This window comes from Sebaldella sp. S0638, assembly GCF_024158605.1.
Classification (GTDB): Bacteria; Fusobacteriota; Fusobacteriia; order Fusobacteriales; family Leptotrichiaceae; genus Sebaldella.
Window position 1 is genome coordinate 1 of sequence record NZ_JAMZGM010000006.1, and the last position, 93,720, is coordinate 93,720.

The 93,720-nt window shown below is 32.2% G+C and carries 75 protein-coding genes, 1 other RNA gene and 1 pseudogene; 68 read left to right on the plus strand and 9 right to left on the minus strand.

What is annotated here, in order from left to right; genetic code table 11:
* A partial coding sequence (locus NK213_RS03105) for an IS110 family transposase (RefSeq protein ID WP_253346580.1) occupies positions 1-728 on the minus strand: 728 nt, incomplete at its 3' end.
* A 268-nt stretch (positions 729-996) separates the two neighbouring features.
* On the opposite strand from NK213_RS03105, the gene NK213_RS03110 reads away from it, so the two are divergent.
* The 25 genes from NK213_RS03110 to NK213_RS03230 all read left to right on the plus strand — a co-directional run bounded on the left by NK213_RS03110 (position 997) and on the right by NK213_RS03230 (position 32,568).
* Entirely contained in the window at positions 997-2,064 is a 1,068-nt protein-coding gene (locus NK213_RS03110; RefSeq protein ID WP_253346582.1) for a Gfo/Idh/MocA family protein, read from the plus strand.
* Between the two features lie 8 nt (positions 2,065-2,072).
* Positions 2,073-2,420, plus strand: a complete 348-nt coding sequence (locus NK213_RS03115; RefSeq protein ID WP_253346584.1) for an EamA family transporter — start codon at positions 2,073-2,075, stop codon at positions 2,418-2,420.
* 21 nt (positions 2,421-2,441) lie between these two features.
* A complete protein-coding gene (locus tag NK213_RS03120; protein WP_253346586.1) occupies positions 2,442-3,239 on the plus strand; it encodes an ABC transporter permease in 798 nt (265 codons plus the stop codon).
* A gap of 11 nt (positions 3,240-3,250) precedes the next feature.
* Positions 3,251-4,447 carry an ATP-binding cassette domain-containing protein gene (locus NK213_RS03125; protein WP_253346589.1) on the plus strand — a complete coding sequence of 399 codons (1,197 nt, stop codon included), beginning with the start codon at positions 3,251-3,253 and terminating at the stop codon, positions 4,445-4,447.
* Positions 4,440-5,312, plus strand: coding sequence for a hypothetical protein (locus tag NK213_RS03130; protein WP_253346590.1), 873 nt, complete (start codon positions 4,440-4,442; stop codon positions 5,310-5,312). Before NK213_RS03125 ends, NK213_RS03130 begins: the two co-directional genes overlap by 8 nt.
* Positions 5,313-5,321: 9 nt before the next feature.
* Positions 5,322-6,947 (plus strand): hypothetical protein, encoded by a 1,626-nt coding sequence (locus tag NK213_RS03135; protein ID WP_253346591.1) that lies wholly within the window; start codon positions 5,322-5,324, stop codon positions 6,945-6,947.
* Between the two features lie 3 nt (positions 6,948-6,950).
* Complete coding sequence (locus NK213_RS03140; RefSeq protein ID WP_253346592.1) at positions 6,951-9,119, plus strand: glycosyltransferase; 2,169 nt, start codon at positions 6,951-6,953, stop codon at positions 9,117-9,119.
* Between the two features lie 9 nt (positions 9,120-9,128).
* Positions 9,129-9,698 (plus strand): dTDP-4-dehydrorhamnose 3,5-epimerase, encoded by a 570-nt coding sequence (rfbC, locus tag NK213_RS03145; RefSeq protein ID WP_253346715.1) that lies wholly within the window; start codon positions 9,129-9,131, stop codon positions 9,696-9,698.
* Positions 9,685-10,590 (plus strand): glycosyltransferase family 2 protein, encoded by a 906-nt coding sequence (locus NK213_RS03150; RefSeq protein ID WP_253346595.1) that lies wholly within the window; start codon positions 9,685-9,687, stop codon positions 10,588-10,590. Before rfbC ends, NK213_RS03150 begins: the two co-directional genes overlap by 14 nt.
* Positions 10,587-11,477, plus strand: a complete 891-nt coding sequence (locus NK213_RS03155) for a glycosyltransferase family 2 protein (RefSeq protein ID WP_253346597.1) — start codon at positions 10,587-10,589, stop codon at positions 11,475-11,477. The genes NK213_RS03150 and NK213_RS03155 overlap by 4 nt, the downstream gene beginning before the upstream one ends.
* Before the next feature lie 16 nt (positions 11,478-11,493).
* Positions 11,494-12,354, plus strand: a complete 861-nt coding sequence (gene rfbD / locus NK213_RS03160; protein ID WP_253346716.1) for a dTDP-4-dehydrorhamnose reductase — start codon at positions 11,494-11,496, stop codon at positions 12,352-12,354.
* Positions 12,354-13,550, plus strand: a complete 1,197-nt coding sequence (locus tag NK213_RS03165; RefSeq protein ID WP_253346599.1) for a GDP-mannose 4,6-dehydratase — start codon at positions 12,354-12,356, stop codon at positions 13,548-13,550. The genes rfbD and NK213_RS03165 overlap by 1 nt, the downstream gene beginning before the upstream one ends.
* Before the next feature lie 131 nt (positions 13,551-13,681).
* On the plus strand, positions 13,682-14,572 hold the full coding sequence (gene galU / locus NK213_RS03170) for a UTP--glucose-1-phosphate uridylyltransferase GalU (RefSeq protein ID WP_253346606.1): 891 nt from the start codon (positions 13,682-13,684) through the stop codon (positions 14,570-14,572).
* A gap of 716 nt (positions 14,573-15,288) precedes the next feature.
* On the plus strand, positions 15,289-21,684 hold the full coding sequence (locus NK213_RS03175; RefSeq protein WP_253346608.1) for an autotransporter domain-containing protein: 6,396 nt from the start codon (positions 15,289-15,291) through the stop codon (positions 21,682-21,684).
* Positions 21,685-21,868: 184 nt separating this feature from the next.
* Positions 21,869-23,155, plus strand: a complete 1,287-nt coding sequence (gene obgE, locus NK213_RS03180) for a GTPase ObgE (protein ID WP_253346610.1) — start codon at positions 21,869-21,871, stop codon at positions 23,153-23,155.
* Positions 23,156-23,166: 11 nt separating this feature from the next.
* Positions 23,167-24,075 (plus strand): tRNA (adenosine(37)-N6)-dimethylallyltransferase MiaA, encoded by a 909-nt coding sequence (gene miaA / locus NK213_RS03185; RefSeq protein ID WP_253346612.1) that lies wholly within the window; start codon positions 23,167-23,169, stop codon positions 24,073-24,075.
* A gap of 107 nt (positions 24,076-24,182) precedes the next feature.
* Positions 24,183-25,613, plus strand: coding sequence for an O-antigen polysaccharide polymerase Wzy family protein (locus tag NK213_RS03190; protein WP_253346615.1), 1,431 nt, complete (start codon positions 24,183-24,185; stop codon positions 25,611-25,613).
* Positions 25,561-26,292 carry a glycosyltransferase gene (locus tag NK213_RS03195; protein WP_253346617.1) on the plus strand — a complete coding sequence of 244 codons (732 nt, stop codon included), beginning with the start codon at positions 25,561-25,563 and terminating at the stop codon, positions 26,290-26,292. The genes NK213_RS03190 and NK213_RS03195 overlap by 53 nt, the downstream gene beginning before the upstream one ends.
* Positions 26,293-26,297: 5 nt before the next feature.
* Positions 26,298-27,029: an endonuclease/exonuclease/phosphatase family protein gene (locus NK213_RS03200; protein ID WP_253346619.1), complete on the plus strand. Its 732-nt coding sequence runs from the start codon at positions 26,298-26,300 to the stop codon at positions 27,027-27,029.
* Positions 27,030-27,040: 11 nt separating this feature from the next.
* Positions 27,041-27,886, plus strand: coding sequence for a glycosyltransferase family 2 protein (locus NK213_RS03205; protein ID WP_253346621.1), 846 nt, complete (start codon positions 27,041-27,043; stop codon positions 27,884-27,886).
* Positions 27,883-29,058 carry a CDP-glycerol glycerophosphotransferase family protein gene (locus tag NK213_RS03210; protein WP_253346626.1) on the plus strand — a complete coding sequence of 392 codons (1,176 nt, stop codon included), beginning with the start codon at positions 27,883-27,885 and terminating at the stop codon, positions 29,056-29,058. Before NK213_RS03205 ends, NK213_RS03210 begins: the two co-directional genes overlap by 4 nt.
* Position 29,059: 1 nt before the next feature.
* Positions 29,060-29,794 carry a glycosyltransferase gene (locus NK213_RS03215; protein WP_253346628.1) on the plus strand — a complete coding sequence of 245 codons (735 nt, stop codon included), beginning with the start codon at positions 29,060-29,062 and terminating at the stop codon, positions 29,792-29,794.
* 43 nt (positions 29,795-29,837) lie between these two features.
* The gene (locus tag NK213_RS03220) at positions 29,838-31,118 is read left to right on the plus strand and encodes a sugar transferase (RefSeq protein ID WP_253346630.1); all 1,281 of its coding nucleotides are present in this window, start codon (positions 29,838-29,840) and stop codon (positions 31,116-31,118) included.
* A gap of 2 nt (positions 31,119-31,120) precedes the next feature.
* Positions 31,121-32,035, plus strand: coding sequence for an NAD-dependent epimerase/dehydratase family protein (locus NK213_RS03225; RefSeq protein ID WP_253346632.1), 915 nt, complete (start codon positions 31,121-31,123; stop codon positions 32,033-32,035).
* A 50-nt stretch (positions 32,036-32,085) separates the two neighbouring features.
* Positions 32,086-32,568, plus strand: coding sequence for a hypothetical protein (locus NK213_RS03230; protein ID WP_253346634.1), 483 nt, complete (start codon positions 32,086-32,088; stop codon positions 32,566-32,568).
* A gap of 51 nt (positions 32,569-32,619) precedes the next feature.
* Here the strand turns inward: NK213_RS03230 and NK213_RS03235 are convergent, their stop codons facing one another.
* The 4 genes from NK213_RS03235 to NK213_RS03250 all read right to left on the minus strand — a co-directional run bounded on the left by NK213_RS03235 (position 32,620) and on the right by NK213_RS03250 (position 37,887).
* Complete coding sequence (locus NK213_RS03235; protein ID WP_253346635.1) at positions 32,620-33,381, minus strand: trans-aconitate 2-methyltransferase; 762 nt, start codon at positions 33,379-33,381, stop codon at positions 32,620-32,622.
* Positions 33,382-33,631: 250 nt separating this feature from the next.
* A complete protein-coding gene (ppdK, locus tag NK213_RS03240; RefSeq protein WP_253346636.1) occupies positions 33,632-36,274 on the minus strand; it encodes a pyruvate, phosphate dikinase in 2,643 nt (880 codons plus the stop codon).
* A gap of 159 nt (positions 36,275-36,433) precedes the next feature.
* Positions 36,434-37,240, minus strand: a complete 807-nt coding sequence (locus NK213_RS03245; protein ID WP_253346637.1) for a pyruvate, water dikinase regulatory protein — start codon at positions 37,238-37,240, stop codon at positions 36,434-36,436.
* A gap of 8 nt (positions 37,241-37,248) precedes the next feature.
* Positions 37,249-37,887 carry a CBS domain-containing protein gene (locus tag NK213_RS03250; RefSeq protein ID WP_253346638.1) on the minus strand — a complete coding sequence of 213 codons (639 nt, stop codon included), beginning with the start codon at positions 37,885-37,887 and terminating at the stop codon, positions 37,249-37,251.
* A gap of 414 nt (positions 37,888-38,301) precedes the next feature.
* Here NK213_RS03250 and NK213_RS03255 point away from each other — a divergent pair, with 414 nt between their 5' ends.
* From NK213_RS03255 to NK213_RS03270, 4 genes are all read left to right on the plus strand, one after another.
* Entirely contained in the window at positions 38,302-39,096 is a 795-nt protein-coding gene (locus NK213_RS03255; RefSeq protein ID WP_253346640.1) for a DUF975 family protein, read from the plus strand.
* Positions 39,097-39,139: 43 nt separating this feature from the next.
* The gene (locus NK213_RS03260) at positions 39,140-39,847 is read left to right on the plus strand and encodes a hypothetical protein (protein WP_253346642.1); all 708 of its coding nucleotides are present in this window, start codon (positions 39,140-39,142) and stop codon (positions 39,845-39,847) included.
* Positions 39,848-40,003: 156 nt separating this feature from the next.
* Positions 40,004-41,389 carry a DUF975 family protein gene (locus NK213_RS03265; protein WP_253346644.1) on the plus strand — a complete coding sequence of 462 codons (1,386 nt, stop codon included), beginning with the start codon at positions 40,004-40,006 and terminating at the stop codon, positions 41,387-41,389.
* Between the two features lie 198 nt (positions 41,390-41,587).
* Complete coding sequence (locus NK213_RS03270) at positions 41,588-41,908, plus strand: hypothetical protein (RefSeq protein WP_253346646.1); 321 nt, start codon at positions 41,588-41,590, stop codon at positions 41,906-41,908.
* Between the two features lie 183 nt (positions 41,909-42,091).
* Here the strand turns inward: NK213_RS03270 and NK213_RS03275 are convergent, their stop codons facing one another.
* On the minus strand, positions 42,092-42,508 hold the full coding sequence (locus NK213_RS03275) for a VOC family protein (RefSeq protein ID WP_253346648.1): 417 nt from the start codon (positions 42,506-42,508) through the stop codon (positions 42,092-42,094).
* A 187-nt stretch (positions 42,509-42,695) separates the two neighbouring features.
* Positions 42,696-42,869, minus strand: coding sequence for a hypothetical protein (locus tag NK213_RS03280; protein ID WP_253346650.1), 174 nt, complete (start codon positions 42,867-42,869; stop codon positions 42,696-42,698).
* 209 nt (positions 42,870-43,078) lie between these two features.
* Here NK213_RS03280 and NK213_RS03285 point away from each other — a divergent pair, with 209 nt between their 5' ends.
* From NK213_RS03285 to NK213_RS03465, 36 genes and pseudogenes are all read left to right on the plus strand, one after another.
* The gene (locus NK213_RS03285; protein WP_253346652.1) at positions 43,079-43,846 is read left to right on the plus strand and encodes an ion transporter; all 768 of its coding nucleotides are present in this window, start codon (positions 43,079-43,081) and stop codon (positions 43,844-43,846) included.
* 870 nt (positions 43,847-44,716) lie between these two features.
* Entirely contained in the window at positions 44,717-45,853 is a 1,137-nt protein-coding gene (locus tag NK213_RS03290; protein ID WP_253346654.1) for a chorismate mutase, read from the plus strand.
* A gap of 21 nt (positions 45,854-45,874) precedes the next feature.
* A complete protein-coding gene (locus tag NK213_RS03295) occupies positions 45,875-46,576 on the plus strand; it encodes a pseudouridine synthase (RefSeq protein WP_253346656.1) in 702 nt (233 codons plus the stop codon).
* A gap of 28 nt (positions 46,577-46,604) precedes the next feature.
* Positions 46,605-47,420 carry a shikimate dehydrogenase gene (gene aroE, locus NK213_RS03300; RefSeq protein ID WP_253346658.1) on the plus strand — a complete coding sequence of 272 codons (816 nt, stop codon included), beginning with the start codon at positions 46,605-46,607 and terminating at the stop codon, positions 47,418-47,420.
* A 10-nt stretch (positions 47,421-47,430) separates the two neighbouring features.
* Positions 47,431-48,279, plus strand: coding sequence for a hypothetical protein (locus NK213_RS03305; protein WP_253346659.1), 849 nt, complete (start codon positions 47,431-47,433; stop codon positions 48,277-48,279).
* 136 nt (positions 48,280-48,415) lie between these two features.
* On the plus strand, positions 48,416-49,270 hold the full coding sequence (locus NK213_RS03310) for a hypothetical protein (protein WP_253346661.1): 855 nt from the start codon (positions 48,416-48,418) through the stop codon (positions 49,268-49,270).
* 82 nt (positions 49,271-49,352) lie between these two features.
* Positions 49,353-49,492 (plus strand): annotated as a pseudogene (locus NK213_RS20585) (DUF4250 domain-containing protein).
* Positions 49,493-49,548: 56 nt separating this feature from the next.
* Positions 49,549-50,223: an aldo/keto reductase gene (locus NK213_RS03325; RefSeq protein WP_253346663.1), complete on the plus strand. Its 675-nt coding sequence runs from the start codon at positions 49,549-49,551 to the stop codon at positions 50,221-50,223.
* 23 nt (positions 50,224-50,246) lie between these two features.
* On the plus strand, positions 50,247-50,432 hold the full coding sequence (locus NK213_RS03330) for a hypothetical protein (RefSeq protein WP_253346665.1): 186 nt from the start codon (positions 50,247-50,249) through the stop codon (positions 50,430-50,432).
* Positions 50,433-50,480: 48 nt separating this feature from the next.
* On the plus strand, positions 50,481-50,978 hold the full coding sequence (locus NK213_RS03335) for a shikimate kinase (RefSeq protein WP_253346667.1): 498 nt from the start codon (positions 50,481-50,483) through the stop codon (positions 50,976-50,978).
* Positions 50,975-51,409: a type II 3-dehydroquinate dehydratase gene (gene aroQ / locus NK213_RS03340; protein ID WP_253346669.1), complete on the plus strand. Its 435-nt coding sequence runs from the start codon at positions 50,975-50,977 to the stop codon at positions 51,407-51,409. The genes NK213_RS03335 and aroQ overlap by 4 nt, the downstream gene beginning before the upstream one ends.
* A 32-nt stretch (positions 51,410-51,441) precedes the next feature.
* The gene (locus NK213_RS03345; RefSeq protein ID WP_253346671.1) at positions 51,442-51,888 is read left to right on the plus strand and encodes a HutP family protein; all 447 of its coding nucleotides are present in this window, start codon (positions 51,442-51,444) and stop codon (positions 51,886-51,888) included.
* 79 nt (positions 51,889-51,967) lie between these two features.
* Positions 51,968-52,963 (plus strand): ABC transporter substrate-binding protein, encoded by a 996-nt coding sequence (locus NK213_RS03350; protein ID WP_253346673.1) that lies wholly within the window; start codon positions 51,968-51,970, stop codon positions 52,961-52,963.
* Positions 52,964-52,990: 27 nt separating this feature from the next.
* Positions 52,991-53,977, plus strand: a complete 987-nt coding sequence (locus tag NK213_RS03355; protein WP_253346674.1) for an ABC transporter substrate-binding protein — start codon at positions 52,991-52,993, stop codon at positions 53,975-53,977.
* A 36-nt stretch (positions 53,978-54,013) separates the two neighbouring features.
* Complete coding sequence (locus NK213_RS03360) at positions 54,014-55,111, plus strand: ABC transporter permease (RefSeq protein WP_253346675.1); 1,098 nt, start codon at positions 54,014-54,016, stop codon at positions 55,109-55,111.
* Between the two features lie 4 nt (positions 55,112-55,115).
* Positions 55,116-55,901, plus strand: coding sequence for an ABC transporter ATP-binding protein (locus tag NK213_RS03365; protein ID WP_253346676.1), 786 nt, complete (start codon positions 55,116-55,118; stop codon positions 55,899-55,901).
* 86 nt (positions 55,902-55,987) lie between these two features.
* Positions 55,988-56,470, plus strand: a complete 483-nt coding sequence (locus NK213_RS03370; protein ID WP_253346677.1) for a YcxB family protein — start codon at positions 55,988-55,990, stop codon at positions 56,468-56,470.
* Positions 56,471-56,567: 97 nt separating this feature from the next.
* Positions 56,568-57,311 carry a 3-deoxy-manno-octulosonate cytidylyltransferase gene (gene kdsB, locus NK213_RS03375; RefSeq protein WP_253346678.1) on the plus strand — a complete coding sequence of 248 codons (744 nt, stop codon included), beginning with the start codon at positions 56,568-56,570 and terminating at the stop codon, positions 57,309-57,311.
* A gap of 326 nt (positions 57,312-57,637) precedes the next feature.
* On the plus strand, positions 57,638-64,465 hold the full coding sequence (locus NK213_RS03380) for an autotransporter domain-containing protein (protein WP_253346679.1): 6,828 nt from the start codon (positions 57,638-57,640) through the stop codon (positions 64,463-64,465).
* A 291-nt stretch (positions 64,466-64,756) separates the two neighbouring features.
* Positions 64,757-65,611 (plus strand): lysophospholipid acyltransferase family protein, encoded by an 855-nt coding sequence (locus NK213_RS03385; RefSeq protein WP_253346680.1) that lies wholly within the window; start codon positions 64,757-64,759, stop codon positions 65,609-65,611.
* Positions 65,612-65,620: 9 nt separating this feature from the next.
* Positions 65,621-66,427, plus strand: a complete 807-nt coding sequence (locus NK213_RS03390; protein ID WP_253346687.1) for a phosphodiester glycosidase family protein — start codon at positions 65,621-65,623, stop codon at positions 66,425-66,427.
* A gap of 110 nt (positions 66,428-66,537) precedes the next feature.
* Positions 66,538-66,802: signal recognition particle sRNA large type (ffs, locus tag NK213_RS03395), an RNA gene on the plus strand.
* Between the two features lie 69 nt (positions 66,803-66,871).
* Positions 66,872-68,101 carry a GNAT family N-acetyltransferase gene (locus NK213_RS03400; RefSeq protein WP_253346688.1) on the plus strand — a complete coding sequence of 410 codons (1,230 nt, stop codon included), beginning with the start codon at positions 66,872-66,874 and terminating at the stop codon, positions 68,099-68,101.
* Between the two features lie 162 nt (positions 68,102-68,263).
* Complete coding sequence (locus NK213_RS03405; RefSeq protein WP_253346689.1) at positions 68,264-70,441, plus strand: ATP-dependent helicase; 2,178 nt, start codon at positions 68,264-68,266, stop codon at positions 70,439-70,441.
* A 4-nt stretch (positions 70,442-70,445) separates the two neighbouring features.
* Positions 70,446-71,282, plus strand: a complete 837-nt coding sequence (gene lpxC / locus NK213_RS03410; protein WP_253346690.1) for a UDP-3-O-acyl-N-acetylglucosamine deacetylase — start codon at positions 70,446-70,448, stop codon at positions 71,280-71,282.
* A 23-nt stretch (positions 71,283-71,305) separates the two neighbouring features.
* Positions 71,306-71,731, plus strand: coding sequence for a 3-hydroxyacyl-ACP dehydratase FabZ (fabZ, locus tag NK213_RS03415; RefSeq protein WP_253346691.1), 426 nt, complete (start codon positions 71,306-71,308; stop codon positions 71,729-71,731).
* 35 nt (positions 71,732-71,766) lie between these two features.
* Positions 71,767-72,543, plus strand: a complete 777-nt coding sequence (gene lpxA / locus NK213_RS03420) for an acyl-ACP--UDP-N-acetylglucosamine O-acyltransferase (RefSeq protein WP_253346692.1) — start codon at positions 71,767-71,769, stop codon at positions 72,541-72,543.
* A gap of 29 nt (positions 72,544-72,572) precedes the next feature.
* Positions 72,573-73,349 carry an acyl-ACP--UDP-N-acetylglucosamine O-acyltransferase gene (gene lpxA, locus NK213_RS03425; protein WP_253346693.1) on the plus strand — a complete coding sequence of 259 codons (777 nt, stop codon included), beginning with the start codon at positions 72,573-72,575 and terminating at the stop codon, positions 73,347-73,349.
* Positions 73,349-74,155 (plus strand): LpxI family protein, encoded by an 807-nt coding sequence (locus tag NK213_RS03430; RefSeq protein ID WP_253346694.1) that lies wholly within the window; start codon positions 73,349-73,351, stop codon positions 74,153-74,155. The genes lpxA (NK213_RS03425) and NK213_RS03430 overlap by 1 nt, the downstream gene beginning before the upstream one ends.
* Positions 74,148-75,224 carry a lipid-A-disaccharide synthase gene (gene lpxB / locus NK213_RS03435; RefSeq protein ID WP_253346695.1) on the plus strand — a complete coding sequence of 359 codons (1,077 nt, stop codon included), beginning with the start codon at positions 74,148-74,150 and terminating at the stop codon, positions 75,222-75,224. The genes NK213_RS03430 and lpxB overlap by 8 nt, the downstream gene beginning before the upstream one ends.
* Complete coding sequence (locus NK213_RS03440) at positions 75,225-76,961, plus strand: ABC transporter ATP-binding protein (RefSeq protein WP_253346696.1); 1,737 nt, start codon at positions 75,225-75,227, stop codon at positions 76,959-76,961. It begins immediately after the preceding gene.
* A gap of 18 nt (positions 76,962-76,979) precedes the next feature.
* Complete coding sequence (locus NK213_RS03445) at positions 76,980-78,386, plus strand: MATE family efflux transporter (protein ID WP_253346697.1); 1,407 nt, start codon at positions 76,980-76,982, stop codon at positions 78,384-78,386.
* An 851-nt stretch (positions 78,387-79,237) separates the two neighbouring features.
* The gene (locus tag NK213_RS03450) at positions 79,238-80,191 is read left to right on the plus strand and encodes an OmpG family monomeric porin (RefSeq protein ID WP_253346698.1); all 954 of its coding nucleotides are present in this window, start codon (positions 79,238-79,240) and stop codon (positions 80,189-80,191) included.
* Between the two features lie 123 nt (positions 80,192-80,314).
* Positions 80,315-80,662, plus strand: a complete 348-nt coding sequence (gene yedF, locus NK213_RS03455) for a sulfurtransferase-like selenium metabolism protein YedF (protein WP_253346700.1) — start codon at positions 80,315-80,317, stop codon at positions 80,660-80,662.
* A gap of 84 nt (positions 80,663-80,746) precedes the next feature.
* Complete coding sequence (locus NK213_RS03460; protein WP_253346702.1) at positions 80,747-81,064, plus strand: hypothetical protein; 318 nt, start codon at positions 80,747-80,749, stop codon at positions 81,062-81,064.
* Between the two features lie 279 nt (positions 81,065-81,343).
* Positions 81,344-81,808, plus strand: coding sequence for a DUF4259 domain-containing protein (locus NK213_RS03465; protein WP_253346704.1), 465 nt, complete (start codon positions 81,344-81,346; stop codon positions 81,806-81,808).
* 141 nt (positions 81,809-81,949) lie between these two features.
* Here the strand turns inward: NK213_RS03465 and NK213_RS03470 are convergent, their stop codons facing one another.
* Positions 81,950-84,049, minus strand: coding sequence for a glutamine synthetase III (locus NK213_RS03470; protein WP_253346728.1), 2,100 nt, complete (start codon positions 84,047-84,049; stop codon positions 81,950-81,952).
* A 36-nt stretch (positions 84,050-84,085) separates the two neighbouring features.
* A complete protein-coding gene (locus NK213_RS03475) occupies positions 84,086-84,247 on the minus strand; it encodes a hypothetical protein (protein WP_253346707.1) in 162 nt (53 codons plus the stop codon).
* 386 nt (positions 84,248-84,633) lie between these two features.
* Between NK213_RS03475 and gltB the strand changes: the two genes are divergently transcribed.
* From gltB to NK213_RS03490, 3 genes are all read left to right on the plus strand, one after another.
* Complete coding sequence (gene gltB / locus NK213_RS03480; protein ID WP_253346709.1) at positions 84,634-89,085, plus strand: glutamate synthase large subunit; 4,452 nt, start codon at positions 84,634-84,636, stop codon at positions 89,083-89,085.
* On the plus strand, positions 89,085-90,530 hold the full coding sequence (locus tag NK213_RS03485; protein ID WP_253346711.1) for a glutamate synthase subunit beta: 1,446 nt from the start codon (positions 89,085-89,087) through the stop codon (positions 90,528-90,530). The genes gltB and NK213_RS03485 overlap by 1 nt, the downstream gene beginning before the upstream one ends.
* A 936-nt stretch (positions 90,531-91,466) precedes the next feature.
* A complete protein-coding gene (locus NK213_RS03490) occupies positions 91,467-93,680 on the plus strand; it encodes a hypothetical protein (protein WP_253346713.1) in 2,214 nt (737 codons plus the stop codon).
* The last annotated feature ends 40 nt before the right edge of the window (positions 93,681-93,720 follow it).

Sequence of the window (93,720 nt, forward strand, 5' to 3'; positions counted from 1 at the left end):
ATTTGATTAAGAATATTCTGTAATTCAAAAATAAAACCATCAAGTCCAACAGAAATACCAACAGATTTAAAGGCAATATCCTTAATAAAAAGAGCTTTATCCTCACCAAGTCTACCTTTTGATGCTGTTTTAAGAAATTTAGTAAGTTTAGTAGTAGAAATATTAAGTAATTGGTCAGGAGTAGGAAAATTAAGAAGAATTTCCATAGAGGCATTACCAAAAGTATCAGAAAAAGCCTTATGATATTCAGGGAAAATAACATCAAGAACTTTAATAGCTTTAGTTTTAAGACATGCAATAGATTGAACCTGAAAAGTCCTGAATCTAGTCAATTCTTTTAAAGCCATAGTCTTATCATCAGCCATGGCTGATGAAGTAAATCTATTAATTCTAATAACTTCAGCAATAAGAAAAGAATCAATAATATCAGATTTGTTGGATTTAATAAAGAGGTTACGTAGAGCTTCAGACTGAATAGGATTGATAACATAAATATTCTTAGCAAATTCCATAAGAAAAGCATATATATTAAGCCAATAATGTCCGGTAGCTTCCATAGCAAAACTGATATTATCAAAATCAGAGTCAATAGAAGAGGATATATCAAAAAAACTTTTAAAACCTTCAATAGAGTTCTTGAAAGAAAAAGTTTTAATAAGTATCCCATCAGAATCAATGAAAGAAGCAACATGTGAAAATTTACCAATATCAATACCACAAAAAAACATAAAATCACCTACATATAAAATATAATGGCAGCCGTTCTACAAAAAAAATTATACTAATCAACCTTGCTAGATATTGGTAGCAAAACTACATCCAGTTCATTGGATTCAATATAATCGTAGAGGTAACAGTCTAACTTTAGTAGTTAAAACTACAAGGAGGTAAAAGTTACCACTCTACCATTAAAATAATTATTACATAAAGTAACAAAGATTTTAAGTAGTTAATTTAGCTTTTTTAACTACAAACATATTATACAAGGAGAATATAATGAAAGCATTGAAGATATGTGTGATTGGAGCTGGAAATATATCAAATAGTAGGCATATTCCAGCATTAAAGAAAAATAAAGACATTGTAGAGATATTTGGAGTTATAGGTAATAATAAAGAAAAAGTTAATAATACAAGTCAGAAAAATAAAATAAAAAATACTTTTATTCTGGATGACGAACTCGATATATCGAAACAGTTAGAAGATGTAAAGTGGTTTGCAGATGTAGATGCGGTTGTTATTGGAACTCCACCAATGACACATTATAAATTGGCTAAAGCATGTTTGGAATTAGGGAAAAACGTACTTTTAGAAAAACCAATGACTATGAATGATAATGAATCAAGGGAATTAATTGAAATTGCTAGTAAAGAAAATAAAACACTAAGTGTAATTCATAATTTTCAATATTCAAACGGCATTAAGAAGCTAGAAAAAAAGTTGAAAAATAATGAATTTGGAAGTATAAATACTATAACAGGGATACAATTTACAAATAGAGATAGAAGACTTCCAGAATGGTATAATGAGTTACCGTTAGGACTTTTTTATGACGAAGCTGCGCACTTTTTCTATCTTTTGGAAAAATTTGGCGGAGATTTGAAAGTTTTGTCAGCAACAGGTCAGTATGATGAAAGTAAACAGGAAAATACACCAATGATATTGAATATAGACATAAAAGCTGGAAAAATTCCTGCGCACATATCAATGAATTTTAACTCTCCTGTTTGTGAATGGTATTTAATATTATTATGTGAAAAGAAAGTTGTAATATATGATTTTTTTAAAGATATTCTTATTTACGCTAATAATGATAACCAACATTTAGCAAAAGATATATTAAGAAATTCATTGGGCTATACATGGCATTTTTGGAAAAATTTTATTGCAAATGGTTTTAAACTTGTTACAGGAAATTTACATTACGGGCATGATGTCGTTGTAAGGGAGTTTGTGAGTATAGTTAATGATAATTCGTATACTTCTGGGATAAAAGAGGAAAAGGGACAAATGGTTATAAAAGCAATGAATCAAGTAATAGAAAAAATTGAAAATTTTAGGTGAGGTACAATATGTATATTTTATTAGCATTATATTTACTATTGTCAACTTTGGGAATGGTATTGATAAAAATTGGTGGTGAAAATTTAAATATAGCATTTACTAAATCTTATTTTGGTTTTCAGTTTGGCTGGATAAGTATGTTTGGAGTAGTGTTTTATCTGGTTAGTTTTATTTTATGGATTATAATATTATCTAAATATAATTTAAGTTATATTTCTCCTATTGCATCAGGACTAGCGTATGTACTAATAATAGTTTTTTCAAGATTTTTGCTTAAGGAAAATATTAGTAATTACCAATGGTTAGGAATAATTGTAATATTACTTGGAGTAATATTAATGAATATAAAAAAATAAAAATTAGGAAGACGAGGAAATATGAAATTAAGTAAGTACATAAAAGATATTTATAAAGATAAAGATATAGTGATAGAATTAGCAGTAAATGATTTTAAAAATAAATATTCCGGATCATATTTTGGAATAGTATGGGCCTTTATTCAACCAATTGTAACAATTTTGGTATTTTGGTTTGTATTCGAGGTAGGATTTAGAGCTAAGGCAAACAATGATATTCCTTTTGTTCTTTGGTTGACAGCAGGATTGATTCCATGGTTTTTTTTCTCAGATGCCTTGAATAGTATGACATATTCTTTTTTGGAGTATGCTTATTTAGTAAAAAAAGTAGTATTTAAAATAGAATTATTACCGTTAGTCAAGTTACTTTCATCATTATTTGTACATTTTATATTTATTATATTGATGGTTATTTTATTATTGTTAAATAAATATAGTTTTTCATTATATTTATTTCAATTGTTTTACTACACATTTTGCACTTTAATCTTTGTTTTTTCAATAGGACTTTTTACTGCTTCTGTTACACCGTTTTTTAAAGATTTTGGTCAGATAATAACGATATTTTTGCAATTTGGGATGTGGTTAACACCAATTATGTGGCAAGTGAATATATTACCTCCAAGGTATGTATTGCTTTTTAAGTTAAATCCTATGTTTTATATAATTCAAGGTTATAGAGATTCGATATTTTATAACATTGGGTTTTGGAATTACAGATTTCAAACTTTATACTTTTGGAGCATAACAATAGTTTTAGTGCTTATTAGTGTAAAAGTTTATAAAAAAACTAATCAGCATTTTTCAGATGTTATTTAAAGGAGTAGGTAGTGGATAAAGTTATAGAAGTTAAAAAATTAAGTAAAATTTATAAGTTATATGATAAAAATATTGATAGATTGAAAGAAGTTTTGAATGTCAGAAGAAAAGTATATCATAAAGATTTTTATGCATTAAATAATATAAATTTTAATATCAAAGTTGGAGAAACCGTAGGAATAATTGGCAAAAATGGTGCTGGAAAATCAACGTTACTAAAAATAATTACAGGAGTACTTGCACAAACTAGTGGAGAAATGATAGTTAAGGGAAAGATAGCTGCGTTACTTGAATTAGGAGCTGGGTTTAATCCAGAATTCACAGGAATAGAAAATGTATATTTAAATGGAAGAATAATGGGTTTTACTAAGAAGGAGATGGATCAAAAACTTGAAAGTATTATTAAATTTGCTGATATTGGAGATTTTATTTACCAACCAATAAAAACATACTCAAGTGGTATGTTTGCTAGGTTGGCCTTTTCGGTTGCAGTTAGTGTAGAACCTGATATTTTAATTGTAGATGAAGCATTAAGTGTGGGAGATATGCAATTTCAGGAAAAATCTATAACAAAAATGAAAGAAATAAGAGATAAAGGAACAACAATAATTTATGTGTCTCATTCTTTACCTTCAGTAAGAAATTTTTGTGAACGAGCTATTTGGTTTTCAAATGGTAGCATAAAAGAAGATGGAGATGCTGATATTGTTTGTGAAAATTATGAGGAATTTCTTAGAGAAGAACAATTTGTTTTAAATGAAGATTTTAGTAATAGAGATATTAAAAATAAATCAATAGCCATATCCAATATAGTTTTAAATAAAGATATTTATACTATAGATGAAGATATAATAATTGAGTTAAATTTAGACTATATTATAGATACCATAGATTATGGAGTTGGAATTATTGTTTATAATGAAAAAGGAAAAGTAGTAACTTTATTTAATACTGTAAGAGATGACTTATATTTTGACAAAAAAAATAAAGTGATCAGACTAATAATTCCTGAAAATGATTTTATCGCTGGAAAATATTATATTTCAGCTTCAATTTGTGATAAGAATGTAATGTTCTCATATGATAAAGTAGATTATGCAAAGTCATTTACTGTAAAAAATAAAAAAAATAAACTTGGGATACCAATAAGTGATGGTATGTTTAGAGCAAAACACTTTTGGGAATATAAGGGAGATAGCTTTGAATAAGATAAAAAAAATTATGCTGATTATAAAAATGTTTGGGAGAGGGTTCATTTTTTATAAAAAAAATGGTAGTTTTTTATTTTTTAAAAGAATATTTTGCACAACAAAAAATCGTAATATTATTGGAATAACAAGAGTTAGAAATGAAGAACTTTTAATTGAAGATGCACTTAGGGATGCAGGGAAAGTAGTAGATAGTTTAATAGTTTTTGATGATTGCAGTATTGATAAAACTATAAATAAAATAGTGAAAAGTAAAAAAGTAAATAAAATAATAATAAATACCTATTGGGATATTAATTGTCCTGAAAATGAAACAATTCATAGAGAGATATTATTAAAGGAAGCACATAGTGAGAAAGGTGCTTGGATTTTCAATTTTGATGCTGACGAAAGATTTGAAGGAGAAATAAGGGAATTTCTGCTGGAAAATTTAAATAATGATTCTTTTGACTCAATAAAAATAAGACTTTACGATGCTTATATAACGAAATATGATGAAGAAAAGGAATATAAAAAGGCAGATAAGCTCTTAAATTTCAGAAAATATTTTGGTCCTGAATATAGAGATATTTTAATGATTTGGAGAAATAAGAAATACTTTAAACATGAGGGTCTAATTCAAAGAGAACCATCTGGCGCTAAAAATAGTATTACAAAATTTAGATGTCAACATTATGGTAAGGCAATTTCTGTTGAACAATGGGAAGAAACCTGTAAATTTTATGAGACGTATTTTCCAGAACCTTATAAGAGTAAATGGAGTAATAGAAAAGGTAAAGCAATACATACTTTATCCGATTTTGGAAATACTTTATATCCATGGGGTGAAGAATTATTCACAAAATCCTTCATTTTAGATAATTAGGTGATAATAATGAAAGAAGCGTTGATTTCAGTCTATTCTTTAGTTGAGTATGCTGGCTCTGAAATAAATTCACTTCAAATTGCGCAAGAACTAAAGAAAAAAGGTTTTAAAGTGACAATTTTTACTTTTTCTTATGGTTATCCTATGAAAAATTTATTTGTTGATGAAGATATTGAAATAATAGATTTTTTTGAAAGTAGGATAAATTTTGAGAATAAAGAATTTGATTTGTTATGGTGCCATCATTCACCAACTTTATATTCGCTGATTTATAATTTGGGGATAAGAGCAAAAAAAATCATTTTTCAGAGTTTATCACCATTTATGGATTTAGAAGTAATTCCCTTTTTTTATGAACATATTTCTTTAATTCTTACAAATAGTCTGGAAACTAAAAATCAAATTATTAGCGATTTGAAAATAAATGAATTAAGAACTAAGATTACAGTATTTCAAAATTTTGTCCCAGATAGTTATTTTCAGGTAAAAAAGGATGAGTATATTTTAAAGAAGATAGCAATTATATCAAATCATTTATGTGATGAAATAAAAGATGTTTCTGAACTCTTCATAAAAGACGGATTAAAAGTAGATATTATAGGTAAAGAAAAAAAAGTAAAGTTTGTAGATAGAGAATTATTGTCAAATTATGATTTAGTTATTACAATTGGGAAAACTGTACAATATTGTTTTAGTTCTTCAATTCCAGTATATTGTTATGATTATTTCGGTGGACCAGGATATATTACAAAAGAAAATTTAGAAAAAGCTGAATCTTTAAATTTTTCTGGCAGAGGATTCAATAATTTAACTCAATATGAGATATATAAGGATATAATTGAAAATTATAATAAGAATATAGAAAATATTGATTTTTATCATGAGTATGCAAAGGAAAAATTTTCATTAAGTAAAAATATTGATGAAATACTGAAATATTTAACAGAATTAAAAGAAGTAAATATAGATATTTTAAAAAAAGAATACTCTTTAATAGAAAAGCACAATAATTATTTCTTGAATGAATTAAAAAATAATTTATATTATAAGAAGAAGAATAATTTTTGGGATATTGAAACTAGATTATTTTTTAAGATAAATGATGAATGGATTGAACAAGTTGACAAAAAAAGTAGTGTTTTTTATGAAAATAATATTTTGAAAGTAAAATATGTGTTCAAGCAGTTTCAGAAAACTGATGAGATTTTATTAAACCCTATAATTAACAAATTTATAAAATGCAAGATATATAGTATTATAATTAATGATGAAAAAGTTAACTATACTAATTCAAATATGTTGAAAAAAGATGAATTTGATTATTTTATCTCAGTATTTCCATTTTATGAAATAAAATTTGATAAAGTAATGGAAGTAAAAGAAATGTTTTTTGAAGTTGAGATAGTATTATTAAATGAATATGAAATTGCTGGAATGGCTGAAAATTTGATTTCAAATTATAAAAAAGATTCAGAAGAAAAAAATAATATTATAAAGTATAATGAATATTTGATAAAGGAAAAAACACAAGAAAATAATGAATTAAAAAGACAATTAAATTTTATTTTGGAATCAAAATACTGGAAAATCAGGAGAACAATTAAAGCAGCTGCTAATATCTTAAGGAGAAAATGAATTATGAAAAAAAATATTGTGCATTTAATAAAGAAATCTAATTCAGTAATAAAAAAAGAAGGTGTAAAAAGTTTTATTAAAAAAGGAAATAATTATATACGTAATAGATATAGTGGAAAAACATCATCTTTTAAAAAGAGTTATAAAGATATACTCTTCATAAATGGATGTTACTTGGATCATCCCAGAAGATATAGAGTTAGTCATCAAATTGAACAGTTAAATTTTGTTGGTTATTCTTGTGACGAAGTGTGGTATGAAAATCTAGATATGAATATGTTGAAATATTATAGAGGTTTTATTTTTTATAGATGCCCTAGTACACCATTAATATTAGAATTTATTGATAATGCAAAAAAATTTAATAAAAGAACTTTTTTTGATATAGATGACCTGGTTATAGACAAAAAATATGTTGAAACTATCAAATATCTTGATGAACTTACCAAAGAGGATTATAATCTCTATATAGATGGTGTGCAGAGAATGCAGGAAACTTTGAGAAAATGCGATTACGGAATAACAACAACAACAGTTTTAGCAAAAGAATTAAATAATTATACAAAAGAAGTTTTTGTAAATAATAATGTTGCTTCTGAAAGAATGGTGGAGATTTCTGAAAAAGCAATACAAAAGAAAAAAAAGAATGAGAATATTTATTTGGGATATTTAAGTGGCAGTATAACGCATAATCCAGATTTTGAATTAATATCTGATGTTATAAAAGAGTTATTACTAAATCATGAAAATTTATATCTTGTTATTACAGGTCTTGTAGATATACCTAATAATCTATTAGAAGTAAAAAATAAAATTATAAAAAAGGATTTTGTGGAATGGAAAAAATTGCCTGCAATAATAGCTGAGCTTGATATAAATTTAGTCCCTTTAGAGAAATCAATTTTTAATGAAGCAAAATCAGAAAATAAATGGGTAGAAGCAAGTTTAGTTAAAACTGTTACTGTAGCCAGTAAATTAGGACCTTTTGCTGAAATGATAGAAGAAGGGATTACTGGGTTTTTATGTGATACTGAAGAAGAATGGTATAAAACATTAAATAATTTAGTTTTAGATTCTGAATTAAGAAATATTGTTGCTGAGAATGCATATAAAGAAACTAGAAATAAAAATATAACAGCATATACAGGGATGAAGCTTGCTAATTTTTTAGAAAGCAAATTAGCTCCCAATATACTAATGGTTTTGCCATCTGTACAAATCAGTGGTGGTGTAAATGTAGCGAAAAAACATTGCAATATTCTTAAAAAATATGGTTTTGACATAACAATACTATCTATGGGTTCAGAAAATGATAATATAGACTATGATGGTGAAGAAATAAATGTTTTATCTATATTTAAATCAGAAATCCACGCTTATTTTAAAACAATGGTAGGGACATTATGGAGTACGATGGAATTTGTTAATTCTTATCCTAAAGTAAAAGAAAAGAAATATTTAGTACAAAATTTTGAAACAGATTTTTATGAAATAGGTCATTATTTTAGAAAGTTAGCGAATTTAACTTATAACTTTTTTTCAAATGTTAAATATATTACAATTTCAAAATGGTGTGAGAAATGGTTAATAGAAGATTTTAATAAAGATGTAAATTATGCTAGAAATGGTATAGACATAGATAGCTTTAAAGCTGTAAAAAGAGATTTTTCTGGGAAAATAAAGATATTAATAGAAGGAAATTCAGAAGATTATTATAAAAATGTAGATGAAAGTTTTAAAATAACCAATCAATTAGATGGAGAAAAATTTGAAATAGTCTATCTTTCTTATAAAGGAAAGCCGAAAGATTGGTATAGAGTAAATAAATTTTATAATAGAATTCCTCATGAAAAGGTTCATGAGTTGTATCAAGAATGCCATATTCTAATTAAATCAAGTATTTTAGAAAGTTTTTCTTATCCACCTTTAGAAATGATGTCAACAGGAGGTCTAGTTGTCGTAGCACCAAATGGAGGAAATATAGAATACTTAAAAGATCGTGAAAATTGTTTGATGTATACAAATGGCAATTTTGATGAGGCAATCCAATGCATTAATCTTATTCTGCAAGATAACAATTTAAGAGAAAAAATAATTGAAAATGGATTGAAAACAGGGGCAGAAAGAGATTGGAAACTATTGGAAAAAGAAATAATAAAATTATATGAATAGAAGGTAGATATTATGAAATTTAGTGTTCAAAAAACTCCTATTTCTGATTTATTAGTGATCAGACCAAATGTATATGAAGATGAGAGAGGATTTTTTCTTGAGACATATAATAAAGATGAATTTGAAAAATTAGGTTTAAATCTGGATTTTGTTCAAGATAATCATTCAAAATCTAAAAAAGGTGTGTTGAGAGGATTACATTTTCAAACAAAATTTTCACAGGGAAAACTTGTAAGAGTTACTAAAGGATCAGTTTGGGATGTTGCAGTTGATTTGAGGAAGGATAGTAAAACTTATAAAAATTGGTTCGGAATAGAAATAAGCGAAAAAAATAAGCTAATGTTTTATATTCCAGAAAATTTTGCACATGGTTTTTTAACTTTAGAAGATAATACAGAGTTTCAATATAAATGTACTAATTTTTATCATGCTGAATATGATTCTGGAATTATTTGGAATGATAAAAATATAAATGTAAAATGGCCATTTGATGTCTATGATATAGATATTAATGAAGTCATTATATCTGAAAAGGATAAAAAAATGCAAAATTTTGAGGATTACGATGAAAAAAAATAGAATATTAGCTATTATTGTTACATATAATCCAGAGAAAGATTTCATCAAGAATTATAATTCTGTAAAAAGTCAGGTTGAAAATATCATAATAATTGATAATAATTCAGACAATAAAATAAAATTATTATTAGAAAATTTAAAAAATGAGAATGTGAAAGTTATTTTTAATGAAGAAAATATTGGGATTGCTGCTGCACAAAATATCGGAATTCAAGAAGCAGTAAAAAATGATTTTGAATGGATTCTTTTATTAGATGATGACTCGTATTTAGAGAGAGAGATGGTTGAATATCTTCTCAAGAGATATGAAATATATACTAATAAATCAAAAGTAGCTATTTTAGCCCCTAATATACAGGAAAAAAATCTCAAACACAGCATGAAATATATAGTCAAAGATAAAATTTTATTCAAGAAAAGAGGGTTTGAAAATCAGAGTTATTTAGATAATGTTTTAACAGTAATATCATCTGGATCTATGATAAATATAGAAAAGATAAAAAAATATGGTATGATGAAAGAAGACTATTTTATAGACTTTGTTGACACAGAATTTTGTTTAAGAATAGTTTCAAATGGTGAAAAAATATTGGCAGTGAAAGATGCTGTTTTAATGCATGAGATAGGAAAGAAAAAAGAGTATTCAATTGCAGGAATTAAAGTACGTACTTCTAATCATAATTCACAAAGATTATACTATATGTATAGAAATCGAATTCTAGTTTGGAGAAAATATTTTTTTAAGGTTTTTTCATATATAAGTTATGACATTATATATTCAAATTATCAATTTTTACTTATACTGATGTTTGAAAAAGAAAAAATAAGTAAAATAAAAGCTGTATTTAAAGGAATAAAGGATGGACTCTTTTTTAGTAAGGATAAATTATGAATTTTAGAATTGAAATATTAATGACTACATATAATGGAGAAGAATTTTTACGAGAACAATTAGATTCTATTATCAGACAATCGTATAAAAATTGGAATTTAAAAATAAGGGATGATTTTTCTAATGATAATACTTTGAAAATATTATCGGAGTATTGTGAAAAAGAATCCAGAATTCAAATAATTGAGGACGACAAAGGAAATTTAGGTATAGTAAAAAACTTTGAAGAATTACTTAAATATTCAGATGCTGAATTTGTGATGTTTGCAGATCAGGATGATATATGGTTAGATAATAAGATAGAAGAATTTCATAAAGTTATAATTGAAAGTGATTATGATAAAGAAGAAATGGTACTTATTCATTCAGATTCATATGTATATTTTAATAATAAAGTAATCAGAGACTTTATAGGAAAAAAAGCATTAAAAAAAGGAATACGGAATTATTTTTTTGAATATATAGTACAAGGGTCGTCAACGATGGTAAATAGAAAAATAATAGATGCTTCAATGCCATTTTTGGATGAGGTATATTTACATGATAGGTATTTTCATATATTAGCTGAGTTATTCGGGAAAAGATACTACATTCCCACACCACTAATAAATTATAGACAACATGAAAAGAATCAAATAGGATCTGGAAAGAGCATCTTTTACAATATATTTCATAAAAGATATTTTTTTAATAAGGATAGAAAATTAATAGAAAAAATTTTACATGTTTATAGCACAGATATCAATAAAAATAATAAAAAATTAATAATGGATTATCTGGGCATCACAAATACTAATTTTTCACATTTAAAGAGGTTACATATACTAAGAAAAAGTGGAATATATATGAATTTTAAAAAAAAGTTCTCTTTATTATTTAGAGGGTAATGGCTAAGAGAGGAGTATTATGATTTTAATAATAGGTTCAAATGGGCAGTTAGGTCATGATTTTCAAAAATTATTTGATAATTTAAATATGAAATATATAGCAGTGGATTATAAAGAACTTGATATCACAAATAATATAAAAGTTGAAGAGTTTTTTAATAAAAATAAGGAATTTAATATTATAATAAACTGTGCTGCTTATAATGATGTTGATAAGGCAGAGACAGATACAGAAAAATGTTACTTACTTAATTCGAAGGCTCCTGAGAAGTTAGCAGAGATATGTCAAAAGAGCGGAGCAATATTTGTAACATATTCAACAGATTTTGTCTTTGATGGACATCAAAAAGTACCTTATACAGAAGAAGACATCCCAAATCCACTATCAGTATATGGAGAATCAAAATATAAAGGAGAAACTGAAGTTTTAAAAAGTTATGATAAAGCATATGTAATCAGAACTTCATGGGTCTTTGGTATTGCAAATAACAATTTTAATAAACAAGTTATAAATTGGAGTAAAAGTAAAAATGAATTGAGCATTGTAGATGATCAGATATCTGTTCCAACGTATTCGAAAGATTTGGCTGAATTATCATGGGAATTAATTAAAACGAACAAGTTTGGATTATATCATTTGACTAATTCAGGAGAGTGCAGTAAGTATGAACAGGCCAAATATATATTAGAGAAAATTGGCTGGAATGGTAGCTTAAGTGTTGCGAAAACCAAAGATTTTAATTTACCGGCAAAAAGAGCAGAGTATACGAAATTATCGTCTGAAAAAATTGAAAAATTGTTAGGAAAAAAAATTCCTGATTGGAGAGATGCAATAGACAGATTTTTAATAGAAATGAAAAATGAGGGAGAATTATAGTGAAAACATATTTAATAACAGGAGCAGCTGGTTTTATTGGTGCCAATTATCTGAAATATGTTCTTAAGTTACACAGGGATATAAAAGTCGTTGTTTTAGACGAACTGACATATGCAGGAAATTTAGGCACAATAGAAGAAAATATTCAAGATGATAGAGTAAATTTTGAAAAAGGGGATATAAAAGACCCTGTTTTGGTAAAGGAATTAATAAATAAGTATAATGTTGATTATATAGTAAACTTTGCAGCAGAATCGCATGTAGACAGATCAATAGAAAATCCTCAGGTATTTTTGGAAACAAATATTCTTGGAACTCAAAATTTACTGGAATGTGCTAAATCATCATGGAAAGTCGGAGAAGATGAAAATAGTTATCCGACATATAGAAAAGGAGTAAAATTTTTACAGATATCGACTGATGAAGTTTATGGTTCATTATCAAAGGATTTTGAAGAACCACAAAATCTGGAAATTTCAGTTGAAGTTGCCAAGAAAATTGCTTCTGACAGAAAATTACAAACTTATGGAAAAGAATTTTTTACGGAAAAAACTCCTTTAGATCCAAGAAGCCCGTATTCTGCATCTAAAGCAGGGTCAGATTTCATAGTACTGGCTTATGCTGAAACTTATAAAATGCCGATAAACATAACAAGATGTTCAAATAACTACGGTCCATATCACTTTCCAGAAAAATTAATTCCTTTGATGATAAAAAATGTTCTTGAAGGAAAAAAATTGCCGGTATACGGTGATGGAAAAAATGTAAGAGACTGGCTGTATGTTGAAGATCACTGTAAAGCAATAGATATTGTTCTTAGAAATGGAAAAATAGGAGAAATATATAATGTAGGTGGCTTTAATGAAGAGCAGAACATAAGAATAGTGAAATTAGTTATTGACATTATACAAGAACTTACTAGAGAAAATGAAGAATACAAAAAAATATTGAAAACAGAATGGGAAAATATAAATTATAATTTAATTACTTATGTTCAAGACAGATTAGGGCATGATAGAAGATATGCCATTGATCCAACGAAAATAGTGAGTGAATTAGGATGGTATCCAGAAACAAAATTTGAAGATGGTATAAGAAAAACTATAATATGGTATTTAGATAATCAAAAATGGGTTGAGGAAGTAATATCAGGAGATTATCAAAAATATTATGAGAAAATATATGGAAATAAATAATAAAAGAGATGTAAATTCTCTTTTTTTAATATAAAAAATATGATAAAAGGAAATATTTATGTTATAATATTTGAAAGTGTTTTTTATACAAATAAAAAATTAAATATATAGAGATAAGCTTAGGAGGAACAATGAATAAAATTAGAAAAGCAGTAATACCAGCAGCAGGTTTAGGGACAAGAGTACTGCCGGCTACAAAAGCTCAACCAAAAGAGATGCTTGTGATTGTGGATAAACCAGCTCTTCAATATTTAGTGGAAGAATTGGTGGATTCAGGAATAGAGGAAATACTAATAGTAACTGGAAGAAATAAGACATCGATAGAAAATCATTTTGATTATTCTTATGAGTTAGAAACAACATTAGAGGAAAAAGGGAAGGAAGATTTGCTTAAAGTGGTACAGCACATATCAAACATGGCCAACATCTACTACGTTAGACAAAAGCAGCCGTTAGGACTGGGACATGCAATAGGTTGTGCGGAAAGTTTCATAGGGGACGAGCCGTTTGTAGTAGTATTGGGAGATGATATTATTCATAATCCAGGCTATCCTGCAACAAAACAGCTGATAGAAAAACATGAACAGCTGGGAAAAGGGAATATTCTCGGGGTTCAGGAAGTACCTGAAACAGAAGTAAACAAGTACGGAATTGTTGATCCTCTGAAAAAAATAGATGACAGAACTGTGGAAGTAAAAGGATTTATAGAAAAGCCTGAAGTAAATGAAGCGCCAAGCAGACTTGCAGCATTGGGAAGATATGTTTTAGAGCCGGAAATATTTAAATACCTGAGAGAAACGAAGCCCGGAAAAGGCGGAGAAATCCAATTGACAGATGCTATTTTCAAAATGGAAAATGACGGGCATAAATTATATGCTTACGACTATGAAGGAATAAGATATGATACCGGGGACAAATTCGGGATGTTTAAAGCCACTGTGGAAATGGCTTTGAGACATGACGAATTAAAGGAAATGGTTTCTGAATATCTGAAAAATTTGAATATTGATGAAATAAAATAAAAAAAATCATTCTTAATAAATAATATAATATATTTATTTTGAATGATTTTTTTCTATAAAATTAAACTAGACACATAATGTGTCTAGTCTGAATAAAAAACTATTATTATTTTCTCTAGCACATATATTATATGTTTCAAAACTTATAAAAACCTTTCAAATACCTTTTTTTTATCTTTTAATTTATTTTATATAACAACAGTATTAAAGAAAAAATATAAATTCTTTTATACAAATAAGAAGTAAACTATAGTAAAGATTTTTAAAAAAACGAACGTTTATTTGAAAAAACATAATAAAAATTTATAAATTACAGAATTTATAAAATAAAATTTCAAAAGTTAAATAATTTAATCGTAATAAAAAATATAACTTTATAAATGTTAAATATAACTAAAATATTATAATTATTGACTTAATTTTAATATTCAGGTATAATGTTATAAGTGTAAATTTTTATAAAAATATAAAATTTCCATATTAAAACATATTACATCTTTGTTTTTTATATATTCAGAATATACAATTAAGTGAATCTGAAAAAACAATAATATTGTTTTTTTATTTTGAAAATAAAAAGTTGTATGACGAAATAGCGTGGAATTATATATTTATAAACTGATATTTTTATTATTAATATGAAAGATAAGTAGGGTTTTTCATCAAAATAATCAAAAAAATATAGCAGATACACAGCTTTTTTATAAGGAGGAGAAATGAAAAAAAATAAAAGCATTATAGCATTTTCACTTGCATTAAATGCAGTATTGTCGACATATTCGGGAAGTGCACCTGCAAAGTCTTTAAATATGAACAGTGATAATGTATACAATAAAATAATAAAAGATATGAAAAGCGGGAAATCCAGCAATGGAACTTATAAAATGCTTGAAGATATTCTAAATAAAAGAAATAAAGAATTAAAAGATTTATATCTTCAGGGAGATTATATAGTAAAGCCTGAATATCTTGAATGGCAGATATTTGCATCAGCATTTTATGCTGAAAGAGATAACGGAGATAATACTTCAGAGAATGCAAGATATAGATCAGGGACTGAGGGTTATTATGATTCAAATGGTGAGTTTGTTTCTACAACTCCTGGAGCAAAGCCGTATAAACCGCCACAAGAACCTAAAATAATTGATTTAGGAATGAGTATACCTCTAAGAGAAATAAATAGAGAAAACTTTAATATACAAATAAATTTAAATGCTGAAAAGCCGGCAGTACCCGCGGTACAGGGAGAAATCGTACTTGATAGTCTAAAGGCGCCAAATTTGGATCTGATAACTTTTAATCCACAGGCACCAATAGTAAATTCAGTAAATCCACCTACAGTAAGCATAGTTATACCATCTCTTATAGTATACGCCAACAGTGCAGGAGATACATTACTGGGTGTTAACGTTAATGTAGGAGCTGGTACACACACATTAAGTACTGTAGCAGGAATGCCTGGAGGGTCAAATACATATAAGGATAATTCTGTTGTAGAATACGGCGGTAACGGTGGATCATTCTCTTCAGCTGCAAATTCTGAAATGGTAGTAGATGTCAGCAAAAGAAGAGCTGTTTCAATAGATTCAAATAAAAATCTTACATTTACTAATAACGGAAAAGTTACTCTCGTTTCTGAAGAAACTGCTGGACTGGAGGTTCAATCTAATTATGATATGTCAATTGGAAGTGTGCCTACTGTAAATGATCCTGATATGACAGCGATAAATAACGGGACAATAGAAGGTAAGGGGAATAAACAGGTAGCGATGGTATTTACGCCTGAGCAGGATGCATGGGGGCTTAACGCACTTGAAAACAGAAAAGATATAATAATGAGTGGATCACAGTCTACGGGAATAGCCTTAAATGGAGCTGCAGGACGGGCATGGAAATTAAAAGCTTTAAACAGCGGAAATATAGAATTAAACGGCACAAAAAGTTTTGGAATAGCCCTTCCGAAAAACAGTAACCTAATGACAGGTTCGTCAATACTGAATGATACCGCAGGAATAATTACAGTAAAAGGAGACGAGTCCGGAGGTATAGTAGTACAGAGTATAATAGAAAGCGGAGTTTTGAATAAAGGAAGTATAGCTATAAATTCCAATAAGTCGTTTGGATTATATTCTGAGATTACAAATGAAATAAAAAATGACGGAAAAATAACTTTAACTGGAAGTTCTGAGTCAATAGGACTAAGAAGTGCAGGCGGTTTTTTGAGCAATACAGCATCAGGGAAAATAACTGTAACAGGCGGTTCTAAAAATATAGGTATGTATGCATCGTCAGGAAAAGTGGAAAACAGCGGAGAAATAAGTATAACTGCAGGTACGGATAATACAGGAGCAGTACTTAACGGAGCTTCATCTTCTGGGAAAAATACGGGGAAAATATCAGTGTCCGGTACAGGATCAAGCGGTATTATAGTTACAGATGGAGCGTCATTTGAGAACACGAATGAGTTAACTGTAAGCGGAGCTGATTCATATGGACTGATAGCAAAGGGCGGAACAGTAAAAGGAGGAACTGTTAATATTGATGTAACAGGTTCAGGATCAGTAGGCGCATATGCTGGAGGAAGTTCTTCTGCGAGTAATGTTGAAATAACAGGTGGAAATGTTAATCTTTCCGGCGGAGGAATAAATTTTAATTCTGGGCAGAATGGTACATTAAACCTAAAAAATACAAAATTCATTACTGGAAAAGAAAGTTTAGGATTTTATGCTACTGGAAACGGAATAATAAATATTCAAAACCTTGAAGGGACAATAAAAGGAGGCTCTGATTCAACAGAAAGAGGAACAGCTTTTTATGTAATAGGAAGCGGAGTAGGATCAACGAATATAACAACATCTGCGGACATAGAAAGTCTTCTTGCAAGTTCGGGAATAAATATAAGCGGTCTTAAACTGAACATGGAATCAGGTTCAAGATTATTCTCGCTGGGGAATGTATCGCTTAACCTGAGTGTAGTGGATGGTATAAATACTGCCGGCTTTACAACAATGACAATAAACGGAAGTGACTATAAAACGATCCTGCTTCATAAAGGGCTTTTAAACATAGATAAAAATGTTAATCTCGATGATACAAATTCAGATTATACAAAAATAGAGATGGCAAACAGCAGTATAATAAATAACAGTATAATCACAGGTGCAGGAAATTCAAAAGTAGGAATGGCACAGGCAAATGCTGCGGGATTAGCTAAAAATACTGTAAATCTGGTTAATAACGGCGAAATAAATCTTTCAGGACAGGAATCAATTGGTATTTATTCTAATTACGGAATAATAGAAAATAATAATATTATAGAAACAAGCGGTTCAAAATCTTACGGAATTTATGGTGTAAACGGAACTGAAGTGATCACTGCTGCGGGAAGTGAAATTAAGACAGGCAGTGAGGGTGCGGGAATAGTACTTCAAAGTTATGTGACAGATCCATTGACAGGAACAGTAGTAAGCAGCGGGTACGGAGACGGTACGTTTAAACTGGAGCATGACGGGAAAATAACAGTATCAGGATCAAAATCATTCGGAATTTATGCTGATAATAATGATGCTGCAGTATCACCATCTATAACAAACAGAATAGTAAACCTAAATGCAGGATCAATGATAGATTTAAGCGGAACAACAGATAAAGGTACAGGTGTCTATGCTAATAGATCGACTGTTAACTCTACAGGAGATATAAAAGTTGGTTCTAACGGGGCAGGAATATATTCTAAGGACAGTAAAATCAATATTAACGGTGGAATAATAGAATTAGCAGGAACTGATTCTACAGGGATAATTTTGAGTGGAACATCTGATCTGACTGCAACAGCTGGGACTATTAATGTAAAAGGAAATAACAACACAGTTTTTGTAGTAGGAGCAGGCTCTGTAACAACAGGACTTGAAAATATTTTGGTAAATATAGATCCGGGATTAAAACTGACACTGGCAAATGTAAAGAATAATACATTTACATATGACGGAACTATATCTGGTCTGGGTGAGGAATCGGTATTGATATACGGGGATAATTCGAATATCAGTCTTGGAAACAGTGCTGTAATTACTTCTACAGCGGCAAAAGTTACAGGATTGGCAGCAACTGGTCAAAAAGCTGTAAATAAAGGGGTATTATCATTAACAGGATCTAACTCTACAGGAATTTATACTGATGGTGCTGATGCAGTAAATGAAAATAATATAGTTCTTGGAGTAAGCGGAATAGGAATATATAATAAAGGTGCTAAGGCTGATAATATTTCCGGTGAGATAAAAACAGGAGAGAACGGAGTCGGAATATTCGGGACAGATTCAACAAGCCTGAATAACAACGCATCAATAAATAGTGCTGAAAAATCTGTAATAGGGATTTATTCCGAAGGAGATATTACAGGGACTTCAGTAAAAAATGACGGATCAGGAGTTATTGATTTATCAGGGGAAAATTCAATAGGAATCTATACCGCAGGTACTTCGGCAAAAACAATAACTAATGATGGTATAATAACTATGGGTAACTCTTCTGACATAAATAACCCAAGTATAGGAATATACAGCAGTACATCAGGAAACAGCATTATAAATGCTAATAAAATAAATACCGGTGATAATTCTGTGGGAATCTACAGTAAAGACGGTACTGTTACTCAAAGCGGGGATATAAATTCCGGTAATGCTGGAACAGGAATATACGCATCTGGAGGATTGGTAAATCTGAACAACGGTTCATCAATAAATGTCGGAAGCAATGAAGCGGTGGCAGTGTACGCAGTTAATGGTGCCGGAATAACAAATAACAGCTCAGGTATAACATTAGGAAATAAAAGTATCGGATTTGTGCTGGAATCTGGGGCAACACTGACTAATAACGGTTCAATAACATTAGGAGACGAAAATATATTCGTATATGGAAATGGTGCCGGAACTGTGACAAGTTCAAATATAGCAGCTATATCCGCGACAGGTTCAAACAATATAGTCTTTTATACTGTTAACGGAGGAAATGTAGTAAATAATTCTTCAATAACAGCTGATACAGGAACAGGAAATATAGGTATATATAATAAGGGCGGAAGTATAGAAAATCACGGGGATATATATTTGGGGAATTCTCAGATTATATATAACGGCAGTATAGTAGATGCAGAAAACAGCAGATATTCAGTAGGTGTTTACGGGGAAAATTCAAAAGTAGAAAACTACGGAAATATAAGTCTGGGAGAAGATGTAGTAGGGGTATATGTAAAAGACAACTCGGTAATAGCTAAAAATCACGGAATAATAACTGCAGGAAGTTTGGCAAATCCTAAAAAAGGAGCAATTGGTATATTTGCTGACGGCGGAGTAGGATTTGAAAACTTTGGGGATATTACATTATATGGTGAAGGCGTAATAGGTATTGCCGGTAAAAATGCCGGAAAAATAATAAACCATGCAGTAATATCAGTAACAGGAGAAAATTCTGTGGGAATATACGGGACACTAAATACCGAAGTAGAAAATAAAGGTACAATAAATGTTTCCGGAAATAACGGAATCGGAATAATTGCGCCGGATGGTAAAATAATAAATGAAGGAACTATCAATTTTTCTGACGGAGCTTCATCTGTAAAATTACAGGACGGTTATGCAATACCTGAACTTATAAATGCCGGAATAATAAATGTAAACGGACATTTCAGCAATGAAGGAATGGAAATTTCATTAAAGCCAAACCTTGATACATTACAGGAATCTACAATTCCTGGTGTTGATTTCACATTGAACAGCGGATCAATATCAGCTAACAGTATGCATATAACAGATACAGTAAAAATACTCCCGGATTTTTCACAGGGGACTAATGCCAAAGTATATAAACTGGAAGATGTTTTTCTGACAAGCAACGGGACAATAACATCATCAAATGGAAAAATACCTGTAGTAAGTAAATCACTTACATGGGAAGCAACGCCAAAAGTAAATGCAGACGGAAATGTGGATATATACATGCAGAAAATTGATTATCATGATTTTACAGACGGGTTATGGTACGATGATTTTGGTAAGGCACTGGATGATAAATATGCAGGAGCTTCTGGAGATGGCGGTAAAATATTTGACCAGATAGATCTTCTGGAAAATGAAAGAGACTTCAGACATGTAATGGCAAGTCTTGCAGGTAATGTTTATTCTAACATAAATCAAAGAGAAGATGATATGGCAAGAGTTTTTGAAAATTCGCTTGATCTTCTTCAAAATTCAACAAACAATACAAAAGAAAATGTAAAAATAAATGTTATAGCAGGAAAAGGAAGAAATACTGAAGATACAGACGGAGTAGTAGGATATGATTATACTACAACAGGAGTATTGGCTTTACGTGAAGTAGAAAGAACTTACAGACACACATTCGGGTATTCACTTGGTTATTTACACACAGGATTTGAATTCAAGGACGGAAACCAGAGTGAGGAATGGGTAGATACGGTTCAGCTGGGTATTCATAATAAATACAAGGCTAATGACTGGAAAGTATTAAATAATCTAACAGGAAGAGTAAGTTTCCATAATATAGACAGAAATATAGACTGGCCTTCACCAACAGGAAGATCAGAAATGAACGGATCATATGAAACATACTCAGTAACTTCTGATAATATACTTGGCAGAGAATTTTCATTAGGGAAAAAGGCGAGCATTACACCTTACGGAGCATTCAGGGCAATGTATGTAACAAGACCGGACTTTAGTGAAAAAGGACTCGAAGCACTGGAAGTGGAAGGAAATGATGCATGGAGTGCAAAACCAAGAGTAGGAGTGGAAGTAAAAGGAGCAGTACCTCTTGGATCGAATACAGCATGGCAGCTGAAAGGTGCACTTGATGTAGCTTATGAATACGAGCTTGCTGACTTGAACGAAAGAGAGAGAGCAAGATTAATCTCTGTGGAAGATAATTATCATAAATTATCAAAACCGGAAGATGAAAAAGGAACTTTCAGAACAAGAGCTTCAATTGGTGTAGAAATAGAAGACAGATACGGAATATTTATTAACGGAGAATATGGAGTAGGAAATGACAGCCGTGATGATTACAGAGCAGGTGTCACTCTGAAAGCAGTATTTTAATTATAATTAATTGTTTAGGGACGGAACAGAAATGTTTCGTCTCTTTTATAATATTATACTATTTAAAAAATATTATAAAATACAGAAAATATCAAGTGTATACAGCAACAGCAATATGTGATATAATAAACAATATTTATAAAAAATACAGAAAATTCATAAATAATGAAATAAAGGAGAACAAATGTTTATAGATGAAAGCATAATATTTTTAAAATCCGGTGACGGAGGAGACGGAGCCGCTACATTCAGGCGTGAAAAGTTTGTACAATTCGGCGGACCAAACGGCGGCGACGGAGGAAAAGGCGGAGATATAGTTTTTGAAACAGATCCTAATATAAATACCCTCGTTGATTTTAAGTTCAGCAAAAAGTTCGTGGCTTCAAACGGTGAAAACGGAAGAAAAAACAGAGCTGCCGGGAAGTCAGGGGATGATCTTGTAATAAAGGTGCCTGTAGGTACTATGATAAGAGATGTAGAAACTAATAAACTTCTCATGGATCTGAATGAGGAAAATATGAAAGCAGTTTTCTTAAAAGGAGGAGACGGCGGAAGAGGAAATGTACATTTTAAATCTTCTGTAAGAAAAGCTCCTAAATTGGCAGAAAGCGGAAGAGAAGGACTGGAATTGAAAGTAAAGCTGGAATTGAAGCTTCTTGCTGATGCTGCACTCGTAGGTTATCCAAGTGTAGGGAAATCAAGCTTTATAAATAAAGTATCTTCTGCAGGTTCAAAGGTAGCGAGTTATCATTTTACCACATTGAAACCAAAGCTTGGTGTGGTACGTCTCGGAGATGAAAAAAGTTTTGTAATAGCAGATATTCCGGGATTAATAGAAGGAGCCCATACAGGAACAGGGCTTGGAGACAGGTTCCTGAGACACATTGAGAGATGTAAGGTAATATTGCATATAGTGGATATTTCCGGAATGGACGGGCGTGATCCTAAGGATGACTTCATAAAAATAAATAAAGAACTCGAAAATTACAGTGAAAAGCTGTCAAAGAAAAAGCAGATAGTAATTGCCAATAAAATAGATATGCTTTTTGATGATGAAAAGTATAATGAATTTGAAGAATTTGTGAAATCTTTAGGTTATGAAAAGGTTTTTCCTGTTTCTGTTCTTGCGGGAGAAGGTATTAAGGACGTAATCAGTGAAACATGGAAGCTGATTCAGGAAATCCCGAGGGAAGAGCTGGAAGAGGAACATTCGCTTGAAGAAATTCTTCCTGAGATTATAAACAGAAAATCAGACTGGATCATAACAGAAATAGATGAAGGAGTATTTGAAGTAGAGGGGCAGATAGTGGATAATGTCCTGAAAAAATATGTGTTTAACGGTGACGAAGGTGTGGTAAACTTCCTTCACATGATGAGATCTTTGGGAATGGAAGGTAAACTGGAAAAAGCCGGGGCTAAAAACGGAGATACCATTGTAATCGCAACATATGAATTCGAATACATTGTTTAAAAGGGAGAGGCATGAAAGGATTAGTAATAGCAGGGCCTACAGGTGTAGGGAAAACCGAGCTTTCTCTTAAACTCGCCGAAAAGCTGAAAACAGAAATTATATCGGCAGATTCAATGCAGATATACAAAGGCATGGATATAGGAACAGCAAAGATAAAACCTGAAGAAATGAACGGCATAAAACATTATATTATAGATATTATCTCGCCGGATGAGGATTATTCTGTAGGGAACTTTGAAAGGGATGTAAACGGGATACTGGAAGAAAAAGAGAAAAATAATGAGGATATTATTATCGCCGGAGGAACAGGACTTTATATAAATGCTGTGACAAACGGGATATCAGAACTTCCTGAAAAAGATGAAAATCTTCGGAAAAATCTGTCAAAGAAGTCTTTGGAAGAATTGCAGGAAGAGCTTTATAATCTTGATCCTGAATCATATAATGAGATAGATATAAAGAATAAGATAAGAGTTCTGCGTGCTTTGGAAGTGTGTATTTTGAGCGGGGAAAAATTTAGTATTTTAAAAAATAAAAATATAAAAAGAAATAACTATAATTTTATGAAAGTCTTATTGGTAAGAGACAGAGAAGAGTTATATAGCAGAATTGATAAAAGAGTTGACATAATGATGAATGATGGTCTTTTACATGAAGCAGAAGAAATTTATAATAAGTATAAAAATTCGCTCTATAAAATAAGTGCTATAGGTTATAAAGAGCTTTTTTCCTGTTTCAACGGAGAGATATCACTTGAGAATGCTGTGGATAAGATAAAAATGGAATCAAGAAGATATGCCAAAAGGCAGATGACATGGTTTCGCCGTGAGAAAGATTATCATATTTATAATTTGAGCATTCAGAGTGAGAATGAAATATTTCAGGATATTTTGGAAAAGTGGGAGAATTATAATAAATAAACATCCTTATTTCTATAAAAAGTAAAATCATTTTTCGGTTAACAAAAATGAAGAAAAAAAATTGCATAAACAGTATATATAAACTGAAATTAATAAAAGGAGCCCAAATGAAACACAATAAAGTATTATTTCTGATATTTCATGTATTTGTAATAATGTTTGTCCTGATTCTGACGAATATCTTTACACCGGTTGACAATGTGGAGAGCATGAAATTTTTGGAGGCAGTGTTGCTTGTATTATATATATACACGATATTAACAGCTAAAATGTATTTAAGCTGGCTGAATTCATATATGATTTTTTTGTATACGCTCTTTTTATTCAATTTTACCAGAGTTTTTTTGGATATAATCGGATACAGGACTTTTGGATGGGCAACGAAATTTGCAAATTATTATTTTTATTACGGAATCAGGAATGAAATTCTGGAAGTTTTTATATTGATTCTGCTTTTTACACATTTAGGATTCGCTATTTCAATATTAAATGAAAAAGAATTGCATTTGAAAGTAAAATTACAGTCAAGACCATTTTTTACACAAATAGGAATTATTTTATTTTTATTAAGCCTTCCGGGAATACTGGCAAAAATGCTGATACAGCTGAGACTGATTCTTCAGGTGGGTTATGAGGCATACTATACAGGAGTATTGAAAAATATAGATTATCCGGTATTTACAAAAGGATCAGGTACTATAATGACAATAGGATTTTTGATTTTTCTTATATCAATACCATCAAAAAAGAAATTTATATCCATAAGCTCTCTGTACCTCCTTGTGAAGCTCATAGATTCCATGAAAGGAGCCAGATCGGTATTCCTTACACAGCTTTTATTTATAATGTGGTATTATTATAAAGTATACGGGACAAAAATAAGGTTTGGCACTATTATAAAACTCGGGGTCTTTACTATGATATTTTCTCAGGTGCTGGTTTCTGTGAGAAGTAAAAAGGTATTTTCACTGGATCTGATAAACGGAATATTTGATTTTTTACACTCACAGGGAGTAAGCTATCTGGTTCTGGGATATTTGATACAGTTCAAAAATTATATACATGAAAGTAAGACATACCCGTATATTTTACAGGGGCTTTTCGGATTTCCGCCGCAGTCTGTGGAAACTCTGAAAGCTACTAATTCTCTTGCTGACAGGCTTACTTATTATTTGAATTCCGCTGCATATATCAGAGGTGAAGGAATAGGGTCGAATTATATAGCGGAATTTTATGATCTGGGATATATATGGCTTATTATCGGGTCAGTGTTATTAGGATATATAATTATAAAATATGAAAAATACGTTACTAAAAGCAGATATATGCTTTTGATATCAGCATATTTTATACCAAATCTTTTTTATATACCAAGAGGTTCATTTTTTGGAAGCGGGTTAATAAAAGGAATGTTATTTTATACAATACTATATCTGGCAATGCAGATACTGGAAAATATGTATTTTAGAATAAAAGGAGCTTATAATGATAGAAAAGAAGATCTATTACATTTGGATGGGAGACAAGGAAAAGCCTGAGATTTTTCATAAATGTTATAATTCTTGGAAGAAAAACTTACCGGAATATGATATAATAGAAATAAATGAATCGAATTTTAATTTAAGCAAATATATAGAAGAGAACAGGTTTTTCAGAGTTTGCTACGAAAAAAAACTATGGGCTTATATATCAGATTACGTAAGAATAGTTCATTTGTATGAGCATGGCGGAATATATATGGACATAGATATGGAAATAATTAAAAATATAGATAAAATGCTGGAAAACAGATTTTTCATAGGGTATGAAGATGAAAAAAATATAAGTGTAGGAATCTTTGGAACTGTAAAAGGGCATATTTTTCTGAAAAAAGTGATGGAATTTTACGAAAATGAAATATGGGAAAAACCTTTGTGGACAATACCCAAAATATTCACTTATATTCTTGAAAGAGATTTTGGTATGAAATCCGGAAGCACGCATATAGAAAACGAAGATATGGAGTTATACCCGAGAGAATACTTTTATCCTTATCATTTTAAGGAGACATACACAGACGAGTGTATAACCGAGAATACTTATGGAATACACTGGTGGAATGACAGCTGGAATAGTCTGAAAGTAAGCCTGTTTATGGAAACAAAGCATCTGCACGGCATAAAAAAAGGGGTTAAGATATTAAAAATCTTTCTTAGATATACTTTGAAAAAGAGGTAACTTCAATGAAAAAAATAATTACAGTATTGTTTTTCTTAACATACATCCTGGAGGCAAAAAATTTGAAAATAATGACATATAATATATACGGCGGCAGACTGGCTAACGGAACAACCATAGGGAGAAATATAAAAAAATTTGATCCTGATTTTATTTCTTTGCAGGAAGTGGATTATTATACTAAAAGAAGTAATTTTAACGATATTGTAAAGGATATAGCTCAGGAACTGAACTACAGCTATTATTACTTTAAAAAATCGAGAGATTATGATTCTGGAGAGTTCGGCATAGGATTTGTATCAAGATATCCCATAGAAAAGATTTTTGAGTATGAACTGCCTTCAATAGGAGCGGAAAAACGTCAGGTAATAGCTGCACAGATAGATGAGAGAATTTTTTCTAAAAAAGTGCTCATAATTGATACGCATTTGGATTATAACCCGAATATAAAGGCAAAAGAGATGGAAGCACTGTTAAATATAACGGCAGAGTTTCCGGGAGATGTAAAGTTTTTAACAGGAGATTTTAATCTGCTGCCTACATCTGAGTATTACCAGCAGATAATTCAGAGCTGGAATGATACATATTTATTTGATGAGCCCAGAATAGATTATATCTTTGGAGATAAGACAAATAACTGGAGTCTGAGAAGCAGTAAGTTCATAAAAGACGAGTATCTGGACTGGACTACTTTAAGCGATCATTTTCCATATATGATAAATGTAGACATAAAATAGGAGGTTTTAAGTTGAAGATATCTTTAATAATGCCTACAATCAACAGACGTGATGAGCTGATAATATTTTTGCAGAGCCTTGAAAGCCAGACTTATAAGAATTTTGAGTTAATTGTACTGGATCAGAATTCCGGAGATTTTATAACAGAGATAATAGAAGGATTTCAGAAACATCTGGATATAAAGTACATAAAGAGCAGCGATTGGGGACTCAGTCTGAACAGAAACGAAGGTCTTATAATAGCAGACGGGGATATAATAGCTTTTCCAGATGATGATTGTGAATATCCGGAAGATATTCTGGAAAAAGTGGTGAAATTTTTTGAGGAAAATAAGGAATACAGAATTTTTTCATGCAGAACTCTTGAGCGTGGAAAAGATTACGGCACTGGTATAATGGCAACAGAGGAAGCTGAAATAACATACAGTAATGTAGAGGAAACTGTAAAATCCATAACTTTCTTTGTAAACTACAAGCTGGAAGATCTGACGTTGTTTGATACAGAGCTTGGAGTAGGTGCATATTTCGGAAGCGGTGAAGAAACTGATTATATGCTTGAGCTTCTTCATAAAGGTTTCAGGGGAAGATATTTCCCTGATGAAATAGTGTATCATCCTGCTAAAAAGGGAAATTACAATGACGTGGAAAGAGCATACAGATACGCTTTAGGATATGGAGCCCTTGTGAAAAAAGAGGTAAAGCTGAGAAAAAATAAAAAATATTTTTCAAAGTATTTAAAGAAAATGATAAGAAGTATCGGCGGAATGATCATTTCAAAAGAGAGAAGATACTATTATCATGTATTTATGGGGAGACTAAGAGGATATAAAGAATACAAGGTCGGGGAGAAAAAATGAAAAAAATAGTATTTTTACTAAATATGACAATAGCTTTTTTTCTTTATCCTTTTGTGAAATATAAATTTAGAGGAAGAAATATATGGCTTACAGGAGGAAGTGCCGGCGAGCTTTATGTGGATAACGGAAAAGCAATGTTTGAATATCTGAATGAAATAGAAGATATTGAATCATATTGGGTTATTAATAAAAATTCCTCTGCAAGAAAACAGGTAAATGGTAAAATACTGGACAGGGGAAGCATAAAGTCATATCTTTATTTCATGAATTCAAAGGCAGTATTATTTTCACATTCAATATCGGCAGATATAGTTCCGTATTTGTTTGCAGTGCCGTTAATAAACAGATTTCATTATAAGACAGTGAAAGTGTTTCTGAATCACGGGACAGTGGCGCTGAAAAAAAGACAGCCTATGAATCCTAAGCTGGAAAAAATGGTGGAACGTCTTATTATTTCATATGACATTAATCCGGCAGATGCTGAATATGAAAAAAATATAAAACATATATACTGGAAAATAGATAACAATAAAATCTATATTACAGGAAATTCCCGATATGATACACTTGATAATAAAAGTGAAGGGAAAAAAATATTTTTTATGCCTACATGGAGACCATGGATAAAAAATGATAAAACTACAATAGAAGAAACCGATTATTTTCAAAACATAACAGGATTAGTTAAAAATAAAGAATTACAGGATTTTTTGAAAGAAAATAATATAGTTATGAATATTTATATACATCAGCTTATGCATGAATATTTAGGGAATTTCGGTGCGGAAGTGAATGGAGAGAATATCAGACTGCTGCCTAAAGATGCTGATATACAAAATGAAATAGTAACAGGCAGCATGCTTATAACTGACTATTCAAGCATGGCATTTGACTTTTATTATCTGGATAAACCTGTGTTGTTTTTTCAGTTTGACAGAGAGCAGTATGAAGAAAAGGCCGGATCGTATATTGATCTTGAAAAAGATCTGTTTGGAGAATCAGTTTTTAATATTGATGAATGTGTGGTAAAAATAAGAGAACTGTATTCGGATAATTTTCAGATTCCTGATAAATATAAGCAGCTGAGAAGCAGATATTTTAGATATACTGATAAAAATAACCGTGAAAGATTGTATGAAATCATAAAAAAGGAAGTGGACAAAAATAGATAAAGTGTCAATAATAACCCCGCTTTATAACGGGGAGGAATTTATAAGAGATGCTGTGGAGTCTGTTTTGGCACAGACATATAAAAACTGGGAACTGCTTGTAATAGATGATGGTTCTTCGGATAACGGCTATAATATTGTAAAAGAATATTCCGATAACGATAAACGGATAAAACTGCTGAAAAATGAAAAAAATTCTGGTGTAACCAAAACGAGAAATAAAGGAATTGAGGCTTCTGACGGCAGATACATAGCGTTTTTGGACAGTGACGATATGTGGCACAGAGAAAAACTGGAAAAACAACTGAATTTCATGAATAATAAAAATGCTGCAATATCATGTACTGCATATGCAAGAGTTGACAGAGCAGGGAATGAAAAAAAAATAACACATGTAAAAGAGGAAATAACTTATAATATGCTGTTAAAAACCAATATGATGGGATGCCTTACGGTAATATACGATACTGAAAAGACTGGGAAACGGTATTTTACAGAGGCGGAAAAAAGTGAGGATTATATATTGTGGCTTTCAATGGTCAGAGATATAAAAACAGCATATGGTCTGGATGAGCCACTTGCTTATTACAGAGTTTTGGATAATTCAAGATCAAGCAACAAACTTAAAGTAGTAAAATTTCAATGGAAAATATACAGAAAGTATGAAAAATTATCACTTTTCAAAACAATTTACTGCTTTATTTTTTATATTTTGGAAGGAACAAAGAAAAATATCTGATTTATAAAAAGAAAAAAATTAAAATATAAAAATAGGAGAAAAAATGAGTATAAGCGGAGTCAGAAAGAATTTTGCATATTTATTCTTTATACTGAATATAGTGGTTTATTTCTTCTGCCTGATGTTAATAGGCGATAGTCTGGGCGGCAGAAATATAGCTATTTTCATATTTTCGGCATGTTTGTATTATATATTTAATATATATGATATGAGCAGCAGCAGATACAGAAATTCGGATATGTTAATGGCTGTATTTCTGAATGCTTTTTTATTTGTACTTTCTTTATTTGCGAAATTGTTCACTTTTAATCAGGGGATAATAGTATTTGGTCTAATTCTGTTTTTTCAGATGTTATTCAAATATCTGGTTTTAAGTGTTTTTGTAGATAAACTGAAAGTGCTTTTTATAGGAATGAATGATTATCAGGAAGAACTTATAGAAACTCTGAAAAAAGGTGAGCAGTATCGCTTTTTGGGAGTTCTTGACAATAAAAAAGAGAATTTTGTAGATGCATTGAAATCAGAGTATGAAAGCCTGAAACCTGACATAATAGTGGATTTTACTGAAACAATTCTGAATAATACCAAGCTTGTGGAGATTTTGCTTAATTATAAACTGGAAGGTCTTCAGTTCTATAATTATCTGAATTTTTATGAAAATCTGGAAATGAAACTGCCGATAAGTGATCTGGATCAAAAGTGGTTCCTTGAAAACGACGGTTTTGAAATATATTATAATAACTTTAATATGAGGGTAAAAAGGCTTCTGGATATATTAATGGCTGTAATAATAGGGGCAATATGTCTTCCTATTATGCTCATAGCTGCGGTAATAGTAAAGCTCGGTTCAAGAGGGCCTGTTTTATTCGTTCAGGAGCGTATTGGAGAGTTAAACAGACCTTTTGATATGTATAAATTCAGATCAATGACACAGGATGCAGAAAAAGACGGGCCTCAATGGGCTCAGAAAAATGATGCGAGGATAACCGGTTTTGGTAAATTTATGAGACTTACGAGAATTGATGAGCTTCCCCAGTTATGGAATGTAATAAGAGGGGATATGAGTTTCGTAGGGCCAAGACCTGAAAGGGAATTCTTTATTAAGCAGCTGGAAAAAGAAATCCCGTATTATAATCTAAGACATACAGTAAAGCCGGGACTGACAGGATGGGCACAGATAATGTATCAGTATGGTTCTACTATAGAAGATTCATACATTAAACTTCAATATGACCTTTATTACATAAAACATCATAATATAATATTTGATTTTATGATAATACTAAATACAATAACTACAGTTATTTTAGGGAAAGGAAGATAAGAATGAAAAAGGTACTGGTAACAGGCGGGGCAGGATTTATAGGTTCACATGTCGTGGACAGATTTTTAGAGAGTAACTATGAAGTAGCGGCAGCTGATAATCTGGTAACCGGAAACATAGAGAATATTAGCGGGAAAAATATAAAATTTTTTAATATAGATATAAGGGACAGTGTGAAACTAGAGGAGCTTTTCAGTGCTGAAAAACCTGACTATGTAATTCATCTTGCAGCACAGGTAAGCGTTTCTTCGTCGGTAGAAGATACAGTATATGATGCTGAGGAAAATATAATGTCTCTGATAAACATTTTGGAATTATGTAAAAAATATAACACTGAAAAAATAGTATTTTCAAGTACGGCAGCAGTATATGGAATACCGGAGGAAGTACCGTCAAAAGAGAGCAATAAAACGGCTCCTTTGTCACCTTACGGGTTATCCAAGCTTACTGGGGAAGAATATATAAAAATGTATTCAGGACTTTTTGGTGTAAATTATGTAATATTGAGATATGCCAATGTATACGGGCCGAGACAAAGTGCACATGGAGAAGCAGGTGTAGTTTCGATTTTTAATGATAAAATAAAAGCAGATGGGGATATTTTTATAGAAGGTGACGGGCTTCAGACAAGAGATTTTGTTTTTGTAAAAGATGTTTCTAAAGCAAACTTTATATGTGCCACAGAAAATATAAAAAATGAAACTTTTAATGTATCGACTAATACTGATATTTCTATTTTGGAACTTTTTAATACTATGAAAAAATATTCAGAGTACACCAAAGATGCAGTACATAAGGAAGCCAGAAAAGGTGATATCAGAAATTCAAGGCTGGATAATACTAAATTATTAGACTCTACGAGCTGGAAGCCTGAATATACTCTTGATCAGGGACTAAAAGAGTATCTTGCTAAATAAATATAAGTAATAAGTGTATTACAAAAGGGAATAAAACGGAGGTTGTGTTTATGAAGAATTACAGGGAATACGAATTGGCCAGCCAGTGGAAACCATTGGTGATAATTTCAGCAATACTTTGCATTCTGTCCTTTCTGAGTAATATTGCAATGCTGATTATGTCTCCCAGAAGTATACCGGTTTATTATGAGGGAGTGGGAGTTTATGATGTGGAACTTCCTAATATGTTTCGGTTATTTCTGATACTATCCCTGCTGAATTTTTTACTTTACGGCTCGGGATTATTATTTGGTATTCTGATACAGAAAAGAAAAAAAACAGGATTATATTTATATACTTTATATCTGGGATTGAGGCTGTACCTTATTTATAACATGATGATGGTAACCGGAGCAGATGTATTAGGATGGGTAAGTGCAGTACTTTTCATTTTTGAGGCGATTATTATTCTCAAATTATGGTTTACTGAAGATGGCAAATTATGGCTTTCCGGAGAAAATTTATCTGCCGGACAATCTGAAATACAGGATTAGAAAAAAGAGCATATTTTTATTTTGATTGAAATATGCTCTTTTATTTTTTTGTTATACAATTTTTTCTGCGACCATTCTAAGTCTCTTGTAATCAGCATACCAGATTCCGTCTTTGTAAAGAACAGGTTTTGCATTATTTTCTACTTCCTGTATGATTTCACTTCTTAATTCATCATCAATACCTTCAAAATACGGATTATGGAACATATTTATAAAGTTTCTTAAACCGTCTTCTCCGCTAAGCACAGTATCTCTGTCAAAATAAAGTGCATATCTTATAGTGAAACCTGATTTTTCAAGAAGTGTAGAATATTCAGCCAAAGAAGGGAAAAACATAATTTTCTTTTCAGCATTTTCATGAAAACCTCTTTTTATCAGAGATTTTTGTACATTGGACAGAATAGCTGCCGTATTGTCCTTACCACCCATTTCAAAAATAAGTTTACCACCGGGTTTTAAAGAATTATAGATATTTTTCAGAAATTGTTCCTGTTCAAATATCCAGTGAAATACAGCATTGGAAAAAACTTTGTCAAATTTATTATGAAAGTCCATTTCCAGAGCATTTACATTTGAAAATTCAATGTCAGGATAGTTTTTTCTTGCTTCTGAGAGCATTTTTTCAGAAGCATCAATTCCTGTTACTAAAGGAGTCTTTTTTGATATTTCAAAAGTAAGTTCACCGGTACCGCACCCTAAGTCCAGTATTGCTTCTCCTTCTTCAGGATTTAGAAGATGCAGAAGATCAAGTCCGTAGTTATAGACAAAAGAGTGGCTGTTTTTATATAAATCAGGGTTCCATAAGTCTTTCATATGATTTCCTTTCTTTTTTACAGTTTTATAATAAAATAATAACAGAAAATAGAAGTATGGTCAATAAAATTTATAAGCAGAGCATATAAAAAGGCTGTATCATGAGATACAGCTCTTTCGGCAAGAATATACGGGTTTATTATCTTTGAACATATTTTAGGATAATAAATAAGGGATCCCGTATAATTCTTAAACATAATTTTCTTTAAAAAATTAGGCTTTTGGTGAATTTATTTTTTAAAAGAAAAAACTAAATTGTGTTGCTCTGTCCTGCAGAGTCCTGGTTTATAGCTAGTTTAGCAAGAGCTAGTTTAACCAGAGGTATTCTGAATGGTGAACATGAGAGGTAAGTAATGCCTAATTTGGAATATAATTCCAAGGCTTCGGGATCTCCCGCCTGTTCTCCGCATATACCCAGTTTTATATTTTTATTTGTTGTTCTGCCAAGCTGTGCTGACATCTCTATTAATTTCCCCACTCCTTTTTTATCAAGAGTAGAGAAAGGATTAGCAGTAAATACATCATGATTCATATAATCAAATAAAAATTTATTAGAATCATCACGTGAAAATCCGAAAGTCATCTGTGTAAGATCATTAGTACCATAACTGAAGAAGTCCGCTTCCTCTGCTATTTCATCGGCAAGAAGTGCCGCTCTTGGTATTTCTATCATAGTACCAATGTGATATTCCACGCTGTTATTCTTTTCTTTAAATACTTGTTCTATTTCATCAACCAAATGGTTTTTAATAAATTTTAGTTCCTTTTTGTCACACACCAGAGGTATCATTATTTCCGGGCTTATGTTTATTCCGTTTTCCTTGGAAATAACAGCAGCTTCTATAATTGCTCTTACCTGCATTTTATATATTTCCGGAAAAGTGATAGCCAGACGGCATCCACGGTGTCCGAGCATAGGATTGCTTTCTTTCAGGTTCTCTATTCTGTAATGCATATCGTTCATAGTGAGACCCATTGAAGCAGCAAGGTTTTCTATCTCTACGTCAGTCTTAGGAAGAAACTCATGTAAAGGAGGATCTAAAAGTCTCACATTTACCGGTTTATTATCCATAAGTTTGAAAATCTCTACAAAGTCTTCTCTCTGGAACTTTAGAAGCTCATCAAGATATTCTTTTCTTTCATCTTCATAATTAGCCAGTATCATACTTCTTACAATAGGGATTCTTATTTTATTAAAGAACATATGTTCCGTTCTGCAAAGCCCTATTCCGTCAGTATTAAACTGGTTAGCGTGCATTGCATCATTAGGGGTATCGGCATTCGCTCTTACGCCTATTTTTCTGAATTCATCCAGCCATTTCAGGAGAATCTTGAAGTTTTCATTAGTATCAAGTTTTACCTTTGGAATTTCTCCCAGATATATATTTCCTGTACTTCCGTCAATTGAAATACAATCTCCTTCTTTGATCATTACATCATTTATAACAATATATTTTTCTTCTTTATTAAATATTATATCTTCGCATCCTGTGACACAGCATTTACCTATTCCTCTTGCTACCACAGCAGCGTGTGATGTCATTCCGCCTTTTGAAGTAAGTATTCCTTCGGAATAAAGCATTCCTTCAATATCTTCCGGCGAAGTCTCTTCTCTTACGAGAACTACTTTTTCACCTTTATTCTTAGCAATAGTAACATCAGCAGGATTAAAGTATACTTTTCCCGATGCAGCTCCCGGAGAAGCAGCAAGTCCTTTTCCAACTACTTTTGATTTTTTCAGATATGTGTCGTCAAAAACAGGATGCAGCAGATTTTCAATATCTTTTGAGCTTATTCTTTTTACAGCTTCCTTTTTATCAATTAGTTCTTCTTTTACAAAGTCACATGCGGAGTTAACTGCTGCAAGAGGAGTTCTCTTGGCATTTCTTACCTGAAGAAAAAAGAGTTTTCCGTTTTCTATGGTAAATTCAATATCCTGAATATCTCTGAAATATAATTCCAGTTTTTTTGAAGTATCAAAAAGTTCTTTATATATTTTTGGAAATTCCTTGTTAAGTTCGCTTATTTCAAGCGGAGTTCTGATCCCTGCGACTACATCTTCACCCTGTGCATTCATAAGGTATTCACCGAAAAGCATATCATCTCCGTTTATTGGATTTCTTGAGAAAAGAACACCTGTTCCTGAAGTTTTTCCCATATTTCCAAAAACCATAGACTGTATATTTACAGCTGTACCAATATCATGTGATATTTTATGAAGATTTCTGTATGTTATTGCTCTTGGGTTATTCCATGAACGAAACACTGCTTCAACAGCAAGGAAAAGCTGTCTTGTAGGGTCTTCCGGAAATTCAGTTTTTTCAAAATCGTAATATATTTTTTTATACTTTTCAATAAGTAACTTCAGGTCTGAAATTGTCAAATCAGAGTCAGAAGTGTATTTTTTTTCGGTTTTTACATTTTCCAATTGTTTTTCAAATTCAATTCTCGGAATTTCAGATACAACATTTGAAAACATTTCGATAAATCTACGGTAGCTGTCATAGGCGAATCTTTCATTATTGGTAAATTCTGCCAAAAGCTTTACCGAAGAATCATTCAGTCCCAGATTTAGTATTGTATCCATCATTCCGGGCATTGAATTCGGTGCTCCTGATCTTACTGAAAGCAAGAGGGGCTGTAAATTCCTGTTTCCTAAAAATGATTTCTCTGTTTTTAATTCCAAAAGTCTGAGGTTAGATAGAATAGTCTCTTTTAATTCTATCCAAAGTGTGTTATCTTCAAGATATTTCTTGCACGCCGTTGTGCTGATAGTAAAACCCGGAGGTACATTTAGTCCTAATGAAGTCATTTCTGCGAGATTGGCACCTTTGCCGCCAAGGATATCTTTCATATCCTTATTACCTTCGTTAAACTGATAAATAAGTTTCATATTTAAACCTCCTAGTTAGAATAAAAATAATATATACCCGGACAATGCCAGTATTTTTAGCTCATTAAAGGTAAATCAAATAATAGAGCGCTGATACTGTATTGCCAAAAAACATCTTCCTGTCTGAAAACTTAAAGATAATCCAAGCTTAGAAATATTTTAGTCTTCCTTATTTATATAACTCAAAATTACATCTCCGGTTTCTTCAATGGCCTTATTTGATACATCAATAACAGGACATCCTATTTTTCTGATAACTTCATTTGCATACTCGATTTCTTCAAGTATTGATTCCTTGTCAGAATAAGAGGAATGAGAAGTAAAACCTAAAGTTTTTAGTCTTTCACGTCTTATGGCGTGAACCTTATCCATGGAGATAGTAAGTCCGAAAATCTTTTCCGGTGATGCCTTAATAAGTTCCTTTGGTATTGGAACATTAGGGACTATAGGAAAATTTGCCACTTTATAATTTTTGTTGGCAAGATACAGGCTAAGCGGTGTCTTGCTGGTTCTGGAAATTCCCAGAAGTATTATATCAGCGAGAAGAAAACCTCTCGGATCTTTTCCGTCATCATATTTTACTGCGAATTCTACAGCTTCAATTCTGTTAAAATAGCTCATATTAAGTCTTCTCAGTATACCGGGTTCTCTTTTAGGTTCTTGATTGAGGATACCGGCTATAGAATTTAATGCTTCTGAAAGTAAATCCACATTTTTTATCTCATAGTTTCGTGAGAATTCTTTTATATAGTTAACAAGTTCTGTTTCCACTAGTGTGTAAAAAAATATGGATTTATGAGTTTTGCTTTCTTCAAGTATATTTTTTAGTTCATCAAGAGTACTGACAAACGAATATTTTTTTATTTCGTAATTATTATAATTAAACTGACATAAAGCAGCTTTTATCAACGATTCAGATGTTTCACCGACTGAATCCGAGATAGAGTAAATATATATTTTTTCCATGCTTCCTCCTATTTGTCGAGTAATTCAAAAAATAAATTGCAGGCTGTGGTTTTAGAAAACTGTCCTATGACTTTCAGAATATTTCTGCCGTTTTCTTCCATGCTCTGTACGATAGGTATATTATCAATCTGGTGATAATTCAGTTTTTGGATGCCGTCATAGATAGATGACTTAGAATACAGATAAATAACATTGGGCATTCTGGTCATAACCAGACTAACCGGAATTTTTTCCAGATCTTTTCCGTTTATACTTATTTTTAAAAGGTCTTTTTTAGTAACTACACCCACAAGTGAATTATTTTCCACTGTGTACAAAATATCTGTATTGTACATAAATAAATTAATTATTGCATCTTTAATGTTCATATCGTGGTTTATAAGTGTAGGGACTTCCATGACTTCGGAGATATCCTGCTCTTTTATCTCTTCTTTTGAAAAATAGTGAAAGTGGCTGCCTGCCAGAGAATAACCGATTTTAGGTTTTGCTATAAGGATATTAAACTTAGTTAATACGGAAAAATCCAGTCGTAATGTAGATTTATTCATTTTAAGGATCTGTGCTATCTCTTCGCCGGTAACAGGCTGATGTTTCTCTACAATTTTAATTATTTCCTTTTGTCGAGATGTAAATTTTATAGAACTCACCTACTTTCGATTTTAATGTGATGCATTATTTGAAAATAATATAACACATTGAAAAAAAGATGTCAATTTATTTCGTGAATTTAAGGATATATATTTGAAACACCTATAATAAAAATATAATATATATCAATAAATACAATGCTTTTGATCTAATGTGATGCATTATAAAAATATAGTGCATTAATAGATGTTTTTTAAATGGAAATTTTAAAAATACGGGAATAATTAGAAATTATAATGTTTATTGCTGATAATAGTTATATTTAATTAAATAATTTATTATGTTTTGAAAATATTAATTAATATTATAGTTATAAAATTTTGATGAAATACTTTATTTATTGAGAAAAATAATTGACCTGTTTGACTGTTTTATGGTATATTTAAATAAAATTTTAAAGGAATTGTGGGTTTATGACGAAATTAAAGAAAATATTTTTGAAGTCGGCAGGCGATTACAGGAGAAATTGGAAAGGGCTGTTGATTATTACTTTGTATACAGTATTCTGGTTATATATATATTTATGTACAGCACAGTATATAGGCAATGGGCTGATTAATTTATTGTTTCTTACACCTTTATATGTATTTCTTACAATAGGCGGGAATTACTATTGCCTGAAAATAGCAAGAGGTGAGAAGGCTGGGATAATAGAAGCAGTATTAAAAGGAATAACTGAAGATACCGGGAAACTACTGGTTATGAATTTTTTGATAGAGCTTTTTAAGATACTATGGAGTTTATTACTGATAATACCCGGGATAGTAAAAGGAATTGCTTATTCACAGGCTAATTATGTCTTTCTTGAAAATCCCGGTTTATCCGGAAAAGAATGTATAGGGAAAAGTGAGTATCTCATGGAGGGGGAAAAGGAGATGTATTTTTTCATGTATGGCTGGGTTTTTGTGTTACCTGTTTTGATAATGGTATTCTTATCTATAATTACGGCAGTGTTTATAAATTCAGATCAGGCTCTTAATTACTTGAGTAAAACAAGTTATGCGGGAATGGGGATTATGTTTTTTTATCCTTTCTATACACTGCTTTCTGCTAATTTTTATGTTAGCCTTACAGACGGGGATGTAAAATTAAATGATGAAGAAAATGGGAAAGATAAATGGTTTATATTTGGAGTATTAATAATCAGTTTGTTGATGTGTATTATAGTAAATATCATTCCAGTTGCGGAATTATTTTATCAATATTGAAACAATAATATAATTTATACAAAATTTTAAAAGGAGTGTGGATATGGAATTTGGGGAAATATGTTTGAAAACATGGAGAGATTACAGAAAAAGGTGCTTATCTTTGTTAGGAATTTCGTTTTATAGTATGATTCTCTTTTTTATATTTTTTTACGTACTAATAATTACAAAAGAGTTAGGAAGTATAATTTCTTTTTTGCTTTCTATCTTTTATATTATTATACAGATCGGAGTAATTTCTTCATGTTTTAAAATAGCAAAAGATGAGAAAATAAGATTTAGTGATTTATTTATAGGTTTTTCAAAGAAAATAGGGAAATTATTGTTAATTGAAATTTTGCACAGATGGATTGTATTTTTATGGGGATTGGCTCTCGTAATTCCGGGTGTTGTGAAACGGATAGCTTATTCACAGATTTTTTATATTTTTTTGGAAAAACCATATTTGAAAGTAAGTGAATGTCTAAAAGAAAGTGATGAACTAATGAATGGATACAAAACAAGTTACTTCAAGATAGAGTTTCTACTTGGGATTATATTTATACTGTTTATACTGCCTTTAATATCACTTACTGAGCAAATTGAGAATATTTATTTTATAGGGGATTATGCCGGAGAATTGATTTTTTCTATAGCTGGGTTTATTTTTTTTCCGATATATAATTTATTTCGGGCAAATATATATATTGCAATTGTGAAAGACAGAGCAGAAGAGATACAGGAAGAACCAGAGTTAAAAATTGCTGGATAAACGGTAATTTTGGAATTTTAAATTGATGTTATAACTTATTTTTTTAGTATTAATATTGTTGTTAATGTGGATACTGAACAATGATTTTTATTAATAAAATAAATTATGGCTGATTCGATTAACTTAATATTATTATACAAGGAGTCTGGAATTACTATGGTGGAATTGAAGAAAGTATTTTTGAAATCAGCTTATGATTACAGAAAAAATTGGATGAGGTTATTGATTATCTCCGGCTATATATTAATCTGGACGATGTTAGAATCGTTTATTGAATTCGGGGGGATAATTCGGGGGTTAACAGTAGCACCGTTGTTAATTCTTTTTCAAGTAGGCGGTACTTACTTTTGTTTGAAAATAGCAAGAAAAGAAGAAGTGAAGGTAGCAAAAAGTTTATTTAAAGGGTTTGTTCAAAATCCAAAGAGATTGATAGCATTGGAATTTTTAGAGAATTTATATTGCTTTCTATGGACATTTTTATTAGTGGTACCTGGTTTTATGAAAATGATAGCATATTCACAGTCAATATTTCTTTTTTTAGAAAATCCGGAATTAACAGCTAAAGAATGCCTGAAAAAAAGTGAGACAATGATGGACGGCAATAAAAAAAAATATTTCTGGATGATATTTTTAGTATCTATCTTTCCAATACTGATAATGTTAATAGTACCTCCATTTATTATCAGGGTTAGAACTTATTATTTTCTGAGTGAAATAATGAGAAAAAATATGATTTATTTAACGATTATAACAAGTATTATATATCCGTTTTCTACATTATTAAATGCAAATTTTTACATTTTTCTTACTGATGGTGATTTAAGTATAAAGAATAGAAAAAAAGAGGTTAAGTTTTCCATATTGATGGTGTTTGTTAGTATATTACTGCCTTGTTTGTCTGCTATATTTTTAGCAAATATGGAGATTAGCAAGCCGGATGAAATATATGTGACATCAGAAGAATTTATGAGTCTTCAGTTTCCTGTTATGGACAGAGAGAAAAAAAGACGATTTAACGGAACAGTAAACTTTCAGTTGGATGAAGATACAAGAGAAATGAAAGTATATATTGAGAATGGAAATCCTGTAAAATACCAAATGTACCATCAGAATAAAAATTTAAACAGCGAGACTAATATAGGGGGAAATTGGGAAATAATAAGAATTTATAAACTATATAATAAAAAGGGAGAACTTATTTATCAGGAAGATTTTGGAGAAAATTCAACAGGAATACATATAATTACATATGATAATGATGTAATTTCTTCTGTTTCAGAAATTGAAAATACTGTGACTAAAAATGAATGTACTTATGATATTACTGGAAAACTAACTATGTATACAAAAAATTCAGATGATGAAGAAAATGATGAGGAATCTAAAAGTATTGTGTATACTTACGATTTAAACGGGAAACTGCTGAAAATTATGAAAACAACTGATATAGAATCTGAAGAGTTTGAGCCGGCATCAACATTAGAAGCTGAGACTGGAAAAAAAGCATGTGATTTATTGAGAAACAGCAGATTGAAAAACTAACTTTATATTTAATAAAAATACAGTATTTATAATTATTTCTGAAAAATATAAAAATCTTCATTGAAGAAATTTTTCTAAAATGATTTAAGTTTATGTATCGAAATAACAAAGTTAACTTATATAAAAAATAAAGAACATAAAAAGAAACCTCAAAGAAATTTTTAGTATAATTGTACTAATCATTTCAGGAGGTAGAAAATGAAAAGAATTTTGATTATGTTTTCGCTGATGACACTGTTAGCAGTAAATGCATTTGCGAAAACATCCATTAATAAAGCTGATAATACAAAAACTGCGGTGTCATCTTCTCAGAATTTGAATTTCAGCGAGGATCAAAAACAGCAAATAAAACTGATTCAAGATCAATATATGGCAGAAGTTCAGAAAATAGAAAATATGAACATCTCTCAGCAGGATAAAGAAGAAGCCCATAAACAGGCTATTTTAAAAAGCAGAGACAGACTTTCGATGATACTGACGCCGGAGCAGATGAAGGTGCTGATGAACAGTAATCTTTAGTTGACACATATAATATTAATCAATGAGATATAATAACTTTAAATGAAAAATTTAGAAATTAAATTTTTGCATTAGTATTCAGTGGAGTGCTTATCATAGTTAGATTATAGAATTTTTTTGGAGAGAACAGTTCTTAAAAATAAAAACCGGCATTTAGCCGGTTTTGTTATATAGATAATTTTATTATTTTCCAGTATATATAAGGTGCCATAAAACACCGTATTTATCTTCTACAAATCCGTAAAGCTTACTCCAGAAAGTCTCCTGCAGGTCCATTATAACTACTCCCCTGTCTTTCAAAGCATCAAAGAGCTCTTTTATTTCTTCGGTGTTGTCTTTATTTATGACTAATGCAGTATTGTTACCGAATTTCAGCGGAATATTCGGAGGACAGTCAGAAAACATCACCGTAGTACCATTTATATTTAAAAAAGTGTGAAGCACCATATTTTTTACTTCATCGGTAACAACAAAATCAGGATCTTCAGGCATATCAGAGTAGTACATGATATTCTGCATTTCAGTTTTGAATACTTTAGAATAAAAACTTACTGCTTCGTAGCAGTTGCCTTTAAAATTTAGATACATTTCCAAAGCCATTTTACTCACTCCTTATATTTGAGATTTTATATTCCAATTCGGAATAAATCCATTTTATCATATTTCATATATAAATTATATGATAATTTAAAAATATATTATATAGCATGAAAATATAAACTGAAATAAAGGCTCTAATAAAAAAATATGTTAAATAACAGTATTTTTGTGAATCTCTTATGTTGTTTTATTCCTTTAGCTTTTTTTCATAAAATTCCAGCCCTTTTTCCAGCAAAACTCTCACGGCGCAGCTCTTATTTACCCTTTCATGCTCTACAATAGTATTGATCCTCTCTAAAAGAGTCTTACTGATAGTCACTGACAATGGAACATCAGTTTTTTCAAATTGTTTAAAATTCATTTTATTCCCTCCTTTTAACCTTTATTATAGTTAAATCAAATCATAGAGTCAAATTAAAAAAAAAAATATATTTATAATAAATAAGGAGGAATTGTGTAGTTTTTAAAGAAGATTTTTATGTGAAAAAATTTAATTTTTAAAATTAATCGTATGGTATAATAAGGTGATTGTATGGAAAAAATATTTAAAACCGGAGGAGTTAAAAGAAGATGGATAATACACGGAGAAAAGAGATATATCGGATAATAGAAAAAGATGACGGGACAAATAAAGCCAGCAGGGTATTTGATATATTTATATTTTTACTTGTAATTTTCAGTATACTTCAAATAGTTTTAGAGTCTCATAAAAATATCTATTTGGCATACTCATATTATTTCAAAATATTTGAAGTGTTTACCGTTATTATTTTTACTGTAGAATACATATTAAGGATTTATACTGCGAAATATAAGTATAATAAAACTGATTTTTGGTCTGTGATAAGGTTTATATTTTCATTTGAGGGAATAATAGATATTGTTTCAATATTGCCGTTTTATCTGCCGTTAGCGGTGAAGATTGACTTTAGGTTTCTGAGAATACTTAAAGTAGGGAAAGTAACAAGAATATTTAAGCTCGGAAGATACTCAAAATCTTTTAACACCATAAAAAGTGTTTTGCGAAAGGAAAAAGAGGTGTTGGTGATAACATTGGTTTTTAGTTTTATACTTATACTGATTTCTTCTATTTTGATGTACTATGTGGAAAATCCGGTACAGCCTGAAGCTTTTCCTAATATTACTGCGGCTATGTGGTGGGGAATTGCTACACTGACAACTATAGGGTACGGTGATATATATCCTGTTACTGTTTTGGGGAAAATACTTGCTTCTTTTGTGGCAATTATCGGAATTGGAATAATTGCTATTCCTACAGGTATTATAAGTGCCGGATTTGTGAGTGAGATTAAAAATGAAGATGATAAAATTAAATAATGAATTTTTAATGAATTCCCCAAACGGGGTGGGGAATACTTTTAATAAAGTATTCTTGTGATAATCAAAAAAAGAATTATCAAAATCACTTTAAGCATTGTAATCCCCCAGCTATTTATATTTTGACTTTGGTGAAGTCATTAAATTATTATATAAAAAAAACTGAACCGTAGTCCAGAGTTTTTTCACCAGATTTAAATATACAAAATTATTCTTAATGAAATTATATCATAAAACTTAAATATGTCAAGGGCTAGAGGTGTTTCTTTTAGGGTACGTTTTTTTTATCATTTGATAGGAAAGGAGGAACAATTTAAAGAAATACTCATATAATAAAAAAAACTGAACCATAGTCCAGAGTTTTTTCACCAAATTTAAATATAAATAACCGTTTCCATTATAATTATATCATAAAACTTAAATATGTCAAGGTGTAGAGGTGTTTCTTTTAGGGTACGTTTTTTTATCATTTGGCAGGAAAGGAAGAACAATTTAGAGAAATACTCATATAATAAAAAAACTGAATCGAAATCTAGAATTTTCAAGCTAAATATAAATAACTGTTTTCAGTAAATTATATCAGAAAAATGAAGCATATCGGTATATAGAGGTATTTCTTCAGCGAAACAGAAAAAAAGTATCAGAGATATATAATTGTAAAACGCAATAACCCAAAATAATATCAGTGAAAATTCTGATATATTTTTTTATTGTGATACAGAAGTTTAATATTTGAAAAAAAGGGCTTAAAAGGCAAAATTATATATTCCGACCATATAAAAATTATATAATTAATTTCACAAAACATTTGTTAAAAATATCATATTGTTATATAATTAAGAGATAAATACAGAAAAGGGAGTTAGGAAAATGCCGGAATTAGATTTAGGAGAGATCAGAACCAGAATAGACAATATAGATAAAGAACTGGTAAGGCTTCTTGAAGAGAGAATGGTTATAGTAGAAGATGTAATCAGCTATAAAATGGCTAATAATATGAAAATATTTGATGCCAAAAGAGAAGAAGAAGTAATAAAAAAGAATACTGACAGAGTAAAAAACGAGAAATTGAAAAAATATATAGAAAAAATGTTTAATGACATAATGAGTGTAAGTAAGGAATATCAGGAATCTAAGATATTTGAAATAAAAGACAATGATTTTAATGCAGATTTTACAGGGAAAATAATGGGATATACAGGTGTTCCCGGATCATTTGGACATGAGGTACTCCTGAATCTCGTAGGTGAGAAGCATCCCGAAATAAAAAAATACAATACTCATGAAGAAGTAGCAGAAGCTGTAGCAAACGGCGATATAGATTACGGAGTGATCCCTATCGAAAATTCTTCCACAGGTGAGGTAAGGGACAGCATAGATCTGATAAAAGAAAAAGACATTTATATAGTAGGAGAAATATCACATAAAATAAAGCAGAATTTGTTGGGAATAAAGGGAAGCACACTGGAAGACATAAAAAATGTTTATTCTCATGAACAGGCTCTAATGCAGTGTTCAAAGTTTCTTAAAGAACACTCGGGCTGGAATGCTCTGGCATGCAGCAATACTGCCATAGCAGCAGAATTTATAAAAAAGGAAAATAATAACGAAAATGCCTGTATTGCTAATATCAAAACACAGAATATATATGGTCTTGAATTATTAGCAGAAGGGATTAACAATAATCAGGAAAATTATACAAGATTTGTAATAATAAGCAAAACACTGAAAATTTCTGAAAAGAGTAATAAAATAAGTATAGTTGCAGTAACAGAACATAAAGCCGGGTCATTATTTAAACTGATTGAGATTTTTTCAAAAGAAAATCTGAATATGGTAAGTATAAAATCAAGACCTATTCCTTATAAAACATGGGAATACTATTTTTATATAGACTTTGAGGGTAATCTGAATGATGAGAATGTAATAAGAGCTTTTGAAAATATAAAAGCCCAGATGAGTTATATGAAAATACTGGGGAATTACAGATCAGACATAAAAATATAAATTACGGAGAACGGTGAAATAATGAGAATTGATAAATTACTGGCGAATTCAGGTATTGGAACAAGAAAGGAAGTAAAAGAACTTCTAAAGAAAAAAAGGATAAGTGTAAACGGCGAGATCATAACAGAGGCCAAAATGCATATTGATGAAGATAACGATATTGTTACTTTTGACGGGGAGCGAATTGAGTACAAGGAATTTTTATATATAATGCTTAATAAACCTCAGGATGTGATATCGGCAACTGACGATGAAAGACACAGAACTGTGCTTGATCTTCTTGAGGAGTCTCTTACTAAAGTGGGGCTTTTTCCTGTGGGAAGACTTGATAAAGATACCGAAGGGCTTTTGGTGCTTACTAATGACGGGAAAATGGCTCATGAGCTTTTGTCACCCAAAAAGCATGTTCCGAAAAGATATTATGTGGAATTGAAAAAGCCTCTTTCTGAGGAAGAAGCAAGAATTCTGGAAAATGGCGTGGAACTGGAAACATTTACCACGAAACCTGCCAAAATAGAGTTTATTACCGAGGACAAAGTATATATAATAATTTCAGAAGGAAAGTACCATCAGGTAAAACGTATGTTTAAATGTGTGGGAAACAGGGTACTTTACCTGAAACGTGTCAGTATGGGTAATCTTGAACTGGATGAGAGTCTTGAACTTGGCGAATACAGAGAGCTTACGCCGGATGAGCTGGAATTGCTGCAAAGCTTGAAATAAACTGAAAAAGATTTAAGGAGGAGAAAATATGGAAAAATTCGGATTACTGGGCGAACATCTGGGACATAGTTTTTCTGAGACAATTCATAATTTATTTTTTCAGAAAGCAGGAATAAATGGAAAATATGAATTATATGAAAGAAAAGCAGAGGACATAAAAGAACTGCTGAATGAAATAAGAGAAGGAAAGCTGAAAGGTCTGAATGTAACAATACCTTATAAAGTAGAAGTAATGAAATATCTCGACACACTTTCAAAGGAAGCTACAGCTATAGGTGCGGTAAATACAATAGCACTGAAAGACGGCAAGCTGGGAGGGTATAATACAGATTATTACGGTTTTTTGGAAACATTAAAGGTAAATAATCTGGAAGTAGAAGGAAAAAAAATACTTATACTTGGTACCGGAGGAGCAGCAAAGGCTATTTACGGGACATTGACAGCTTTAAATGTGGATACTGTCTATCTTACTTCTATAGAGAAAGATGACAGATTCAAGATAAGAAACAAAGATAACATAATAAATTATGTAGATGTTAAGAATCTTAAAAATATAGAAGGAATAATAAATTGTACACCAGTGGGTATGTATCCTCAGGTGGATAATCTTCCCCTTGCAAATGACAGTTTCATTCCTGTAAAATATCTGATAGATGTTATTTATAATCCCGAAGAAACTGCCCTGATGGAAAAGTATGCTTCAATGGGTGTAAAAACAATAAACGGTCTGATGATGCTCGTAGTACAGGCAGTGAGATCAGAAGAAATATGGAATAATATGAAAGCTGATGAAAAAGTCATAAAAGAAATATATGAAGATGTAAGAAAAATTTTGTATAAATAAGAGGGAGACAATGTTTAATTTTTTTAAAAAGCCTATATCAAAAGAAGAAGAAAACAAAATAACAATTACAAAAATAGAGATAATCAAATATAAAAAATTAATAAAAGCAATTGTTGGAAACAGAGGAGACACTCTATACAAATTTATTGACGAATATAACAACAGAAATCTGAAAAACATAAATGTAGAAATAAGAAGTACAATATTAAAACATCATACATATGATACACCAGAAGAGTTTGAGATAGACTTATTTAATACATATTTTTCAGAGCTTGCTTTAATGTATCTGGAAAGTAAAGGGTATTTGCTGTCTGTGGACTGGAAAGGCGAGGACAGCGAAGGTGACATAGAGAAGTTCGTAAGTAACAATCTTATGGCAAAAGGTGAAGAGATGATACATTTTGATAATCTGATAAACCTTCGTAAGAGAATTAATGAAGATGAAATCTGTGTATATGATTCGGATTTTCTGCTGATAAAACTGAAATTAATAGATACTGAACTGAAAGAAAGAGGCTACTCACTTTATTTTATAAATGACAACAGCGACACATATCATATATTTATGGCAAAAACAGGATCAATAACAGAAGACGAGAAAATAATAAATTTCTGGGCAGCAGATGTGGATGATTATAAGTATAACGGGTTGGGCAGAAAGCTGAAAGCAGGAATCAGCAATCACAAACTGTCTGTGGTTCAGGAAAATGGAACTATAAAGGAAATTTTGAAAGATACTGTATTTTTTGTAAATGATGAAACAGAAACAGAACTTGAAATAGAAACTGTTAGTTGTGAAGATACAATAAAAGGTAAAATAAAAAATAATAATATTGATTATGAGATAATTTCGTGATCTTCGTCATATTTACGCATTAAACTGAAATATGACTGATTGTGAATATTTTGCTACTGGCAGATATTGCTGTTTTAAGCAGAAGCAGGATAAAATTTTTGGAATCTCATAAAAATTCACAGATTGGAGCAAAAAAATGTTTAAGAAAATTTCCGGAAAAGATACATCTTTAGATGAAAGTGCTGAAATAAATGAAAAATTAAAAGAACTGGCTGAGGAAAATAATGAAAGACTCTTTGAAGATTCAGAAGGGTTATATGAAAGAATACAAAATGATCTGGATTATATGCTTGCAAAAGAAATAGGAGCAGATGAGTACGGGGAACTGGACAGTATGATACAGATACTTATTCCGGAAGGATATAAAATTTATGAAAAAATCAAAGAAGAATTTTTCAGTAATAAAAAAGAAGCAATGGAAAAAGTATTAGGAATTACTGATGTAGAAAATATGACTTTTACTGAATTTATTTATTTTTATCTTCAAAAAAATACAGATTCTTATTATTATGAAAATCTGGCAACTGGTTATGTAAAAGGATTTAAAAAACTTTTGGATGATGAAGGTATAAATCTGGAGAATATTAACTGGGAAAGTCTTGAAGGAAAAGAAGAGTCATATGAGGAACTCCTGATAGATATAGTTCTTTCATTAATAAATAAAGCATTGAAAAATGAAAAGAAAACATTATTTGGAATAGATATAGGAATGGGTTCAAAAATTTTCTTTTTGAGAGATACTGAAGATTATAAGAAAATAAAAGAAATTGAAACAGATTTCTATTATGTATATGATATTGAATATGTGAAAGGTTTTTATACATCAATATATGAAATTATAGTTGCTCCGTTTAAAGAGCTGGAAGTTTCAAAAGGTGATTTTGTGGAGCTGGCTGAAGGTGAAACGGGTATAGTAAAGGTAAAAACTCTTTTTAAGGCTGAAAACAAAGAATATGATATAAATAAAAATATACTGAAACAGGTTTTTTAACTTTTCATACAGGCATTAAGGAGAAAATATGAAGCTGGATGTAGAAAAAACAGATATAAATATATTGTTAAGTATAGTAAATATGAAATTAAGAGATGAATTCGACGATCTTGAGATTTATGCAGTTATTATGATATAAAAAAAGAAGAGCTGGAAAAAAGGCTGAAAACCCATGATTATGAATACTCGGCTCTAAATAAACAGTTTATAAAAAAAGTTTGATAAATAATGTTTGGTATGTGAAAAAACCGGGAATATGGTGAAATGAGGTATTAAACATGGAAAATACTGATAAAATAAAAAAAGATAATTTTGCAAGAAATGTAATTTTGAGAGACGGCGGGCAGGTAAATGCAATAGGTCAGGGAACATGGCGTATGGGCGAAAAGCATTCGGAAAAATTAAAAGAAGTAAAAGTTCTCAGATTAGGAATTGATCTGGGAATGACACTTATAGACACGGCAGAAATGTACGGCAGCGGCGGAGCGGAAGAAATAACAGGCGAAGCAGTAAAAGGAATAAGAGATAAAGTTTTTGTTGTTTCAAAGGTTTATCCCCAAAATGCCGATAAAAAAAGAGCGGTTCTCTCATGTGAAAATTCTCTGAAAAGACTTGGTACAGATTATATTGATTTATATCTGCTTCATTGGAGGGGTTCAGTTCCTCTTCATGAAACTGTGGATGTAATGGAACAGCTTGTAAAAGATGGGAAAATAAAGAGATGGGGAGTTTCGAACTTTGATGTAAAAGATATGGAAGAGTTATGGAAAATACCCAAAGGATCAAACTGTGCAGTTAATCAGGTTTTGTATCATTTAGGATCACGCGGGATTGAATATGATCTGCTTCCGTGGTGCAGGGGAAAAGGACTTCCAGTAATGGCTTACTGCCCTGTTGCGCAAGGCGGTGTGCTTAGAGAGGAACTTTTAGGAAATAAGACGGTGAAAAAATAGCAGAAAAAAGGGGAATCAGTGAAGTGCAGGTATTACTTGCGTGGACTGTCAGAGAAAAGGATATTATTTCTATTCCGAAAGCTGTGCAGGAAAATCATATATATGAAAATGCAGAAACAGGAGGGATTTTTCTTTCAAAAGAGGAAATCAATGCTCTTGATTCTGAATTTCCGGCTCCTAATACTAAAGTGTGGCTGGATATTGTTTAGCATTAAGAAAAAGAATCAGCAAATTTATGTTATTTTTTAAGGAGAATAATGAAAAATATAGTATTAATTGGTATGCCGGCTTCAGGCAAGACCACAATATCAGAATTACTCGCTGAAAAGCTGGAAATGGAAAAGTATGATGTGGATATTTATCTTGAGGAAAAAGAAGGAAGACTGATAAAAGATATTTTTTCTGAATTTGGAGAGGAGTATTTCAGAGATCTGGAAGAAAAATACACAAATGAGCTTTCCGATAAAGACGGGATTATTATTTCCACAGGCGGAGGAGTGATAAAAAGAGAAAAAAACATAGAAAATCTGAAAAAAAACGGTATTGTTATATTTCTGGACAGGGAACCGGAAGAGATAGCAAAAGAAGATCATACATTAAGACCTCTGCTTCAGGATATTGCCAATATTGAAAAGTTATATGGGGAGAGATATCATTTATATGAAGGTTATGCTGACTATATTGTAAGAAATAACACTTCTCTCGAACAGGTAATAGAAACAATAATAAAGATTATAAATGAGGTGGGAGAATGAAATTTTTAGTGGTAAACGGGCCTAATTTGAATTTTTTGGGAATACGTGAAAAGGGAGTTTATGGTTCTGAGACATATAAGGAACTCGTGGAATATATTAAGGACGTAAGCGGAAAACTTGTAGAGAGTATAGAAGTAAAACAGTCAAACAGCGAGGGGGAAATTATAGATTTCCTGCAGAAAGCTTATTATGACAAAGTAGACGGAATAATAATAAATCCCGGAGCTTATACTCATTACAGCTATGCGATTTATGACGCGCTGAAAGCTGTTTCGATTCCAGCTGTGGAGGTTCATATGAGCGATATTCACAACAGGGAAGAATTCAGAAAAACATCTGTAACTGCACCGGCATGTATAAAGCAGATATGCGGTAAAGGTAAGGAAGGGTACATTGAGGGAGTGTTATATCTGCTGGAATATCTGAAATAATATTCCCAGCAGAAAACAAAACAGGAGGAAACATGGGATTTAATGATAATAAAAGCGTACAGGTCTGCAGAGTAGCACTGAAAATGGCCATTTCCTCAAGAGAAGAGGAAAAGAAGTATATGGAAGACTTCAAAAAGAAAAATATAAAAGTGGCCGCAGTGGACATAGGCGGAAAAATGCCTGATTCCAGATTCAAATTCATAGAAAGTGCATTGGTGGCAGCTAAAAGAAATGGTCTTATTACAGACAGCCATGTTCATGACGGGGCGGTAATAGGTGCCATGAGAGAAGCGATAAGCCAGATTGAAACAAATATAAACGGTTTGAGTGTGGGAGGAAAGATAGGGATAGCAAGAGATGGTGAGCATCTCAGTGTTGCGGTATTTCTGAGTGTGGGAGTACTACAGTTTAATGAAGTAATAAGTTCCATTGCACACAGGTCTGTTCCGATATTTAAAGAGGAAAAGGAACTGACTTAATAATTGACTTAATTCACAATTTTTGATAGTATTTATAAGTAAGAATAAAAAATTATAGTAGGATAGTAGGAGGAAACAAATGAAAAAAATAATGTTTTTGGTGATGATGTTATCACTGATATTAATAGGGTGCGCAGATAAAAAAGAAGAAGCTAAAACAGAAACTGACAATACAAATACTGAGGCAAAAGCAGATGATAAAGTATACAAGATAGGAATAACTCAGATCGTATCGCATCAGGCTCTGGACAAAGCAAGAGAAGGGTTCAAGGATGCACTGAAAGAAGCAGGAATAAAAGCGGAATTTGACGAACAGAACGCTCAGGGAGATGTAACAATAGCAAATACAATAGCAAATAAATTCGTTACTGATAAAGTAGACCTTATATTTGCAATAGCTACACCAACAGCACAGGCAGTGTCAAATGCGACAAGCGATACTCCGATTTTATTTTCGGCAGTAACTGATCCTGAAGCAGCCGGGCTGGTAAAGCCGAATGTTACAGGAAGCAGTGATAAAGTGGATATAGAACAGCAGCTTGCCTTATTAAGAGAAATATCTAAGGATGCAAAGAAAATTGGATTTTTATATAATTCTTCAGAAGAAAACTCATTAGTACAATTGGAAGAGATAAAGAAAATAGCAGGAAAGTATAATTTTGAAATAGTAGAACAAGGGATAAGTTCAGCAAATGAGCTGCCTCAGGCAATAGACAAGATGCTTACACAAGTGGATGCATTATACCTTCCTACAGATAATCTGATTTCATCAAGTTCGGCATTAATTGCAGAAAAAGCAAATGCAGCTAAAAAGATAACATTTGCAGCGGAATCAGGAATGTTGGAAAACGGAATATTCATAACAAAAGGAATTGATTATTACCAGTTAGGGAAAGAAGCAGGAAAACTGGCTGTGGAAATTTTGAAAGACGGGAAAAAACCGTCGGATTTACCATATAAGATAGCGGAAACGACTGAGATAGCGGTAAATAAACAAACACTGGAACAATTAGGTATAAAACTTCCTGATGATGTTATGAGTAAAGCTAAGTTTATTGAGACTAAAGCGAAATAATTTTTTTAAGATGATTTAGGAGGTTCTATGAAAAAGCTGTCATATTTATTATGTATAATGATGTTATTTTCACTGATATCATGTGGAAGTAAGGAAGAAAAGAAAGATACAGAGACAAAAACAGAAACAGCTCAGACAGATGGAGCAAAAAAGTATAAAATAGGTATAACGCAGATAGTATCGCATCCTGCTTTAGATCAGTCAAGAGAAGGATTTAAAGATGCATTGAAAGAAGCTGGAATGGATGTAGAATATGAGGAACAGAATGCACAGGGAGACATTACAATAGCAAATACAATAGCAAATAAATTCGTTACTGATAAAGTAGATCTGATATTTTCAATAGCTACACCGACAACACAGGCAGCAGTAAATGCAACAGGTACTATACCAATAGTATTCACGGCAGTAACTGATCCGGAAGCAGCAGGGCTGACAAAACCTAATGTTACAGGAAGCAGCGACAGGGTAGACAATGTGGCGGAACAGCTTGATGTACTGAAAGAATTAAATCCCAATGCGACAGCAATAGGAATTTTATATAATTCTTCAGAGCAGAATTCAGTGACACAGGTAGAACTTATCAAGAAAATAGCAGCGGAAAAAGGAATAAAAGTAGAAGAACAGGCTGTAACATCAGTAAGTGAGCTGACACAGGCACTGGATAATCTTCTTTCAAAAACAGATGCCCTGTATATCCCTACAGATAATCTGGTAGTGTCAAATATGCCGGCAGTAGTGGAGAGAGCAATTGCAGCAAAGAAAATAGTAATAGCAACAGATGAAGGGTCAGTAACAAACGGTGCCCTTTACACAAAAGGAATAGATTTTTATGAGCTTGGTAAGGAAGCAGGAAAGCTGGCAGTTCAGATTCTAAAAGACGGGAAAACGCCTTCTGACTTAAAAGTAGTTACATTAAAGCCGACAAATCTGGTATTTAATAAAAAAACTATGGAAGCTATAGGATTGACTTTACCTGAAAAGCTGAAAAATGAAGTAAAATTCGTTGATTAATATCACGAATAACAGTAGGATAGGAGAAAAAAAGTAATGGAAGGACTTTTAAATTTTTTTGCAGGGTTAACAACGGTATTTGAACAAGGTCTGATATTGGCTATAATGGTAATGGGTATATATTTAACATATAAAATTCTTGATTTTCCAGATCTTTCGGTAGACGGTTCATTTCCTTTAGGGGCATTTGTACTGGCTGCTGTAGTATTAAAGGATATAAATCCCATACTCGGAATGTTTATTGCGTTTTTAGCAGGAGCTCTGGCAGGGATGGCAACAGGAGCAATGCACGTAAGACTGAATATAAGTAATCTTCTTGCAGGAATACTTACAATGTCAGCTTTATACAGTGTTAACTCCAGAGTAGTAGGAAAAGCGAATGTGTATATTCCAGGGGACAAGACTATATTTAATTTGTTTAGTTATGATAAATTATATATTTTAGTAATAATACTTGTAATATGCCTGATTTTAAAATTTTTATGTGATAAAACTCTGAAAGATAAGAGATCATTTATAATAAGCACTTGTCTATATATAGTTCTCTTTATTATTCTTATGACTTATACTGTGAAAAATCAGAATGTAACTCTGATGATAATTGCTGATATAGTATTTATAATAAAATTATGTCTTGATTATCTGCTGAACACTAAGTTTGGTTTTGCACTAAGAGCCATAGGGGATAATGAAGATCTGGTAGTTGGTCTGGGAGTCAATGAAAAGAACATGAAAATGTTCGGATTAATGATGGCAAACGGATTAGTGGCGTTATCAGGTTCACTTTACGGGCAGTATCTGAAATTTGCCGATCTGCAGATGGGAATAGGAACTATGGTAATAGGTCTTGCTTCTATAATAATAGGGCAGGGTGTACTGAAAAAGGATAAAATAATAAACAATCCTTCTATAGTAGTAATAGGAGCGATTTTGTACCAGTTTATTATTTATATAGCACTTAGATCAAATGACTGGTTTAAGGCATTATATAAAGCACTGCATTTTTCAGACGGCGCTATAAAAATGCTTGAAATAAGAACGACAGACCTGAAATTAATTACAGCATTAATAGTAGTAATAATACTGGCATTTTCCAACAAAAAATTAAAAATAATTTTTAAAACAAAAGGATAGAATAATGGTAGAATTAAGAAATGTATACAAGACATTTGTAAGTGAGCTCGGGACAAAGAAAGAAGTTTTTCAGGATACCAATTTTGTAGCTGATGAAGGCGACTTTGTTTCAATTATAGGAAGTAACGGAGCAGGAAAGTCTACATTACTGAATGTAATAAACGGGAATGTGATACCAGATGCCGGAGAAGTTATTTTGGGAGACAGAAATATAACTAAAGTGAGCAGACATAAAAGAGCAAAATGGATATCACAGGTTTTTCAGAATCCTTCACAGGGAACTTCACCGTCAATGACTGTATTAGAAAATTTGTCAATGGCTAAGAATAAAGGAAAAAGCTTTAATCTTACACTTGGTCTGGACAAGAAAAATATTCCTTATTATAAAGAAATTCTTGCAAGTCTTGATTTAGGACTTGAAGAGCAACTGGATACAAAGGTAGGACTGCTGTCAGGTGGGCAGAGACAGTGTCTGTCATTGATAATGTCAACGCTTAATCATCCTGATGTATTGCTTTTAGATGAGCATACAGCTGCTTTGGATCCTAAGACTTCAAAGATCATTCTGGACAAAACCAAAGAACTTGTAGAAAAAAACAGTATAACAACACTTATGATAACGCATAATCTTCAGGATGCCATAGAGTATGGGAACAGACTGATAATGATACACAGCGGTGATATTATACTTGATATAAGAGGTGAGGAGAAAAAACACCTCACTGTGGAAAAGCTTCTTGAATTTTTTCATGAAAAAGATGCAAAATTAGCAGATAAAGATTTATTTTAATAAATAAAAAATGGAAGACTGTTATTCGGTTTTTCATTTTTTTAGTATAATTCAGCAATAAAATAAAAATTACAAAGGAGGATTAGATGGAAGAAATTTATTTGGAATACCGTGCAGATATAAAAAATTATTTTGAGGCAGCAAAGTATTTTACGAAAAGTAAAATAAAACGAAATATTTTTGACAGAATAATGGAAATAGTTGTTCTACTAATTGGTGTTTTTATGTTTACAATTGGAAATTTTATTTTAGGTATGATTTTTGTGGTATTTAGTCTTCTTTTTATACTGAGAATTTTTGAAAAAGGAGTTACATACCTTTATTTTAAGATATATATTTCTAAAATGGGAGTACAGAAATTGTTTGTTTCCCATGATAAAATGAGATATGAGCGTGAGGATATAAGTTCTGAAATAGAATGGAGTTATTATAAAGGATTTATAGAAACACCGAATACAGTATTGCTGTTATACGGGAAAAGAAATTATTCAGTAATACCAAAAGCAGCTTTTAGTGAGGGAAAACTGAAGAAATTCATATCATTGCTTCAGGAAATATTTCCTGCTTGAAGTAGTTTGAAAAAGTAATAAATATACTTGGAAGTTATTTTTAGATATGGTAAAATCATGAGAAAGAATTACAATGTGCTTTGAGAAGGAGTAAATTATGAAAATATTGGGAGTGATTCCTGCAAGATACGCATCTTCGAGATTTAATGGGAAGCCTCTAGAGCTGATCTGCGGAAAACCGATGATAGAATGGGTATATAAAAGAAGTGTAAAGTCTGAGCTTGATGATGTGGTAGTAGCTACTGATGATAAAAGAATTTTTGACACAGTTGCTGCATTCGGCGGGAAAGCTGTAATGACAAGAGATGATCATGTTAATGGTACAAGCAGAATACAGGAAGTAATAGGGCTTGAGGAGTATAAAGATTTTGAATTCATAATAAATATACAGGGTGATGAACCTATAATCGATCCGGAATCAATAAATATTCTTGTAAATAAATATAAAGCTGAAAAAGCAGAGATAATAACTTTGAAGGAAGAAATAAAGTGTTCTTCGGATAAGGAAAATCCTAATGTAGTGAAGGTTATTACGGATTTTTCCGATAATGCCCTGTATTTCAGCAGAAGTCTTATACCTTATATGAGGAATGAGGATAGTAGTTTTATATATTACAGACATGTAGGGATTTACGGATATACAAGTGCAGTCCTGAACAGTATGGATAATATGAAAGACGGAAAACTGGAGCATATCGAATCATTGGAACAGTTGAGATTTCTGGAAAACGGTTATAAAATAAAAGTATATGAAACAAAAAGTACGGTAAAAGGTGTGGATACTAAAGAAGACCTTCTGGAAGTAGAGGAAATAATCAGAAAAAATAATATTAGTTTATAAATAATAATACCATTATATCATTTGTTATAATTAGATAATATAATGGTATTTTTTTAGTTAACTTTTTGTTATAAATATAAAAAGTTATTGATGATATTGTTTAAAGATACATTTTAAGTATCAGACAATGTAATGAATAAAAGTTGACAAAATGAATAAAAATATAGTATTCTATATAATAGGTACTTATTAATTTTAATTTATGGATGATTAATAAAGTTATGTAAGTATCAGGGAAGGTTTGAAAAATATTGGTAATACCGTTTTATTTTTGTATGTGAAAATATGAGGGTATTATTTTAGATAAATTAGAGCAGGAGGAATTTATGAAAAATAAGAGGCTATTGTTATCATTTCTAGCCTTATATTCGATGACGGCAGCTTATGCAGAGACGAATATTAAGGTTAATACTAAACTGGATAAGATATACAAGAATCTGATTAATGACAAGGGGGTAAGCGAGAAAGACTACGGTTTTCTGGAAGAGGTTCTGAATAAGAGAAATAAAGAATTAAAGGATCTGTATGAACAGTCTGACTATATAGTAAAACCGGAATATTTGGAATGGCAGATATTTTTCAGCGGCTTTTATGACCATGTAGAACGTGGAGATAATACAAAAGCCAATGCAAAATATCATTCAGATCCAAGCTACAGCAAGAACGGTATACAAGGGAAAGTAATGCAGGGAACTCAGGTTTCAAAAGAGGTGGATTTAGGGATCAGGATTCCTATGAAAGCAGTGAACAGGACGCCGCTTGATCTGGCTATCCAGACACCGCCGGTGGTGGAAGTGAATCCAGCCGGTACAGTTACTGTGGAATTGCCTAGCATTAATGTGCCTGTTATTGAAGTGCCGGAATTTGAAAAGGTTGATGTTTCTGTAGCAGCGATGGATGTAAAATCTATTTTTACGTATACGGTGAACGTTGGTGGTTCCCCGAATGCTGATCAACAGGGAATATTAAACTATAATGGGACAGGTTATATGCCAGGAAACGACATTACGAGTTATCATAATGCAATTTTATCGCAGCAGGAATTAGTTGGGGGTATCAATAATGTAGGAAGAGGTACACTAAATGTAAGTTTAGCAAATAATTCCAGTAACATTACTGCTACTGTAAATAATACTATGGCATATGGAAATGCAGATGAAAATATAGATTCTACACTTTCTGGTCCAGGATGGTCAGATATAGATGATAGAAAATATGTCATGAAACTTGTAGGTGGAAGCTCTGGAGGGCATATTCTGGAAATAGATAATATGGATATTACTTATACTGGTAATGATATAGAATTTAAAGAGAGATTTCTATTTTATACTGATGCTCATAATAAAGTCAGTGATAACAAATGGATAATTACAGATAGTACTAATATAACATTATCGGGACAATACTTAATTATGTATGGCGCACAATATCATAGTGGTGATAAAAATGCAATAATGGAAAATAATGGAGTGATAAGAGCAGACAATACTTCATTAAATTCTGGAAATAGAATAATATTTGCCGCAGTGGATCATAGGAATAACAACACAAGTGATAATGATAGCAGATTTTTAGATTTTTACAATAATGGAACGATAATTTTAGAAGGAAAAAGCGATGTTTTAGCTAATTTTGGTGTTCCTAGTAATACTCTAAATCAAACTGGCACAAGCCCTGATGGCGGAACTAGATTTATAAACTCCGATAATGGAGATGTTAGTTTAAAGGGATTAGGATCAATTGGGATAGTTGTAAAAGATGAAAGTCAATATGGAAAAATTACAAATTTTGGAAAAAGTGAAATAACCTTTAAAAAATCACTTGAATTAACTGGCGATGAAACAGTAGGAGTTTATGTAGAAAATTCTACAGTAGGAGCTTTTAACCCCATATATTCATCAATGAATATGAATATAGGAACTACAGGAAATGAAAGCAGCAGCACAGGAAATTCAGCAAGCGGAAAAGCAGCGTATACAGAAAACGCAGCAGGTTTTTACACAGATGCAGCAACATTAACATTGAATCTTGGAGACGGCTCGTCAGCATCGGCGCCAGGAACTCATAACATACTGTTTGGTGATTACGCAAGGTCGAGTTCTTTGGTTAGAGCAGACGGAGGAACTCTTACTATAACAGGAAAAACACTTGTAAATAAAGGTGAAGGAAACATAGGTCTTGCAGCAACCGGAGGTAATATTACTTTAAATTCCGGTGCAAATCTGACAGTTTCGGCTGGAAACGGGAACGCAGGAGCGTATGCACAAAGTGGCGGAACCTTCACTAATAATGGTACGATAACTGTAAGTGGTAATGGAACAAATGGTGTTATTGCTGCGAAAGATAGCTCGAATATAGCAGGAAATATAATAAATAATAGTACAATTACAAAAGAAAATAATGGAGCTGCAGTTGTCTTGGCAGGCGGGAATTTTACAAGTACAGGAAGAGTAGAGACAAAAAACAGCTCGGCAGGAATATATGCTTCCAGTGATGTTTCAAGTAATACAGTCAGCTTAACAGGTGATGGTGTAGTAGCAGGGAATAAAGGGATAGCGTTTTATGCAGGTTATGACAGTACTAACGGTACAACAGGAAGAATACAATTTGGCGGAACACCTGTAGGTACTATCCAAAATGGCGGATTAATGTTTTACAACAATTATTCGTCATCGAATGGAGCAGCCGGATCAAACTTCGGTCAGTTTATTATAAATTCCGGGACATCAGTAAAAGTAGAATCAGGCGGAACAGTATTTAAATTTGATTCTGCTACGTACAATACCGCGGATTTCTCAAATTATTTGAATAATACTTTTAACGGTTCACTAGGAAACCTGACTATAAATATGCCGACATCAGGAAATGGTTACGGTAATCTTTTTGTACTGGGAAGTTCTACAGTTGACCTTACATCTATGATATCTACTGCAAATAATGTACTGGGTACCAGTGGTCTTACAATAAACGGCAATTACAGATTTGCATTATTAACAGACGGAGTCTTCAATATAAATAACGATTCTACAAACGGAACAGCTTCAAATCCGTATGATTTGAATAATACTAATAATCCGATTAACTTAATGAATGCTGTGAACTCTAAGATAAACATCACTTCCGGTACTTATATCACAGGAACTGCAAATGAGCAAAATGTAGTGAAACAAGTTAATAAAGCAGGGCAGGTACAAAGCGATATAGCAATAGTAAATGACGGTAACATAAATATGAGCGGGACTGACTCAGTTTCTCTTTATTCTGTATATGGAGACATAACAAATAACGGGACAATAACAGTTTCAAATAATGCTATAGGAGTGTTGGGGTTAAATAATACAAAAATATTAAACTCAGGAAGCGGGACAGTAAATGTTGGAAATAACAGTATCGGATTAGCTGGAATAACATATGACAAGAACAAGATGCCTATTTCTGATTCAGCAGCTTTAGGCTATGGTTCAGATAAAGTAGACATAACAAATAACGGCTATATAAATGATATTTCCGGACAGAGTAAAGGTGTGGGAATATATGCCGAAAACAATAATTCTACAATAAATAGAAATGATGTACAGGCTCTAAACACAGGAACACTTAATTTCATCAATTCTACAAACAGTGCAGGAGCATATGTAACAGGCGGAACATTCACAAATACTAACGGACAGATAAATGTAGGAAGCAGTAATGCCGGAATTTATGCAAATAACAGTGATGTAAACTTTAATTCAGGAACAGTGGAATTATCAGGCAATAATGCCGTAGGATTCTATTTGGAAAATAATAGTAATTTTACTGGAACATCGGGGACAATTAACATTACCGGGCAAAATGCCATAATATTTAATATAAAAGGAACAGGATCAAACTTTAGCAATAATCTGACAATCAATTCATCAGCAGGATCTTCATATGTTGTAGCAAACATAGATTCAGGATTATATCAGTCTAATGTGGGGAACTATACAATCGGAGATAACGGAGTTATGTTCTCAGGAATAAAATCCGCTGTATTGCTGGATTCAGGGACTACAATTACGGGTACAGGTACTAATAGTGTAGCTCTGTATGGAAATGGTCTTTACTCAGCAGCACTGGCATCACCATATTCTGTAGAGTCTGAGAATCAGGGTACAATCACAATGGGAGATTCTTCTGCAGGAATATATGTAGTTAATGGAGCTAGAGCTTTAAATAAAAATAATATAAGTGTAGGGAACTCATCAGTAGGAATGTACGGATTGAATTCAGGAACTGTAACAAATGAAGGAATTATAGAAATAGGAACTTCAAGTCAGGGTATTTATGCACAAAATACAGGGATTGTAACAAATAAAAATATAATAAGAAGTACAAGCAATAATGCTGTAGGAATTTATGCAGAAGGAAACATGGATATTTTAAATGAATTAGGGGCTGAAATAAATCTTTCAGGTGATAATTCTATAGGAATTTTCTCAAAATATTCAGCTACAAGTACTGCTGTACTGACAAATGCCGGAACTATAAACATTGGTAATTCTACAAATGCTGTGAATCCGGGATTAGGAATATACAGTGAAAATACAGATGAAAAAATAAGTAATACAGGAAAGATATTAGTAGGAACTTCATCAATAGGTATTTATAAGTCCGGTTCTGCAACTGGTCTTGGCTCTGTGGAACAAAATGGAGAAATAACAGTAGGTGATGGAGGAATAGGAATTTACAGTGACGGAGATACTGTTAATATACTAGGGAATTCAAAAATAACTTTACTTGGAGGAAATGAAACAGCAGGAGTATACGGGATAAACGGTGCTAAAATAGTAAATGGATCATCTGATTTGAGTATAGGTTCAGGGAATTACGGATTTATTTTGAACAGCGGGGCTTCATTTGAAAATAATGTAGGAATTACACTGGGAAATAATGAAGTATTGGTATATTCAGACGGCGGAAGTACAATTACGAATAACGGAAATATTAATATGACTGGTTCTGAAAATGTAGTGGTATATGCTGTTAATGGTGAAACTGTTAATAACATTGGTACAATAGATGCTTCAAATCAAATAGGAAATATAGCTGTATATAACAAAGGCGGAGTAATAAATAACAGCGGTACTTTATATTTAGGAAATTCAGATATTCAAAGTAAAACAAACACTTTCCTAAATACTTATGCAGTGGGACTGTACAGTGAAAATTCTTCAATTTCAAATTCTGGTACTATACATGCAGGTACAGGAGCAGTAGCAATTTATTCCAAAACTGATGCGAATAATAGTGCAGTATCTACAAATAAAGGTGATATTTATTTGACTGATGGAGCAGTAGGATTATATGCAGAAGGTAAAAATACACAGATAATCAATGATAAAACAGCTACTATTACTGTGTCAGGAGACGGAAGTATAGGAATGGCTGCTGTAGGCGGAGCATTGATCACAAATAAAGGTACTATTGACATAACAGGAACTAATTCTTACGGTATGTATGGAAATGCCGGTTCAGAAGTAGAAAACTACGGTACTATAAATGTAGGCGGAGAAAATAACACTGCAATACTTTTGGCAAACAGTTCAAGACTTATTAATAATGCCGAGGGGACAATAAATATTTTAGGCGGCGCGATAAACGGACTGGGACTGACTCAGACAGTAAATGAGCAATATGTAGTTCCAAGCATAGTAAACTCAGGAGTTATTAATGTAAATGAAAACTTTAAGGTAAACGGAGTAGAAATAACTATAAAAGTAGATCCTTCTACGATAACAAGTGCAACACTTTCAGAAGATGCCGGAGCAAAATATGTATCAAATGCAGTAAAATTTAATGCACCGTCATTTGAAGTAGATGAGAATAATCCAGTTGTTGTAACAGCAGATTTTACACAAGGAACAAATGCTACAACATATAAATTAAAAGATGTATTTAATCCTACAACTTCCGGCGGAGGACCGAATACCGGAACTGTGCCTGTAGTAAGTAAGTCGCTTACATGGGAAGCAATACCGCAGATAAACAGCAATGGTAATGTAGATATATGGATGAAGAAGATTCCGTATGATAAATTTACCGGCGGTCTTTGGTATGAGGATTTTGGAAAAAATCTTGATAAGAAATATGGTGTAGACGGAATATCATCAAATGCTATAAATATTTTTAATAAAATAGATTACATAAGTAATGAAACTGACTTTAGACATGTAATGGCAAGTCTTGCAGGAAATGTTTATTCTAACCTGAATCAGCGTGAAGATGATATAGCAAGAATATTTGAAAATTCATTGGATTTACTGCAAAACTCTGAGAATAACACTAAAGAAAATGTGAAAATTAACGTTATAGTGGGAAGCGGAAAGAGAACAGAGGATACTGACGGAGTAGTAGGATATGATTATAAAGCAACAGGAATTCAGGCTTTAAGAGAAGTAGAAAGAACTTACAGACATACTTTCGGATACTCATTGGGATATATGCATACAGGATTTGAATTTAATGACGGAAATAACAGTGAAGAATGGGTAGATACAATTCAGCTGGGAGTTCACAATAAGTATAAAGCTAATGACTGGATCGTGAAAAACGATCTTACCGGAAGAGCGAGTATTCACAATGTAGACAGAAATATAGACTGGCCTGTAAACGGAAGATCAGAAATGGACGGTACATTTGAAACTTATTCACTTACTTTTGATAACTCTTTAGGAAAAGAATTCAAAATAGGGAGAAATTCATCTGTAACGCCATATGGAGGACTGCGGGCAATGTATGCTGTAAGACCGACATTCACTGAATCAGGACTGGAAGCTTTGGAAGTGGACGGAAATGACGCATGGAGCGTAAAGCCAAGAGCAGGTGTGGAAGTAAAAGGAGAAATGCCTTTAGGTGCAAGAGGATGGAAAGCAAAAGCAACACTTGATCTAGCTTATGAATATGAACTTGCTAATCTTAATGAAAGAGAAAAAGCAAGACTTATTGCTGTAGAGGACGGATATCATAATTTATCGAAACCGGAAGAAGAAAAAGGAGCATTTAGAAGTAAGGCTTCTGTGGGAGTAGAGGTAGAGGAAAAATACGGGATATTTGTAACTGGAGAATATGTTACTGGCGAACATAGTCAGGAAGACTACAGAGTCGGTGTCAGTTTGAAAGCAGTATTTTAAAAAACAATTATTATAAAAAATACAAAAGGCAGTTACAGTTTTATTTTGAAACTTAACTGCCTTTTTTCTAATAGAAATTTATAAGACATATATGTATAAGATATAGAAAATATATAGAAAAAAATTTGTAGCTTATGTCTGAATATGATAAAATTATAGAAAATACTATTATTTTGTAAACATGTTACTATGAAGAAAAACTACTAAAATACTGGTATATTTTTTTATAAATTCCATTTTAAATTTTCAAAAATATTTAACATTAATAATTAATATATTTAGGAGAAAATAATGAACAAGTATAGGATAGAAGTAGCAATGATAAAAGGAATTAAGAAAAGCTTAGGGATTTTTTCTTTGAGATTCCGATTCAAATTTGCTGAATTTTTGGGAATACTAGCTTATTATATTATTAAAAAAAGAAGAGATCTGACATATGAAAACCTAAAAATAGCATTTCCGGAAAAATCTATGTCAGAATTAAAAAAAATAGCAAAAGAATCGTATAAAACTGTGGCTAAAAATACTTTTATTCCATTGTTTTTAACAGAGTTAATAGAGAAAAAAGCCATAGAAGTAGATAATTTGGAACTAGCTAAAGAACTCTACGGCAGAGGTAAGGGACTTATACTTACGACTCTTCATATGGGCGGTTTTGAAGCGGGATTTTCGCTGGCAAAATGGTTTGATGTGTATACTGTATTTAAAAAACAGAAAAATCCATATTTGAATGATCTTATGACAAGTTACAGAGAAAGAACAGGAGCAAAAACAATACTAAAAAATATAGAAAACGGTTCAAATGATAAAATATCAGAGTGTTTTAGAAATAAAGGACTTTTGATTCTTGCTTCAGATCAATATTCAAACGGGGTAGATATGGAATTTTTTGGTAAACATACTAAGGCCAATGAAGGAAATATGCTTTTGGCAATAAAATATAAAGCGCCTGTAATCTTAGCGTATTCTGTTTTTAAAGAAGACAGGGTAAATATAACCTTTGTGAAAGAACTGGAAGTGGAAAAAAAGGGGAAATTAAGAGAAACGCTCCAGTATAACACACAAAAACTGTTTTATGATTTTGAGGAACTGATAAGAAAATATCCGGGTCAATATATGTGGCAGCATAACAGATGGAAAATATAAGGAGAGAAAATGAAAAAAGTTTATTTGCTGATTTTAATTTTGATAGTAAGTATCGGCGGAATTTTTTTGGCAAAATCTGTGAGAAAAACGAAGAAAACTACTGGAATAACAGAAATAACAGGGATTTCTCCTGAAAAATCAGAGGAGAGAGAAAGCACCGGAGGAAAAAAAATCATAGATGGGGATTTTTCAGTATATTTACCTGATTTAGATAATGAAAAAATAAAAATGTACTGGAAAAATAAGAACGGCGAGGCGTATTCCGAGTTATCAAAAGTTATTCAGGAAAATCCCGGAGATAAAATTAATTTTGCTACAAATGGCGGCATATACAGCATAGAATACAAACCTAAAGGATTATACATAGAAAATTACAAAATAATATCAAAAATAGATCTCAGGCATGGAGAAGGCAATTTTTATATGCAGCCGAACGGAGTGTTTTTTATTGAGGATAATCAGCCGAAAATATCAGAATCAAAGAGTTTTACATATAATGAAAATATAAGTTATGCAGTTCAGTCAGGACCGCTGCTGGTAAAAGACGGCGTAATAAATAAAAAAACAGGTAAAGACTCTAAGTCTTTGAAAATACGTAGTGCTGTAGGAATAACAAAAGAAAACAAAGTCTTTTTTCTTATGAGCAGTGAGGGAATAAACTTTTATAATTTCTCAAAATATGCGCTGGATAATCTGGAGTGCAGAGATCTCCTGTTTTTGGACGGAACAATATCTAAAATGTATTTTTCAGATGAAAAAGAAGCTCCAAAGCAGGATTATCCATTTGTAACTATTATAACTTCTGAAAAAAAATAAGAATTTTTATATAAAGCTGTTCTTTTCATATGAAAAAATTCAACATTTTAAATACAAAAAAGAACTAAAGAAGTTGACAATTATATGCAAAAATGATAGAATAACACTTGCCATACTAGCCGGGGAATCAGCGGTGCCCTGTATCCACAATCCGCTATAGTGGAGGTGAATTCTGAGCTTGAGGGGTAATTTGGTATAAAGCCTTCAGGCAACGGCGTTGAGAAAAAAGTCCTATATTGCAGGATGTCGGTGAATTGTGTCAGGTCGGGAACGAAGCAGCACTAAGTCGAAAGTTTCTGGGTTTGTGGGGTCGCTTTTTTTGAGCCTTTGTCTGTAGAAACATATATTGAGTTATTTCGAGAGTTCGGTGTATGGCTAGAAAAGATATCAGCTGGATTTTTCTGGCTTTTTTTATTAATAAATATTTTAATCCCGGGAGGAAAATTGGATATTATAAAATTAAAAACAGAAGACCAAGGAGAACTTGGGGAATTAAAAGTTTTGGATAATGAATTCGAGATGCCGGAACCCGGGGAAGAATGGTTTGCCATAAATGACAAGGACATGATAATGGGTTACGCAGTTTTGGAAATGAAAGAAACGCCTGTTTTGAAAAAAATATTTGTGAGAGAAGATCAGAGAAACAGCGGTTATGGAACAAAACTTTTGAAATCTTTAATTAACTGGGTGAGAAGCAATAATTATGACGGTATGGTTGTTTTAGATCATAAGAATTCTAATAAGTTTCTGGAAAGACTGAAATTCGTGAGAAACGGGGAAGCTTATATAAGAGATGGTCTGAGCTTTAAGAGAAAAAAAGAAAAGAAAGCTATGCTGGTAATTATATTCAATTTATTTATAAATATTATTCTGGCTTCATTAAGAATAGTGTTTGGTTATATGGGAAACAGTACGGCACTGATAGCTGACGGTGTAAACTCGCTTACAGACTGTGTAAGCAATACTATAGCCGTGGTTGGTCTGAAGGCAGGAAGCAAGCCGGAAGATGAACATCATCCTTTTGGACACGGAAAAATGGAATCTATTATGAGTATCATAATTGGAACACTTATTATAGTAGCAGCTTCAAATATATTATATGAAAATATAATGAAGCTGGTCAGGGGAGAAGTAAGCACACAGCCTCCGGCATTGCTTATCGGAGTTTCTATAATCTCTCTGATTATAAAAGCAGGACAGTTTTTCTTTATAAAGAGAAACGGGGAGAGACTTAATAATACACTTTTACTTGCTTTATCAAAGGATTATAAGTCAGATTTTATAATAAGTACATCAGTTGTAATAGGAATATTTCTGTCAAGACAGATAAGTCCCGTGATGGATTCTTTTCTTGGTATTGCTGTGATTTTATATATCATCAAGGAAGGTTACGGGATAATAAAGGATAATTCCCTTGAGCTTCTGGATACTCAGGATAAGGAATTTCTTGAGGAAGTCTACAGCTTTGTCATAAAAGAGAAAGGCGTGGAAAATGCCCATGATTTTCACATGTCTAAATCAGGAGAAGATATATATCTGTTTCTGGATATAAGAGTGAATAAAAATATGCTGGTAATGGAAGCCCATGATTTGTCACACGAAATTTCTAATAAACTAAAGTTGAAATACAGGAACCTAAAAGATGTAATCATACATGTGGAACCAGTATATTAAGGGTTTTTGTACAAATATATATATTTTAATCTTATAATAATAATATATTTGTATTTTAGTTGAAATTTAATTACAAAATCTTTCGGAGTTAAGGTGCTGACATTGCTATTGGACGCAATGTGTGGTATAATTAATAAAATTTTATAATAGAAGAGGAAACAAATGAGTATATTAGACGGTCTAAATAAAGAACAAAGAGAAGCAGCAGAACATATAGACGGCCCTGTGCTGATACTGGCAGGCGCGGGAAGCGGAAAGACAAGAACGGTAACTTACAGAATAGCTCACATGGTAAAGGAAAAGGGCGTATCTCCTTTGAATATACTGGCTCTTACATTTACTAATAAAGCAGCAAAGGAAATGAAGGAAAGAGCAGAAGCTCTGGTAGGAAATGATGTTCATAACCTACAGATATCGACATTTCACTCATTTTCTGTAAGACTCTTAAGAATATACGGTGAAAAGCTGGGATATGGGAATAACTTTAACATCTACGATACAGATGATCAGAAGTCATTAATAGGTAAGATAATGAAAGAACTGAATATACAGGATGATACTACGCCGGGTAAAGTAGCAGGCAGAATAAGCAAGCTTAAAGAAAAAGGAATTGATATAAAAACAATAGAACGGGAAGTAGACTTGCGTGTCCCTTCTAACAGAGCGTTTTTTGATATTTTTGATAAGTATGATAAAACTTTGAAATCCAGTAATGCAATGGACTTTTCAGATCTGATATTAAATGCAAACAAGATTCTGGATAATTCGGAAGTACTTGGAAGAGTACAGGAAAGATATAAATATATAATAGTGGACGAGTATCAGGATACTAACGATCTTCAATACGAAATAATAAATAAAATAGCTTCAAAATATAATAATATCTGTGTAGTCGGCGACGAAGACCAGAGTATTTATGCTTTTAGAGGGGCAAATATTAATAATATACTGAATTTCGAAAGAGACTATAAAAATGCCCTTGTAATAAAACTGGAAAAAAACTACAGATCTACTGAGAGAATACTTAATGCGGCAAATGAGCTGATCAGAAATAATAAATCATCAAGAGGAAAGAAGCTCTGGACAGATGCCGGAAAAGGTGAGAAAATACAGGTTTTTAATGCATCGAATACATTTGACGAAGCTAATTTCATCGCAGAAGAAATACTCAGAAAAAATATAGAAGGCATCCCTTTTAAAGATATGGCAATTCTTTACAGAACTAATGCCCAGTCAAGGGTACTGGAAGAAAAAATGCTTTTGAATAACATAAAATACAGAGTTTACGGCGGAATGCAGTTTTTTCAGCGAAAAGAGATAAAAGACCTCTTGGCTTATCTGAGTGTCATAAATAATATACAGGATAACCTGAATTTCGTAAGAATAATTAATGTGCCGAAGAGATCTATAGGTGATAAGTCAGTAGCAAAGTTCGTTGAAATAGCTGCACAGAAAGGCGTATCACTTTTTGAGTCGCTAAAATATATAGATGAAGTAACAGGACTGCGTGCAGCAGCAAAAGAAAAGCTGAAAGATTTTTACAGACTGCTGGTGGATGTTCTGGAAAATCTTGATAATATGACAGTAAGTGAGATATTTCAGGAAATACTGAACAGAACTAAATATATTGATTCAATAGAGGATAACAAAGAAGACAGAATAAAGAATATAGAGGAATTAATGAACAGTATACGTGAGATAGAAAGAGAGTATCCGGGAATTACATTAAGTGAGTATCTGGAGTTTATATCTCTTACATCCGCAACTGACAGTATGGATGACGAGGAAAATTTCGTAAAGCTGATGACAATACACAGCTCCAAGGGGCTTGAGTTTGATTATGTATTTATAGCAGGAATGGAAGAGGGGTTATTTCCCGGAGAGGCATCTGTACTAAATGATGAAGACCTTGAAGAAGAAAGAAGACTTTGTTATGTGGCAATAACAAGAGCAAAAAAGGAACTGAGACTGTCGCATGCTTCTGAGAGAATGCTGTGGGGACAATCAAGTTATGGACGTCCTGCTTCAAGATTTATAGATGAGTTATCTCAGGATGAACTGGAATTCCTGAATAAAAAAGAGAGAAAATCAGATTTATTCAGACAGACAGAGCAGCCATTGAGATCAGAAAATTTCAAACCTATGACAGATATAGAAAATTTTAATCCTTATAAAAAAGCTCCTGAAGAAGCTAAGTATAAAATCGGGGAATTTGTTAATCACATAAAATTCGGAAAAGGTAAAGTAACAGGTATAGATAATAAAAGTGTAACTGTGGATTTTATGACAGGGGAAAAGAAAATAGCCTTAGCATTGGCAGACAGATTTTTGAAAGGATAGTGTTATGAAAAGAAAAACTATAAAAGATGAAATTACTTACAATGGAATAGGCCTTCATAAAGGTGAGAAAATAGAAATAAAATTAAAACCGGTAACTGACTGCAGCGGAATTACGTTCAAAAGAGTAGATTTACCCGGAGATAACGAAATAAAAGTCTCGCCGGACAATCTTTTTGAACTGGAAAGAGGAACAAATATAAGAAATTCCAGCGGTGTCATGGTATACACAATAGAGCATATAATGTCAGTGTTTCACATAACCGGGATAACAGATCTTCTGGTGGAGATAACAGGTAATGAACTGCCTATTATGGACGGAAGTTCTCTGATGTTTATAGAAAAAATAAATGAAACAGGGCTTGTAGAACTGGAAAAAGATATAGAACCTGTAGTAATAACAGAACCTATTTATTTTTCCGAGGAAAAAGACGGTAAATACATAATTGCCCTGCCCTATGACGGATTTAAGGTATCATATACAATAGATTTCGGACATTCTTTTCTGAAAGCGCAGTATTATGAAATAGATCTGAATCAGGAAAATTATACAAAAGAAATAGCACCTGCGAGAACATTCTGTTTTGATTACGAAATAGAATATATGCAGAGTCATAATCTTGCTTTGGGCGGAAGCCTTGAAAATGCAATTGTCATAAAAAAAGACGGTGTGATAAATCCCGAGGGTCTCAGATTTGAAACTGAATTCGTGAGACATAAGATTCTGGATCTGATAGGAGATATATACATACTGAACAGACCTGTAAAAGGGCATTTGATCGCTGTAAAAGCAGGACATTTTATAAATTCAAAATTATCAGAAAAACTGAAAAGTTTAATATAAGAAATTTTTAGGAGGAGAAAAATATGGAATCAGTAATGAAAATAGAAGATATTATGAATATTTTACCACACAGATATCCTTTTTTGTTAGTAGACAGAGTAATTGAGAAAAATGGGACGGAAAGCCTTGTGGCTATAAAAAATGTCACGATAAACGAGGAATTTTTTAACGGACATTTTCCGGGTATGCCGGTAATGCCGGGAGTATTACAGGTAGAGGCAATGGCTCAGGCTGTAGGACTGCTTATGCTGGAGCCGGGGAAAATACCTTTGTTTATGTCAGTAGACAAATGTAAATTCAGAAAACAGGTGGTTCCTGGAGATCAAATCAGAATTGAAGTAGAAAAATTAAAAGTAAAAAGCAGAATTATTCAGGCAAAAGGAAGATGTATTGTTGACGGTGCAGTTGTCAGTGAAGCTGAATTAATGTTTGCAATACATGACAGATAATAATATTATAAAAGTATTACTGTTTGGAGGAAAATATGAGTATTCATATACATGAAACAGCTATTGTGTCAGATAAAGCCATAATAGCTGATGATGTAAAAATAGGTCCTTATTGTACTATAGGACCTCAGGTAAGTATAGGTACCGGAACTGTATTGGAATCACATGTAACCCTGGACGGAGATACAACAATCGGTGAACATAATTATATACATTCATTTGTTTCAATAGGAAAAATGCCGCAGGATATAGATTATTCAAATGAACATACCAAGATAACAATAGGGAATAATAATAAGATCAGAGAATTCGTAACTATACATAAAGGAACCGAAGATAAATTCGAGACAAAGATAGGAAACAGCTGTCTGATAATGGCTTATGTCCATATCGGGAATGACTGTACTGTGGAAAGCAACTGTATACTCGGAAATAATGTAACACTAACCGGACATGTATATGTAGAAGGTCATGCTATAATAAGTGCCCTGACTCCTGTTTATGAAAATGTACGTATAGGATGTCATGCTATGGTGGGCGGAGCCTCATATGTATTTCAGGATATTCTTCCTTTTACACTTGCAGAAGGAATAAAGGCTAAATCAGCTTTTATAAATATGGTAGGACTGAGACGGCGTGGTTTTAGCGAAGATGAAATAAAAAATCTGAAAGAGGCATATAAAATTATTTTTAAAAGAGGAAATAAGCTGGAGGAAGCAATAAAACAAATGCAGGAAAAATTTCCCGATGATAAAAATATAGAACATATGATACACTTTATTGGAGAAAGTAAAAGGGGAATAGCAAGATAAGGACAAATAAAAAATAGGATGGTAATTTTATGAATAAAAATATACATGAAACTGCAATTATTGCCGATGGGGCCAAAATTGCGGATGATGTAAAAATAGGGCCGTATTGTATAGTCGGACCACAGGTAACAATAGATTCCGGAACAGTGCTGGAGTCTCATGTTGTGGTAGAAGGTGAAACAATAATAGGTAAGGGGAATTATATTTTTTCATTTGTTTCCATAGGGAAAGTACCTCAGGATCTGAAATTTCACGGGGAAGAAACGAGAGTAGTTATAGGAAATAATAACAAAATCAGAGAATTCGTAACAATTCACAGAGGTACAGAGGATAGATTTGAAACAACAGTAGGAAATAACTGCCTGATAATGGCATATGTTCATATTGCACACGACTGTATGGTAGAAGATAATTGTATTCTTGCGAACGGGGCAACACTTGCAGGTCATGTATATGTGGAAGAGTACGCTGTAATAGGCGGACTGACACCTATACACCAGTTTGTAAGAGTAGGACGTCATGCTATGGTAGGAGGAGCTTCAGCTGTTAATCAGGATGTGGTTCCGTATACACTTGCAGAAGGAAATAAGGCAAGAGCAGCTTATATAAATATTACAGGTCTTAAAAGACGCGGCTTCACAGAGAGTGAGATAAAAAATCTGAGAGAAAGCTATAAAATAATATTCAAAAGAGGTCTTAAGGTGGAAGAAGCACTTATACAGCTGAAAGAAAAGTTTCCTGACGATAAAAATGTAGATCATATAATAGCTTTTATCAAAAAAAGTAAAAGAGGTATTACAAGATAATGAATAAAATTGCAATTATTACAGGAGCTGGAAAGCTCCCGACTTTATTTTTGGAAGAAGCTGTAGCCCGTGGATATGAAGTATACCCGGTTTATCTTTTTGACAATGTGGACAGTAAGATAAAAGAATATGGTAATTCTGTAAAATACAGCATTGCCCAGGTGGGAAAAATAATAAAGTATTTAAAATCAAAAGAAATAAGCAGACTGATTATGCTGGGAAAAGTAGAGAAAAATCTTATCTTTTCCAATTTGAAATTTGATTTGGTTGCAACCAAAATATTAATGAATACCAGAAATAAAAAAGATAAGAATATATTAATGGCAATAATAAATCATCTGGAAAAAGAGGGAATAGAGGTATTACCCCAGAATTTTCTTATGGATAAGTATATGGCAAAAGAAATGGATTATACTAAGAGAAAAGCCCTTCCTGATGATATGAAAACTATAGAAATAGGAATTGAAGCGGCGAAAATGCTCACAGCCATTGATGCAGGACAGACTGTGGTAGTGAAAAATGAATCTGTGGTAGCCCTTGAGGGAGTGGAAGGAACTGATAAAACCATAGAACGTGCAGGGGAATATGCAGGTAAAGACTGTGTAATAGTGAAAATGGCACGCCCAAATCAGGATTACAGAATCGACATTCCAACAATAGGCGTGGATACATTGAAAAAGGCTGTGGAAATAAAAGCAAAGGGAATAGTAATAGAATCAGAACACATGTTATTTATAGATCAGGAAGAAGTAATAAATTTTGCTGATAAAAATAAAATATTTATAAAAGGAATAAAGTATGAATAATAAATTTTTTGTTTCATGCGGTGAAATGTCCGGTGACTTACATTTATCATATATAATAAAGGCTGTAAAAAAAGCAGATCCAGATGCGGAGTTTTTCGGCATGGCCGGAGATAAATCAGCTTCTGAAGGTGCTGTACTGGTTCAGCATATTAAAGATAATGATATAATGGGTTTTGCAGAAGCAATAAAAAAATACAGTTATTTTAAGAAAAAAGCCGGAGAATATATAGAGTTTATAAAGGAAAATGATATAAAAAATGTTATCTTTGTGGACTACGGCGGTTTTAACCTGAGATTTTTTGAGATATTAAAAAAAGAGATGCCGGAGATAAGAACATTTTATTATATTCCGCCGAAAGTATGGGCATGGGGTGAAAAAAGAATAGAAAAACTAAAAAAAGTAGATGAAGTAATAGTGATTTTTCCGTGGGAAAAAGAATATTATGACAAAAAAAATATGAATGTAGCTTATTTTGGAAATCCGTTTATAGATAAGTATGAATTTTCAGATAATTATGGTGAAAAGATATTATTACTGCCGGGAAGCAGAAAACAGGAAATTGTAAAAATACTTCCAGTAATGCTGGAGCTGGTAAAAGGCAGAGAAAATGAGAAATTTATATTAAGACTTGCAGATAAGTCACATATGGCTTATGTACCTTTCAATGAAACTGATTTTCCAAATATGGAGATAAGTTTTTCAAAACTGGAAGATATCAGAAAAGACCTGAGAATGGCTGTGGCTACTTCGGGAACTGTAACTTTTGAAATGGCTCTTATGGGTCTTCCTGTAATAGTAGGTTATAAAACATCACCTTTGAATGTATTTATAGCAAAAAATATTTTAAAAATAAATTATATTTCACTTACTAACATAGGAGCAGGAAAAGAGGTACTTCCAGAGCTTATACAAAATGATTTTAATGTAAAAAATATAGAAAAGAAAATGAATTATATAGATAATTCTAAGAAAGACGTGATAGAATCTCTTCGGGAGAGCAGGGATTTAATGGGCGGAAAAGGAGTAACAGACAGAATATCTCAATTTATTTTGGAAAGGGCACTATAAATGAATGAATTAAAGAAACTATATTCACAGTTAAATAAATACATAAAAAGATACGGAATTCTTATGGGAATTAATTTCGTCATGACAATTCTCGCAGGAGCAACAGCGGCAGCACCTCTTGCACTGATAAACAGACTGTTTGATAAAGGAATTAACGGAGGCAGTGAAAAAGATATATTATATGCAGCATGTTCTATGATAGCTTTAGCAGTAATGAGCGGTTTTTTAATATATTTATCTACTATTTTTTCCGGACGTATATCTACCGGAATTTACAGAGATGTCATAAACGACATGTATATGAAAATACAGAGTCTGGATCTTAAATTTTTTACTGAAATAAAAGTAGGTGAATTAATGGTCAGATTCACCAATGATGCACAAAATATAAATACTATGGTGCTGAATCTGTTTAATTTACTTTCATATGTAGTACAGGCGGTAGTTTTATTCGGTATAGCAATGTACACAGACTGGAAACTGACTTTGTCTATTGTTATAGTTGCACCGATACTGATACAAATAGTAAAAAAATATGCTAAAAAATTAAAAAAAGCCGGAAAAGACAGACAGGAAGCCACAGGAGACCTGAACAGTACACTTCAGGAAACAATATCAGGAATTAAAGTCATAAAAGCTTTTGCTACAGAGGGATACGAAAAATCGAAGTTCAAAAGTCTTACTAACAAACTGAGATTACACAGTATGAACAGTATTAAATATGATGCAAAGTCAAACTCTATTACAGAAGGTCTGAATTATATTATAGTAGCACTGCTTCTAATGTTTGGCGGATACAGAGTAATAAGAGGTACCGGATTTACAACAGGACATTTTATTACAGTAATAGGAGCTATTTCTGCGATGTATACACCTGCCAAGAGATCAGTAGGTACGATTAATAATATTAATAATAATACAGCTGCTATAGAAAGAGTGTTCGACATAATGAAGCTGGAACCTGAGATCATAAATTGTGAAAATCCGGTGAAATTCGATACTTTCAAACAGGATATCGAATTATCAGAAGTTTATTTTTCGTATAATGATGACGATGAATATGTATTAAATAATATAAACCTTTATGTAAAAAAAGGAGAAACAGTAGCTCTTGTCGGGAATTCCGGCGGAGGAAAAACCACAATAGCCAACCTTATACCAAGATTTTATGATGTAAATAAAGGAAGTATAAAAATAGACGGTATAGATGTAAGAGACTATGAAATAAAATCACTTAGAAGAAATATAGGAATAGTTCCTCAGGAGACTTTTCTGTTCGGCGGGACAATTAAAGAAAATATACGTTACGGAAACAGACAGGCCACTGACGAAGAAATATTCAATGCTGCAAAAATGGCAAATGCACATGAGTTCATAAAGAACCTCGCTGATGGCTACGAAACTGAAATTGGTGAAAGAGGAGTGCTTTTATCAGGAGGACAGAAACAGAGAATTGCCATAGCAAGAGCAATTTTGGAAAATCCTCAGATTTTGATTCTGGATGAAGCGACAAGTGCTTTGGATAATGAATCGGAAAAGCTGGTTCAGGAAGCTTTGGAAAAGCTGATGCTGGAAAAAACTACATTTATAATAGCGCACAGATTATCCACTGTAATAAATAGTGATAAAATAGTGGTACTGCAAAAAGGGGAAATCAAAGAAATGGGAACACATCAGGAGTTAATTGCTAAAAATGGTATATATAAATCATTATATGAAAGAAATTTCGAAGACTAATATAGATAGGATAGCGATATGAAGAGAAAGCAAAATGATCTGGAAACAGAATCAATAGGAAAACTTTTGAGGAAATACACTATTCCTGCTTTAATTGGGAATATAGTAATAGTGATATACAATTTTGTTGATAGATGGTTTATAGGACAGTTTATAGGTGAGGAAGCTCTGGCTGCATCAGGTATAACTTTCTATCTGCTTATGGTTTTTATAGCTTTTAGTATGCTTATAGGAATCGGGGCAGGTACAATAATATCAATACGTCTCGGGCAGAAAAACGTGGAAGATTCTGAAAAGATACTGGGGAATTCTGTTACCTTATTTTTTATAGTGAGTATCATTCTTACAATAATTTTATGGTTTAATCTTGATTTTATACTTTTGAAATCAGGGGCAAACAATGAAACTCTTCCTTATGCAAGAGCATATATGAGAATCTTGATACCAATTTCACTGGCTAATTTTTATTCTTACGGGCTGAGCAATGTCATGAGGGCTGCCAATGCACCTAAAACTGCGATGTTCGCAATGATAATAGGTGGAGTGGTTAATCTTGTTCTTGATTATATATTTGTAGTTATTTTTCATATGGGAATAGAAGGAACTGCTTATGCAACACTTATTGGAAATATATTATCAGCAGTATATGTAATGTATTTTTTCCTCAGAGGGAAGCCGTTATTCAGGCTGAATATGTTCGGCCGTTCTATAGATGAAACATGTATCCTTAGATTAAGAAGAAAAAATCTTCCTCTTTCATATAAAATATCATATGATATTTTAAAAATAGGTATGTCGTCATTCTTACTGCAATCAGTTAATGCGGCTGTGGGAGTAATTATAAATAATGTAATAAGTGCTACCGGAGGAACTACAGGGGTGGCAATAATGACTATTATTAATACATATCTGACTCTTATAGTAATGTCGGTATATTCCATTGCTCAGGGAGCCCAGCCTATTATAGGATATAATTACGGTGCAAAGAGATTTGACAGGGTTAAAAAATCACTTAACATGTCTGTGATTTGGGGTCTGATAATGTCAACGGTATTTTTCGTGATAATAATGTTAATTCCTAGAGAACTGATATTATTATTTAATAAGGACAGTAATTCCAATGTTATACATGACGGAGTAAAAGCAATCAGAATTTATTTTATGTTGATTATTCCGGCTTCTGTGGGTACTATTGTACCAAATTATTTTCAGTCAATAGGTAATGCAAGAGAAGCAATAATCCTGAATATAATGAGACAGGTATTTATCTTTATGATAATTATGTTTATTTTCACTAGATTCTGGGGACTGGACGGAGTGTGGTATTCACAGCCGGTTACTGATGTTATATTTACGTTTATTATAGGAGTGCTGTTAGTGTTGGAGAACAAAAAACTAGGGAAAGAAATAGAAATGTATAAATAACAATAAATTATTAGGGAGAACTGATAAAATTTCAGTCTCTCTTTTTTATATAGGCTAGTTTCTCAAATTAACTTTATTATTCAGAGAAAAAATACTTCAATAAATAATTAATAATGATAATAGAAATGTTATATTTATAACTTATCAGGATAATTCTGGATTTAAATTAATTTATTGGAACATTGCTAATTTTAAATTTTTTATTTTAAAAATATAACAATAAAACTCATTGAATTTAAATTACATTACATGAAAAATAATTTGAAAAAGTAATTGTTAAGTTTTCTCATATTTATTTTTACTATTTATACAATTTATATTGAAGCACAAAAAAAAACAAGACTTTATAGATGTAAACAGGGAAAAATTGTACTAAAAGGAAAGAGAAAAAAATATATGATTAATAATAAAATTAATTTAATTTCTATATTTTTATATAAATTAATAGAATTTAAAATTTTCTCAAATTTAATAATTGAAAAACACAATAAAAATTATTTTATTGATTTATTACAGTTAAATCTTTTTAGGTCTTTAGCGGTATTTTTGAAATATTTTTTTATATCATATTTTTTTGAATAACAGCGTAATTCAGAATACAAAAGTTAAAAATTGTCGAATGACTCTATTTATATGCTGTTGAGTAAAAAAAAATGGAGATTTTATTTAAAAATAAAAAAAATATCAAAAAATTTCCTTTTTGTTTAATAAATAGGAGGTGCAAAAAACAAGGAGAAGAGCAAAAAACCGTGTTAAATATGTCAAAAAATTAATTGACATATTCAAAAGTATTGGTTATCATAAATATGTGTAGTGGGGTTTATGAAAATCTAACTAAAAAGGTGATGAATATGAAAAAAAAATTACTCTTAGTAGCTGTTTTTGCACTTTTAAGTCTTAATTTAAGTGCGAAAGAAACTGATAAGACAGAAGCAGTAACTGAGGCACGTAATAAGGTGACAAGCCCTTGGGATGGCTGGCACGGAACATTCGGTATTTTACAGGAAACAGAAAATGTAGAGGGGTCAGCTGATAAAGACGGCTTATATGAACCAAGTGTTTACTTTGACCTTAGAAAGGGAAAATGGTCCTTCGGAATGACGAATTATAATGAAAATCATGATTTCGAATATAAGGACTGGACACGTGGAAACTATCTTAACAGATTAGAGTTAAGAGGTCATTATCAGTTTACTGACAACGATCAATATGCAATCGGATTGGGAGCTGCTGTGAGAAATTATCAATGGGCTCACAAAGACGGAACTAGTCCTACGACTACTAATAACAGATGGCTGAATATCCAACCAGACTGGAGATACAATTTTACGCCTAATTTAAGCTATGAAGGATGGCTGGGTTTTTACTCAATGTTTAATGATGCGCAGGAAAATGGATATTCTGACAAAGAATTGGAAACAGAGTCAGGACTTAAATACAAGTTTAATGATTTCATATCTCTAAGATTGAATTACTATTTAGACAGAGGATGGAATCTGGGCGGACCTACTGCAAACTCATTTAATAACCAACAGATCAGAGGATATTTGCCAATGAATTTTGCTTTCTTTGGTGATAAGACAACTACAGTAACACCATATTTCAGACAGGGATTTATCAATAAGTCGTGGAATGCAGATGCAAATCAGGCAAATAATGAAATAGATACAAGACTGGGACTTAGAATAGACCAGAAACTTCCTGCAGGCTTTGCAGTATCACTGGAATATGCTTATGAAATGAGAAATCAGCAGGACAGTGCACCAGGACAAAAATCATTTAATAAATACATTACACAGGTGTAGGATTATCATATTCATTCTAATACCTTGTTTTACCCGTGTTTTATAATTAAAATATCAGGTAGGATATAAGTGTTTTAATAAAGGCACATTATTAAAAGATTCCAGAAAAGGAGGGTTTAGAGAGTGAAATTGAACTCAGACGAAGTTTTGATAATAGCTTCAAACAAAATGGGACATGGTGATGACAGACTCGGAGAAATTCTGATAAAAAGTTTTATTCATGTACTTACTGAAAATGAAACAATACCGAAGACTATAGTGTTTTACAATTCCGGTGTTCTGCTTACATCGGCTGATTCAGCTTGTCTGGATGATTTGAAGCTGATGGAGAAAAACGGGGCAGAGATTTTATTATGCGGAACATGTGTAGATTACTATAATATAGGTGATAAAGTTTTGGCAGGAAAAATAAGTAATATGAGAACAATTGTAGAAAAAATGGAAGAAGCAAAAAAAATAATAAAACCGTAAATAAATATTGAAACTGTTTCCGAGGGTTTAAAGCTCTGTAGGAGGCAGTTTTTTATATCTTATGAAGGACAGGAGGTCCGGAGTATGAAAAATGAAGATATAGAAAATTTACTAAGTATAACCTACAAAATAGTATGCGAAGAAAACAGAGATATAGAACAGTTTGAGAATAAAGTAAAGAAAATGAAGGAAATCTTGGATATAAAAAGTGATATGCTTTTTCAAATAGAAAAGTTAAATGAAAAAATGACTGATTCATTAATAATAAAAAAGAAAGAATACTTCATAAAAAATATTGATGACTTTATGGGAATTCCTGCTTTAAGCCCGAAAATGAGGGTGTTTCTTACGGAAAAAATTGCCTTGGACTATAATATACAAAGAGAAATTCATAAAAAATAATAAAATTTATGAGGTATGTTGTTACGAATTTGACAAAATAATTGTTAAGGTAAATGAAAGTCTGGAAAATGAAAAAAAAGAGTATTTTGATCATTTCTTAAAATTACAGACAGAAATCGAAAGAGCAAAGACAAATTTATTTTTTGATGCAATGCTGATATCAGGTTTTTACCTGAGAAAAATAGCAGACTTTAGAGCAAATAATAAATTTTGAAATACGGGAAATAATATTATATAATATAAAAATATTGAAATTTTTACAAGTGAAAGGAGATAATCATGGGAGCATGGGGAGTAAGAGCATTGGACAGTGATGAAGGTCTGGATGTTTTGGATGAATTTACTGATTACAGCATAGAAAATGACAAAATAAAAATAGGGGATCTGATTGAGTATTTTATAGAAGCAGAACTCCTTCCGGAAAATCCTGATGAAAAAGATTTTCTTTATGACCAGACAGTAATGGTTTTGGCAGAACTTCTGGAAGAGTATAATGAAAAAGGAAAAATAATACTTGAGTATGAGGATGATGATGAGGAAGAAGTGGAAGCAGAAATAGCTGATGTATCATTTGATGAGAGTGATATAAATTATCTGACAGAACAGATTACAGATATATTAGAGCCAAAAGGGGAAATACATGAAACATACGAGCTTTGGGAAGATAGTGAGAGTTTTCAGGAATGGAAAGAGCATGTTTTATCTTTGTTGGAAACCTTAAAGAGTATAAAAGAAAATTTATAAAAAATTAAAATAAAAATTTGATAGATTAGAATATCAGAAAATATATTAGTGAAATTTATATTATAAAAAATGAGCCTATGGCTCATTTTTGTCTGTTGTATATAGAGTGATAAAGATTTTGATTTATATTATTAAACATTATTACAGAAAAAATAAAAGATCTTTATAAGTAGGCATTGGCCAGATATCTCTGTCTATTATTTTTTCCAGTGAATCACACGGCTCTCTCAGATCATTCAGTCCTTTTAGGAATCCGTCATGGGCAAATGTAAGCTGTTCAGAAACAGAATCAATTTTATGAAGGTCTGTAAGCTTATTTTCAAGACATGTTATTCCTGTTTTTATAACAGTAATATTTTCAAGCACTGTCTTTAGAAGACTTTCCTGTACTGTAGTCATTCCTGTGTAAATTTTAGATGTTTTGTCTATGTTATCAGCAAGAAGGGTAGCATACTTTATGGCTGCAGGTATGATATCCTTATTTGCAATTTCTATAAGAGTTTTTGATTCTATTGATAACTGTGTGACATATCTTTCGGCATATGCATTATAACGTGCCTCAAGTTCTGTTCTGCTTAGTATTTTCATTTCTTCGCATATTTTAGTAATATCTTCGTCAAGGAAAGTGGCAAGTGAATCACTTGCAGAGAGAATATTGCTCAGTCCTCTTTTTTCAGCTTCTTTGTGCCATTCCTCACTGTAGCCGTCTCCGTTGAATATAATTCTGTTATGTTTCTTATAAGCATCTGTGATAGTAGAGATAACAGTTTTTTCTATATCGTCTGAGCTTTCCAGCTTATCTGCATATTCAGACAGTATTTTTGATACTATTATATTTATCGAAGCAGCTGTGGTAGCAGGTGTAGAACTGGAACCGGGCATTCTGAATTCAAATTTATTTCCTGTGAATGCAAACGGTGATGTTCTGTTTCTGTCACCCGAATCAAGCGGAAGCTTCGGAAGGCTTTCTATTCCCATTTCCAGATTTTGTATGGCTTCACGAAGGCTGTCTTTATTCAATGCTACGAATTCCAATGCACTTGTAAGCGGGTCACCAAGGAATATCGAAATAATAGCCGGCGGTGCTTCATGTCCTCCAAGTCTGTGATCATTGGTAGCACTTGCTGTAGTAACTCTCAGCAGAGGATAATATCTGTCAACAGCTTCTATAACAGCTGATAAAAATAATAAAAACTGAAGATTTCTTTCGGGATTATCTCCCGGTTCAAGAAGGTTTTCGCCGTCATCTGTGGCAAGTGACCAGTTATTATGCTTTCCTGAGCCATTTACACCGGCAAACGGCTTTTCATGGAGGAGAGCAACTAAATCATGTCTTAAAGCGACTTTTTCAATAGTTTCCATAATAACCTGATTCTGGTCAGAAGCCTGATTGGCCAGACTGAATAAAGAGGCTATCTCAAACTGGTTAGGCGCTACTTCATTATGTCTTGTCTTTGAAGAAATACCGACTTTCCAAAGGTCTGCATCAAGGTCGCACATAAAGTTTATTACTTTTTCTTTGATTTTACCGAAGTAATGATCGCTCAGTTCCTGTCCTTTCGGGGCAGAAGCACCAAAAAGCGTTCTTCCTGTAAGGAGGAGATCTTCTCTTTTTTCAAAAAACTCTCTTTTAATTAAAAAGTATTCCTGCTCAACACCTAATGTACATACAACGTTTTTGGCAGTGGTGTTCCCAAGTGCTCTTAAGATTCTTAATGCATGTTTATTAACAGCTGACATGGATCTGAGTAACGGAACTTTTTTATCAAGAGCCTCGCCGTTATATGATATAAATGCAGTGGGTATATATAAAGTGGCACCGTTTTTATTTTCTTTGATGAAAGGCGGTGAACTGGTATCCCATACTGTATATCCTCTGGCTTCAAAGGTACTTCTCAGTCCTCCGTTAGGAAATGAAGATGCGTCAGGTTCGCCTTTTATGAGGTTTTTTCCTGAAAATCTGTAGATGATCTCTTCATCACTTGACGGATCAAGGAAAGAGTCGTGTTTTTCCGCAGTAAGCTCTGTAAGAGGCTGAAACCAGTGGCTGTAATGTGTTGCTCCTCTTTTTATCGCCCAGTCTTTCAGAGCATTGGCAATAACTTCGGCAGATTCAAGGGAAAGTTCTACTTCACCGGTCTGCGAAAGCTTAAATTCTTTAAAAACATCTTTTGGAACTCTTTTTTTCAGGTTTTTGTCAGTAAAAGCATTTTCCCCGAAGAGCTTCATTTTGTTTTCCATAGTTTCCATAAATGATTCCTCCAAATAATTTAAATTTCAGAGATTAGTAACTAAGATATTTTTGTTCGTATAATTACTTATAAGGTTTGTTATTATCTTTCGGGTTGTTACAACCCAGAGAACACCCGCTGATAATTTCGATAATTCTCTTTCCTCGTCAACTAAAATATCTGGTAATTTTAGTCCTAGCGCTTTCATTTTTTTAATCCCTAAATGATTATATTATATTTATGCCTTTCAAGTCAAGCATAAATTTTTTAAATGATTGAAAAGACTTGACATTAAAAAAAAAGTACTATAAATACTGATAAAAGTGACAAAAATTAAAAAAAATTTCTTTTTTCTGCTTCATAAAGAGAATAAATTTTTTATTTTCTGAAAAATATAGTAGAATATAAGAACAAATAAATTTCGAGTACCCTGACTATAGAAAATTACGGCTGGTCTGATTAAATAAAATTTATAATAATAAAGTATAAGGTTAATTAGTCAGATATAGATATAAATGTTATTATATACAAACAGCATATAGAATATGAAAAGTTTAGTCAAAGTACAAGTGACAGAATTGGAGGTGCTATGATTTGGAAAATAAAGGCTTTATGGAAAAATCATTGTTTGAGAGAGAATTTGAAAAAGATAACTGCGGGATGGGATTTATAGCTAATATAGATGGGGTAAAAACTAATAGGACTATAAAAGACGGAATAAAAATATTAATGGGATTAGAGCACAGGGGAGCTTCGGGATATGATTCCGAAACAGGAGACGGAGCAGGTCTGCTTTTTGAGATACCTGATGCATTTTTCAGAAGTGTATGCGATAATCTTCCGGAAGAAGGAGAATACGGAACAGGAAATGTATTTCTCCCGGTAAATCCTGATTATGCGGCAAAGATAAAAGAGACAGCAGAAAAAATAACAGAAGAAACAGGAGAAAGTGTGCTTTTCTGGAGAAAAGTTCCTGTAAACAAAGACGCGGTGGGAGTAGAAGCACAAAGAACTCTTCCTGAAATAGAACAGTTTTTTATAAAAAGAACAGGTTCATCAAAAGAGGATTTTGAAAAAAAATTATATATAATAAGAAAGAAAATTGAAAATAAGGTAAAAACTCTTGGAATAGACACTGGAGGATTTTATATTACAAAATTATCATCAAAGACTATTATATATAAAGGATTGATAAAACCTGACCAGATAGAGAAATTTTATCTGGATCTTCAGTCGGATAAGATGAAAAGTCAGTTTTGTCTGGTACATCAGAGATTCAGTACAAATACGTTTCCTAAATGGGAACTGGCACATCCTTTTCGTTTTTTGGCACATAACGGAGAGATAAATACAGTAAAGGGAAATGTAAACTGGATGGTATCAAGAGAACCGGCTTTGAGTTCGGAAGCTTATCCTGAAATAAAAGATCTTTTTCCTGTAAATGACCATTTATCAAGTGATTCCGCTAATTTGGATGCAGCACTGGAATTTTTACTTTTTTCCGGAAAAACGCTTGTAGAAGCTGTTTCAATACTGGTTCCCGCAGCATGGGAAAAAGATAATGAAATACCAGAAAAACTTAAAAATTTTTATGACTATTATTCAAGCCTTATGGAGCCGTGGGACGGTCCGGCGGCACTTGCAATGACAGACGGAAGATATATACTGGCAAAACTGGACAGAAATGGATTAAGACCGCTTAGATATCTTATAACAAATGATAATTATATAATAGCAGGTTCCGAAGTGGGGACTCTTCCCACAGAATTTTCAAATATAAAAGAGAGCGGGAGAGTACGTCCGGGTGAAATCCTTCTGGTAGATATGGCAGAAGGAAAGGTTCTGGATAAAGAGGAAACTCTGGAAAAAATTCTGAATAATACTGATTATACAGAATTACTTCAAAATAAAAAGAATGTGAAAAAAGAGCTGGAAAAATTTGAGTATACAGAGGAAAGCAAAGAAATTTCTTTGATTGAAGAACAGCTGAGAATTTTTGGCTATACACGTGAAGATCTGAGCATAATAATATCAGAGATGGCTTCAAGCGGTAACGAGCCTTTGGGATCAATGGGCAATGATGCTGCACTTGCGGTATTTTCAGAAAAACCGAGACTTTTATTTAATTATTTTAAACAGTTATTCGCACAGGTAACTAATCCGCCGATAGATTCCATCAGGGAAAAGTTCGTAATGTCACTTAGAAGTGAACTGGGAACTAAGGGTAATCTGCTTTTTAATACAGAGGAAAACAGCAGGACAATGGCATTTGAATCACCTGTCATTGATAATAAAACTCTGGATTTTATAAAAAATGAATGTATTGATACATTAGTAATAAAAGATATAATATTTGATAAAGAAAGTGAAACACTGGAAGGCAAACTGGACGAGATATTTATATCAGCAGAAAAAGATATAGATAACGGAAAAAAAGTGATTATTCTTTCTGATAAAAAAGCCGGAAAAGACAATATACCAATACCTTCTCTTATGGCAACGGCTGGTTTGCATCATTATCTGATAGAAAAAAAGAAGAGAAGCGGAATAGACATTATTATAGAAACAGGTGAAGCAAGAGAAATAATGCATTTTGCACTTCTTGTGGGATACGGGGCTTTATTGATAAATCCTTATCTTGCATTTGATTCAATAGATTACATGCTTGCTAAAAAACTGTATTTGCAGTCTGATAAGCAGGAATATGTAAAAAATATGATAAAGGCACTGGAAAAAGCTCTGTTAAAAACAATGGCAAAAATGGGTATTTCATCGGTGCAGAGTTACAGAGGAGCTCAGATATTCGAAGCACTGGGACTTTCGCAAAAGCTTATAGATAAATATTTCAAAGGAACAGTTTCCAGAATAGAAGGACTGGACATAGAAGCACTGGAAAAAGAAACAAGACTTCGCCATACAGAAGCTTTGAATGCTATAAAAAAACATACAGAGGTACTGGAAAATGACGGAGAATATCAATGGAGAAAAGACGGGGTAAAGCACATTCTTACTCCTGAAGCAATAGCTAAAATACAAGAGGCTACAAGCAGAAATGATTATAAAGCATATAAGGAGTTTTCCGGAATTATAAATGATCAGAGTAAAAAACTTCTTACAATAAGAGGTCTGTTCAAACTGAAAAAACAGACTCCGATATCTTTGGATGAAGTGGAGCCTGTGGAAGCTATAATGAAAAGATTCGTAACTGGAGCTATGTCTTATGGTTCCATATCAAAAGAAGCTCATGAAGCACTGGCAATGGCACTTAATGAAATAGGCGGAAGATCGAATTCCGGCGAGGGCGGAGAGCTTTCTGAAAGATTTAAAGACAACAGAAGAAGTGCTACAAAGCAGATTGCTTCTGGAAGATTCGGAGTGACTACATCATATCTGATAAATGCAGATGAACTTCAGATAAAAATGGCACAGGGTGCAAAGCCCGGAGAAGGCGGTCAGCTGCCGGGACATAAAGTAGATAAAGAAATAGGGAAAACAAGACATACAACGCCGGGAATAGGTCTAATATCACCGCCGCCGCATCATGATATATACTCAATAGAAGATTTGGCACAGCTGATATTTGATTTGAAAAATGTAAATCCCAAAGCAAGAATAAGTGTAAAATTGGTGTCTGAAGCAGGTGTAGGCGTAGTAGCTTCGGGAGTAGCAAAGGCTCATTCGGAAATGATACTGATTTCCGGGCATGACGGAGGAACAGGAGCGTCGCCGCTGTCGTCAATAAAACACGCAGGACTTCCGTGGGAACTTGGTCTTGCTGAGGCAAATCAGGTATTAAAAGAACATAAGCTTAGAAACAGAGTGGTTCTTCAGGTGGACGGAAAGCTGAAAACAGGAAGAGATGTCATATTCGGTGCTTTATTGGGAGCTGAAGAATTTGGTTTTGCGACAATGCCTCTTGTGGTGCTGGGCTGTATTATGATGAGGAAGTGTCACACGAATATGTGTCCTGTGGGAATTGCCACACAATCAGAAGAGCTTCGTGCAAAATTTGTAGGAAAATATAAAAATGTAATAACATATTTCAGATTTTTATCAGAGGAAATCAGGGAAATAATGGCTGAACTTGGAGTAAGAAAGCTGGAAGAACTAATAGGAAGAACAGATTTTCTTGAGGCAGATTATGAGAATGAAAACTGGAAATCAAGAAAAGTAGAGCTTTCAAAGATATTATATAAAAATGCTGATGACCATTCACCTAATATCTGTACAGAAAAGCAGGATTTTGGAATGGACAAAATAAAAGATCTGAAACTGATATCAGAAGCGGAAAAATCAATAGAAGCCGGAGAAAAAACAGAAATTCACGATACAATTACAAATGCAGACAGAAGTCTCGGAGCAATGCTCAGCGGAATAATAGCCAAAAAGTATGGTGAAGAAGGGCTTCCGGAAGATACAATAAAAATTAATCTGAAAGGTTATGCGGGACAGAGTTTCGGAGTATTCGGAATGAGCGGTATCACTATCGATCTGGAAGGCGAGTCTAATGACTATATAGGAAAAGGACTTTTCGGCGCAAAATTAATAGTAAGAAAGCCTAAAGATGCTGCTTATGACAGCACTAATAATATAATCGGAGGAAATGCAGTATTATACGGTGCAATAAAAGGAGAACTGTACCTTAACGGTGTGGCAGGCGAGAGATTCTGTGTAAGAAACTCGGGTGCTGTATCTGTAACAGAAGGTGTCGGGGATCACGGCTGTGAATATATGACAGGAGGAAGAGCAGTAATACTCGGAAGAGTAGGAAAGAATTTCGGAGCCGGAATGAGCGGCGGGATCGCGTATGTTTATGATGTACAGAATAAACTGGAAAAAAGACTGAATAAAGAAATGGTAGAAATATATAAGCCGGAGCCTGTATATGAAGCAGAAATAAAAAAATATGTGGAAAATCATTTTAAATATACACAAAGTGAAATTGCAAGAGAAATTTTATCAGACTGGGATAATTTGAAAAATAATTTTAAAGTGGTTGTATCACCAAAGTATAATGAATTGTTCCTGAAAGAGGTGATAAGCTAATGGGTAAAAGCGGCGGATTTTTGGAAACAAAAAGAGAAGAGAAAAAATTAAGGGATTTAGGTGAAAGAACACAGGATTTTAGAGATATAAATATACATATGAAGGATGAGTATGTAAAATCACAGGCAGCGAGATGTATGGACTGTGGAATACCCTTCTGTCATATGGCGTGTCCTGTGGATAATATATGTCCTGAATGGCAGGATCTGGTTTATACTAATGAATGGGAAAGAGCATTGGAAGTCCTGCATTCTACAAATAATTTTCCTGAATTTACAGGAAGTGTGTGTCCTGCTCCTTGTGAGGGAAGCTGTACACTTGGAATTAATGATGATCCTGTAACAATAAAAAATATAGAACTTGCTATAGTAGAAAAAGGTTTTGAAAACGGGTGGATAAAGCCTAAAAAAGCAGACTTTGCAACCGGGAAGAAAACGGCAGTAATAGGAAGCGGACCCGCAGGACTTTCTGCGGCACAGAATCTCGTGCGTATGGGACATGAAGTAACTGTTTTCGAAAAAGATGAGTGCGGCGGAGGACTTTTGAGATTCGGGATACCGGATTTTAAGCTTGAAAAATGGATTGTGGAAAGAAGAATAAAACAGCTGGAAGATGAAGGTGTTGTGTTCAGATATAATGTAGAAGCAGGAAAAGATATAAGTATAGAAGAACTAAACAGTAAATTTGATGCGGTAGTTCTGGCATGCGGTTCGAAAAATCCGAGAGATCTCGGGATAAAAGGACGGGATTTAAAAGGAATATATTATGCTATGGATTTTCTTACACAGCAGAACAGAAAAAATCAGGGAATAAATATAGAAAAAGAAATAATCAATGCTGCTGGGAAAAAAGTACTGGTAATCGGAGGCGGAGATACAGGAGCAGACTGTGTGGGGACTTCTGTAAGACAAGGGGCCGAAAAGATAACACAGATAGAAATAATGGATAAGCCGCCCGTGAGCAGGGATGAGACTAATCCATGGCCGCAGTATCCTCTTGTATTAAAGATTTCTACTTCTCATAAAGATGCAGAATATAAATACGGTAATGATCCGAGAGAGTGGAATATATTGACCAAGGAATTTATAGATGACGGGAATGGCAACGTAATAGGGCTGAAAGCAGCAAAGGCCGAAAGTTTTACTGATGAAAACGGAAGACTTGGCTTTAGAGAGATAGAGGGCAGTGAATTTATCATAGAAGCGGATATAGTTTTTTTGGCAATCGGGTTTACACATCCTGTACATGAGGGGCTGATAAAGAATCTCGGATTACAGCTGGATCAGCGTGGAAATGTACAAGCTTTTGATACAGACTTCAAAACGAATATAGATAAATATTTTGCAGCGGGTGATGTGAGACGCGGGCAGTCATTAGTAGTATGGGCTATAAAAGAAGGACGGGAAGCAGCTAAGGCAGTAGACAAATATTTATTGGAAATTTAAGTTTCAGAATAAAAAGATACAGTGGTAAATTAATTGAGACAGATTTTTCTACAGGGTAAGATTTTACTTAGTATAAAAAGATTTGTAGAATCTAGTTTTGTTTTCAGGAAACTGAAAGTAAGGATTTGGATAAAAAAAGACAGCATCTGAGTATGTGGTGATCAAAATCTTGGCTAGAAATATAAACGGACGGACTTTGTCTGAAAATTGAAACATTAAAATACATAATAAGACTTGGAACTTAGAATCCAGGTCTTATTTTTTTATAGAGAGATAATCTTGAATATTATGCAATATTCCAAATATAAAGAATAAAGGAACTAAAACAATAATGTTTTCGGGGTAGAATGACTATGTTCAAATAATAAAAATATTTATCTTGGAGAATATAATGCGGAGAAAAGATAATATATTAAAATAGATACTTATAATCGTATTTTATCTTTATAAATCATCACTTCTTATTACAATTAAATGATTCTGGAAATTCTAAATTTTCTGTAAAAAATTTATTCATAAAATTATCGGGCATTTTTTCAAATAGTAAGCAAACTTAGTATAGAAGTATTTTTTAGAATATGTATTCTAATTTATTTTTAATTTTTCTATAAATTTTAATTTGTTTTCAAGTAGAATAACCAGCTGAAAATTCAGAATAAAAATTATTTGAAATATAAATAAGAAACATAAATAAAGAAAAAAATTAAAAATAAATCTATTTTGTACTGAAAATAAAAAAGGGATAATTATTTATCTTTTTATATAATAGTTTTTTCCTGATATTTAGTATAATAAAATGAAAATTTATATATAAAATTAACATATTAATTAATTGTTAAGGGTATTGATATTAACGAAAAATAGGAATACAATAAATTATAAGACAAATTTTCTGAGGTTAATTTGTAATTGCAAATAAAGAAGGAGTAAAAAGAGATGTTTAAAAATAAAAAGTTGTTAATGTTTTTAGCATTAAATTCATTAGTTGGTGCCACAGCAGCAGCAGGGAGCAGTAATGAATTTAATAAATATGAAAACATGTACAAAAGAATGACGAAAAATCTTGATAAGAATACATCGAATAATAAGAATTACAAAGTACTGGAAAAAGTATTAAACCAAAGAAATAAAGAACTAAAAGATTTGTATTTACAAAGTGACTATATTGTAAAGCCCGAATATCTGGAATGGCAGATATTTTTTTCAGGTTTCTATAATGTAAAGGACAGAAAAGGAGAAAAGGATGTAAATAAACTACCGACTCCTTCTACTTCCGGCACAATAGACGTAAGTATAAGCATGCCGAATGTGGTAATAAATAATAGTGATATAAATATAAGCGGCGTATCTGTGGGATCACCTGAGGTAAATGTAAATAAAAAAATGGCGTCTGTCCCTGAGGTAAGCTATAGTAATAATGTAACAGTACCTGAGTTTGTTATACCGGAATTTCCGGATGTGACGATTGCTCAGCCTACAGCTTTATACACTCCTGGAGCTTTGAGCAGTAGTTTTGGGCTGAAGGATGACACTTTTTATAGACAAGGTCTGAGAATTCAAAATTATAATCTGGAAAGCGGTACTTTCACATTTAATACAAGTAAGGCATCCACAACAGTTTCCAATACTACCGGTAGTTTCAGTAATGCTGTAGGAACTATAGATCCTACAGGAATAGCTAATGCATCATTAAATCAGCCGGCTGTGTTACCAACATCAGATTCCGGTTCTATAGCAAGTTTTGGATCACCGATAATAGTTTCTACATCATCACCTAATATAAGAATAGGAAAAGATGTAACTATAAATCTGACTTCTTCAGTTTACATGGAGCAGTACAGTACATTGATGTTACAGCAGGCATTAAGTCCAAACCGTGCAGCACTAAATGCTGATACTGACTATGCTTATGGCGGCTCAATGGCATATCCGGATTCTGCGGCAAATGTGCCGTTTTCTATATTTAGAAACAGCGGGACTATTCATATGTTCGGAAATTATGCTATAGCAGGAGCATTAGATACTAAAGATAATCAAAACGGAAACCGGACTGATTATTTACTTGTAAATGATGGTACGATCATAGGAGAGTATACAGATTCAAGCAGTAAAAATCAAATTGGTCTTGCATTTCAGGGTTTGGCAGCTCCGGGAACTAAAGGTGAAAGATATATTATTGGAAATGATGGAAAAATGGAGTTTAGAGCTCCGAATTCAATGGCATTTTATATGTCCGGTGTAGTTTTAGGAAAATATCAGACAGCATATAACAGAGGCAGTATTGATATGTATGGTTCGGGCAGCTATGGACTAAGATTGAAAAATGCAGGTTTGAATAATTATGGTATTGACAATTCAAATCAAAAAATTCTGCTTGAAAGTCCTGCAAATATGCATGGCGATAAAAGTATAGGGGTATATTACACTGGTCGTGGGATAAAAGCTGAGGATTCAATATTTAAAGTAACTGTTGGAATGGAAAAAAACAGTTATGGAGGAAATATAAGCGGTAATGATCCGAATTATGTAGAAAATTCAGTCGGTATGTACATATTTCCATATCGTCTGAGTACAACATCAAGGAGTATTTTTAGGGATTATGATGTAAAATTTGGTGATTATGCTAAAAACAGCGTTATGTTTCTAAATGATGGATCAGAAAACGGATATTATATGCCGGATAAAAAATTTACTAACCCGGCATTAGTGGAAGTTTATATGGATAATTCTATAGTTAAATCAATTGATGTGGATACAGGATCAAACAATGTAGTCTTCTATAATGCAGGTGTAATAATTAACTCTTCTTATGTAGATGTTCCTATTTTATATATAAAACCAGATATAAATATCGGTACGGCAAGTAAGTCGGTAGATGGTACATTAGCTTTATATAATATAGCCGGTATAGCCCATCTGGGTGGAAATATAGAAACATACGGAGAGTATTCACATGGAATATATAATGGTGTAGCTGTAAGAACAGTCAGCGGTATTCAAAAAGCAGGATCAACACTTGATAATACAATAGACGGGGAGTCGAAATCACTGTCAATAATCACTCATGGTGCTAATTCAGCTGTTTTGTATAATAAAGAATCTCAGGTTGATTTTGGTGTTAGTATGAAAAAGTGGACACAAAAATCTTGATTGTGTAAACTAATTGAGAGAAGGCAGGTGTCCGAAATGA

Excerpts from the sequence above, each read along its gene's own strand:
- NK213_RS03255 (WP_253346640.1), top strand. The coding sequence starts at position 38,302 with ATGACGAAATTAAAGAAAATATTTTTGAAGTCGGCAGGCGATTACAGG.
- NK213_RS03265 (WP_253346644.1), top strand. The coding sequence starts at position 40,004 with ATGGTGGAATTGAAGAAAGTATTTTTGAAATCAGCTTATGATTACAGA.
- NK213_RS03385 (WP_253346680.1), top strand. The coding sequence starts at position 64,757 with ATGAACAAGTATAGGATAGAAGTAGCAATGATAAAAGGAATTAAGAAA.
- NK213_RS03280 (WP_253346650.1), bottom strand. The coding sequence starts at position 42,869 with ATGAATTTTAAACAATTTGAAAAAACTGATGTTCCATTGTCAGTGACT.
- lpxB (WP_253346695.1), top strand. The coding sequence starts at position 74,148 with ATGAATAATAAATTTTTTGTTTCATGCGGTGAAATGTCCGGTGACTTA.
- NK213_RS03440 (WP_253346696.1), top strand. The coding sequence starts at position 75,225 with ATGAATGAATTAAAGAAACTATATTCACAGTTAAATAAATACATAAAA.
- NK213_RS03405 (WP_253346689.1), top strand. The coding sequence starts at position 68,264 with ATGAGTATATTAGACGGTCTAAATAAAGAACAAAGAGAAGCAGCAGAA.
- NK213_RS03305 (WP_253346659.1), top strand. The coding sequence starts at position 47,431 with ATGTTTAATTTTTTTAAAAAGCCTATATCAAAAGAAGAAGAAAACAAA.
- NK213_RS03355 (WP_253346674.1), top strand. The coding sequence starts at position 52,991 with ATGAAAAAGCTGTCATATTTATTATGTATAATGATGTTATTTTCACTG.
- NK213_RS03470 (WP_253346728.1), bottom strand. The coding sequence starts at position 84,049 with ATGGAAAACAAAATGAAGCTCTTCGGGGAAAATGCTTTTACTGACAAA.
- NK213_RS03295 (WP_253346656.1), top strand. The coding sequence starts at position 45,875 with ATGAGAATTGATAAATTACTGGCGAATTCAGGTATTGGAACAAGAAAG.
- NK213_RS03460 (WP_253346702.1), top strand. The coding sequence starts at position 80,747 with ATGAAAAATGAAGATATAGAAAATTTACTAAGTATAACCTACAAAATA.
- NK213_RS03195 (WP_253346617.1), top strand. The coding sequence starts at position 25,561 with ATGATAGAAAAGAAGATCTATTACATTTGGATGGGAGACAAGGAAAAG.
- NK213_RS03235 (WP_253346635.1), bottom strand. The coding sequence starts at position 33,381 with ATGAAAGACTTATGGAACCCTGATTTATATAAAAACAGCCACTCTTTT.
- NK213_RS03260 (WP_253346642.1), top strand. The coding sequence starts at position 39,140 with ATGGAATTTGGGGAAATATGTTTGAAAACATGGAGAGATTACAGAAAA.
- NK213_RS03450 (WP_253346698.1), top strand. The coding sequence starts at position 79,238 with ATGAAAAAAAAATTACTCTTAGTAGCTGTTTTTGCACTTTTAAGTCTT.
- NK213_RS03445 (WP_253346697.1), top strand. The coding sequence starts at position 76,980 with ATGAAGAGAAAGCAAAATGATCTGGAAACAGAATCAATAGGAAAACTT.
- miaA (WP_253346612.1), top strand. The coding sequence starts at position 23,167 with ATGAAAGGATTAGTAATAGCAGGGCCTACAGGTGTAGGGAAAACCGAG.
- fabZ (WP_253346691.1), top strand. The coding sequence starts at position 71,306 with ATGGAATCAGTAATGAAAATAGAAGATATTATGAATATTTTACCACAC.
- obgE (WP_253346610.1), top strand. The coding sequence starts at position 21,869 with ATGTTTATAGATGAAAGCATAATATTTTTAAAATCCGGTGACGGAGGA.
- NK213_RS03370 (WP_253346677.1), top strand. The coding sequence starts at position 55,988 with ATGGAAGAAATTTATTTGGAATACCGTGCAGATATAAAAAATTATTTT.
- NK213_RS03220 (WP_253346630.1), top strand. The coding sequence starts at position 29,838 with ATGAGTATAAGCGGAGTCAGAAAGAATTTTGCATATTTATTCTTTATA.
- NK213_RS03200 (WP_253346619.1), top strand. The coding sequence starts at position 26,298 with ATGAAAAAAATAATTACAGTATTGTTTTTCTTAACATACATCCTGGAG.
- NK213_RS03155 (WP_253346597.1), top strand. The coding sequence starts at position 10,587 with ATGAATTTTAGAATTGAAATATTAATGACTACATATAATGGAGAAGAA.
- aroQ (WP_253346669.1), top strand. The coding sequence starts at position 50,975 with ATGAAATTTTTAGTGGTAAACGGGCCTAATTTGAATTTTTTGGGAATA.
- NK213_RS03490 (WP_253346713.1), top strand. The coding sequence starts at position 91,467 with ATGTTTAAAAATAAAAAGTTGTTAATGTTTTTAGCATTAAATTCATTA.
- aroE (WP_253346658.1), top strand. The coding sequence starts at position 46,605 with ATGGAAAAATTCGGATTACTGGGCGAACATCTGGGACATAGTTTTTCT.
- lpxA (WP_253346692.1), top strand. The coding sequence starts at position 71,767 with ATGAGTATTCATATACATGAAACAGCTATTGTGTCAGATAAAGCCATA.
- NK213_RS03285 (WP_253346652.1), top strand. The coding sequence starts at position 43,079 with ATGGATAATACACGGAGAAAAGAGATATATCGGATAATAGAAAAAGAT.
- lpxC (WP_253346690.1), top strand. The coding sequence starts at position 70,446 with ATGAAAAGAAAAACTATAAAAGATGAAATTACTTACAATGGAATAGGC.
- NK213_RS03115 (WP_253346584.1), top strand. The coding sequence starts at position 2,073 with ATGTATATTTTATTAGCATTATATTTACTATTGTCAACTTTGGGAATG.
- NK213_RS03210 (WP_253346626.1), top strand. The coding sequence starts at position 27,883 with ATGAAAAAAATAGTATTTTTACTAAATATGACAATAGCTTTTTTTCTT.
- NK213_RS03110 (WP_253346582.1), top strand. The coding sequence starts at position 997 with ATGAAAGCATTGAAGATATGTGTGATTGGAGCTGGAAATATATCAAAT.
- NK213_RS03245 (WP_253346637.1), bottom strand. The coding sequence starts at position 37,240 with ATGGAAAAAATATATATTTACTCTATCTCGGATTCAGTCGGTGAAACA.
- NK213_RS03290 (WP_253346654.1), top strand. The coding sequence starts at position 44,717 with ATGCCGGAATTAGATTTAGGAGAGATCAGAACCAGAATAGACAATATA.
- NK213_RS03390 (WP_253346687.1), top strand. The coding sequence starts at position 65,621 with ATGAAAAAAGTTTATTTGCTGATTTTAATTTTGATAGTAAGTATCGGC.
- NK213_RS03325 (WP_253346663.1), top strand. The coding sequence starts at position 49,549 with ATGGAAAATACTGATAAAATAAAAAAAGATAATTTTGCAAGAAATGTA.
- NK213_RS03310 (WP_253346661.1), top strand. The coding sequence starts at position 48,416 with ATGTTTAAGAAAATTTCCGGAAAAGATACATCTTTAGATGAAAGTGCT.
- NK213_RS03430 (WP_253346694.1), top strand. The coding sequence starts at position 73,349 with ATGAATAAAATTGCAATTATTACAGGAGCTGGAAAGCTCCCGACTTTA.
- NK213_RS03365 (WP_253346676.1), top strand. The coding sequence starts at position 55,116 with ATGGTAGAATTAAGAAATGTATACAAGACATTTGTAAGTGAGCTCGGG.
- NK213_RS03335 (WP_253346667.1), top strand. The coding sequence starts at position 50,481 with ATGAAAAATATAGTATTAATTGGTATGCCGGCTTCAGGCAAGACCACA.
- NK213_RS03275 (WP_253346648.1), bottom strand. The coding sequence starts at position 42,508 with ATGGCTTTGGAAATGTATCTAAATTTTAAAGGCAACTGCTACGAAGCA.
- NK213_RS03120 (WP_253346586.1), top strand. The coding sequence starts at position 2,442 with ATGAAATTAAGTAAGTACATAAAAGATATTTATAAAGATAAAGATATA.
- NK213_RS03190 (WP_253346615.1), top strand. The coding sequence starts at position 24,183 with ATGAAACACAATAAAGTATTATTTCTGATATTTCATGTATTTGTAATA.
- ppdK (WP_253346636.1), bottom strand. The coding sequence starts at position 36,274 with ATGAAACTTATTTATCAGTTTAACGAAGGTAATAAGGATATGAAAGAT.
- NK213_RS03380 (WP_253346679.1), top strand. The coding sequence starts at position 57,638 with ATGAAAAATAAGAGGCTATTGTTATCATTTCTAGCCTTATATTCGATG.
- NK213_RS03140 (WP_253346592.1), top strand. The coding sequence starts at position 6,951 with ATGAAAAAAAATATTGTGCATTTAATAAAGAAATCTAATTCAGTAATA.
- NK213_RS03230 (WP_253346634.1), top strand. The coding sequence starts at position 32,086 with ATGAAGAATTACAGGGAATACGAATTGGCCAGCCAGTGGAAACCATTG.
- kdsB (WP_253346678.1), top strand. The coding sequence starts at position 56,568 with ATGAAAATATTGGGAGTGATTCCTGCAAGATACGCATCTTCGAGATTT.
- NK213_RS03270 (WP_253346646.1), top strand. The coding sequence starts at position 41,588 with ATGAAAAGAATTTTGATTATGTTTTCGCTGATGACACTGTTAGCAGTA.
- NK213_RS03465 (WP_253346704.1), top strand. The coding sequence starts at position 81,344 with ATGGGAGCATGGGGAGTAAGAGCATTGGACAGTGATGAAGGTCTGGAT.
- NK213_RS03225 (WP_253346632.1), top strand. The coding sequence starts at position 31,121 with ATGAAAAAGGTACTGGTAACAGGCGGGGCAGGATTTATAGGTTCACAT.
- NK213_RS03150 (WP_253346595.1), top strand. The coding sequence starts at position 9,685 with ATGAAAAAAAATAGAATATTAGCTATTATTGTTACATATAATCCAGAG.
- NK213_RS03135 (WP_253346591.1), top strand. The coding sequence starts at position 5,322 with ATGAAAGAAGCGTTGATTTCAGTCTATTCTTTAGTTGAGTATGCTGGC.
- galU (WP_253346606.1), top strand. The coding sequence starts at position 13,682 with ATGAATAAAATTAGAAAAGCAGTAATACCAGCAGCAGGTTTAGGGACA.
- NK213_RS03350 (WP_253346673.1), top strand. The coding sequence starts at position 51,968 with ATGAAAAAAATAATGTTTTTGGTGATGATGTTATCACTGATATTAATA.
- NK213_RS03485 (WP_253346711.1), top strand. The coding sequence starts at position 89,085 with ATGGGTAAAAGCGGCGGATTTTTGGAAACAAAAAGAGAAGAGAAAAAA.
- NK213_RS03475 (WP_253346707.1), bottom strand. The coding sequence starts at position 84,247 with ATGAAAGCGCTAGGACTAAAATTACCAGATATTTTAGTTGACGAGGAA.
- lpxA (WP_253346693.1), top strand. The coding sequence starts at position 72,573 with ATGAATAAAAATATACATGAAACTGCAATTATTGCCGATGGGGCCAAA.
- NK213_RS03345 (WP_253346671.1), top strand. The coding sequence starts at position 51,442 with ATGGGATTTAATGATAATAAAAGCGTACAGGTCTGCAGAGTAGCACTG.
- NK213_RS03360 (WP_253346675.1), top strand. The coding sequence starts at position 54,014 with ATGGAAGGACTTTTAAATTTTTTTGCAGGGTTAACAACGGTATTTGAA.
- NK213_RS03175 (WP_253346608.1), top strand. The coding sequence starts at position 15,289 with ATGAAAAAAAATAAAAGCATTATAGCATTTTCACTTGCATTAAATGCA.